The organism is Mycobacterium sp. MMS18-G62, assembly GCF_053877835.1.
The window spans coordinates 5,894,838-6,008,258 of sequence record NZ_CM132662.1; the positions used below are offsets into that span (position 1 = coordinate 5,894,838).

Here is a 113,421-nt window from a genome sequence, read left to right on the forward strand (position 1 = left end):
TGGGACGACGCCGTCGACCACGCGTTGTCCGGCTTGCTGCCCCCGGAGCGCCGGAACCCCGAAGCCGCGGGCAACTTGCTTGCGACGCTCGTCCGTCATCCCGCACTCACGCGAGCCTTTCTGAGGTTCAACAACCACCTGTTGTTCTCCTCCACCCTGCCGGCGCGGCTGCGTGAGCTGGCGGTGCTGCGAGTCGCGCACGTGCATGGCTCGGAATACGAATGGCGCCATCACGTCCGCATGGGCAAGGAGGTTGGACTCACCGACGACGTGATCGACGGCATCCAGCGCGGTGAAGTGACCGATCAGCTCGACCGCGCGGTACTGAATGCAGTCGATGAGCTTCAGGACAAATCGGTCATCTCCGACGTGACGTGGGCGGCGCTGTCGCAGCACCTGGACGAGCGTCAACGCATGGACCTCGTCTTCACGATCGGCTGCTATGGCGCACTTGCCATGGCAATCAACACCTTTGGCGTAGAACCCGACCAGGAGAGGTAGAAGTGGCACATTTTCCAAAACCGGCCGCCGGTAGTTGGACTGAGAACTGGCCAGAGCTCGGCACTGCGCCGGTCGACTACACCGACTCGATCGACCCCGAGCACTACAAGCTTGAGCAACAGGCGATCTTCAAGAAACTCTGGCTCAACGTCGGGCGCGTGGAACGACTCCCCCGCAAGGGCAGCTACTTCACCAGGGAGATGCCGTCGGTCGGGGAAGGCACCTCGGTGATCATCGTGAAAGACACCGACGGCGAGGTCCGCGCCTTCTACAACATGTGCCGCCACCGCGGAAACAAGTTGGTGTGGAACGACTTTCCGGGCGAAGAGGTCTCCGGGTCTTGCCGCCAGTTCACGTGCAAATACCACGCGTGGCGCTACAGCCTCAAAGGTGACCTGACATTCGTTCAGCAGGAAGACGAGTTCTTCGACCTTGACAAGGCGAAATTCGGCTTGGTGCCCGTACGTTGCGAGGTTTGGGAAGGCTTCATCTTCATCAACTTCGACAACGACGCGGAACCGCTCGTGGACTACCTCGGCGACTTCGCAAAAGGCCTCGAGGGTTACCCGTTCCACGAGATGACCGAGACCTACACCTATCGGGCCGAGGTCAACGCAAACTGGAAGCTGTTCATCGACGCGTTCACCGAGTTCTACCACGCGCCGGTGCTGCACCAGAAGCAGGCGACGAAGGAGGAAGCCGACAAGCTCGCCAAGGTCGGGTTCGAGGCGCTGCACTACGACCTCAAGGGCGATCACGCGATGATCTCGTCGTGGGGCGGGATGTCGCCGCCGAAGGACCTCAACATGGTCAAGCCGATCGAACGCGTGCTGCACAGCGGCCTTTTCGGACCGTGGGACCGGCCCGACATCAAGGGCATCCAACCCGACGAACTACCGCCGGCAATCAACCCCGCACGGCAGAAGACTTGGGGGACTGACTCGTTCGAGTTCTTCCCCAACTTCACGCTGCTGTTCTGGGCGCCGGGCTGGTACCTCACCTACCACTACTGGCCCACTGCGGTGGACAAGCACATCTTCGAGGCCACGCTGTACTTCGTGCCGCCGAAGAACACCCGCCAGCGGCTCTCCCAGGAACTGGCCGCAGTGACGTTCAAGGAATACGCACTGCAGGACGCCAACACCCTGGAGGCGACTCAGACGATGATCGGCACGAAGGTGGTCACCGACTTCCCACTGTGCGATCAGGAAATCCTGCTCCGGCACCTGCACAAGACGGCAGGCGACTACGTTGAGAAGTACAAGAAGGAGAACGTCAATGTCTAAGTTGCCTGCCGAGTTCTCCGACCTGGAGAAGTTCACCGACTGGTGCCTGCCCACAGAGCAGGAGCGCTACACCAAACGGCTGAACTCGACGATGGCCGAAATGCAGGAGTTCTACGACGCCGCGTTCAACCGCCTCGAGGACGCCATGGTCTACCTCGACGCCAGATTCCCGCTGCACGAGATGCCTGACGACGCAAAGGCTCTGATGCATCTGATGCAGTCGTTGGTCAACGTCTCGTTTCCCATCGAGGTGTGGAAACAACCGCGTGTGCTCGACAGCGGCGCCACGTATATCGAACTCATCAAGGAGCCGGTGGTCTGACCGTGCTGACGCTGCGAGCAGCGGGTCTAGTTGACGTCGACGCCGGCGAGATCGTCCGGCCGGGGATCGTTCGGGTCGACGGCGACCGGATCGTAGGGGTCGGCGGCGACGTCGAAGGCGACGTGATCGACCTCGGCGAGTCGATTCTGCTGCCCGGCCTGATGGACATGGAGGTCAACCTGCTGATGGGCGGGCGCGGGGAAAACCCCGGCCTGTCCCAGGTGCAGGACGATCCCGCGATCCGGGTGTTGCGCGCGGTCGGCAACGCCCGTCGCACGCTGCGCGCCGGGTTCACCACGGTGCGTAACCTCGGATTGTTCGTCAAGACAGGCGGTTATCTGCTCGACGTCGCATTGGGCAAGGCGATCGACGCCGGTTGGATTGAAGGGCCGCGGGTGATTCCGGCCGGTCATGCCATCACCCCGACCGGCGGGCACCTCGACCCGACGATGTTCGCCGCGTTCATGCCCGGTGTCCTGGAGCTGACGGTCGAGGAAGGTATCGCCAACGGCGTCGACGAGATCCGCAAGGCCGTGCGCTACCAGATCAAACACGGCGCACAGCTGATCAAGGTGTGTTGCTCCGGCGGCGTGATGTCGCTCACCGGAGAGGCTGGTGCACAACACTATTCGGACGAAGAGTTGCGGGCCATCGTCGACGAGGCGCATCGGCGCGGGCTGCGGGTCGCCGCGCACACCCACGGCGCCGAGGCGGTCAAGCACGCCGTGGAATGCGGTATCGACTGCATCGAACATGGTTTCCTGATGGACGACGAGGCCATCAAGATGCTGGTCGACAACGACCGGTTCCTGGTGACCACCAGGCGGCTGGCCGAGGCGATGGACGTATCCAGGGCTCCAAAGGAGTTGCAGGACAAGGCAGCTGAAATGTTCCCGAAGGCGCGGACGTCGATCAAGGCCGCCTACGAGGCAGGCGTGAAGATCGCAGTCGGCACCGATGCGCCGGCGATCCCACACGGGAAGAACGCCGACGAACTCGTGACGCTGGTCGACTGGGGCATGCCACCTGACGCAGTGCTGCGCGCAGCCACGATCGTCGCGGCTGACCTGATCAACAAACCCGATCTCGGCCGCATCGCGGAGGGCTACCTCGCCGACATCATCGCCGTCCCCGGCGATCCACTGGCCGATGTTACCGTTACACGATCGGTCAACTTTGTAATGAAGGGCGGTAAGGTTTACCGACATGACGCAGAGAACGCGAACTGACGATCTGGTCGAGATTCAGCAGCTGCTTGCGAAATACGCTGTGACCATCACGCAAGGCGACATCGACGGGCTGATCAGTGTGTTCACCCCGGACGGGACGTACAGCGCGTTCGGCTCGACCTACACCCTCTCCCGCTTCCCCGAACTCGTCGACGCAGCGCCCAAAGGGTTGTTCATGACCGGCACGTCGCTGGTCAACCTCGATCCCGACAATCCCGACACCGCGACCGGCACACAGCCACTGTGCTTCATCGAGCATTCGAAGCACGACATGCGCATCGGTTACTACAACGACACGTACGTGCGCACCGACGACGGCTGGCGATTGAAAACCCGTGCGATGACGTTCATCCGGCGCAGCGGCGAGCACGACTCCGGACGCCCGCATGCGATCGGAAGGCCCGAGGCGGGATGACTGAACTGTTCGAGCCCGCCGCGTTCCGCAGGGCGCTACAGGGCTGGCTCGACGACAACGATCTGACTCCGCCCGACGATCATTCGCTAGAGGGACACATCCGCCAGTTCGCCCGCGTGCAGCGGGCGCTCTACGACGCAGGTTGGAGTCGCTACGGCTGGCCAGAGCAGGCTGGTGGGCTCGGCGGCCCGGAGATTCTGCGGGCCATCGTCGGCGAGGAGGTGGTCGGCCGCCGGCTGGCGGAGCCGGGGCCGTACTCGATGCTCGAAGTGTTGGCACCAACGATGATCGACTACGCGCCGCCTGAGCTCGCCGCGCAGATGGTGCCGAAGCTGCTGAGCGGCGAAGAGCAGTGGTGCCAGGGCTTTTCCGAGCCAGGCTCAGGAAGCGACCTGGCTTCGCTCACCACGCGCGCCGTGCAGCGCGGCGATCAGTGGATCGTCAACGGCCAGAAGGTGTGGACGAGCTTCGCGCAATACTCGCACCGGTGCATCCTGCTCACCCGCACAGGCGACGCGGATACCCCCAATTACGAGGCGATCACTGCGTTCTTCATCGACATGGACACCCCGGGCATCACCGTGCGCCCGTTGCGCACCATGCACGACGTCGACGAGTTCTGCGAGGTGTACTTCGACGACGTGGTGGTCGACGCGAACCGGATGCTCGGAAAGCCCGGCGACGGTTGGCGATTGGCGATGGATCTGCTGCCCTATGAACGCTCGACCTGCTTCTGGCAGCGCATCGCGTACCTGTACTCGCGGTTCGACGCGCTGATCGACGAGGTAAAGGGGCTTGGCCAGGCCGTGGACGCGGATATGGGTGACGCGTATCTGGCCCTGCACACGCTGCGCTGTCGGTCCCGGGTCACGCAGCACAAGCTGGCCGATGGCCACAAGCTGGGTCCGGACACCTCGATCGACAAAGTACTGCTTGCCAATGCTGAACAACGGCTCTTTGACACCGCACGCGATCTGCTGCCGGGCGCCATCGAACTCGACGACACCGAATGGCGCACCGAGTTCCTGTATTCGCGGGCGGCCACGATCTACGGCGGCACCGCCGAAGTGCAGCGCAACATCATTGCCCGCCGGCTACTCGATCTCGGGAAGGAGTGAAGATGGCCCCCGACATGGATTCAGCATCGATCGAACTGCTCGAAGCCGGACTGCGTAAGACCATGCTGTCGACCTCCGGTGCCGAGCTCGACGCAGCGCTGGCCGATCTGGGCTGGGCCGACATGCTGTCCGACATGCCCGATCTGGCGATACCGCTGGTGTTCCGGCTACTCGGCGAAACAGGTTCGCACGCCTCGGTTCTCAACGACGTGGTGCTCGAAACCATCGGCGGTTTGCCCGGCGGGACCCCGCCCATGCCGTACGCCGGCGGCGGTTGGGTGGTATGGGAACGCGCAGCGAGCACGGACCCGATTCTCGGGGGGCTGCCACTGCGCCGAGTGCCCGACGGCGAGACGATGCGGCTGGGCGAGGCCCGACGCGCACTGGGCTGGTGGCTGGTCGGCAGCTCGCGCGCGATGCTGGCCCTGGCCCGTCAGCATGCGCTGGACCGCGTCCAGTTCGGCCGACCGATCGCGGCCTTCCAGGCAGTACGACACCGGCTAGCGGAGACGCTGGTGGCCATCGAAGGAGCCGAGGCGACGCTGAACCTCCCAGGAACCGACAACCCCGATCTGACTGCACTGCTGGCCAAGGCCGCCGCGGGTAAGGCCGCGCTGACCGCTGCCAGACATTGCCAGCAGGTGCTCGGCGGCATCGGCTTCACCGCCGAGCACGATCTGCACCATCACGTGAAGCGGGTCTTGGTGCTCGACGGATTGCTCGGCAGCTCAAAAGAACTCACCCGCAGGGCCGGAGCAGGTCTGCGGGCCCGTGGCTCAGCGCCAAGGCTCGCCAACCTCTAACTTTTCCGCGCGAAACAAGTGGTGGCTACTTGATGTTGGCCTTCATCTCATCGAGGTTCACCAGTACCGGCCAACCGCCGACACTGAGCGCGTTGCCGTGACCGGTCTGGTGAATGTCGAACACTGATTGGATGGCCGCGTAGAAACCCTGCACATCCAGCGTCTGATTCACGGCTCGCTTGGCCTGACGCAGCGCGAACGGCGGCATCTTGGCGATCTGCTCGGCCAGCGCCCTGGTTTCCGAGTCGAGCTGATCCCGCGGGACGACTCGGTTGACCATCCCGGTGTTCAGCACTTCTTCCGCAGTCATCGCTCGACCGGTGAACAGAATCTCCTTGGCCTTGCGGGGGCCCAATTCCCAGGTGTGGCCGTGATATTCGACGCCGCCGATGCCCATCAGAACGACCGGGTCGGAGAACTGCGCATCGTCGGCGGCGACGATCAGATCGCAGGGCCAGCACAGCAGCAGGCCACCGGAGATGCACCGCCCCTGTACCGCGGCGATCGACGGCTTCGGGACGTTGCGCCACCGCAGGGTGTACTCGAGGTAGCGCTTGGCCTCGTGCTGAATGATGAATTCGAGCGTGATCTTGTCAGGGACCGGACCGCCACCGCGCAGGTCATGGCCGGCCGAGAAGTGTTTACCGTTGGCGCGCAACAGGATCACCGAAACGTCGTTGTCCTCGGCTGCGCGTGTCCACGCGGCGTCGAGTTCATCGAGCAGTTCGGGGTTCTGAGCGTTGGCGGCCTCGGGCCGATTCAGTGTGATGGTCGCAATGCGGTCGGCGACGTCATAGTCGATGTACACAGTTGTTCCTCAATTTCGGGGCAAGCCCAGCACCCGCTGGGCGATGATGTTGCGTTGGATTTCAGAAGTCCCGCCGGCGATGGTGCCGCCGAACGAACGCATGTATCGCTCGAACCAGCCCGATCTATACAGGTCGAGGTGATGCGCGCTGTAGGGGCCGGACATGCTCGGATGGGCGAGACCGTCGACTCCTGCTGCGCTCAGCGCATATTCGGATGCCATTTGCGAGGCCTCCGAGCCGAACAGTTTGAGCACCGACATGGCCGACACGTCCTCGTCGCCGCGCGCGGCGCGCGCCAACGCCTCCGAGCCGAGCAGTCGCAGCGCCTGGTTGTCCATGACCAAGGTGGCATACCGGTCGCGGTCTAGTGCGGTGCGCGGACGAAAGTCCTCGACGAGTTCTTGCAAGCGGTCGGCGTAGCTGAGCCACAGCATGTTTCGTTCGTGGCCGAGCGAGCCGTTGGCCACGCGCCAGCCTTCGTTGAGCGGACCGACGAGGTTCTCGGCCGGCACCCGCACGTCGTTGAAGAAGACTTCGTTGAAGTCGAGGTCGTCTTGATCGCACGCGGATGCAAACGGTCGTCGCACCAGACCTTCAAGGTCGGTGGGAATCATCAGCGCGCTGATTCCCTTGTGCTTCGGCGCATTTGGATCGGTGCGAACAAAAGCCAGCAATACGTCGGCGTCGTGAGCTCCAGACGTCCACACCTTCTGGCCGTTGACGACGAAGTGGTCACCGTCCGCGCTTGAGACGAACTCAGCCCGCGTGCGCAACGACGCCAGGTCGGAGCCGGCCCCCGGCTCGCTCATTCCCAGCGAGGCTGTCATCTCGGCCCGCAGGATCGGCACCGCCCATCGATGCTGTTGCTCCGGTGTTCCGTAAGAGATCAGCGACGCGGAGATGATGCCGACGCCCTGCGGGTTGAACGTCAGGTAGACGCGTCGACGTGCGAGTTCTTGTTGATGCACATACTGCTGCAGCAGCGTGGCGTTGCGGCCGCCGAAGTCGGGCGGATACCCCGGGAGCAGCCAGCCGTTGTCGAACATCAGGCGCTGCCAGCGTCGCGCCCATTGCGGTACGTGGCTGCTCGAGCGTGAGCGCTCCAACGCCTCGAACTCGGGAGGCAGATATTCGTCCAGGAAGGCCACGAACTCCGCGCGGAACTCCTCGACGTCAGCATCGAAGGTCAGCTGCACGGTGCTCCTACGTGAACAAATTTCCTAGAACTGTTGTTATCAACAAAATGAGAATACTATTCTCATGATGAGAAAGTTACAATCTCTGACACGGCAGCCGCGAGGGGGTCGAGGACCGCAATGGCAAGGCGTTCTCCGGTACAGTCAGTTCATGTTTTTCCCAATCGACCTGCATCTGAGCAGCCGGTGACCAGTCCCAGCGAAGAACCCGCCTGGAAGCAGCGCGCGGTCGAGCGATCGATCAAGACGGCGAAGCTTCGGGCGGCACAACGGGTTCAGCGATTCCTGGACGCAGCTCAGGCGATCATCATCGAAAAGGGCAGCACCGACTTCACGGTTCAAGAGGTCGTCGACCGTTCGCGCCAGTCCCTGCGAAGCTTCTACCTGCAGTTCGACGGTAAGCACGAGCTGTTGCTCGCGCTGTTCGAAGACGCGCTGAGCCGTTCTGCCGACCAGATCCGCGCCGCGACGTCAGGCCAGGAGGATCCGCTAGAGCGTCTAAAGGTGGCCATTCAGCTGCTGTTCGAGTCCTCACGACCCGATCCGACCGCCAAGCGGCCGCTCTTCACCGACTTCGCACCAAGGCTGCTCGTCTCGCATCCGTCCGAAGTCAAGGTGGCCCACGCACCGCTCCTCGCGCTGCTCACAGACCTGATGGAAGAGGCCAGCGCCGCAGGCGAACTTCGCGAGGGCATCAACCCGAAGCGGATGGCGGCGATGACGATGCAGACCGTGATGTTCGTCGCCCAGTCGAGCGGTGAAGCCGACGACGGAACGGTGCATCCCATCACCGCGGACGAAGTGTGGGATTTCTGCTCCCACGGATTTGCCGCCAGCTAGCACGAGAATTACGTTCTCATCACTGTAGAACGTGCCTTACACTCAGTGAGTGACCGATCTCTGGTCCGACCTACTGGAGTGTCTTGAGCTCAGCCCGGTGCCGTCGGAGGGCACTGGTGGCGAGCGCACCGGCCGCGACAGCGCCGAGTTCGAAGGTCGCAATCAGCGACTCGAATACCACCGCGTGTTCGGCGGCCAACTGCTCGCCCAATTCGTTCGCATCGCATCGGCAACTTGTCCGGACAAGGCCGTCAAGTCGCAGCACGCCGTGTTTGCGCGCGAAGGACGGGCCGACGAAGCCATCCATTACGAGGCGGTCTGCCACCACGAGGGCCGATCCTTCGCGACCGTGACGATCACCGCGAGGCAGAGCCGCGGCGTCGTGGCCACCTCGTCGATATGTATGCACACGCTCGAAGGCGGGCCCGAGCGTCAAACCGTCGCGGAAGTGCCAATAGTTCTCGGCCCCGAACACGAGATCGCGCTCGACCTCATCCCATGGGAGACGCGTGCGGCCGTCGACCTCAATGCCACCACGACCGGTCCACCACAGTTCGAGTTCTGGATGCGCACGCCGGCCGTCGCTGCGGAGCTCGCGCCGGCGCTGGCCGCCTACGCGACGGATCTGACTCTGATCGGCACCGCCCTGCGGCCTATGGACGGCGTCGGCCAGCGTGGCAACGGCACGGCGTTCACCTCCGCGGTGACGTCGCACACGATCTGGTTTCACCGGCCGTTCCGCACCGACGCCTGGCTCCTGCTGCGCCAGCACAGTCCGCTACTGGCGCACGGCCGCAGTTTCGGCCGCGGCGACGTCCTGACCGAAACCGGCACGCTGGTCGCTTCGTACGCCCAGGAAGCCCTCCTTCGCTTCCCGAACTGAGGTTATCGATGCAAGCAAATCCCTTGCTGCCCAGCGTCACTGACACCCGTGGCACACGGACTTACCGCGTCGTGCAGTGGGCCACCGGGACGATCGGAGCCCGAGCGCTACGCGCGATCATCGAACACCCAGAGATGAGTTTGGCCGGCGTGTACGTCCATGGGCACGACAAGGCGGGACGCGACGCCGGCGAGCTCTGCGGTATGGGCACCACCGGCGTGACCGCCTCGTGCAGCATTGACGACATCGTCGCACTCGCCCCGGACTGTGTGCTCTACATGCCGAGCGCCATGGACCTCGACGAACTGTGCCGCCTACTCACATCGGGCATAAACGTCGTGACGACCTGCGGGGCGTTTCATCATCCGGCGTCGATGGATCCGGAGGTTCGCTCGAAGGTGCAGACGGCCTGCGAGCTCGGCGCCGCGTCGGTGCACACCACCGGCAGCAGCCCAGGCTTCATCACAGAGGCGATTCCGTTGGCGCTGACGTCGATCCAGCGGCGGCTCGACGCCCTGACCATCGACGAGTATGCCGATCTGTCGCAACGGAATTCGCCTGAGCTCCTCTTCAATTTGATGGGCTTTGGCAGGCCCGCAGGTCCGTTCGAGCAGTTCCGGGCCGACTACCTGTGTTCGAGTTTCGGCCCGTCACTTCGGTTGGTCGCCGATGCGATCGGTCTGCCGCTCGATTCCGTCGAAGCCAGTGGAGCGCTGGCGATGACCCGCCGCGAGACGGTGATCGCCGCCGGCACGCTGCCACCCAATAGTGTTGGCGCCCAACGGATCACCATCTCCGGTATCCGGGCCGGCCAGCCGTTGCTCCAGTTTCGCGCCACGTGGTACTGCACTGCCGAGCTGGATCCTGCCTGGGAGGTGCGCGACACCGGATGGCACGTCTCGGTCGCCGGCGACGCACCGCTGGAGGTCAGCCTTCGAATGCCGATACCGCTCGATCGCATGGCCGAAGTGTCACCGGCATATACCGCCAACCGTGCCGTCAACGCCGTCCCGTACGTCTGTGCGGCCACCCCCGGCATTCACTCGACGCTCGGCCTTCCACAGGTGGTGACGACACTTGGATGAGAAGCAGATTCTCGTAAGCAGAGAGCTTAGATATTCGCAAATGAGTCGCGTATTGACACTCGCCTACGGCCGATGCCAGAGTTGTGAGACAAATGCGGCCCATTTGTCTTACGAGTGTCTGATCCAGGAGGCCATAGCGTGACGGTCAGTGCGCAGAGCGATGTCCACTTCGACCCATACGACATCGAACTCAACGCCGATCCCTACCCGATGTTTCGCCGGCTCCGCGAGGAACAGCCGCTGTACTACAACGCGCAACACGACTTCTACGCGATCAGCCGCTTCGCCGACGTGAACAAGGCACTGGTCGATCACGAGACTTTCAGCTCGGCGCGCGGCGCGATCCTCGAGCTGATTCGGTCGGGTATGGAAATGCCGTCGGGCATGTTGATCTTCGAAGATCCACCGGTGCACGACATCCACCGCAAGCTGCTGGCACGGATGTTCACGCCCCGCAAGATCAACGAGCTCGAAGAGAAGATCCGCGAATACTGTGCCCGCAGCCTCGACCCGATCGTCGGCAGCGGACGGTTCGACTTCGTGAAAGATATTGGGGCGCAGATGCCGATGCGGGTCATCGGCATGCTGCTCGGCATCCCCGAGGACGACCAAGAAGCCATCCGCGACCACTCGAATGCCACCATGCGCACGGAGGCGGGCAAGCCGATGTCCGTCGCCTCCGATGGCTTCGACTCGGGCGAGATTTTCGGGCAGTACATCGACTGGCGCAAAGACCATCCGTCCGACGACATCATGACCGAGTTGCTCAACGTCGAGTTCACCGACGAGACCGGCGCTCTGCGCCAGCTGACACGCGACGAGTTGCTGCTCTACGTCAACGTGGTGGCCGGCGCCGGAAACGAGACGACGACGCGGTTGATCGGCTGGGCCGGAAAGGTACTGGCGGAACACCCCGACCAGCGGCGTCAGATCGCTGAGAACCCGTCTCTGATCCCCCAGGCCATCGAGGAGCTCCTGCGCTTCGAGCCCCCGGCCCCGCACGTCGCTCGCTATGTGACCCAGGACGTGGAGTACTACGGCCAGACGGTGCCCGAAGGCAGCGTGATGATCATGCTCATCGGTGCCGCGAATCGCGACCATCGTCAATTCCCGCCTGACGGAGATGTTTTCGACATCCACCGCGAGGTGCGCCAGCATTTGACCTTCTCCGTCGGCACCCATTACTGCCTCGGCTCGGCCCTGGCTCGCCTCGAGGGCCGCATCGCCCTGGAGGAGATCCTCAAACGGTTCCCCGAGTGGGACATCGACTACGACAACGCGTCCCTGTCTCCGACGTCCACCGTCAGGGGTTGGGACGCAATGCCCGCTTTTCTCCCGTGAGTTCGCTTGCACTAGTTAGGAATTGAGGTAGTAATGACTGGACGTGTCGAAGGCAAGGTCGCATTCATCACCGGCGCGGCGCGCGGACAGGGCCGTGCGCATGCCGTGCGGCTGGCCCAGGAGGGCGCCGACATCATCGCCGTCGACATCTGCAAACAGATCGACACGGTTCGACTTCCGCTGTCCACACCGGAAGACCTGGCCGAAACGGCCGACCTGGTCAAGGGACACAACCGCCGGATCTACACCGCCGAGGTCGACGTGCGCGACTACGACGCACTCAAGGCTGCGGTGGACGCCGGCGTCGAACAGATGGGGCGGCTGGACATCATCGTCGCCAACGCCGGCATCGGCAACGGCGGTGCGACGCTGGACCAGACCAGCGAACCGGACTGGACCGACATGATCGACGTCAACCTCGGCGGCGTGTGGAAAACCGTGAAGGCTGGTGTCCCCCACATCCTTGCGGGCGGCCGCGGCGGCTCGATCATCCTGACCAGTTCGGTCGGCGGCCTGAAGGCCTACCCGCACACGGGGCATTACGTGGCCGCCAAACACGGTGTGGTCGGCCTGATGCGGACATTCGCGGTCGAACTGGGCGCGCAGAACATCCGCGTCAACTCGGTGCACCCGACCAACGTGAACACCCCGCTATTCATGAACGAGGGCACGATGAAGCTGTTCCGCCCCGACCTGGAGAACCCGGGCCCGGAGGATATGAAGGTCGTCGGTCAGCTGATGCACACGCTGCCGATCGGGTGGGTCGAGCCGGAGGACATCGCGAACGCCGTGCTGTTCCTCGCCTCGGATGAGGCCCGCTACATCACGGGTGTCACTCTTCCCGTCGACGGCGGCAGCTGCCTGAAGTAGCGCCTGCGCAGCTGTCTCGGCCGTCGACGCTGAAAGCGCCCGATCGTCCCGCCCCCAGTGGTTCGATAGAGCCGTCGAAGGGGTGGGACGTGAAGCGACTCAATGGCATGGACGCCATGCTTCTCTACAGCGAGACGCCCAATCTGCACACACATACGTTGAAGGTGGCGGTTATCGACACCGCCGACTTCGACGGTGAGTTCGGTTTCGAGGTGTTTCGCCGGACCGTCGCGCGCCGGTTGCACCTGCTCGACCCGCTTCGCTACCAGCTCGTCGACATTCCGCTGAGACTTCACCATCCCATGTGGCTGGAGAAGTGTCCGGTCGACCTCGACTACCACCTCCGCCGTTTACGGGTGCCCAACCCCGGCGGGCGGCGCGAGCTCGACGAGGTGATCGGCCACATCGCCAGCACGCCGCTGGACCGCAGCCGGCCGCTGTGGGAGTTCCACTTCGCCGAAGGCATGGCCGACGGCCGCTTCGCCCTGATCGGCAAGGTGCACCACACACTCGCCGACGGGGTCGCGTCAGCGAATCTCCTTGCGCGGCTGATGGATCTGGCGGGCTCGGCGCAAGACGAAAGTCACGACTACGTCGTCTGCGAGCAGCCGTCGAAGACCGAACTGCTGTGGGAGGCCCAACGCGACCACTTCCGACAGATGGCGGCCATCCCTCAACTGGTGAGTGACGCCGTCCGTGGCGTCTCTCGAGTGCGACGGCACTCCAAGCAGCGCAGCGACCATCCCGATATTGCGAAGATCTTCGACGCGCCACCGACCTTTCTGAATCACGTGGTGTCACCTGTCCGCACGTTCGCCACCGCCACGGTTTCCTTGGCTGAGATCAAAGAAACCGCAAAACATCTCGGCGTCACGTTCAACGACGTCGTGCTGGCGATGGCGGCTGGCGGGCTACGCGAACTGTTGCTGCGCTACGACGGCAGGGCGGACCGGCCGATCGTTGCGACCGTCCCCGTCAGCACCGACAAATCAGCTGAGCGGATCACCGGTAACGAGATCGGCGGCATCATCGTCTCTCTACCCGTGCATATCGACGATCCGCTGAAACGCGTGAACCTGACGTCGCTGGCCACCACACGCGCCAAGGAAGACAACGACCTGCTCGGCCCCGAATTGCAGGGCCGGATGATGGACTACCTTCCACCGCCGCTGGCGCCCGCAATGTTCCGCGCACAATCAAAGCGCGCAAGTCACAACAGATTGATGAACGTCGCCGTGTCCAACGTGCCCGGTCCCCGCCGGCGCGGTCACATCGGCGGCGCACCCGTAAGCGAGATCTACTCTGTCGGAGTGCTTTCCGCCGGAAGCGCCTTCAACATGACGGTCTGGAGTTACGTCGATCAGCTCGACATTGCCGTGCTCTCCGATGACGCCACGTTCAAGGACACCCATGAGGCGACGGACGCGATGATCCACGCGTTCAGCGAGATCCGGCGTGCCTGCGGCTTGGCCGAACCCATAACCGTCGACACAGCAATGGCCCCCGCATCGGCAGCTTCCTAGCCCAGCACGGGGAATCGACGTTCGCGCGCCAGCTCGTCGAGCGCTTTTTGCATCACCGCTCGAACGTGGAGGTCGACCTCGTCTACGTCGGGATCCTCGCCGAACTCCGCGGCGATGTCGATGGGCTCCAGCACGCGAGTGACGATCTTGGCGGGCAGCGGTAGATTCGGCGGCAACACCGCTGACAGCCCGAAGGGGAAGCCGAAACTGATCGGCAGGATCTCCACCCGGGCACGCTTAAGACCCAGACGTCTCGCGATCGAATCGCCACGGGCGAGGAACAATTGGGTCTCCTGCCCGCCGATCGAGACCACCGGCACTATCGGCACACCGGTCTCGATCGCCGTCCTGACGTAGCCGGTCCGACCGCCGAAGTCGATCACGTTCTCCGTCAAAGTCGGACGGTACGAGTCGTAGTCCCCGCCGGGGAACACCAGGACAACCGCGCCGTCACGCAACGCCTGGGCGGCGTTCTCGCGGCTGGCCTCGATGACCCCTGCACGACGCAGCCAGTCACCGACGTTGGCGATGAACACGCCGTAGTGCGCAAGCGTGTAAACCGGACGGTCGTAGCCGAATTTCTCGTAGAACGCCGGCGCGAAAATAAGCACGTCCGGTGTGAACATCCCGCCGGAGTGGTTCGACACCACCAACGCGCCGCCGGCCTCGGGCATCGATTCCAGTCCACGCACCTCCGCGCGGAAGTACCGCTTGATGACCGGGCCAACCCAGTTAGTGATCTGCCGAGTAAACCCAGGATCCCACTTAGCGACCTCTGGCTTGTCCGCCCCGTTACTCATGCCGTGTATGTTCCCTGCTTCGATCCCCCGAATCAGAGTATGGTACTTTCGGAAAAAGAGAATGTCATATCCGCAGGTAGGAGGCTATGTGGCGGACACTGTGCTCGTCACGGGCGGGTTCGGTCTGGTCGGCTCGGCGACCGTGCGACAGCTGGCGGCCGACGGGCGCAGCGTGGTCGCCACGGACCTCGACACCCCAGCCAATCGCACGGCGCTAGCCAAGCTGCCGCGAGGAGTAGAGACCCGTTGGGCCGACCTGACCGACGCCGATCAGGTGCAGCGCCTCATCTCGGACGTCGCACCCGCTGCGATCATCCACCTCGCCGCGATCATTCCTCCGCTGATCTATCGCAACCCCAACCTCGCCTGGCGGGTGAACGTCGACGCAACCGAGACGCTGGTACGCATCGCCGAAGCTCAGCCCACTCCTCCGCGGTGGGTGCAGGCGTCGAGCAATGCGGTCTTCGGCGCACGCAATCCGCACCGGCACACCGAGATACTCACGGTCGATGACCCGATGCGGCCATGCGACCTGTACAGCGCGACCAAGGCCGAGGCCGAGCTGCTCGTGCGGTCCTCGAGCCTGGACTGGGTCGTGCTGCGGTTCGGCGGTGTGCTCGGCACTGATATTTCGGCGTTCCCGCTCACGCTTGACGCCATGTATTTCGAAAGCGTTCTTCCCACCGACGGTCGGTTGCACACCGTGGATGTCCGCGATGTCGCTTCAGCTTGCGCGGCGGCAACGACGGCCGATGCCGTCGGTGAAATCCTGTTGATCGCGGGCGACGAGTCGCATCACTTACGTCAAGGCGACGTCGGGCCGGCGATGTCGGCCGCGCTGGGCATCCCTGGCGCACTGCCGCAAGGCAGGCCCGGCAATCCCGACAGTGACACCGACTGGTTCGTCACCGACTGGATGGACACCACGCGGGCGCAGGAAGCGCTGAAGTTCCAGCACTATTCGTGGCCGGACATGCTCGCGGAGTTGCGGGCGCAGGCCGGATGGAAGCGATACCCGGGACGGCTCGTCGCGCCACTCATCCGTGCGGTCATGAAGCGACGGGGCGCCTATTGGAAGAAGCCGGGCCGATACGCCGACCCGTGGGGCGCGATTCGGGCCAAGCTGGGAGACCCCACCCCAGAGAGGCCCGTAACCACATAGTGTTCGCGCCGTGGAGAGTTTCGAAGGGCGCGCAACAGTCATCACCGGCGGTGCGAACGGCATCGGCTTAGCCACCGCGAGGGAGTTCGCGCGCCGCGGCGCCCGGGTGATGCTCGGTGACATCGACCGTTCCGCGCTGGACGACGCCGTCGCGACTCTGCGAGCGGATGGCATCGACGCGCACGGCGTCGTCTGTGACGTGCGCAAGCTGGACGATGTCGCCCGCCTGGCCGATGAGGCGTTTCGTGTGTTCGGTGACGTACACGTGGTTTTCAACAACGCGGGCATCGCCTATGCCGGCCCGATCGTAGAGACCAGCCACGACGATTGGCGGTTTGTCATCGACGTCGATCTGTGGGGGCCGATCCACGGCGTCGAAGCCTTTCTCCCCCGCCTGATCGCCCAGGGCGCCGACAGCCACATGGTGTTCACGTCGTCGTTCGCAGGGCTGATTCCGAATGTCGGGCTTGGGCCGTATTGCGTTGCGAAGTATGGCGTCGTCGCGCTGGCTGAGACTCTGTCGCGGGAGGCGAGGGCCAGCGGGATCGGAGTCTCAGTGCTGTGCCCGATGATCGTCGAAACCAACCTGTTGGCGAACACTGAACGCGTCAGAAGCGCCGACTACGGCGCGGCCACACCGTCTGCAGCGGAGACCGTTGAACAGCTGGCATCCGACCCCACCGACGACTCGGTCCTCAACGTCGAGGACGTGGCGCGCCTGACGGCGGATGCAATCCTGGCCAACCGTCTTTACGTGCTACCGCACCGCGCGGCACGGGATTCGATCCGCCGACGGTTCGAGCGCATCGATCGCACGTTCGACGACCAGGTCGCCGAGGGCTGGACGCACTGAACTAGCCGGGCCCCAGTTGATAGTCGCCGGTCTGCGGGTTGTGGTACCAGCCACTGGCGGCCTGCGTGCCGCCGTCGACGTGGATCGTCTGGCCGGTGATATAGCTCGACATGTCCGAGGCGAGAAAAACTGCGGCGCCTGCCATTTCGTCGACATGCCCCGGCCGGCCCATCGGAATCATGTGGCCGGCGTTGGGTGACAGACCACCGGGTGAGATGCGAAGCAGTCCTTCGGTCACGGTCAGGTCGGGGGCGAGCGCGTTGACTCGAATGTTGTGCGGGGCCAACTCGAGAGCCGCTGTCTTGGTGTAGTTGACGACGCCGGCCTTGGCCGCCGCGTATGCGGCATAACCAGGCGCAGCCCGCACGCCTTCGATCGAGGTCACGTTGATGACGCTGCCAGGCTGGCCGGCTTCCACCAGGCGGCGGGCAATGCGCTGCGTGCACAGCAGTACATGTCGGAGGTTGCTCTTGTAGAGCGCGTCCCAGCCGTTCTCGCTGGTCTCCAGCAGCGGCGAGCGGAACACTCCGCCGGCATTGTTGACAAGGATGGACGGCGTGCCCAGCTCGGTTACGGTGCGCTCGAGCGCGGTTTCCACCTTCTGGCTGTCGCGGACATCGGTGACGATGCCAAGGGCGCCAATGGCTTCCGCGGCCGATGTGCAGGTTTCGGTGTTCTGTTCCCAAACGGCGACCTTGGCGCCGAACGCGGCCAGTCCTTCGGCGATGCCGCGACCGATGCCTTCTCCCCCGCCGGTCACGACGGCCACACGGCCTGTGAGCAGGATGCTGGAAGGATCAATGGCCATTGGTCGAGGTTAGTTGGTCACTCCGATGTAGCGGTCATCGCGCCGCCTTACTCCCGGCGTACATGGCGGGCGAGTTTCCGATCACGCCCTGGGCCTCCAGCTCGTCGATTTCCTTATCGCTCAGCCCGAGTTCGGACAGCAGTTCGCGATTGTGCTGTCCGAGTAAAGGCGCGGGCTGCACGTGAACTCGATCGGGCCCGCGCGTAGACGTGAACGGCAGAGTGCTGTGCCTTGTGCGGGCGTTGACCGGGTGGTCGACGTCTTCGAAGAACCCGCGAGCACTCAATTGCGGCAGCTCCGGTTGACGATGGGGCTGCATCACCTTGGCGACGGGGACTCCGTGCCCCCATAGGGCGTCGACGATGTCGTCGCCCGTGCGCTGGTCGCACCACGCGGCGAGGTGCTCGTCGATGAGGTCGTGGCGCCCGCGCCGACCGTCGGCCGTCGAGAACGTCTGATCGTCCGCCCAGACCGGCCGCCCCAGCGCGTCGCAGAGTCCCGCCCACTGCTCGTCGGTGGCGACAGCGATCGCGACCCAGCAGTCACGACGGCCGAACTCGTCGATTTCGTTGGTGCGGTACAGGTTCTGCGGCGCGGCAGTGGGTCCGCGGTTGCCGGCGCGCTGCAACAGCGCACCGTATGCGGAGTGCTCGATCACCTGCTCGGCTGCGACGTTGAGCGCCGCGTCGACCATGGCCGCTTCGATGTGCGCACCCTGTCCGGTTCGGCGGCGATGCTCCAGTGCCAGCAGCAGTGCATTGAGCGCATGAACGCCGGCGTTAGGGTCACCGACTGAGTACGGCTCATACGGGTTGCGGTCCGGATAGCCGGTCAGCCAGCTGATTCCCGACGCCGCCTCAATGACGTAGGCGAACGCCGGGTTGTCCCGCCACGGCCCGTCGAGACCGAAGCCCGGCATCCGCAGCATGATTGCGTCCGGCCGAACCGCTTGCACGGCAGCAAAATCCAGGCCGATTTGGTCCATCACCCGCGGCGTGAAGTTCTCGACGACGACGTCACACGTCGCGATAAGCCGAGTCAGGAGTTCTCGTCCCGCCGCACTCTGTAGGTCGAGCGTCAAGCCCTTCTTGTTGGTGTTGAGTCCCGAGAAGATCGGCGACTTCTCCCACCATTGGTCTTCGGTCACCGGGATGCCCGCGATCAGACGGGTTCCATCGGGTCGGCGTGAGGATTCCACGTGGATGACCTCGGCACCGAGCATGGCCAGCATATGGGTGCACGACGGGCCCGCCCAGAACGTCGTCATGTCGAGCACGCGCAAGCCCTCGAACGGAAAGCTCGGGCGGGTCGCTCGCTCACGGCGATCCCGCGATCGGTAGCGCTCGGTGTGCTCACCGAGCCGCGGCGCCGGCTGCGGCGGCCGCAGCATCGCGGGCTGAATTCGATAGGGCGGCGCGGGCTGGGTGAAGCCGTCGCGGGGATTGGTGACAAACGAGCGTCGCGCCTGGAAATGGTCGAGCGACTCGACGTTGGCGCCATTGGCGACAGGGGCATTCGGAATCCGGAATGCCGTTGCGAGGTCACGGATCTCGTCGACGGTTTGGCTCTCCACCCACGCATACAGCTCCGCCGATTTCTCGGTGGCCTGCTCGGTGATCGACAGCGGCGACTCCTCGTCGATCCACTCCTGATGGCCTGTCATTGCGCACAAGTCGAACCACTGCTGGGCCGTGCCGCAGCCGATGTCGATCAGACCGTCCTTGGCGCGCGCGATACCGGGCACGGTCAGCCGGCGGGCATCCCGCCATGGCCGGCCAAGCATTTCGAAGTAGGTCACCGGATAGTAGGTGAGTCCGAGGATGTCGGTTTCCAGCATCGACAGGTCGATCAGCTCGGCGCCGCCCCGCATCCGCGACGCCATCGTTGCCACGCTGGCATATGCCCCTGCGAGGTATTCGCCGACCTGTCCTCCGACGTAAACCGGCGCCCGGTCGGCCGATCCGCGGCCAAGGCCGACGATGCCGCCCGACCAAGCCTGCAGTGTGAATTCGGTGGCCGGCCGGTCGTGCCACGGACCGTCCAGCCCGAACGGCGTGATCGACGTGACGGTCAGATGTGGATGTGCGCGGTGCATTTCGGCCGGCGCAAAGGCCGGGTGTTCGGCCACCGCCGACCCGCGCGACCACACCACCGCGTCGGCATCGACCAACAACGTGTTGACGAAATCGGCGTCCGCTTCCGGATCGGCGACCACGCTTTGCTTCGAGCAGGCCAGGAAACTGAACAGGGCACCATCGGTGTCAGAAGGAATATCTGCGCCGGATGCTGACCATCGCCGTAGCCAATCCCCCTCGCGCGGTTCGACTTTGATCACATCGGCGCCGCCGTCGGCGAGCAGCTTCGTGCAGTACGCACCGGCGATGCCGGCGGACATGTCGACGACGACAAACCCGTCGAGCGGTCCATTCACGACGGGCACGCCAGATTGCAGTTGTTGCGAGAAAGTGCGAGTGGACCGCGCAGTAAGTGCAGTCTCGCGGAATCGGCCGAGTGCGAGGAATGCCGCACGACGATCATTCCTTTTTCTTGCGGTTCGACTTGCTCAGCCGGAACTCCGGCGGGAACTTGCTGTCGTTGTCGTTGACCGCGTCGGCCAAACCGCTGTCGATGGCCTCGTGCATGTTCATGTCATCGGCGTCGTGCTGGATGTGCCCACCCATCGACTCGAAGAAGGCCGACAGCAGGCTGCCCATGTACTCACCCTGGTGCTGCTTGAATACCTCGAAGAAGACCTTCTGCTGAAACACCGTGTCCACAGGGCGGTTACGCGCGCACGCCCGCGCGTACTTGTCGACCTCGGCCTCGAGCTGATCCCGCGGCACCACCTTGTTGAGGAAGTTGCACTGGTACATCTCCTCGGCGGTGAACGGCCGTCCCGTGAAGACCATCTCCTGGAACTTGCGCAGCCCCATCATCTGCACCCATGTCCACATCCGCGGGCCCCAGCCGTAGTACCGGAACGACGGGTGGCCGAACAGCGCGTCGTCGGACGAGATCACCAAATCCGCGTCGGCGCACTGGTAGAAGTGCCAGCCGTAGCAGTAACCCTTGGCCTCGACGATGCTGATCTTCTTCAGCTCCTGCAATGGCCGGTTACCGGCCTGCACATTCGCGTACCACGCGCTGATGGTGGCGCCGTGACGGAACGACCCCTTGGGTGGATACGTGACGTCGCCGACGCCCTCATCCTCCAATCGCAATTCGGCCAGACGCAGCTCGGTGTTGTCGTTGCCTTCCATGAACTCGGGCAGGTCCGCCCCGCTGCCGAGATTGTCGCCCACCCCGCGGATGACGACCACCTTGACGTCATCGTCGACGGTGGCCGCACGCAGCAGGTCCGCATACCGTAGGCGCGCCGCAGAGGTGGGCGCGTTGAGGTATTCGGGACGGTTGAAGGTGATCGTGGCGATCTTGGTCTTCGGGTCCTTGTCGTAGAGAATCAACTCTTCCGGTTTGGGCCGACTGCCGTTGTCGGACATACCTTCTCCTTTAGCCGATTCTTACGCTGGCGTGCGCATCCCAGGACGGGCTTGCGGTAAGCACCTCTGCGCCGGCGTCGCCGATGAGGACGGCATCGCGGCGGAAGACAGCTCCGACGCCCTGTTCCCACACGTAGGCGGTGACCGCCAGCACCATCCCCGGCTCCAGGATCTCCTGCGCAGCGGTGGCCCGCAGCTGCGGCGTCACCACCGGCGGGTCGAATCCCAGACCGAGGCCGTGCGCGATCGGCATCGGTGGCAGCGGCTCGTTGGCAGCCTCGTACGCCGCGAACAGCTCGGTCGCACGCTGTCCTGGCCGGCACGCCGCGACAAGCCTGTCCCACAGATCATTCGAACGTTGGAACAGATTGCCGATCGCTTCGTTTTCGACGTCGCCAACGGGCCACGTCCTGCCCACCTCGCCGACGTAGCCTTCCGCAAGCACACCCGCGGCGAAGGCGACCAGGTCGCCGTGCTGGACCCGGCTGTCGCTACGTGCACGCCTCCACGGGTGCTCCCGTGATGTCACCCATGCGGCGTCCTGCGTCGCTGGAGTGCTCACCCCGCCGGCGGCCTCAGCCTCCAGCAGTACTCCGGCCAGCGTCTTTTCGCTGACTCCGGGCCGTAGCTCCGCGACCGCCGCGGCGAGGGCGTCTTCAGCGACGCTCAAGGCGCCCCGCAATGTCGCCACCTCTTCGGGCGTCTTGATCCGCCGTGCCGCACGCATCGCCGGCTCGGCATCGATGAGCTCGGCGTTCGGAAACGCCAACGGCAGGAGCTTCGCGAAAGTTGGTGTGAGCGCATCGGTTCCGACGCGCCGGGCCGTAGCCGCGCCCTCGATCCCTCTCAACACCTCGATCAGCGTCATCGGATTCCACGCCAAGCCGTAGAGATGGTCGTGGGGGATATCGTCGGGGATTCCCTCATCCCAGGTGCTGTTCAGATGTATCTCACACGTCGACTTCACGACGGTGCAGATCGGACCGAACGGCCGAGTACCCGCGACCCACAGCTGCGTCGCACCACTCACGTAGCGGACATTGGCTTGACGCCCCAGCACGAGGATGTCGAGATCGTCGGCGGCCATCTGGGCCAGTGCCCGCTCACGGCGCGCGTTACGAAGTGCCCGATCGTCGGGCATAACCTCAGTCGCCATAGGGGGCATAGGGGTAGTCGGTCAACGGCACGTAGCCGTTCTCGGTGATAACCACGATCTCCTCGCTTCGATAACCGCCGGTGCCGTCCTCCCAGACCACCGGCTCCAACACCAGAGCCATCCCGGCCGGAAAGACAAAATTGTCGTCGAACTCCTGGCCGAGATCCGTTCCGATCATCGGCATTTCGGCTGCGTTCGTTCCGATGCCGTGGCCAAGGTAGAAGTGCGGCAGCCACGGCTTTTGACCGCCGTTGGCGGCGATCGCCGCGCGAGCGAGATCACCGGACGTCGCGCCCGCCTTGGTCACGCTCAGCACGGCATCGAGAATCTCGCGCCACTTGTAGTACTGGTCGTGCTGACGGGGCGTGGGAGTTTCACCCACCAACCATGTGCGGCCGAAATCCGAACAGAAGCCGGTGTAGGTGATGCTGACGTCGGTCCACAACACGTCGCCCTTGGCCAGCTCGCGTTCCGTCGTCAAGAGCGGCAGCGCCAGGTCACCGTGCGTAGTCCAGGTGCCCTCGGCCTTCGACGACGGCATCACCTGCCAGATCGCTTCCAGCATGTTGGCCGTCGCACCCAACTCAAACGCGCGGCGCACAAACTGCGCCGACAAGTCGATCTGACGGACACCGGGCACCAACGACTTCTGCACATCGGATGCCGCTTCCTCGGTGATGCGGCAGGCTCTGCGGATGCAGGCGATCTGATCCACCGTCTTCACCAGCTTGGCCGCACCGATTACCGGCCCCGCGTCCGACGGCGCCCCAGAGGGGAACAGCCGGTCCGCCGCACGGCGCATCGCACCCGTCAACTCGTCGACGGCGACTCTGGCACCGGACGGAACCAGCTCAGCGAGCACACTCGCGAAATGTTCTACACCCTCGTCGAATTCGAGGTACAGCGGGCCGTGCAGATGATCGGCCGGAATGTCGGTCTCGAAAGCGGACCCCTCGCGGAACGGCATGAACAGATGCGGATGCTCGTCGCCGGTGAGCACGATCGCCACGGGCCGTTCAACGTGCGACAGCCCGGCGTCGAGTAGCGGCCAGCTGGCTCCCGTCGCATAGACCACGTTGCCGTTACCCAGCAGGACGAGCGCGTCGACGCCGTTGTCGGCCATCGCGGCTCGCAGCCGGGCACCGGATTCGCGATACATGCGAGGCCGGTCGGGTTCGTCGGGGATGTCGAGGGCAGAGCTAACTGCCGTCAAAGACGTTGTCATGCCTGCAGACCCAGGAACTTCTTGATGTTTCCGCTGACGATCTTGGCGGCGTCATCGGGTCCTACCGACTCGACGACCGAAGCAAGAGACTTCTCGGAGTAGCCGAATGTGCTTTCGTTGTGGGGATAGTCCGACGACCACATCACGTTGTCGACACCGATTCGGTCGATCAACTCCAGGCCGAGCGGATCCACCATGAAAGACGCGCTCATGTGGTTGCGCCAGTAGGACTGGATGTCGTGCTCGAGCTGATGGTTGAACATGTGCTGGTATGACGCCAGCAAGTGCTCGGCGTCCTGCAAAGCCCACGGCACCCAGGCGATCCCGCCCTCGAACCACCCGATCTTCAACTTCGGATGCCGGTCGAGGATGCCGCTGAAGACGTACTTGGAGAAGACTTCCCGGAAGCCGTCGATATTGATCATCATGCCGACGACCACGCTGTTGAATTCGCACGGGGTCTTCGGCGGAGTCTCGCCGATGTGGTGAGACACCGGCAGGCCGGCCTCCTCGATCTCGTCCCACACGGCGTTCATCGCCGTGCTGCCGTAGTCGATGACGTTGTCGTCGTCGTCCTTGCCCGGGTTGATCGGCATCAGGAACGTCCGCAGTCCAAGCGATTTCAGCTCGGCCAGTGTCCGCCGCGCGCCCTTGGGATCCCACCAGTTGATCAGGCCGGCGCCGTAGAAGCGGCCGTTCGATCGCTCCTGCAGATCGGCCATGTACTCGTTGTAGATGCGGAAGACCCGCTCGCGAAGTTCCTTGTCGGGGAAATGAAAGAGGGCGAGCACGGCGTTCGGGAACGCCAGTTCCTTGTCGACGCCGTCCTCGGCCAGCTCCCGAACGCGGGCCTCGATGTTGTTGGTCGACGCCCCTGCCAGGTCGTCGTATTGCATGAGCACGCGGCTGAAGTCCTTCGGCAGGAACGTCTTCCCCTTCGCCATGCCGACCATGTACGCGCCGTCCTCGTACCAGATCCGCGGTGCGTGGTCCTTCAGCTCTTCGGGGAACTTCTCGTAGAAGATGTCATCGGCGACGGAGATGTGGTTGTCGGCGGAGAAGACCTCGGTTCCCGCCGGAAGGCCGGTGTCACCCGAGGCGTGCCCGTGCCGGTCCTTCGGTGCGCCAAAGCCGCCGGGCGGGTACAGCGTGGAGGTTGCAGTTGACATTGTTGACGCTCCAATCACCAGGTAACGGGAAGTTCGTATACGCCGTAGGCGAGACGGTCGTGTTTGAAGGGCACCTCGTCGAGCGGCACGGCGAGGCGCAGCGTGGGGATGCGCTTGAGCAGCGTGTGGAAGACGATCTGAAGCTCCGCGCGCGCCAGCTGCTGTCCGACGCACTGATGGCGGCCGTAGCCGAAGCCCAGCTGCTGACCGGCGTCGCGGGTGAGATCCAGCTTGTCGGGTTCCGGGTAGGCGGCTGCGTCCCAGTTCGCGGGAGCGAGGTCGATGATGATGCCCTCGCCGGCGCGGATCGTCTCGCCACCGATCTCGATGTCCTCGATGGCCACCCGGCGCTGGCCGTTCTGGATGATCGACAGGTAGCGCATCAACTCTTCGACGGCGTTGGCGACGAACTTCGGGTCGTCGGAATCACGAAGCAGCGCAGCCTGTTCAGGATTTTCCAGCAGGGCCAGCACGCCGATGCCGATCATGTTGGCGGTGGTCTCGTGCCCGGCGATCAACAGCCCGGTGCCCAGCTGCGCGGCCTCTTTCACACTGATTTCGCCGGCATTGACGCGCTCGGCGAGGTCCGACACCGCGTCTTCGGATGGATGCTCCATCTTGGTCTTGACGAGATTGCTCAAGTATTGAGCCAGTCCCATCGCCCCTTTTTGCCCATCCTCGGCGGTGGCGTAGCGGGCGAGACCGACGTTGGCATGGTGCTGGAAGAACTCGTGGTCTTCATATGGGACGCCGAGCATTTCGCTGATCACGCGGGTCGGAACCGGCAGGGCGAGCTTCGAGACGATATCGGCGGGCTGCGGGCCTTCCAGGATCGCGTCGATGCACTCGTCAGTCACTTCTTGGATGGCCGAGCGCAAGCCCTCGACCCGCTTGAAGGTGAACGGCTTGGACAGCATCCGGCGGAATCGGGTGTGCTCCTCGGCGTCGGAGGTGAACACCGAACGGGGCCGCTTGTGCACCGTGGACAGCATGTGCTCGTTCCAGTGCGGGAAGCCGTCGCGACGGTCGTCGACGCTGACGCGCGCGTCGGCGAACAGCTCCCGCGCCACCGCGTGACCCGTGATCAACCAGGGTGTGCTGCCGTCCCAGATCCGTACCCGAGAAAGCGGTTTGGCCTCGCCCATCTCGAGCACCTGCGGCGGCGGCGCGAACGGGCAGCGAGCGTCGCGGTCCATCGGGTAGTCGGGGATGTCGGCGGCTGTTTCGGCCTGGGTCCCGGTCAAGGTGTCGGACATAGAGTCGTTCTCATTCCTCGATGTGGATGGCCAGTGCCGGGCAGGCGGCAGCGGCCTTGCGGGCGTCCTCGGCCCGCTGCGGCGGTGGACTGTCGTTGAGAAGGACGACGACGCCGTCGTCGTCGCGCTGGTCGAATACGTCGCCGGCATTCAGCACGCATTGTCCCGAGGACACGCACTTGTCTTGGTCGACAGTCACTTTCATCTCAGGGGTGCTCCGAGACAGGCGCCAGCCACAGACCGACGATCGCGTCGATGAGGCCGGAAGCGACCGCCTGCCAACTCGTCCGTGGCACGTCGGCGCCTCCTGCGAACGCACGTTCAAAGTCGGCGCACGTGTGCATCATCAAGTTGCGCGCCATGATGTTTCGCTCCGTGACGACCGCCATCGGCAGATCGGGAAGGCTACGGGTGATGCCGTCGACGACCTTGACCAGCGAGGGCGACGCGAGCGCATCCTTGATGACGATCTTGTGATACGCGGGATCGGCCAGCGCTTGCGCGGCGAAACGCGCGTACCACGTCGGGTTGCCGAGTTGAGCCAGGTGCTCGGTCAGCGAACTCACCAAGCAGGCGACCCAGTCCCGAAGTTCCGCCGAGTCGCCGGTCTCGGCGACCATCCGCTCCAGTAGGCGGTCGATCGACGCGCGGTGCTTCTGCTCGATCGCGCGCACCAGGTCGGTCTTGGTGCCGAAGTGATAACCGACGGCGGCGTTGTTGCCTTGTCCGGCGGCCTCGCTGACCTGCCTGTTCGATACGGCGAACATCCCGCGCTCGGCGTACAGGCGCTCGGCCGCCTTCAGTATTGCCTCTTGCGTGCTGCTGGCTCGATCTGCGCGCACGGTCCTGGCGGTGGTCACTTCATCAGTCAACCCGTCCGACGGTCTTAAGTCAAGCGACTGATTTAAAACATTCACTTGCGGGTGATCACCTTGCCCGCCACGGTGCCGCCGTCGACCGGCAGAACCGTCCCGGTGACGTAGCGGGACCGGTCGGTGGCGAAGTACAGCGCCGCCTCTGCGACGTCCTCGACGGTGCCCTCACGTTTCAACGGCCGGTCGGCGCGCATCTGCTCACGGATCTTCGCCTCGAACTCCTCCAGTTTCTGCAGGTCCTCCCCGGCTGCCGACTTGCGGACGATGGAGGTCCGAATGTTGCCCGGCGCGATGGCGTTGACGCGAATCTCATAGTGCGCCAGTTCAATTGCCGCGGACTTGGTGAACTGGATGACCGCCGCTTTCGACGCCCGATAGGTCATCACGCCGCCGCCCGCCTGGATTCCGCCTATCGACGTGAGGTTGATGATCGAGCCCCCACCGTGCTTGGACATGTGACGCGCGGCGTCGCGCGTCCCCGCCATCACGGCGCCGACGTTGACCGCCATCACCTTGTGAAAATCCGCCAGATCGTCGTCGAGGAAGCGACGGTGCATGGTGCCGGACACGCCCGCGTTGTTGACCATGATGTGCAGACCGCCGAAGTGCTCGACAGCCGTCGACACCAGCGCGCCGACCTGGCCGAAGTCAGCCACGTCGGCTTCGCAGAACAGGGCGTTGTCGCCAAGTTCGGCCGCCAGAGCTTGACCGCCGTGACCGTCGATGTCGCCGATGAGCACCTTCGCGCCTTCGGTCGCGAATCGTCGCACCAGCCCTTCACCAAGTCCCGATGCGCCGCCGGTGACGATCGCGACCTTGTCCCTCAGTTCGTCAGCCATGAGGCTTCCCAGCGTCCCGGCCGACGAAAGTTGCGTTTTGCAGAGAAATGTCGAGTACGGCCATGCAAAACGTATCTCTCGATGAACATCCACATGTCATTAGCTCTTGCTCCATGCATAGGACGCTTTCCGTTGTACCCCGCTCAGGAAGTCCACCAGCACGTGGTTGACAACCGATGGTTGCTCAATCTGCGGGCAGTGTCCGGCCTTTTGGACCACGACGGAACGCCCGCCGGGAATCTGCGCGGCGATCTCTGCGGCCCAGCCCGTCGGCAGCAGCTTGTCGCACTCCCCCTCCACGACAAGCGTCGGCACGGCGATCCGCTCATAGGACCGCTGACTCGACGGCAGGGGCGGCGGTTCCAAGCCTGGTCGGCGAAACCTTGCCGCAGCCAACGCTTCCCATGCGCCGGGCGCGATGCTGGACTCGTAGCGCCGTCGCACGTATGCCTCGTCAGCCGGATACGACGGGTCGTGGAAGAGCGCCTCGACGATTCTGCGCATCCCGTCTGGCGTCGCGTCGTAGTCGTAGAGGGCGGCCGAGTATTCGTTGCGCTGAATTTCACCACCGCCGCAGATCATCACCAGACTGCGCGCAGGCAGCAGCGGCGACTCCGACGTGCTGTCAACGAACAGGTTGATGGCGCCCATCGAGTTGCCAACGAAATGCGCGGACTCGACGCCGAGGGTTTCGCAGAACCGGCCGATGTGCCGGATGCGCATGCCGCGGCCGTCGTTGAAGTCGATGACCTTGGCGGACTGCCCGAAGCCGAGCATGTCCGGTGCGAGCACGCGATAGTGTGCCGCCAACGCCGCGATGTTGCGCTCCCACCCGAGTTCCGCACTGACGCCGAACTCACCGCCGTGCAGCAGGATGACCGGATCACCTTGTCCCGCTTCGAGATAACTGGTCGCGAGTCCGTCGACCAGAATCGTCTTGCGGTCAAACTCCTTCACGCTGTTTCCCAGGCGGCGCGGGCAAACGTGAGCAGCTGGTTGGCGAGCAGGTCGAGTTGGCTTCGCACGGCCTCGTCACTCAACTCGCCGGCCTCGTCCCAGATCTGATCTGCCGAGTTGATCGCTACGCCAAGCGGAGTCGGCCAGGCCCGCAGGGCGTGACCAATGCTGCGCAGCTGGCCAAGCGTGCCGACGGCTGCTTGCCACCCGTAGGCGCAGCTGATGCAGCCCCACGGGGTGTTGTCGAGGTAGACGCGGGGATCTTCGCGGAGGTCTTCGATGTAGTCCAGCGCATTCTTGACCAGACCTGAAATCGCGCCGTGATAGCCGGGTGAGCCCACGACGACTGCATCGGCGTCGCGCAACGCGCCGACAAGCTCGAGCGCCCTCGGTGTGCGTTCCAGTTCGTGCGGTGCATACATGGGCAGGTCGAGTTCGGGACCGCTGAAAAACCTTGTGCGGCCGCCCTGACGTTCGACCGAGGCCAAGCAATAGCGAAGCGCGCGTTCGGTCGAGGAGTTCGCTCGAAGCGTCCCGCCAAGTCCGACGACGAGCGGTGCGCCGCCCGTTGTAGTGCTTGCAGTCATGATCTACCTACTTGATCGCGATGGGATTGACGGGTGAGCCGACCGCTCCGGTGACTCGCAGAGGCGGTGCGATGAGCTGAAATTCGTACACGCCATCGGCTGCGCAGTCGGCGGCCAAAGCGGTCAGATCCCAATACTCGCCGAGCATCAGGCCCATGTCGCGCAGACACAGCATGTGCATCGGCAGGAAGGCGCCTTCGACTCCGGATTCGGGATTCTCGACCATCAGGTTGTCGGCGGCCACCGCGGCGACTTCGTGGTCGTGCAGCCACCGGGCGCACGTCCAGTCCAGCCCGGCGCCCGGCTCGCCGCCGTTCCCCGTTTCCAAAAAGCGTGCCCACCAACCGGTTCGGACCAAGACGATGTCGCCGCGTCGCACGGTGACGCCCTGCCGGCGGGCGGCCTCATCGAGTTCATCCGGGGTGATCGGGTTGCCGATCTCGCAGAAGGTCTCGACGCCGCGCAGCCCGACGATGTCAAGCAACACGCCACGCGAGGTGATGCCCTTGCCGTCGACCTTGTCGATGCCGCAGTGGAAGGCGCCCGCGCTGGTCACCGAGTCGGCGGGGAAACCGTTGTAGAGGTAATCCTCGTAGTACACGTGCGACAGCGCATCCCACTGCGTGGCCGCCTGCAGCGGCATGATGATGATGTCGTCGTTGAACCGCATCGGGTTGCCCTCGAAGTATCCGGCCAATTGACCAGCTGCCGGGTTGGTCAACCACTTCGGGCCGTATTGGAGCAGCGTCGCTGCGTCGCCGCCGTCGATCGTCATCACGTGCAGCGGGTTCTGCCGGAAGTGAAACGCCCCCTGTGGTCCCGACGAGCCGAAATCGACGCCAAGCGGAAAAACCTTGCCATGCTTGACGAGGGCCGCTGCCTCGGCGACCTTGTCGGCAGTGATGAAGTTGAGCGTGCCGAGCTCGTCGGCCTCGCCCCACCGTCCCCAGTTACGGACGTCGTCGGCGGTCCGGCGAAAGTCACTCATACTGGCCATTAGTCGGCCCCTTCCAATGTCGCCGCGATGCGGCCCGCGATGTTTCCACCGTCGACCCACAGCACTTGGCCCGTGACGTAGCTTGCGGCCTGACTGTTGAGGAAGACGAGCACCGCCGCCTGCTCGGCCGGATTGGATACCCGGCCCAACGGCTTGGGGATGTCGTCGAGGTAGTCCTGGCCGTAGGCGGTGCGCAGCTGGTCGAGGATCGGCGTCTCCGTCACTCCCGGGCCCGTGCAGTTGATCCGGATACCGCGCGCACCAAGCGGCCCAGCGTTTTTCATGGTGTAAAGGATGATCGCTTCCTTTGCCAGCCGATATCCGCCGTCGGCGATCGCGTCGGGATGGTCGTTGCACCACGCGATGCCCTCGGCCATCGTCCCGGTGGCCAGCAGCCCCGCGATGGTGTCCCGGTTCTCCAGGTAGCCGGCCGCGGCAAGCGATGACGTGCTGACGATCGACGACCCGTCAGGCATCGAAGGGGCGAGCGCCTCGGTCAGATGGCGCGTGCCGAGGAAGTTGATCGTCACCACCAGCAGAGGGTTCCCGATGCCTGACGAGACACCGGCGACGTTGAACAACGAATCGACATGGCCGCCAATCGACTTGACGGTGCGGTCGATCGATGCGGAGTCGGCCAGGTCGACCTCGTGGAATTCCTTGAGCTGCACCGCCGGACGTCGCATATCCAACCCGACGACCTCGGCGCCGAGCTCGGTGAGCTGCCGTGCGACATGCTCACCGATTCCCGACGCGCATCCGGTGACGACGACCCGCTTGCCGTCGTAGCGCCACCACTGGTCGACTTGAGTCACGGCTCAGTGCTTGTCCGCATCCGGGTTGCGGCTGGCCCATCCTTCTCCGGCCCGGAGTTGCGCGGCCGCCTGCTCGATACCGGCGTTCATCTCTTCCATCGCGAGCGATACCTCGTTCGCGGTGTAGTCCTCGCGCCCCTTGGGCAGACCGCCAAATGCGTACGACTCGTCAAACGCGGGCGCCTTCGACGGCTGGCGGCGCGCCTCAGCCTTCTCGATGATCGGCGCCAGTCGCTTGGCCTTCTCGGCGACCGCCTTTTCGTCGCGCTCGATGAACTCGGGTAGGACTTCCTTGCCCATCAGCTCGATGGACTCCATCGTCGCTTCGTGGGTGCGGGGGGTGAGCAGCAGGATCAGTTCGTCGACGCCGCTCTCTTCGTAGCCGCGCAGAAACTCGCGCACCGTGGCGGGGCTGCCGATCGGCCCGCGGCCGGGGCCGTAGGCGAGGGTCGGATCCTTCTCCACCTCTTCGAGGTGCCGCTTCCAGACGCCGGTCCGTCCCGGGGTGTGCATCCCTGTCATGTAGTAGTGCATGATCCCGAACGAGAAGAACCCACCGCCAACCCCGAGCCGCTCGACTGCTTGCTCATCCGTGGGTGCCACCATCATCGACAGGTCGCCGCCGATAGCGAGGATGTTGGGGTTCATCTGCGGCGTCACAGGGGCGCCGTTCTCCTCGAATTCCTTGTAATAGCCGTTGACTCGCTCGGTCAGCGGCCCGGGCCCGGTGTAGGCGAAACTCAAAGCGCCGAGGCCGCGCTGGGCGGCCATCTGCACCGAGGCCGGACGGGTGCATGCCACCCACACTGGGGGGTGTGGTTTCTGCAATGGCTTGGGAACCACGTTGCGCGGCGGCATTACGACGTGCTCACCTTGGAAGCCGGTGAACGGCTCCTCGATCATGCAGCGGATCGAGACCTCTAGCGCTTCTTCCCACATCTTGCGCTTGTCGGCCGGATCGATGCCGAATCCTCCGAGCTCGGCAACCGACGACGCCTCCCCGGTGCCGAACTCCACCCGGCCGTTGGAGATAAGGTCCAGCGTGGCAATGCGTTCGGCGACGCGCGCTGGGTGGTTGACAGCGGGCGGCAAGTGCATGATGCCGAACCCGAGACGGATGTCTTTGGTGCGCTGGCTGGCGGCGGCCAGGAAGATCTCCGGCGCTGTCGAGTGGCAGTACTCCTCGAGGAAGTGGTGCTCGGTCAGCCACACCGTCGAGAAGCCGGCCTTGTCGGCAGCCTCTACCTCGTCCAGACAGTCCTGGAAAAGCTTGTGCTCGTCGTCCGGCGTCCACGGCCGCGGCAGCGGAAATTCGTAGAACAGCGAGATTTTCATTTCGTTACCTTCCGGTGTATATCGATTGTCGAATTGGTCTGGGCTGCGATGTGTTTGGCAGCGACGTAGCCGAACGTCATGGCCGGCCCGATGGTGGCACCCGCGCCGGCGTAGCTGCGTCCCATGACGGCCGCCGACGCGTTGCCGACTGCGTAAAGACCCGGCACGACGGTGTCGTCGTCGCGCAACACCCGCGCGAACTCGTCGGTGCGCAGCCCTCCCGACGTGCCGAGGTCACCGAGGATGATCTGGAACGCGTAATAGGGCGGCTTGCCCAGCGGGTACAGATTGGGGTTGGGCAACGTCGGGTCGCCGTAGTAGTTGTCGTAGGCGGAGTCTCCGCGGTTGAAATCGTCGTCGTGACCGTTGCGCGCCAGCTCATTGAAGCGCTGCGCGGTCGCACGCAGATTGGCCACCGGAACGCCGATTTTCGCCGCCAGTTCGTCAAAGCTGTTGGCTTCCTTGACCACACCCGACTCCAGCCACGCCTTGGGCACCTTCCACCCCGTGGGCACGGGTGCGAAGGGAACCTTCGGAATCGGCAGATGCCCGGCCACGACGTACCGGTGAAACGAACGGATGTCCGTGATCAGCCAGCACGGGATGTGCGTGACTCCCGACTTCTGCCCCTCGATCATCGCGTGGGCGAAATCCATGTACGGAGCGGCCTCGTTGACGAACCTCTTACCCTCGCCGTTGACGACGAACTGCGACGGCATCATGCGTTCGTTGAGCATGAACTGCAACCGCCCGTCGGGCCAGCAGATCGCCGGGAACCACCACGCCTCGTCGAGCAGCTCGGTGGAACCGCCGACCTTCTCCCCCGCCCGGATGCCGTCGCCCATCGCGGCGGGATTGCCAAAGCTCCAGTCCTTTTCGAGGACGGGAAGGTGCTGGCGACGCCACTGCATGTCGTGATCGAAGCCGCCGCTCGCGAGGATGACGCCGCGCCGGGCTTGGATGCGCCGCTGTTGGCCATTCTGCTCGACCACTGCGCCCGTGACCGTGCCGTCGACGTCGGCGATCAACTCCGTCATCGGCGAGTTCAGCCATAGCGGGATGGCCTGCTGCTTGAGCGCCAAACGCATGCGGGCCGCGAGCGACTGGCCGATCGCCGCCATCCGGTCGCCGAGGACTCGCGCTCTGAACATCCGCCAGATCAGTTTCAGCAGTACGGCTTTGCCGCGCCAGTTCTGACGAACCTGGTAGAAGAGCTTGAGATCCTTCGGCGCGAACCATATTCCCTTGGGCGCCAGCGCCAACGGATGCAGGAGGTTCTGCTCCTCGTCGCCGAGCTTGCGCAGATCGATAGCGGGCACGTTGATGGTGCTGCCGAGCGCGGAGCCCCCTGGCAGTTCGGGATAGTAGTCGGCGTAGCCGGGCTTCCATACGAACTCGAACCACGGGCTGAGGTTCTCCAGAAACTCCATCATTTCCGGCGCCGCGTCGACGTACTGCCGCAAACGAGCGTCGCTGACAAGGCCGCCGGTGATCTGCTTCAGATAGTGGAAGACTTCGTCGGGGTCGGGAACGTAACCTTCTTTGCGCTGGCTTGGCGCGCCCGGTACCCAGATACCGCCGCCGGACAGGGCGGTAGAACCCCCGAACTGGGGCGACTTTTCGACGACCAGGGTGTCAAGCCCGGACGCCTCGGCGGCCAGTGCGGCGGTCATGCCGCCACCTCCCGATCCGACGACGAGCACGTCAACGGTGTGATCAAAGGACGTCACGACTTCGGCACCGCCGTTCGGATCGCGAAACCGGCGATCAATTCGGGTGCCGCTCGGTAAAACCGCTGCTGCGTCTCGTAGCGTCCGTGTGCCGCCAACACCGCGAATGCCGCTACCCACGTACGGATTTCGTGCGCCGAGTGGCCGGCCTCCTGCTCGATCCAGCTGTTGGACCAACCGTCGACATCGGCGAGCCGGTTGGAATCGACCAGCTCGAGGAAGGCGCGATCCCAATCGGGGTTGAGCGGCTGTAGGGGGCTCTCGCCGTGCGCGAACGCCTGCGCGGCGTCCATGACCGCGACTTGTCGGGCCTGACGCTGGTCGGCTGTCATCGGCTCGCCGTGCACGATCCGGTTCAGTGCAGCGGGCGGCGCCGTCGCCAGCGTCGGCACGGGCGGATCATGGGACAGCCCACCGGATCCCACCACGAGGACCCGCTTATCGAGGGTTGCCAGGTAGGTGCCGACGGCGGCGCCGAGCGCGCGCACGCGTCGCAGCGGTCCGAGCGGCGTGGCGACCGAGTTGATGAAGATCGGGATAACCGGACGGGACACGGCGTCGCCGAACAGCTTCTGCAGCGGCTGGACGGTGCCGTGGTCGACGTCCATGCTGGCCGAGATCGCGACGTCGACGCCGGATTCGAGAACCGCTCGGGCACAGTCGGTGGCGATGTCGGTCGGCACGTCGAGCGGACCGGCATACGTCCCGTAGTCTCCGACGCCCTGCGCGGTGGTGCCGATGCAGAACGGCGGCATGGTCCGGTAGAAGAAGCCGTTGTAGTGATCCGGCGAGAAGATGACGACCAGTTCGGGGTCGTACGCGGTGACGAAGTCGCGCGCCGCGGACAGGGCCGATTCGATGTCGTCAAGGAGTTCCTGCGACGGTCCCGGAAGATTCAGTAGCGGGCTGTGCGACATGCAGCAGACGGCCAGTGGCATCGTTGCCTCCTCCCTCGGTCAAACAGAGAACGTCGAAGAGCGACGCGGACAGTTCGGGTGCGCGTTGGGCGATGCATGCACCGGCGATGCAGCGATCAGGCCGCACGAACAGCACGGAATCGGTGTAGGTGTCGAACCAGGACTTGAGCGCACCCGTCCGATCGCCGACGACCACCACATCGGCGTCGTCGTGCCCGGGCCAGTACAGCTGCGTCATGGGGCGGGCCTCGATGAACTTGGCCCCCAGCGCTTTCCAGCGCTGGAACGCGATGTCGCCGAGCACCGCACGGAGATTGTTGCTCCAGCACAGCACCGCGAAGCCTTGACCAAGCACGTCATCGAGCAGGACGTTCTGCTGATCGCGGGTGTCTACGCGGGGTTGGATGAACAGCGTGCCGGTCATCGACGTCGCCGATCGAGGCTCGGCGTGGAAGACCGCGCCGTGCTCGTATCGCGGCATCGGTTTGAACCGCATCTCCAGCACATAGCGCTTGAGCGTGGGCACCACCGATGCGGCATGAATGACGCGGTCCCGCAGGGCGGCTACCCGCCGATTCGTCGGCGAGATCACCCGCCCGACCAAGGTGGATAGATCGATCATCGCCCTGGCATGTTTGCGGCGTTCGGCGTCGTAAGTGTCTAGCAGCGCGTCCTGGGCCTGGCCGTTCATCACCGCCGCGAGCTTCCAGCCGAGGTTGGCCGCATCGCGGATACCGCTGTTGTACCCCTGCCCCTGCCACACGGGCATCAGATGCGCGGCGTCGCCCGCGAGCATCAGCCGTCCTCGTCGGAACTCGCCCGCGATGCGCGAATGGTGGGTGTAGACGCGGTGCCGGATCATGTCGACACGCTCCGGATACGGAACGCGCTGTGCGAGCATGCGTCTCACGAACGCGGGATCGTCGGCCAGTTCGTCGGGCTCGTCGGGGTGGATCAGGAACTCGAACCGGCGTATTCCGTGGGCGATCGAGATCGAGACATAAGGGCGGACGGGATCGGCCCCGACCTCGCTGTTCGGGTGTCCGAGAGGATCATTCGCGACATCGACGACGAGCCAGCGCGTCGACGATGTGGTCCCGTCGAACGACACGCCCATCAACCGGCGGGTGGCGCTGCGCCCACCGTCGCAACCGACTACGTAGCGGGCGCGTATAGGTGCGTGCCCATCGGCGAACTGGACAGTGACACCGTCCTCGGTTTCGACGCAGGTCTCCATCCGATGTCCGAACCGGACTTCGACATGACCGAATCGGTCGAGACCGGCGAACAATTCGGCATCGACCATCGGTTGCACAAATCCGTTGCGCTTGGGCCAGCCGAATCGGGCATCGGGGGGTGCCATTTCGGCGAGCAGCCGACGCTTGGAATCGAAGAAGCGCAGGATCTGGTTCGGAACCGTGTGCGGAAGGATGCGGTCCACGAGGCCAATCGATTGGAACGTGCGCAGCGACTCGTCATCCAGACCGACACCGCGGGGATAGTCGATGAGAGTGTCGCGCTCCTCCACGACCAGCGTCCGAACGCCCTGTAGCCCAAGGATGTTCGCCAGGGTCAGGCCGGATGGGCCGGCCCCGACGATGACGACGTCCACATCGGTGCTCACGGTTCAGCGTCCCAGCAGGAAGTCGAGGTGCAAGCGGTTGAACGTCTTCGGGTCCTCGTATTGGGGCCAGTGACCGCACCCCGGCATCACCTCGAACCGCGCTCCGGGGATCATCGACGCGATGCGTCGGCCCTCGGCGACGTCCGCGGTCGGGTCGTCACTGGTCCACACCACCAGCGTCGGTGCGTTGATCGACCCGTATTCGGCGGGGCCGAGCAGATTGCGTGCGCGGATCTCGGGATCCTGCAGCGCCATAATGTCTTTCATCGCCGCGACGAACCCGGGCTGGCGGTAGACACGCTGCCGGCTCGCGACGATGTCGTCGTAGTCCTTCGACTTGTCCGCCATCAACCATTTGATGCGGGCCTGCACGGTCTCCCATGTCGGGTCCTCGGCGGCCGCCATCGACAACGTGACGATGCGCTTCATCACCTCCGGATCGGCCTGCGAACCGCCCGCGGTGTTGAGGACAAGCTTGTCGATGCGGTCGGGGTGGTCGACCGCGGCGCGGGCCGCGACCCACCCGCCAAGCGACTCACCGCTGATATGCGCACGCTCGGCGCCGATCGCGTACAGAAAAGCCATCAGATGGTCGACGTAGTGCCGCACCTCGAGCGGGTGTCCCGGCTTGTCGGTGTATCCGTGGCCGAGCATGTCGATCGACCAGGTCGAGAAGTGCTCGGCGTGCGCTTCGAGGTTGCGGACGTAGGCCTCGGCGTGACCGCCGGAACCGTGCAGGAACACCAACGCCGGATTTCCGGGATCACCTGCGTGCAGGTAGCGGGTGCGCACTCCCCCCGCGTCGAGATAGCCCTGCGAGAACGGGACGCCCTGGAGATCGCTCCAGATGCTCTCGTACTCCGCCACTGTTGTTCCCCTCTTGACGGCGAGAATCGAATTCTCGTATTTTGTAAGCACTCTGCTCATTTATCGCACATCCGTGTGCACTATAGTCAGAGCATCACTCTCACGAGTGCTGGATGTCAAGGGAAGTCCGAGGAAGGTAGCGCCATGGCTCCACCGGCCAGCGCGGCAAGCGCCGACGACGCACCGAATGGTGCGCCGGGCTCGCAAACCTTGGCCAGAGGTCTCACGGCACTGCAGTTGGTCGCCACCTCGCCCACGGGGTTGACGGTCCAACAGGTTGCCGACAACATCGGCGTTCACCGCACGATCGCCTATCGCCTGCTCAGCACCCTCGCCAAGTTCCGATTCGTGGTCAAGGGAGAGGACGGCCGGTATCGATCAGCCGCCGCGCTCGCCGTGCTCGGGGCGTCGTTCGACAACAACGTCCGACAGTTGTGCGTGCCGACGCTGCGCACCTTGGCCGACGAGCTCGGCACCACGGTGTCACTTCTTGTAGCGGAGGGCGATCAGCAAGTGGCGATCGCCGTGATCGTGCCGACCAACGTCTTCTATCAACTGTCGTTCCACGAGGGCAGCCGGTATCCGCTGGACCGCGGGGCGGCCGGACTCGCGTTGCTGGCGTGCATGGCGCCGCGGCCGGGAGAACGCGACCTGGTCCAGCAGACGCGACAGCAAGGCTGGATCATCACGCACGGCGAGATCGAGCCGAACACCTACGGACTGGCCGTGCCCGTCAAGCGACGGCCGCCGTCGCCGCCGACGTGCATCAATCTCATCTCCCACCGCGAAGACGTGGTCATGGGTGGCAGGGATTCAGTCATCAAGGCGGCCAACGAATTATCTGCGATCCTCAGCTGAAGGGATGCGTCGAAAGTGAGCTTAAGTGCGACATTTTCGAGATTTCTCGACAACAACCTCACGTTCGGCGCCGTAGGGAAAGGCGAATGCCATGACTGACTGGGACCATGACGTCGACGTGGTGGTTCTCGGCAGCGGTGGGGCCGGTTTGACCGCCGCGCTGACGGCCGCGGCCAGCGGCGCGTCTGTCGAGGTATACGAGAAGGCCGCGACCGTCGGCGGGACAACGGCGGTTTCGGGCGGCATCGTGTGGATTCCCGCGCATGGTCGAGCGGCCGAAGGGGAACTGACGGTCGACGACGCGATGGCGTACCTGCGCGCGCAGTCACTGGGATATATGGACGACGCGCTGGTTGAGACGTTCGTCCGCACCGGCGCCGAAATGCTGGACTTCGTTGAGGCCCATAGCGATCTGCAGTTCGAGGTGGCAGAAGGGTTTCCGGACTACAAACCCGAATTGCCCGGCGGGCGCCCGACGGGCGGGCGGTCCCTGAACGCCAAACCGTTCGATCTGTCGCGGATCGGTGAATGGCGGGACCGCATCACGTCGTTCCCCGCGGACTTCAGCAATGTCGGCATCGACGCCGAGACCAGGGCCCGCATCCATGCGGCCGTCGACGACGAGGAGGGTGACTACTGCGTGGCAGGCACGGCGCTGATCGCCGGGCTGTTGAAGGGACTGCTCGACCGGGGTGTGGTTCCGCAGACTAATGCGCGGGCTGTCGAACTGATCGCCGACGCGTTGGGTATCACCGGTGTGCGAATCTCTCAGGGGGACAGAAATTTCCATGTTCGCGCTCGCCGCGGCGTCGTACTGGCGACCGGTGGGTTCGAGTGGGACGCCAAGCTCGTCGAGGCATATCTGCGCGGACCGATGCGCGGCGCGGTGTCGCCTCCGAACAACACCGGCGATGGCCTGCGCATGGCGATGGCGCACGGTGCGGACCTGGCGAACATGGGCGAAGCGTGGTGGGTGCCGATTGTGCAGCTCCCCGGCGATACATTCCAGGGACAGCCCCGCAGCCGCAGCGTGCGGCTGGAACGCACCCGCCCGCGGAGCATCATCGTCAATCGCGCCGGCAAGCGATTCCTCAACGAGGCAGGCGAATACAACTCGATGGCGGGCCCGTTCCAGTACCTCGACCCGCGCGACGGATACGCCAACGACCCCGCGTGGATCGTCTTCGACTCATTGCATTTGAAGCGCTACGGCTTCCTCGGCGTGGAACCAGGTGAGCCAGCGCCGGAGTGGTTCTCGCCGTCGGCGGACCTCGCCGAACTTTCAGCTAAGACGGGCATCGACGAAGAGGGATTGAAGCGCACTCTTGCGGCGTGGAACGACGCAGTCGCCCACGAGGTCGATTCCGACTTCGGCCGTGGCTCAAGCGCTTACGACGGGTATTGGGGTGACAACAACGCCGCAACGGTCCCCGGCCAGACACTGGGACCGATCGATACGGCGTCGTATTACGCGGTGCCGGTGTGGATTGGCGCGATGGGGACGAAGGGCGGCCCGCGCACTGACCGCGACGGCCGCGTGCTGCATGTGAACGGATCCGCTATCCCGGGCTTGTTCGCAGCGGGGAACGCGATGGCCGGTGCGACGGGTAAGGCCTACGGCGGTGCGGGCGGGACGCTCGGCCCTGCGCTGGTATTCGGCTACCGCGCCGGGCTGGCGGTGTCGGCGCAGGCCTAGCCGGCAACAGCTGTGCCGACGAAATAGCTGCCCAACAGGCACACGGCAATCAGAACAACCCAGGCATCCGTGAGGCGACACAGCCATGCGGGGGCATGGCGTACCTCCATGAACTCCCGGAAAATGATGCGCACCTTGATGAGTGCGATCACAATCGCGCTCACGGTGACCACGGTGCTGGCCTGCGGCACCCCGTCATGATCGGCCGAGCGATCCAACCAGACGTACGCCAGTGTCATCGCGGTGAGCACCAGCCAGACGATCGCCAGCCTCTTATTGAAAGTTCCGCTCACCGATCACCTCACGACGTAGAGCAACGCGAAAATCAGGACCCACAGGAAATCGACCGTGTGCCAATAGGTGGCGCACGTTTCCACCAGCTGTTGTGATCGCCGCGCCGGACTCCACAACTGATACACGGCGACCCCCATCACGACGAAGCCGATCAGCAGATGCAGAAGGTGGATTGACGTCAGAAAGAAGAAATGCTGGAAGAACTCATTTCTGGTAAACGTGTTCCCGAGCCGGATCTCCTTGACCCACTCGAGCACTTTGGATAACAGGAACGCGACGCCGAAGCCGATCGTCAGGAACGCATCTCTCAGTGCGTCCCGGTACGCGCCCTCGCGAGACGCTTGGACGCACCGCGCGACCGCCCACGAACTCAGCAGTAGGGCAATGGTGTTGAAGACCCCGAAGCGGAGGTCGAGATCGGCTTGGGACTGTAGGTAAAGATCCCGATTCTGGATACGGCCGATGAGGTAGACCGAGAAGTACCCCGTGAAGAGCAGCGATTCGAAGAGGACGAACACCCACATGTCCGGTTGGCCCGGCACAAACCGGGCTGGCTTGCGCTCGGCCTCATCCGTTGAGTGGCCCTGCTGCAGATTCGTCATTGCATCACCCCGACCGAATCCGGCTGGCTACGTTGCGCTTTGGGCGGCAAATCAGGCAGCGGGCCTGAGCCGAAATCATCGCGCTGGATCATCTTGCGCAGCAGCACGATGAAGCAGGCGGTATAGGTAACGAACACGACCATGTTGATCCACCACGCAATTGCACCGTTCCAGGCAAAGACGCCGCGTTGAAAGATCCATGCCGGCGCGACGACAACTTCGGTCAGCGCATTGCAAAGACCCAGATAACCGAACCACTTTGGGAAGACCCGGTTCTTGTCGATCAATATGGCAACCAGCCAGACCAGGGAGCCGATCATGAAGACGCCCATGGTGCCGCTGAACGACAGGAATGCGAAATCGAAGAGCCAGTGGATCAGTTCGGGATCGCGGTCCGGCCGTAGCGCTCCGACGGTCATCGCGATGGCCATCACCAGCATGCCGGGGATGGCGCTGACCGAGTACATGATGAGGTACGAGTATCCGAAGACGCGGCTCACTGACATCCGCCGCATCGAGTATGCGAGAAGGGCATTCATCGGCGCGGTCATGCCTGAGATGAGGAAAACAACGCCGAATCCGGCGAGAAGGCCGAAGTGGCGATCATTGAACCACTGCACGACCATCGGTGTGTCCCAGGCCGGGCTCGCTGGAGGCTGGACGCGCGTCACCAGGAAGAACAGCACACCGTAGAGCTGGTAGAAGATCACCATCACCCACCACGCGAACCACAACTCACGCTTGGGATGGTGACGAAAATTCCAGACGAACCGGCCGACCGGTGATCCTGTCGGTGTACTCATGCGGCAACCGGCTCCTCGGCACGCCGACGCAAGATGGTTTGGCCGAGAACGACTCCCATCACGATGATCCAGACGGCGATCGCGATGTTCTTGACCCAGAACGACAACAGTCCGTCCCACGCCAGCGGCCCGCTGAACGTCAGCGCGGTGAAAGCGGCAGGCGCCAAGGCGACAGCAACAAGAAGATTGAAGTGTGCCACCCACATTTTGAAAACGGGTTGCTCCTGGCGGTCCCAATAGATCGCCAACGCGAGCATTAGGCATTGGGCGATCAGGTACGGAACCAGGACGGTGAAGGTTACCCACGCGAGATCGTTGAGCAGCTGGGTCAACTCCGGGGAACGTTCCGGCCGGAAGGAGCCGAGGAGCCAGAAGATGTTGGCGATCAAGAAGAGACAGGGCGGGCCGCCGGCGCAGGAAATCAGACTGTAGGACAGCATCGGCGTCCGGTGCGCCATCCGGCGCACCTGCATCGCCAAGAGAATGACGGTCGGGATCAGTCCCACTCCGAACCAGTTGAACAGGATCATGCTGTAGCGAATCCGCGCGGTTTCATCGCGATAGAAGGCTGCGACGGCGTCCGCGGACATGGTTGGCGACATCGGGTGAAGGAAGCCAGGAAACAGAAAGAAGGCGGATACCCAGATGATTGCGATCGCGGGCAGGGTCCAGAAAAGGATCAACTCCCCATCAGGTCGTCTCATCGTCGAACCTCTTCACGCGTAGCGTTGGTTGCCGATCGGCAACTTGGACGGTAGCCGATCGGCAACCAAGCGGTCAATCCTCCGCTACCCTCGTCACTGTGACGTCCACCCAGGCGGACCGCAGATTCAGCGCGATCACACGCACGGCCGCTCAAACCCGCGTGCTGGACGCGGCGTTAAAACTGATCGCCGAACGCGGTGTCAGCGGGACGTCGCTGCAGATGATCGCCGACGAGATGGGTGTGACGAAGGCGGCCGTGTACCGCCAGTTCAAGACGAAGGAAGAGATCGTCATCGCCATCACCGAACGCGAGATGAGCAGGCTCGAGGATGCGCTCGATGCGGCCGAAGCCGAGGGGCACCCCCTGCGGGCGCGAGAGGTTCTCCTCGACAGGATGATCGAGCAAGCCATCGATCGCCGCGGCGCATTCAACGTTCCGTTGTTCGATCCCGTCATCATTCGCCTGCAGGCCGAGTACGGGCCATTCCAGCAGTTCATCGAACGCCTCTACGCGGCCCTGCTCGGCACGGAAGCCGGCGTCGAGGCACGCCTTCACGCAGCCATGCTGTCGAGCGCGATCAGCGTCGCCGTGATGCATCCGCTGCTCGCCGATGTCGACGGCGATACCCTACGGACGCACTTGAAAGAGATGACACGTCGGATGCTCGGTCTTCCCGAATGACGATCCAAGCCATCGCCGACGAACTCATGATCCGCAGTCTCGTGCACCGGTACGCGGACGCCGCCTCCCGCCGCGATCCACTAGGCGTTGCAAGCACTTTCACGAACGACGGCGAGTGGCACGCTCCCGAACTAGGGCACCACAAGGGGCACGACGCGATGCTGACCTTCTTCACCGCGATGCTCAGCGGTTGGAACGTGTTCCTCCAAGGCCTGATGTCAGGTGTGGTCGTTCTGGACCAGGCGAATACCGACCGCGCCGCTGGACGCTGGTTCGTCCAAGAGGTCGGCCAACGCTCCGAAGGAACCGATTTGAGCATTGCGGGCGTGTACCACGACGAGTACGTACGGGAAGCCGGCGCGTGGCTCATCATGCGCCGCCGCTACGACCCTCTGGTGAGGAAGGTCGACGACGCCGTGACTGTACTGCCGTTTCCCGTAGGTGTTTCAGAGATCCAGTAGCTAGGGCTCGACTGGAACGACGAAGAGTTGTTCGGCCGCGGTGTAGGGATCGCCGCGCCCCTCCGCGACTCTTTCTGCCAAACGATCCAATTCAGGGTGGTTCCGCATGCGGGTCTGCGCCAACGACAGAATCTGGGCACGCGCACGCGCTACCCGTCGCTCCGGCGTGTCGCTGCGGTGATGTGCTTCGATCGCCGCGACGAGCTCCGGGATTCCTTCCCCCTGTGCCGCAACAAGTTTCAGAATTGGTGCCATGGTCTCACCGCGCAAGTCGCGCACGGTTTGGTCGGCGCCTTCGCGGTCTGCCTTGTTCACCACCACGAGGTCGGCGACTTCGAGCAGGCCCGCCTTAGCCGCCTGAACCGCGTCGCCTGCACCGGGATTCAGGATGACGATCGTCGGGTCGGCGATCGCCGCGATCTCGATCTCCGACTGCCCGACGCCGACCGTTTCCAACACGATCACGTCGTACGACAGCGCCGCCAGGAGCCTGATGGCGGCCGGGATCGCGGCGGCGAGCCCGCCGAGATGACCGCGCGTCGCCACTGAGCGGATGAGCACATCGGAGTCGTTGATATGCGCGGCCATTCGAATCCGGTCGCCCAGCAGTGCACCACCGCTGAATGGAGACGACGGGTCTACGGCCAGCACGGCCACCCGCATGCCGCGCTCGCGATACGCACCGACCAAAGCCCCGACCGTCGTCGACTTGCCTGCACCGGGTGGTCCCGTCACGCCGACGATCAACGGAGGCGTGGTTGGGCCTAGCGCATCGAGTACCTCGCTGCGGCGCGGACTTTCGACGAGGCTCAGCAGCTTTCCGGCGGCTCGCGTGGATCCGTTGCGTGCCGCCTCGATGAGCTCGTCGATGGTCATCTCTGCCAGTCTAGGGAGCGGGCACCTCGATGACGGTGGCAGAACCCATTCCGCCGCCGGCACACATGGCCGCCACCCCGATGCCGCCGCCGCGCCTGCGCAGTTCGTGCACAAGCGTCACGAGCATCCGGGCTCCGGTCGCAGCGACTGGATGGCCGAGCGAGCAGCCGCTGCCGCTGGGATTGACCTTGGCCGGATCGATGTCGAGCAGTTTGACGGTCGCCACACACATTGACGCGAACGCCTCGTTGATCTCGAACAGATCGACATCAGCCAGCGAAAGGCGCGCACGCTTAAGGGCTTTCGGGATTGCTTCGACCGGCGCTAGCCCCGTCGAGGCCGGATCCACACCGACCGACGCCCACGACCGGATGGTCGCCAGCGCCGGCAGTCCGAGGCGCTCACTCGCGATTCCGAGGATCGCCGCGCCGTCGTTGCCGCCGCACGCGTTGCCCGCAGTGATCGAAAATCCTTCGATCTCCGGGTGAAGCGGCTTGAGCGCGGCCAGCTTGTCCAGGGTGGTGTCGCGGCGCGGATGCTCGTCAACCTCGAACAAGCCATGCGGCGTGTCGATAGGCACGATCTCGTGCTTGAATCGGCCCTCGTCGATCGCCTGGATGGCCTTGCGGTGAGACCCCAGCGCCCACTCATCCATCTCTTCGCGGGAGATGCCCGCCTTGACCGCGGCGTTCCACCCGACCGTGATCGACATATCCATGTTCGGTGCATCCGGGCGGTCCGGATGCGTGGGCGGGAACCAGTCGACCATCTCACTGTCTTTTTGGCTGCCGGCGCGGCGCTTGAACCGCGGTGAGGTCGACGCCGAGTTCACCCCTCCGGCCAGGATCAGCTGATCCATGCCGGCCCGGATGCTGGCCGCGGCGCTCTGCACGGCGGCCTGGCCGGCCGCGCAGTGCCGGTTGACGGCCAGCCCCGGCACCGACGTGAGACCCGCGGTGATCGCGGCATGCCTCGCGACAACACCGCCGCCGTACAGGCCCTCACCCAGGATCACATCGTCGATCTGGGTGCTGGTGAGATCGGCGACAGCCGCGCCGACGACGTGGTCCGCCAGCTGATAGGCGTCGGTGTCCCGCAGAGTGCCCTTCATCGCGGTGCCGATGGGCGTACGCAGCGCGGACACTATGACGGCTTCAGGCATGGGTATCTCCGTTCCGTATGAGAATGATATTCTCTCAGTCCGAGAGTGCCAGTTGCAAGAAGGGGAACCACATGCAAATCGCAGGTAGCTCGGCGATCGTCGTCGGTGGCGCAGGTGGGCTGGGCGAGGCGACCGTCCGGCGTCTGCACGGCGCGGGGGCCAAGGTGGTCGTCGCCGACCTCGCCGACGAGAAGGGCAAGGAGCTCGAGAACGAGCTCGGGGTGCGCTACGTCCGCACGGACGCCACCTCGGAAGAGTCGGTCAACGCGGCGATCGCCGAGGCGTCGTCGCTGGCTCCCCTGCGGATTTCCGTCGACACCCACGGCGGCCCCGCCAGCGGTGGCCGACTGATCGGCAAGGACGGCTCGCCGCTCGATCTTGACGGCTTCAAGAAGACGATCGAGTTCTACCTGACCGCGGTCTTCAACGTGATGCGGCTGTCTGCGGCCGAGATCGCCAAGTCGGAGCCGCTGGACGAGGGCGCCCGCGGTGTCATCGTCAACACCGCGTCGATCGCCGGCTACGAAGGACAGATCGGTCAGCTCCCCTACTCCGCCGCCAAGGGCGGCGTGCTGGGCATGACGCTGGTCGCAGCGCGCGACTTGTCGCCGCTCGGCATCCGCGTCGTCACCATCGCGCCCGGCACGATCAACACCCCGGCGTACGGCAAGGCGGCCGATCAGCTCGAGCAGTACTGGGGTCCGCAGGTGCCGTTCCCCAAGCGCATGGGCCGGTCGATCGAGTACGCGCAACTGGCGCAGAGCATCATCGAAAACGACTATCTGAACGGCGAAATCATCCGTCTCGACGGAGCGCTGCGGTTCCCGCCGAAATGAGCCTGGCCGGCAAGGTCGCGTTCGTCGCCGGTGCCAGCCGTGGCATCGGCGCGACGGTCGCGAAGGCGCTTGCGGCACAAGGTGCTGCCGTCGCCGTGGCCGCGCGGTCAGAGCGAGAAGGCAAGGTGCCTGGCACGATTTACGCCGTCGCCGAAGGGATCACAGCGGCCGGCGGCCGTGCCTTGCCCGTTCCGTGTGACGTCACCAGTGAAGAGTCGGTGGAAGCCGCTGTTGCTCAGGCAGTTTCGGAGTTCGGCGGCATCGACATCCTGGTCGCCAACGCCGGCGTGCTGTGGCTTGGGCCGATCGAATCCACGCCGCTGAAGCGCTGGCAGCTGTGCCTGAACGTCAACCTGACCGGCGTCTTTCTGGTGACCAAAGCAGTCATCCCGCATGTGCGGGCGCGCGGCGGCGGATCACTGATAGCGGTGACGACGACGGGCGTCGGGATGATCGACCACGGCTCGAACGCCTACTGGGTGTCCAAGGCCGCGGTCGGACGGTTGTACCTCGGCCTGGCCTCAGATCTGGAGGCCGACAATATCGCGGTGAACTGTCTGAGCCCATCGCGAGTTGTGCTGACGGAGGGCTGGCAGGCCGGCGGTGGCGGCATGGAGATTCCGCCGGAGATGGTCGAGCCGCCGGAGGCGATGGCCAACGCCGCTGTCCTTCTCGCACAACAGGATGCAAGCGGTATCACCGGCACTATCCAACGCTCGGAAGCGCTCTCCGTCTAAGCGGTTAGAACGGGCTGCTGTTCGCCTGCCACTTGGCAGATTCCGGACGCGGACCGTAGCGACGGGCATAGTCCTCGTGTTTGCGCCTGTCTTTCTCGCGCCTGATCGTGTCGACCAGGTTCGGATCGAGACCGTGCTGCGCCAGCCGGTGGCGACGCCACACCTTGTTCAGCGCGAGCGACATCAGCACTGCCCAGATGTAGATCGGCGCCGTCATCTCAAGATGCACATACAACGAAGCGGGCAGTAGCCAGAACGGGGCGAGGACCAGAAGCGGGGGTATCACGGCCCGGATCATGTGTCGGCGCACAGCGCCCTCGCCGGCCAAATCGTCAGAGACCCAACTCCGCATTGAGTCGGGCAGGCGTCGCCCGTACGAGTAGGCGATGTATTGCATGACATTGGGTCGCGCAGTGGACACGGTTGCTCCTGATCTTCCGGTGCTCATCGTTCGAATGCGCCCGCTGCGAGGGCGGCGGCGTTGATGTGGGTCAGCACCTCGCGCAGGTGCTCGAGCTCTGCCAAGTCGACGCCGAGGCGTTCGACGACGGCGGGCGGGATCTGTGTCGCGCGGTCACGCAGCGCAGCCCCTTTGTCGGTTAGCTCGACATCGGTCGCGCGCTCGTCGGCGACGCTTCGGGTGCGTGTGATGAAGCCGAGCGCCTCCAGACGTTTCAACATCGGCGACAGCGTGGCCGAATCCAACTGCAGTGTCGTCGCAATCTGCTTGACCGACAGGGGTGAACCGTCCTTGGCGGATGTCTTCTGGTGATCCCAGAGCGCCAGCATCACCAGGTACTGCGGATGCGTCAGACCCAGCGGCTCGAGCAGCGGCCGGTAAACGGCGAGGACGGCCCGGTTGGTGACCGCCAGGGCAAAGCACACCTGCTGTTCGAGAGCTAGCGCGTCGACTTCGGAGGCTGCTATCTGCGCGGGCATAACTTGATCGTACCCTAATAGTTAGGGTGCGATCAATGTTGCCGGCATCACACGGCAGTGGTCAGCGAAAGCGTTCGGTCTCCGATTAGACCGCGAACGACCCTGGCGGCGTTACTTCTTGCCGTTGAGGCGCGTGACGATGTTGCGGAAGTCCTCTGTCTGGAAGGACTGGTCCTCGGCGGTGTTGGCGTAGTCCAGGACCGCAAGCACCGAACGCTCGAGGTGAATATTCAACAGCCGCTTGGTACTTTCGACGGCCTGCCTCGGCAATTCCATGATCTTCTTGGCGCAGGCCAGCGCCTCGGCCAGCGGGTCCGCGACGACGTGATTCGCCAAACCTAGTTCCGCGGCTCGCTGGGCCGGAATCCGCGTACCGGTGAGCGCATACTCCTTGGCGTGCAACAGGCTCATCTGCAGCGGCCAGACCAGCGGTCCACCGTCCGCGGCGACTAGCCCGACCTGCACATGCGGATCGGCAAGGTACGCATCGTCTTTCATGTAGACGATGTCGCTCAGCGCGACCAGGCTGCAGCCCAGCCCGACGGCTGGGCCATTCACCGCTGCCACCACCGGAATTCGGCATCGCGCCATGCCCAGCACGATCTCGCGGCCGTGCAGGATGGTCTTGGCGCGTAGATCGGCGTCCTGGCGCAACTCCTCGAGATACCCGAAGTCACCGCCCGCAGAGAATGCTCTGCCCGCCCCGGTGATCACCGCCGCGCGAGCTTCGCGGTCCTCGCCGAGCCGTGCCCAGATGTGGGCCAGGCCGGTATGCAACGCGTCGTTGACGGAGTTCAGCGAGTCGGGTCGGTTCAGCGTGATGATCCGCAGTGGGCCGTCGGCCTGGACATCGATTTCCGGTGGAAGATCGTACAATTCAGACTCCTAATCCGAGTATGCGCGACGCGATGATGTTCTTCTGGATCTGTGAGGTGCCGCCCATCACGCTCTGCGCGCGGCTATACATGTAGGCGCCGAACAACTCGGGATCGCTGGTTCCGACGGTGGCCAGGGCGGCGTGCCCGACGGATTGCTCGGTCCACGTCATCAACAGCTTGTCCAGCGACCCCTGCGGTCCGTGGGTGATGCCGTCCAATTGCTCGGACAGTCGCCTGCGCACGTGCAACCGCAGCATCTCTGTCTGCACCCACGCCCATGCCAATTCTTCCGGTGGCGGCCCGTCCACCTTGGATGCCAACTGGCGCACCAGCTTTCCGTACCGAGCCGAGAACCCAAGCGTCGACGGCTCGCGCTCGTGGCTGACGACCGTCATCGCCAGCTTCCAACCCTCCCCCGGCGCGCCCACCATGTTCTCGGCGGGCACCCGCGCCCCGTCGAATTCCACCTGACCGAATTCCTTGGTGACACCGCTGATCATCTTCAGCGGCCGCTGCTCGACCCCAGGCTGATGCATCGAGATGATGAACGCCGAGATGCCGCGATGTTTGGCGACGTCCTTGTCGGTTCGTGCCAGCAGCAGGCACCAATCGGCCACATCGGAATAGCTCGTCCAGATCTTGTGGCCGTGGATGACGTACTCGTCGCCCTCGCGAGTCGCCGTCGTGGTCAGCGACGCGAGGTCCGACCCGGCGCCGGGTTCGGAGAAGCCCTGGCACCACCGCTCGGTGCCGTTGATCATCCCCGGCAGAAAGCGTTGCTGTAGTTCCTTGCTGCCGTGATGGCCGAGGCCGACGACGAGATAGCCGAGGCTCGGCCGCGCCGGCGCGCCCGCCTTCGCGATCTCCTCGTCGACGATCACGTCGTAGACCGGCGGCAGATCTTGGCCGCCAAATTCTTTCGGCCACGACGTGCCGAAGAAGCCTGCCGCATAGAGCGCTTGATGCCACTCGCCCTGCTTGGCCCAGTACTCGTCACCCGATGTCGGGAACTTGCCCTTTTGTTCGGTCAGCCAGCCGCGCAACCGTTCCCGGAACGCAGCTTCCTCCGGCGAATCACGAAAATCCAATGGAAAGCTCCTCCAGCTTCACGGGCCACGCCTCGGTGGCGGCCAGCACCCTGCGCAGGTACACGTGTGCGAGGCACTCCCAGGTGTTGCCGATCCCACCATGTACCTGAATGGATGTTTCGCACACGGTCAATGCCGCACGCGCACAGTAGATCTTGGCGACCCGCGCTGCCTCCATCGCCTCCGCGGCGGGCAGCTCGTCGACCGCCCACGCGGCGTGGCGCAACACGCTGATCGAGCCCTCGATCAACGCGAGGCTCTCGGCGAGCAGGTGCGCAACCGCCTGATAGGACCCGATCGTCGCGCCGTACTGCTCGCGCATCTTGGCATAGTCCACGGCCACCGCATGCGCGCCGCGTGCGGACCCCACAAGGTCGGCACACGTGACCGTCAACGCGAGCGCCCGCCAACGGCCGGCGTCGTCGTTCGACAGTTCTTTGAGCTCAACCGGCGACTCGACCACTCCGGCAAGGCTTTTGGTCAGGTCGACGGACTCGGGACCTTCGGCCTCCGACGGCGAGCGACCGATACGGCCGGCGAGATCGTCGGCCAGCACGGGCCCGATGAACGGGACGTCGACAAGCCCACGCGCGAACTCCTCGGCCACGATAGCGACCTCCACACCGGACGCACCGTCGGAGCGCAACGCGCGAAATCCCGTGTTTTCGACCGCCTTCTCCAGCCGGTTGATCCGGTTCTGGTCCTCGAGATCGGCAACCGAACCGGGACCGAGATCATCGGCCAGCTTGGCGGCTGCATCCCGCAGCTGCTGTTGTTCACTCGTCAGACGGACGTCCACAGACGCTCCTTCAACACTCGGCGCAACACCTTCCCCGATGGCAGGCGCGGTATTTCAGCGACGAACACCACGCGGCTCGGCCGCTTATAGGACGCCAGCCGCTCCTCGACGAGCGCGATAAGCTCGTCTGCCTCGACCGGGGCGCACGAGTTGACCGCGGCGACAACCGCCTCACCGTTCGCCGCGTCGGGCACACCGAACACCGCGCAGTCCTCGACGGACGGATGCCCGTGCAGGACCGCCTCGATCTCGGCGGGCGCGACCTGGAATCCGCGCACCTTGATCATTTCCTTGGCCCGGTCGGTGATGCGCAACCAGCCGTCGTCATCGAGATAGCCGACGTCGCCCGTGCGATACCAACCGTCCGAAAAGGCCTGTGCTGTGGCCTCATTCGGCAGGTATCCGGCCATCAGCGAATCGGATCGCACCTGGATCTCGCCCACTTCACCCAGGGACAGCAGCTCACCGGTCTCCAGCGAGACGATCCGGAGCTGCGCCCCCGGCACCGGTCTTCCGACGGTGTCGAGGTGAGCGCCTTCGATGTCGTTACAGGCGATGACGGGGAGCTCGCTGGCGCCGTACGCGGTCACCCAGTTGACGCCGGTTCTGCGGGTCACTGCCTCGGCGACACTTGCGGTCACCGGCGTCGCGCACCACATGATGTACCGCAGCGACGACAGGTCGTAGGTTTCCAGGTTCGGGTGTGCGGCGAGCGCCAAAGCGATAGGAGCGACGGCCATTTCGATCGTGATCCGGTCGGCCTCGATATGGTGCAGCATGGCGTCGATGTCAAACCGGCGATGCAGCCTGATCCACGCGCCGGTGTCGAGCGCCATCGCAATGTTGAGCAGACCGAGGATGTGCGACGGCGGCGTCATGATCTGCATGCGATCCGCCGACGTCAGGCCCAATGCATCGCGCCAGTGCCGCACTGCCACACCGAAGGATTCGTGGGTGTGCCGGACGGCCTTGGGGAGCCCAGTTGTGCCTGAACTGAATACGAGCAGCGCCTCGGACTGCAGCGAGGGCGCTTCGAAAGTGCGCTGGCCCGGAGTCACCGGTTCGTCGATCGACAGCATCGACATGACCTCGGCGAGCACGGGATGGTCTCCGACGGCGTGCGAGGGTGTCGTGAGAGCCAACGCGTGCTCAACCTCGGCGCGCTTCCAGGCCGGGCTGAGAAGGACCACCGATGCGCCAAGGCGCCAGATGGCCCACAGAGCGACGACGAACTCTGGACGGTTCGACGACATCAGCGCGACGCGCTCGCCGGGCCGCACGCCGCGATGTTCGAGAACTGTCGCCATGCCGTTGGCGAGAGCCTCGAGTTGCGGGATGCTGTATTCCCGCTGGTCAAAGGCGAGCGCAGTCCGCTCACTCACGTCGCGCCCGCTCCTTTCCGAAACTTGAGAAGGTTTCCGTTCTCGAAGAGAATGGTATTCTCTTAATATCAGAATGACAATGCCAGGCGACAGGGGGACCATGGCCAAGCCGCACTTGTTCCACCGCGCGACGGTGTCCCGGATCATCAAGGAGACCGCCGACGCCCGGACCTATGTGCTGGCTCCGGACGAGACACCGTTCCCCTACAAGGCAGGCCAATTCTGCACGTTCAAAGTGCAGGTCGATGGCGAAGATCTGTACCGGTCGTACTCGATGTCGACCGCACCGGAGACCGACCCGGAGATGGCGACGACGGTCAAGCGGGTTCCCGGTGGGAAGGTGTCGAACTGGATGCTCGACAACCTCACCGAGGGTGACGAGGTCACCATGACCCGGGCGGCCGGCACCTTCTGCCTGACCCCTACATCAGTACCTCTGCTCGGATTCTGCGGCGGCAGCGGAGTCACACCCCTCCTGTCGTTGACGAAGAGCGCGCTGGCCACCACGGACCGAAAGGTCCGCCTGCTGTGCGCTGACCGCGACCGAACGTCCGTGATCTTCGACGCGGTGCTCGACGATCTCGTCACGCGGTACCCAGATCGACTAGAGGTGGTGCGCCACATCGACGCCGACCACGGGCTGATCGCCAGCACGGAGATCGTCGACTTCGTCGGCGATGACACCGACGCCGACTGCTATATCTGTGGGCCGCAGGGTTTCATGTCGGCCGTGACGTCAGCGCTGCCAGGCCCGGGCACGGTCTACATCGAGGACTTCGACGCAGCGCCGCAGACCCACGAGCCCGCATCGGCCGAGCAGGCGGATGCGACGGGCGGCACCATCACGATCCACCTCGACCGGAAGAAGGCCGAGGTGTCGCGTGTGGCAGGCGAAACGCTTCTGGAAAGCGCGCGACGGGCTGGACTGGCGCCGCCGTTCTCCTGCGAGGCAGGCAACTGCGGCACCTGCATGGCGCGCCTGTCCGAAGGCAGCGCGACCATGCGAGTCAATGACGCCCTGGAACAGGACGAGGTCGAGGACGGTTATGTGCTGACCTGCCAAGCCGTTCCGGATACGCCGTCAGTGACCGTGCATTACGAAGACTGATCCCCGTGCTCGTCGAGCATCGGGGGTGGCCGGTAGTCAGGCTCGTAGCCGTCGATCCGGATCGGGCTGCGGACAAGCTGGAAGTCCCCTGCCTTCACGATGACTTCGGGTGTGGCTTCCAGCGCCTCGGGTAGCGTCCGCACGGCCGCAACTGGAATGCCCAGCGGGCGCAACCGTGACTCCCAACTCACCGCCGTATCGGTGGCCAGCGCGACGCTGACGACGGCAAGCACCTCTTCGCGGCGCGCGGCGCGCTCTGCCATCGTCGGGAAGCCGTCGATCTTCGCCTCTGCGGCAAAGGCTTTCCAGAATGCGTCGTGAGTGATGAACAGCGCCAAGTACCCGTCTGCAGTCAAGAACAGCTGCGCGGGCACGTAATACGAGTGCGCGCCGAACGGATACCGCTGTGGTGCGGCGCCATCGTTGAGATACGCCGACGCCCGGTAGTTCAGCTGGGACAGCATCACGTCGCGCAGCGACACGTCCACCTGCCCGCCGCGCCCGGAGACAACCTGCGCGAGTAGACCCAGCGCCGCCGCAAGCCCGGTCGAGTTGTCGGCCGACGAATACCCCGGCAACGTCGGCGGTCCGGCCGGATCGCCGGTCATCGCCGCTACGCCCGTCGCCGCCTGGATCACGTAGTCGAAGGCGGGGTCGTCACCGCCGTCGAGCCCGAAGCCGGTCATCGCGACGCAGACGATCCGCTCGTTGTATTGCCGCAGCGAATCATAAGTCAGGCCAAGGCGTTTGATGGCCGACGGCTTCATGTTGACCAGCAGCGCATGTGCGTCGGCGACGAGCTCCCCGAGCTTGGCGCGCCCGGCTTCGGACCGCAGGTCGAGACATACGCTTTGCTTGTTGCGGTTGAGGCTGGCGAAATAGCTGTCGCTGACCTGACGCGAGATCTCGCCGCCCGGCGGCTCGATCTTGATGACTTCAGCGCCGAGGTCGGCCAGCAGCATCGTGGCGTAAGGACCGGCCAGCATCACGCCGACCTCGAGGATGCGGATGCCCGAAAGCGGCCCTTCGGTCATCGCACTTCAGCGGCCAGCTGCGAAATCACTTCGCGCGTCCGGTATTTCGAGGCAATCAACTCGTCGCGCGTCTCGCCGATCGGCAACAACCGCACTGAAAGGTCGGTGACACCGGCATCGGCGAAGCGGCGGAACCGCGCAAGAATGGCCTCCTCGTCGCCCGCCGCGGTCAGATCACCGACGTCACGGGCGTCACCGCGATCCAACAGTTTCTGATAGTTCGGCGACGTCTCCGCCTCAGCCAAAATGCGATTGGCGCGCGCCTTGGCGGCGTCGATCTCGGAGTTGGCGCACAAGCACACCGGGATGCCCGCAACGATGCGTGGTGCAGGACGTCCTGCGTTGTCCGCGGCCTTGGTGATCCGTGGCGCGATGTGATCGCCGATCGCTCGCTCGTCGGCCATCCATAACACGGTGCCATCGGCGAGTTCGCCTGCAATCTGGAGCATTACCGGCCCGAGCGCCGCGACCAGCACCGGCATCGGCTTCTCCGCGCCCAGCACTGTCGGGTTGTGCACGGTGAATGTGTCGTTCTCCACGTCGACCTCGCCTGGACCGGCCAGCGCGGTGTTGAGCACCTGGAGATAGTCACGGGTGTACGCCGCAGGCGTCTCGTACGGAATACCGAGCATGTCGCGCACGATCCAGTGGTGTGACGGCCCGACACCAAGCGCCAGCCTGCCGCCGGTGCCGGCGTTGACCGACAACGCTTGACGAGCCAACGCAATCGGGTGTTGCGCCTGCAACGGCACGACGGCGGTGCCGAGCTCGATACGCGACGTGCGTGTACCCATCAACGCAACCATGGTGAGACAGTCAAAATCGTTGGGCACCTGCGGCATCCATGCGGTGTCCATGCCCGCGGACTCCGCCCACTCGATGTCTTCGAGAAACTTCTTGACCTTGCGGGCCATATCGCCGCGCTCGGCCCCGATCATCACGCCAAGGCGCATATCATTCTCCCACCCCTGCTTCGCCCGCCCGCAAATCGACCCTCTCCGATGTCAGCTTGCGCACCTCGTCGACAAGGACATCCAACGGCGTACCGGTCGGAAACACCGCGGCAGCACCGGCTTCCAGCAGTTTGGATACGTCGCTTTGCGGGATGGTGCCGCCGACGACGACTGCGATGTCGCCAGCATCGGCCGCCCGCAGCGCGTCGACGGTGCGGGTCGTCAACGCCAGGTGTGCACCCGACAGAATCGAAAGCCCCACCAGCGCAACGTCTTCCTGCAGTGCGATCGAGACGATGTCCTCGATGCGCTGGCGAATGCCGGTGTAGATGACTTCGAATCCGGCGTCGCGCAGCGTGCGCGCGACGATCTTGGCGCCACGGTCGTGGCCGTCGAGGCCAGGCTTGGCAACAAGTACACGAATTGCCATCTAGAACACCACCGGCTGCTGGAATTCGCCCCACACCGCTTTGAGTGCAGAGACCATTTCACCGACCGTGCAGTAGGCGTTGGCGCAATCGATGAGCTTGTGCATCAGGTTGTCATCGCCTTCCGCCGCGCGCGACAGGGCGGCTAGAGCTTCTTTCACCGCGACGGGGTCGCGCTCGGCCTTGACCTTCGACAGCCGCTTGAGCTGGACGTCGCGACCCTCGGCATCGAGTTCGTAGGTGGCCAGGTCGGGCGGCGGCTCGTTCACGACGAACCGGTTCACCCCGACCACCGGGCGCTCACCCGATTCCACCTCCTGGTGGATCTTGAACGCCTCGTCGGCGATCAGACCCTGCAGGTAACCGTCCTCGATCGCGCGGACCATGCCGCCGTGCTGCTCGAGGTCGTGCATGATCTCGATGATCTTCTCCTCGGTGGCGTCGGTGAGCGCCTCGACGAAGTAGGACCCGCCGAGTGGGTCGGCCACCTTCGTGACGCCGGTCTCGTACGCCAGGATCTGCTGCGTGCGCAGAGCCAGCGTCGCCGACTCCTCGCTGGGCAGCGCGAACGGCTCGTCCCACGCAGCGGTGAACATCGATTGCACTCCGCCCAACACCGCGGCCATCGCCTCGTAGGCGACCCGCACGAGATTGTTCTGCGCCTGCGGCGCATACAACGACGCACCGCCGGCGACGCATCCGAACCGGAACATCGACGCCTTGTCCGTGGTGGCGCCGTAGCGTTCGCGCACGATCGTCGCCCACCGCCTGCGGCCAGCCCGGTACTTCGCGATCTCCTCGAAGAAGTCGCCGTGCGTATAGAAGAAGAACGAGATCTGCGGCGCGAACTGGTCGATGGTCATTCGGCCGCGTTCGACCACGGTGTCGCAGTACGTCACGCCGTCGGCAAGCGTGAACGCCATCTCCTGAACGGCGTTGGCGCCGGCATCACGGAAGTGGGCCCCGGCGACCGAGATCGCGTTGAACCTGGGCACCTCAGCCGCGCAGAACTCGATGGTGTCGGCGATCAGCCGCAGCGACGGCTCCGGCGGCCAGATCCACGTGCCGCGGGAGGCGTACTCCTTGAGGATGTCGTTCTGGATGGTGCCGGTCAGTTTGGCTCGCGGCACGCCCTTCTTCTCCGCGGCGGCGACATAGAAGGCCAGCAGGATCGCCGCCGTGCCGTTGATCGTGAAGCTGGTGCTGATCGCCTCCAGCGGGATGCCGTCGAACAGGATCTCGGCGTCGGCCAGGGTGTCGACCGCGACGCCGACCCGGCCGACCTCCTCGCCGAACTCCGGGTCATCGGAGTCGTAGCCGCATTGCGTTGGCAGATCCAGCGCCACGGACAGGCCCGTGCCGCCCTGATCCAACAGGTAGCGGTAACGACGGTTGGACTCCTCGGCCGTTCCGAAACCCGAGTACTGACGGAACGTCCAAGTCTTGCCGCGGTACCCGCTGGCGAAGTTGCCGCGTGTAAAGGGATACGCGCCCGGCGGAGGCGGATCGCCGGCCCGATCGGCCGGTCCGTAGACAGGCTCGAGCGGGATGCCGGAGGGCGTCTGAACAGGGTCGGTCATCACTGGATAACGTACTTGCAAAAAATGAGAATGCCAATACCGCACGGCGGAAACATGCACTGGGCAGGGGGCGCCGGAGGTGACGGAAGGCCGCCGAACCCCCGGTAAACAGCGAATATGGCACTTGCTTAGAATGAGAATGCCAATACCATCGAGGGCGGCGCATCAAGGAGGCCCATGTCCACGTTCACCGACCGCACCCTCGTCGTCTCGGGGGGTAGCCGTGGCATCGGGCTGGCCATTGCGCTGGGCGCCGCCAAACAGGGCGCGAACGTCGTGCTGCTGGCCAAGACGGCCGAGCCGCACCCGAAGCTGCCGGGAACCGTTTACACCGCCGTTGCCGAGATTGAACAGGCCGGCGGCAAGGGCGTCGCCGTGGTGGGCGACGTCCGTAAGGAGGACGACGTCCAGCGCGCCGTCGATACCGCGGTCGAGCAGTTCGGTGGCATCGACATCGTCATCAACAACGCCAGCGCCATCGCGACCGAACCGACCGAGGACCTGTCGGTCAAGAAGTTCGATCTGATGATGGACATCAACGTGCGCGGCACGTTCCTGCTGACCAAGGCGGCGTTGCCGCACCTACGCAAGTCGGCTTCGCGGACGCGTGGGGCCACGTCCGAAGGACAGGGGAGAGCACAAAAGGCATCAGCCCACGTGGTGACGCTGGCCCCGCCGCTGAACATGAACCCGTACTGGCTGGGCGCCCATCCCTCCTACACGCTGTCGAAGTACGGGATGACACTGCTGACGCTGGGCTGGGCGGCCGAATACGCCGACGCCGGCGTCGGCTTCAGCTGTCTGTGGCCGGAGACTTATATCGCGACCTCGGCGGTCGCCAACATGGCCAAAGGCCAACTGATGTCCTCCTCGCGCAGCCCGGAAATCATGGCCGACGCCGCGGTCGAGATCTTGTCCAGGGCGCCTGCGGACGTGAACGGTCAGTGCTTCATCGACTCCGCCGTGCTGGCCGATTCCGGCGTCACCGACCTATCCCGCTATGGCGGCGGCGACAACCCCATCCTTGATATCTTCGTCGACAAGTCATGAGCATCTCCTTGCTGCTGGAAATGGCAGCGTCATCGAACCCGGACCGCACTGCGGTGGTGTCCGGCGACTTGCGCCTGACGACAAGCGAACTGAGCTCACTCGCCGACGGTGGTGCCGGAGTCATCGCGGCATCCGGCGCCCAGCACGCGGCGTACGTCGGCATGGGCGGTGTGATGCTGCCGTTGCTGCTGTTTTCCTCCGCCCGTGCGGGTGTTGCGTTCACGCCGCTGAACTACCGCCTCAGCGAGGACGGCCTGCGGCAGTTGATCGACCGCCTGCCGACGCCGTTGGTGATCGCCGACGCCGAATACCGGGACGTGCTGGCCGGCGCAGGCAAGCAGGTCATCACCTCCGAGGAATTCATCGACGCTGCCCGCACGAGCGAGCCCGCTGCGGAATTCCCGGATCCCGACGATGTCGGGGTGGTGCTCTTCACGTCGGGCACCACGTCGCGGCCCAAAGCCGTTGAACTGACCCATAACAACTTGACCAGCTATGTGACCGGCACCGTGGAGTTCGACTCCGCGGAACCCAGCGACGCCGCGTTGATCTGTGTGCCGCCGTATCACATCGCCGGAGTCGGCGCCGCGTTGTCGAACCTCTATGCGGGACGAAAGATGGTGTATCTGCGCCAGTTCGACCCGGACGAGTGGGTGCGCCTGGTACGCGACGAAGGTGTGACGACGGCGACCGTGGTGCCGACGATGCTGGACCGAATCGTGACGGTGCTGGAGCGCGAAAACGTGGAGCTGCCGACGCTGCGCAACTTGGCCTACGGCGGTTCGAAGGTGGCTCTTCCGTTGGTGCGAAAGGCTCTTGGCCTGCTGCAGGACGTTGGCTTCGTCAACGCCTACGGTCTCACCGAGACCAGCTCGACGATCGCGGTGCTGGGCCCCGAAGACCACCGGGTCGCACTGGGTGCGTCGGATGAGGCGGTCGCTCGTCGGCTGGGGTCCGTCGGACAGCCGGTACCCAGCGTCGAGGTGCAGATCCGCGCCGAGGACGGCACCGTTCTCGGCGCGGGTGAGACCGGTGAGCTGTTCGTCCGGGGCGAGCAGGTGTCGGGCCGCTACGCCGAGATCGGTTCGGTGCTCGATGCCGACGGCTGGTTCCCCACCAAAGACGTTGCGATGCTTGACGAGGACGGCTACCTGTTCATCGGCGGCCGGTCCGACGACACCATCATCCGCGGCGGGGAGAACATCGCTCCCGCCGAAATCGAGGATGTTCTCGTCGAGCACCCGTCCGTACGCGATTGCGCGGTGGTCGGTCCGGAGGATCCCGAATGGGGCCAGATCATCGTCGCGGTCGTGGTGCCCGCCGAAGGCACGACGCCCGACCCAGACGAACTGCGCGAGCACGTGCGAGCGCATCTACGCGGATCACGCACACCCGATCGAGTGGTGTTTCGCGATGAGCTGCCGACCAACGCAACCGGCAAAGTGCTGCGCCGCGAACTGGTCGACGAATTGACAAGGAGCCGAACATGATCAAGAACGGCACACGGCTGCAGAGCCAGGTCTGCGATACGCAGGTGATCGTCGTCCGCAGCGCCGACAGCCTCGACGATCTGCGAGCGGGCGGCGTCCCGATGGTGCCGCTTGATGCCGAAAAATCAACCGACGCCACCATCGACACGGCATTCTCTGACGGCAACGTGATGGGCAAGCGCTACGTCGACGAAAACGGCGCCGAGGTGCTCGTCACCAAGGCGGGCGCCGGCACACTGTCTATCGGCACGACGCCCCTCAATCTGAAGGAAGCCAAGCCGCTGCCGGCCAGCGACTGACACGATGGCCGCATGAGGCCGCGCAACCTGCTCAGTCGATACGCGGCAGGCCTTGCATTCGCCTATCTACTGTCGGCTCTTGAAGTCATCGCGATCGTCATCTCGGTCAGCGGCGAGGCAGTCATCGGCGCACAGGCCGTTCTCGGCGCGAAAAATCTCATCGCGACGGTGGCGATCGTCATCGTTGGAACGCTCTCCGTGTGGCTGAGCGGCGTCGCTTTGGTCGGCCGCGCACTTCACCGGGCGGGTTCTGACCGGCAGCGGAAGTCCCCGAATATCACCCGCCGCCAATCAGCGATCCTCCTGACGCCGTGGGCCGTCGCGGCGGTCGTCATGGTTCCGTTGAATGCCGGCAACGGCGGCAGAGTCGAGATGCTGATCGTCTCGGCGATCATATTCGGTGCGACGGCGACGGTATGCACCGGCTTCCTGTTCACCCAACGCCCGTTGCGCGCCCTGATGGTCGCGGCCACAGTGGATTTGGAGCATGCCGAGAGGGCGCCAGGAGTGCGCGCACGATTGATCCTGATGTGGACCATGTGCACAGCGCTTCCCGGTGCCGGAATTGTGACCCTGGTGTTGTTGCGCGCCAACGGATGGATCATCCACAACAACGCGCCGATCGAGGTTCCCGTCTTGGTGCTTGCGCTCGTCGCCGTCGTGCTGGGTTTGCGCGCAATGATTCTCGTGTCTTCGTCCATCTCGGACCCCGTTCACGAGGTCGTCGACGCTATGGCTGAGGTCGAACGCGGGCACATCAGCCAGAAGATCGACGTTTATGAGCGCTCCGAAATCGGGCAACTTCAAAGCGGATTCAACCGCATGGTGGCCGGGCTGCAGGAACGCGACCAGCTGCGCGATCTGTTCGGCCGTCACGTCGGCGAAGAAGTCGTCCGCAGGGCCGTCCAAGAGAACGAATCCCTTTCGGGAGATGAGCGTGAAGTCGCGATCTTGTTCATCGACCTCGTGGGTTCGACGCAGTTGGCGGCGACGCGGGAACCCTATGAGGTGGCCGAAGTGCTCAATGACTTCTTCCGCATCGTCGTCGCTGCAGTCGACGAGCGACGGGGGCTGATCAACAAATTCCAGGGTGACGCCGTGTTGGCTGTCTTCGGCGCACCGTTGCGCATCGACGCTCCAGCGACATCGGCATTGGCAACCGCCCGCGCCCTTCGCGATGAGTTAGGCCTCTTGCCAGTGGATTTCGGCATTGGGATATCGGCGGGACCGGTCTTCGCCGGAAACATCGGCGCGGAAAACCGCTATGAGTACACGGTGGTCGGCGACGCCGTGAATGAGGCGGCACGGCTGGCGGACCGCGCGAAGGAGTTCGACGGGCGGGTGCTGTGTTCAGGAGCCGCCTTGCTTCGTACCGACGCGACCGAACGCCGGTGCTGGGCCCTGTGCGGTTCTGAGGTACTGCGCGGTCGATCGGAGGCGACGGAAATGTCGGCGCCACGCCAGCGGGTCGACTAGCGCCGCCTCAGAGGCGGGTAGCAAAGTGCCCGCCCACTGAGCGACAACTTCCTCCCATCGACCGTCTGTCGCTCGGTAGGCGGGCAAATTTCGAGACCACCCCGACGAGGTGGGTTATGTACGTCGCGCGACGGGAATGCAGGCATATGACTTTGCGCGTCGAGGACACCGCTGTCGATGCGCGCCTTGGCATCCGCAGAGGTGAGCACACTGGTCCTACCAGCGGCTTGGCCCCCGGCTTCGCGCAGGCCAACCTCGTCGTGCTGCCCGTGGAGTATGCACTCGATTTCCTGCGCTTTTGCGTACGTAATCCGAAGCCGTGCCCGCTGCTCGAGGTGACCGATACGGGGTCGACGCGGCCGATGATGCTTGCGCCGGACGCTGATCTGCGGACCGACGTGCCGCGTTACCGCGTGTTCCGTGATGGCGAGCTTGTCGACGAGCCAACGGACGTGACGCGGTATTGGCGCGACGATCTGGTGGGGTTCCTGCTGGGCTGCTCGTTCACCTTCGAGTGGGCGCTGGCCGCCGCCGGCCTGCCGCTCGCCCATCAATTGCAAGGCGTGAACGTCCCGATGTACGTCACCACGCGTCGTTGTATCACCGCGGGGCCATTCGCAGGACCGCTGGTCGTGTCGATGCGGCCCTTCTCCCCCGCCGATGTACCGCGCGCGGTCGAGGTCTCGTCTCGTTTCCCCGCCATGCATGGCGGGCCCGTCCATGTCGGCGATCCGGCAGCGCTCGGCATCGCCGACCTCGGCGCGCCCGACTTCGGCGATTCCGTTTCGATTGGGCCCGACGAAGTGCCGGTCTTCTGGGCGTGCGGGGTGACACCACAGGCCGTCGTGCTCGAGGCCCGGCCGTCGCTGGCGATCTTCCACGCGCCGGGCCACATGTTCATCACCGATCGACCTCACGTCGACTTCGACAGTCAGGAGGCAGGCCATGGCCACCCATGACACGACCCACCGGCATGCTGACGTAGAACCACAGGTCATTCGCAGAGCGGTATGCGCGGCCGCGATCGGCAACACCGTCGAGTGGTACGACTTCGCGATCTACGGCTTCCTGGCGACGTTCATCGCCGCGAAGTTCTTCCCGCCCGGCGACGAAACCGCTGCGCTGCTCAACACATTCGCGATCTTCGCCGCCGCGTTCTTCATGCGGCCGCTGGGCGGGTTCTTCTTCGGGCCGCTGGGCGATCGCATCGGTAGGCAACGGGTGCTCGCGGTGGTGATCCTGCTGATGTCGGGTTCGACGTTCGCGATCGGTCTGCTGCCAAGCTACGCCGCGATAGGTGTGTTTGCACCGCTGTCGCTGCTGTTTTTGCGCTGCCTGCAAGGCTTTTCGGCCGGCGGCGAATACGGCAGCGGTGCATGCTTCCTCGCGGAGTATGCACCCGACAAACACCGCGGCTTCGTGGTGTCGTTCCTCGTCTGGTCGGTCGTCGTCGGATTCCTGTTGGGCTCGTTGACCGTAACGGGTCTTGAGACGGTGCTCTCCGATAGCGCAATGGATTCCTACGGCTGGCGCATTCCCTTCTTGATCGCAGGCGTGCTCGGCGCTGTCGGCCTCTACATCAGGCTGCGGCTCGGCGACACACCGGAGTTCGAGTCACTGCGCGAAGAGGGAGAGTTAGCGACCTCACCATTGAAGGAGGCCGTGACGACGTCGTGGCGGCCGATTCTGCAAATCGCCGGTTTAGTGGTGATCCACAATGTCGGCTTCTACATCGTATTCACGTTCTTGCCAAGCTATTTCACGAAGACACTCGGCTTCACCAAGACCGACGCGTTCGTGTCGATCACGGTGGCGAGCCTCGTCGCGCTGATTCTGATTCCTCCGCTCGGCGCATTGTCGGACCGGATCGGGCGAAAGCCGCTTCTCCTGGCGGGGTCAGCGGCGTTCGCGGCATTCGCCTATCCGTTGTTCCTGCTGCTCAATTCCGGCTCGCTGCCCGCGGCGATCGCGGCTCATGCAGGGTTGGCGGCGATCGAGTCGGTGTTCGTGTGCGCATCGCTGGCAGCGGGGGCCGAGTTGTTCGCAACACGGGTTCGCTCGAGCGGCTATTCGATCGGATACAACGTGTCGGTCGCGGTGTTCGGCGGGACGGCGCCGTATGTAGCGACATGGCTGGTCGCTCACACGGGTAACGATCTGGCGCCGGCGTTCTACGTCATCGCTGCGGCCGTCGTCACATTCGCGACGGTGCTGACGATGCGCGAGACGGCCAATCGCCCACTTCCCCATCTCGTGCCTGCGAGGCGATCGGTGCCAATAAGCTGACGCCGTGACTGCCTCGGCGCCCTTGAGCGGACAGGTCGCCGTGGTGACCGGCGGCGCGCTCGGCATCGGCGGCGGCATCAGCCGGCGGCTGGCCGCGGCGGGTGCACACGTCGTCCTTGCCGATATCAACGCCGAGGCGGCCGATGCGACCCGCGACGAGATCGTCTCTGCGGGCGGCAAGTGCACCGTCGTCGTCGGTGATATCCGGGATCAGGAAACGGTGGCTGCGACGACGGAAACCGCTCTTGGCGTTGCTGATTCGCGGATCGACGTCCTGGTCAACAACGTCGGCGATTTCCGCCCGGCAGCGAGAACCTTTTTGCACAGCACAGAAGAGCAGTGGCAGACGCTGTACGAGCTCAACCTGCTGCACGTGCTGCGGATGTGTCATGCGGTGCTGCCCGCGATGGTGAGCCGCGGTCGGGGCGCGATCGTGAACAACGCGACGGTCGAGGCGTTTCGCGGCATTCCGTACGCCGCGGTGTATGCCGCGTTCAATGCCGGCGTGGTGGCGTTCACGCGCAGCTTGGCCGTCGACGTGGCGCAGCACGGCATCCGGGTCAATGCGATCGCGCCGGATCTCGCCGACACACCGCAGACGCCGGCCGCATTGATGCTGCGCGGACGCGATCCGTCGTTGATCCGCACCTGGATCCCGGCGGGCCGATTCGGACAACCCGATGACTACGCAGCGGTCGTGCAGTTCCTCGCGTCCGACGATGCGCGGTTCGTCACCGGTCAGACGATCCCGGTCGACGGCGGCACACTGGCCGCGGCAGGGTGGTATGCGCGTGCGGACGGCAAGGGCTGGACGAATATGCCCAACGAGGCGTGACTCGGCTTACGCCTTGGCGAGCTGCTTTTCCTCGTAGAGTCGCGCCCACTCCTTGCGGGGCCGGATGGAGACGTCGACGTCGGTTGCCTTGGCGCGCAACGCGCCAACCGTCGCCTGCTCCTTGGGCGTCCGGGCGAACGGGTCCCAGCTGAAGAACCGGCAGGAGTTCTCCCAGGTGATCTTGTTGATGTCGGAGTCGTCGGCACCGGCGGCGTTCAGTTCGGCCAGCACCTGTTCGGGGGCATCGGGCCAGAAGCAGTCGGAGTGCGGGTAGTCGCACTCCCAGGCGATGATGTCGATGCCGATCTCGTGGCGCAGCTTCAGCGACGTCTTGTCGGTGACGTAGCACGCCAGCGAGTGTTCGCGGAACACGTCACTGGGCAGCTTGTCGCCGAAGTCGCGGCGCAGCCACTTCTGGTTGGTGTAGTGACGATCGCTGCGGTCGAGATAGAAAGGGATCCAGCCGATTCCGCCCTCGGAGAAGGCGAACTTGAGATCGGGATAGCTGCGCATCGCCGGGCCCCACAACAGATCCTGTGCGCACATCGCCGATACCTGGGTGGCGAGGATGATCATGTTGTCGATCGGCGCATTGGGCGCCATGCTGATCGCCCCGAAGCCGGTGCCGATGTGTAGGCACATCACGACGTTCTCTTCGGACAGCGTCCGGAACACCGGACCCCAGTGCTCTACGTCGTGATAACTCGGAAGGCCTTCCAGGTGAGGCAGTTCCGGCATCGTCACGGCGCGACAACCCTTGGCGGCCACGCGGCGGATCTCGTCGCACATCGCGTCGGGGTTCCACGTCGGCAGCACCGCAATCGGAATGAAGCGATCCGGATACGAGCCTGCCCACTCGTCGATGTGCCAGTCGTTGTAGGCCGACACCATCACGAGCGTGACCTCCTCGCGGTGCATGTTGAGGTGCCGGGCCGAGAAGCCGGTGAACGTCGGGAAGCACATCGACGCGAGGATGCCGTTGCGGTTCATGTCGCGGACGCGTTCGTGGACGTCGTAGACGCCGGGCCGCATCTCGGCGAAGCCGGCGGGGTCGCGGCCCCATTCCTCCGCGGGCCATGAGACGACGGCGTTGAGTCCGCTGACTCCTTGCGGGCGGCCCTGATACATCCACTGATCGACGCCCTTGTCGTCGGTCACCACGACCGGCGCTTCATCCTTGTACTTGGCAGGCACGTGGCGGAGGAACATGTCGGGTGGCTCGACGACGTGGTCGTCGATGCTCACGAGGATCAGGTCGTCGGTGTTCATACCCCAGTAGTACCGTCTACCCGTGTGACCGTCTCTGCGCTTTCGGACAGAGGTTTAGCCGAATCGGCCAATATCCGGCCCGTCATCGAGCTGCGTCGCGGCGGCCGCGCGCTGGGCGGCAGCTACCTCTATGAGGGCGACGCGCTGATCACCGGATGGCACTCGCACGAGGTGCATCAGATCGAATACGCCGTCGGCGGCGTGGTGGAGGTTGAGACGGCGTCGGCGCACTATCTGCTGCCGCCGCAGCAGGCCGCGTGGATCCCGGTGGGACTGGAGCATCAGGCCACGATGAACCCGGACGTCAGGACCGTGGCAGTGATGTTCGATCCGTCGCTGGTGCCCGACGGTGGTGACAGAGCCCGCATTCTGGCGGTGTCGCCGTTGATCAGGGAGATGATGATCTACGCGCTGCGGTGGCCGATCGACCGGGCGGACGGCGACGAGGAATCCGACAGCTTCTTTCGCACCTTGGCGAACCTCGTGTGTGAGGCGCTCGACCACGAGGCGCCGCTGAGCCTGCCGACGTCGGAGAACCCGATTGTGGCGGCGGCGATGGCGTATACGAAAGACCACCTCGATTCGGTGACGGCCGTCGACGTCAGCCGCGCAGTGTCGGTGTCGGAGCGAACGTTGCGACGGCTGTTTCAGGACACGCTCGGGCTGTCGTGGCGGACGTACCTTTTGCATGCGCGGATGCTGCGGGCGATGGCATTGCTTGCCGCACCTGGACAGTCGGTGCAGGAGACGTCGACGGCGGTGGGCTTCGACAGCCTGAGCTCGTTCACGCGCGCGTTCGCGCAATTCTGCGGAGAGACACCGTCGACGTATCGGAAAAGGGTTGGCGGCGGCCGTATTTAGCCTTCGGTATGCCGAAAAAGGCCCTCACGCAGCAGCGTATTGACGGAGTCTTGCCAACGGTCGAGCTGGGTAGGCGTGGTGAGGGGCTCGGGGAGATGCCGCTCGATATGACCCCTCAAGATGATCGTGCCCAGCGGTAGGACAAGAGCGTTCAGCGCTGCCCACGTCAGATCGATATCGGGGCGGGTCTGCCCGAGATCACCGCGCTGTTTCCAGCGGTCTATGCCGGCGGCCACCAGATAGTCGAAGATCTCCGTTCCCAGTGGGCTGCCTTCGATGAGGGCGCGGCCCAGATAGTCGATAACGTCAGGGTGCTCGGCAACGATCCCCGTGACCCTTTTTCCGATCGCGGTTAGCGAGTCCCCTGGCGGCTGCGGGATGGGTGGCGACATCGTCGCGATCACTACGGCGCGGACATGGTCGTCGACGGCCTTGATGAGGCCGGCTTTTGTGGCGAAATGGTGTTGCACCAGCCCAAGGGACACGCCTGCGGCCGCAGCGACCGTCCGAAGCGATGTCGCCGACGTGCCATAGGTGGCGAAACTTTTGAGCGCCGCATCGCGTATCCGCTCGATACTCGCGGGCGCACTTGCGCCCACTCCGTCAGCTTCGGGCAGCACGACTGTCATTCATACGCCTAGGTAAGAGGGGTCATATCGACACGGTCGACAATACACCTGTATGGTGGGTGGCGATACAGATGTATTGTCGATTGATTTCGGGGGCCGACGCTCTTGCCAGACCACAACGGAACCGCCACGACGCCGCACGGCGATGTCATCGCGCTCGTGTTAGGTGAGACGCCGGTCGCGGCGTGCACCCGCGATCCGGAACGGTGGACCGCGCGGGCCGACGAGGGCGCCAAGGCGATCTGCCGCGCTTGTCCGCTCCGGTGGCAGTGCGCTCGAGAAGCATGTGAGACGCCGGGAGCGGAAGGGATATGGGCCGGCATCTTGATACCCGAGGCCGGTCGTTCGCGCCGGTTCGCGTTGATGCAGCTACGTTCCCTCGCGGAGCTCAACGGATTTCCGGTGCGCACTGTGGCGCGCTCCAGTCAGGACACCGGCAGTTCGATCGCGAGTTGACGAGGTGTCGCCGCATACCCCATAGGGTCTGATGACTATGGCTGCCGATGCCATTGACGTTCCGGGTTTGCACGCCGCGATGCGCGCGAGTCTGCGCGCGGCTACTCCGTTCGACTTGCCAGCCGACCTCGTCATGTCGTGTTCGGACTCGGCCGCGAATGATGAGGTCCAGAAGCTAGAAGAGGTATTTCGGCTCGCCGTCACGACATCACTGGCGTCAATCCCTACCGTCGACCGGACCAACCGGCTCAATGGAGTCACCGGTCACATCGCAGAATCCGTCGTCGCATGCCTTTGGGAAGACCTGGGTTTTACGCCCATCCAACACATGGTCGGTCCGGAGTCGGGCGGACACGGCGTCGACCTTCTCATGCTGACACCAGGATTCGAGGCGGTCTTCAGCATCGAGGTCAAGGGAACCTTGCAACGCGGCCGCTGGCCGAGGTTGACGCGCGGTGAAGTTGCTCAGATGACCGCAGAGTGGCTGGACAAGACGGACAACCCGGGTATGGCGGACCACGACCTTGTCAGTGGCGACGTATATGGAGCGGTGGCGTTGGTCAACTTCGCACGCATGCAGTGGAAGGCCGCGGTAACGGCCGATTTCAGCAGTGCACACCCGATCACGGATACGGCGCAGTTAGAAGACGTCGCATGGCTTGTCGACGCCGCCAATGGAGTGGCTCGATTTGACTAGCTGAGTCCTTGACCTTGTGCGGGCGGAGGGAGTCGAACCCCCACGCTCTCTCGAGCAATGGCACCTAAAGCCATCGTGTCTGCCATTCCACCACGCCCGCGGCGTGATGATCCTACCGTCCAGCGAGTCGACGAATCTGTCGGTGGCACTGCATAGCTTGGTCCCATGCGGTCGGCAGAAGAGTTCGACGCCGCCAAGCGGCTCATCGCAGCGGGGCTGAATGACTGTGCGATTGCGCGCCAGATCGGCGTGCCACGCACGACAGTGCGGGACTGGCGACGGCGACCGGCGATTCGGTCGCGAGACTTGAACGCACCCTGCACGGCACATGACTTCTCACAGCTCCCGGCAAAGGCGTACTGCTATTTGCTTGGGCTGTATCTCGGAGATGGTTGCATCTCCCGGAATCCGCGGGTCTGGCATCTACGCATCACCCTCGACAAGAAATACCCGCCGATCATCGACCGTTGCCGTCAGGCGATCGAGATCTTGATGCCAGGACAGCGCGCAGGGACGGTGCAGCGCGTTGGCTGTGTGGACGTGTCTATCACCTCGAAACACTGGCCTTGCCTGTTCCCGCAACACGGCCCTGGAAAGAAGCACACGCGACGGATCGCACTGGAACCCTGGCAACAAGCGCTCGTCGACCAAGCCACCGAGGAATTCGTCCTCGGTTTGATCCACAGCGACGGCTGCCGCGTCGTCGCGAACGACCGCGGCGTCCGCAGCATCCGCTACCACTTCTCCAACCGATCCGAAGACATCATCGGCCTCTTCACTGCCGCGCTCGACGCCCTGAACATCCCGTGGACACGGTCAACCAAGTACATCGTCTCCATCTACCGAAAGGCGGCCACCGCCCGCCTGGACGAATTCGTCGGGCCCAAGGACCGCGCGGTACCGTTGATTGGTGTCCACTACGCGGCGTAGGAGACCGGCGCTCGTCGCTCTGGTGATCGTCGGCGCCGCCGGCTGCCTTGCCCTTGCTTGGTGGCAGTGGAATCGCTTCGAGTCAGCGTCGGGCAGTTTCCAAAACCTCGGCTACGCACTCCAGTGGCCGCTCTTCGCCGGCTTCGTGGTCTATGCCTATTACAAATTCGTCCGCTACGAAGAGGCCCCGCCAGAGCCGAGGCAACACGACAGTGTCTCCGAGATACCCTCCGGTCTCCTGCCCGAAAGACCCAAGCCCGCAAGCCATTCCGACGACCCCACACTTCGCGAGTACAACGCCTACCTCGCCGAGCTCGCCCAGAAAGACAAGGAACACCCGACGACATGACGGAAGCCACCACCCCTGTCGAGACCATCCGCAAGGCCCTGCTCGTTTACCGCGTCATGGCCTGGACCACCGGCATCTGGCTCATCGCGCTCTGCTACGAGATCGTTCTTCGGTACGTCGTCAAGGTGGACAATCCACCCACCTGGATCGGCATCGTGCACGGCTGGGTGTATTTCGTCTATCTGATCGCCACGGCAAACCTCGCGGTCAAGGTGCGCTGGCCCATCGCCAAGACCATCGGTGTGCTGCTGGCGGGCACCATCCCGCTCGTCGGCATCGTCGTCGAGCACTTCCAGACCGCGGAGATCAAGCAGCGGTTCAGCTTGTAGCCAGCTCGCGCAACGCCGGAACCAGCTGAGCCAACGCCCTACCGCGGTGCGACACCGCGTCCTTCTCTTCCGGGCTCAGCTCCGCCGCCGTCTTCGAAGATCCCGACGGTAGGAACACCGGGTCGTAGCCGAAGCCGCCGTCTCCCCGCGGCTCCCGCACGATGCTGCCCGGCCACACCCCGCGCACCACGACCTCGCCTGCTCCAAAAACCAACGCGCATGCCGACACGAACGCCGCTCCCCGCCGCGAGTCCGGCACATCGGCCATCTGCGCCAGCAGCAGGGACGTGTTCGCAAGGTCGTCGCCGTGTCGGCCCGACCATCGTGCCGACAGCACTCCCGGCATCCCGTTCAGCGCTTCGACTTCCAGGCCCGAATCGTCTGCCACACAAGCCAAGCCGGTAGCCCGAAACGCGTCGCGCGCCTTCGCCAGCGCGTTCTCTTCGAATGTCGCACCGGTCTCCGGCACCTCGTCGAACGGCGCGACGTCATCCAAAGCCAAGAGCGTCAATGCCACCCCGGCAGCGTCGAGCACCCGGTGCAACTCGGCCAGCTTCTTGCGGTTGCGGCTGGCGACCAGCAGCCTGGAAATTGAAGTCAGCTCCCGAACGCCTTCTTCGACGGCTCCGCCGGCTCCGGCAGCACCCCGGGATACGGCAACTCCAGCGCCTCGCGCTGGATCGCGAACAACTGCTCACACGCAACCATCGCCACGTCGAGCATCTTGTCCAGCGTCGAGCGCGGGAACGTCGCGCCCTCCCCCGTGCCCTGAATCTCGACCAGCGTGCCGGTGTCGGTGGCGACGACGTTCATGTCCACTTCGGCGCGGGCATCCTCGACATACGGCAAGTCGACGCGGATACGTCCGTCGACCACACCGACGCTGACCGCAGCGATCGCACACGACAACGGCCTCGGATCCGACAACCGACCCGCGGCCGCCAGATACGTCACCGCATCGGCCAGGGCCACATACGCACCCGTGATCGCCGCCGTGCGAGTGCCGCCGTCGGCCTGCAGCACGTCGCAGTCGAGCGCAATCGTGTTCTCCCCCAGCGCCGCCAGGTCGATGCACGCCCGCAGCGACCGGCCGACGAGTCTGCTGATCTCTTGTGTGCGTCCGCCGACGCGACCCTTGACCGACTCACGGTCCGACCGCTCGTGGGTGGCGGCGGGCAGCATCGCGTACTCGGCCGTCAACCAGCCCAGCCCGGAGCCCTTACGCCAGCGCGGCACACCCTCGTTGACGCTCGCCGTGCACATCACCCTCGTCTGGCCGAACTCCACCAACACGGATCCGGCTGGATGCGAAGTGAAACCACGGGTGATGCGAACCGGACGCAACTCGTCGTCGAGCCGGCCGTCTTCTCGTCTGGACACGCGCCAACACTAACCGGTCGGCCCGACGGCATTCAGGACCGTGTGACGTCAAACGCCTCGTTGCACACCACCGCGTGCACCGGCCCGTCGAACTCAGCCTTCGCCTCGCTGATGACGTCCTCGCGCGACGTCCACGGCGGAATGTGGGTCAGCAGTAACTCGGCGACGCCGGCCCGCGCGGCCGCCCTGCCGGCCTCCGTGCCCGACAGATGCAGTCGCGGCGGACGCGACGGATGGTGCGTCCACGACGCCTCGCACAGGAACACGTCGGCATCTCGGGCGAGATCGATCAGCGCGTCGCAATAGCCGGTGTCACCGCTGTAGACCAGCGTCGCGCCCGACGGATCCGTGATGCGCATCCCGTAGGACTCGGTCGGATGGCACACCAATCGCGGCATCACCGACAGTGAACCGATCTGTACCGCCTCGTTGTCGACCCAGTGCCGGATCTCGAAGACATCGGTGAAGTCGTCGATCTCCCCGCCCTCGGGTGACGACGCCGCGCCCAGCCGCGCCCATGTATTCGCCGGGCCGTACAACACGCCGCGTTCTTTTGCCGGCGACGGGTGATAGCGCCGCCACACGAACAGGCCCGGCAGGTCGAGGCAATGGTCGGCGTGCAGATGGGATAGCAGCACGTGCACGGAATTCGGGTCGGCGTGACGCTGCAATGCGCCCAGGACGCCGCCGCCAAAGTCAAGCACCAAAGGTGGGGTGTCTGGGGCTGTCACTAGGTAGCCCGAAGCTGGCGAATCAGGCCCGACAACACTGCCGGAGCAACCGAGTACGGTGATTCGCACGCCCACTAGCTTGCCATGCCCGCTATCCGCTTGACGAAAACATCGCGCGTTTACGCGACGGAAATCATCTTTGTGCGCCGACGTGACGTTGAACAGGCCGAACACCGTCCAGCGACGGGCCCAGGAAACGGGCCGCCAGTGTGGTGAACGCCTCAGGATCGCCGGTCGACTCGAACAACCGACGGGCCGGAGGGGCATCGTGCGGGCGCAGGAGATCGAGTTCGGTGAGGACCCTCAGCAAGTCTTTCGCGGTCTCCTCGGCACTCGACACCAGTGAGACGTTCTCGCCCATCGCCAACTGGATGAGCCCGGACAGCATCGGGTAGTGCGTACAGCCCAACACCAGGGTGTCGACCTCGGCGCGCTGCAGCGGTTCGAGGTAGCCCTCGGCCAAGCCGAGGACCTGACGTCCACTCGTCACTCCCCGCTCGACGAAGTCGACGAACCGCGGGCACGCCACGCCGATCACCTCCGTGTCGCGCGCGGCCGCGAACGCGTCCTGATACGCGCCCGACGCGATGGTCGCCGCGGTTCCGATGACGCCGATGCGGCCGTTGCGGGTGGCGGCCACGGCGCGGCGCACCGCGGGCAGGATCACCTCGACGACGGGGACGGGCGCATACCGTTCGCGAGCGTCGCGCAGCATCGCCGACGACGCGGTATTGCACGCGATCACCAACGCCTTGACGCCGCGCGAGACGAGGTCGTCGCCGATCGCCAGCGCGTGCGCGCGAATCTCGGGAATGGTCAGCGGCCCGTATGGACCGTTGGCCGTATCACCGACGTAGATGATGTCCTCGTCGGGCAACTGGTCGATGATCGCGCGCGCCACCGTCAACCCACCGACGCCGGAATCGAAGATCCCGACCGGTGCCAATGGGTTGGTCACGACGTCAGATATGGGTTCGTCGCTTTTCGTCGACGGGCGCCGCGGCCTTTACGTTCGGGCCCCGAGAGCATGTACGCGGCCAGCACGCCGGCGATCGCGCCGCACAGATGCCCCTGCCAGGACACCCCGAAGGTGCCGGGCAGCACGCCGAGCAGAACGCTGCCGTAGACGAGCAGGACGATCACGCCGACGATGATCTCCCATGCCTTGCGGGTGAAGAACCCGAACACGATCAAGAACGTCAGCCAGCCGAAGATGAGCCCGGACGCGCCGATGTGGTTGGTCTCGCAGCTCACGCCGACGTACGGGCAGTGCGTGCCCACATTGCCGATCAGCCACGTCCCGAAGCCGCCGACGAGCCAGATGATCGCGGTGGCAGCGACGAACCGGCCGAGCCCGATGAGTGTCATCAGGAAGCCGAGGATCAGCGCCGGGCCGGTGTTGGCGATCAGGTGCTGCCAGTTCGAGTGGAGCAGTGGCGCGAAGAGGATGCCCAGGAGGCCGTCGGTCTCCAGCGGCCGGATGCCGTTGTCGTCGAGCTGGTGCCCCGACACCGAGTCGAACGCCTCGATCACGTACAGCAGCGCGACGAAGCCAACGATCGTGACCCCGCCGACTATCCAGGCGGGCCGTTTCTTCGGCTCCGGTGATGGCGCGGCCGGATACCCGACCTGGCCCGTCATGCCCATAGCTGCCCTTCCAGCGCGTCCTCGGCATCGTCCAGGCTACCGGCGTACGCGCCGGTCGACAGATACTTCCAACCGGCGTCGGCGACGACGAACGCGATGTCGGCACGCTCGCCCGCCTTGACGGCCTTGGCCGCCATGCCCAGTGCCGCGTGCAGCACGGCGCCGGTCGAGATGCCGGCGAAGATGCCCTCCACCTGAACCAGCTCGCGGGTGCGCTTGATCGCGTCGTACGAGCCGACGGAGTATCGCGTGGTCAGCACATCGGGGTCGTACAACTCGGGGATGAAGCCCTCATCGATGTTGCGCAGCGCATAGACACCTTCGCCGTAACGCGGTTCGGCCGCGACGATCTGGACGTCCGGCACCTGTTCACGCAGATATCGCCCGGTGCCCATCAGCGTGCCCGTCGTACCCAAGCCGGCCACGAAATGCGTGATCTCGGGCAAGTCGGCCAACAACTCGGGCCCGGTGCCGTAATAGTGCGCCTCGGTGTTGGCCTCGTTGCCGTACTGATACAGCATCACCCACGAAGGGTTTTGCGCCGCAAGCTCTTTCGCCTGCGCGACGGCCGTGTTCGATCCACCTTCGGCTGGCGAGTAGATGATCTTGGCGCCGTAAAGCTCCAGCAGCTGTCTGCGTTCGATCGAGGTGTTTTCCGGCATCACGCAGATCAGTCGGTAGCCCTTGAGCAGCGCCGCCATGGCCAGCGATATGCCGGTGTTGCCGCTCGTCGGCTCCAGGATGGTCGCGCCCGGCTGCAACTGGCCGTCCCGCTCGGCCTGCTCGATCATCCGCAACGCCGGCCGGTCCTTGATCGAGCCCGTCGGATTGCGGTCCTCGAGCTTGGCCCACAACCGCACATGTGGCTCGTCATCCCATCGGGGCGAAAGCCGGTGCAGCGCAACCAAAGGCGTGTTGCCGAGCGCCTCGAGCAGCGAGTCGTAGCGCGTCACTGCGACACCTCGGCGCCGGGAGTGGATACGCGATTTTGCCCGCCTCCGAGCGACATTGTCGCCCTGGCGACTTTGTCGCCGCTAGGTGGGCACAGTGAACCATCCCCTCGGTGCCAGACCCAGTCGAGGCTCACGCTAGCCACCCGCGACGGCAGGCAGGATCGTGACCGAATCCCCGTCGGAGATCTCGGTGTCCAGACCGCCGGAAAATCGGACGTCCTCGTCGTTGACATAGATGTTGACGAAGCGGTGCAGCTTTCCGTCGTCGACGAGGCGCTCAGAGATGCCTGAGTAGTTCGACTCCAGATCGCTGATGACGGCTTGCAGCGTGTTACCCGATGCCGAGACGCGCTTCTCCCCGCCCGTGTGAGTGCGCAGGATCGTCGGGATGGAGACAGTGACTGACATGGGTTGGCCTTTCTAATACTGCTCAACGATTTTGACGGGTTCCTCGGTGACGACGCCGTCGACGATGCGGTAGCTACGCAGCTCGTGCTCGTCAGGGTCGCGCGTTGACACCAGGACGTAATGCGCGTCGGGTTCGGACGCGTACGAGATGTCGGTGCGGCTGGGATACGCCTCGGTCGCCGTGTGCGAGTGATAGATCACGACGGGCACCTCGTCGGCGGCGTCCATCGCCCGCCACACCTTGAGCTGCTCGCCGGAGTCGAACCGATAGAACGTCGGCGACCGTTCGGCGTTGAGCATCGCGATGAACCGCTCCGGACGGTCCGATCCATCAGGTCCGGCGATCACACCGCACGCCTCGTCGGGGTGGTCGGCGCGGGCGTGGGCGACCATCGCGTCGACCAAGTCGGCTCGGATCACCAGCACGGTTGATTACCTTTCACTCGAACGCTCCCGGCAACATGTCGCGGTATGTCGGTATTCCGGCGACCGACTCGGCCGCCAGCACGCCGACAAGCACCGCGCGGGCCAGGCAGTCCGCCGCGGCCGCCCCGATCGCGGTGATCAGCGGCACCTCCGGCGACATCGACGCCGGCGTGGTCGGGTCTGGCGCCACCTCGATGGCGCCGGTGGCCAGCGCAAACACCGTATCGCCATCCAGCGGGGTGTGACACGGCCGGATGGTACGGGCCAGGCCGTCCTGCGCCGCGACGGCGACTCGCCGGCACCCCGCCTTGCTCAGCGCCGCGTCGGTGGCGACGACGGCGATGGTGGTGTTGAGCGGGCTGAGCTCAGTGTGCCGGTCGGCGTATGCGGCGATCTGCTCGGCGGGCGGAGCGACCAGGCCGAACTCCTCGATCTGATATGCCAGCCATGGCAGACCCGTGGCGGGGTCCACCGCGTCGCCGGCAGCGTTGACCACCACCAGGGCACCGACTGTCACACCGGACGAAAGCGTCATCGACGCCGTTCCCACGCCGCCCTTGAGCACCCCGACACGCGCGCCGGTGCCCGCCCCCACGGTCCCGACGGCGACGTCTTCACCAGCGGCCTGGGCCGCGGCGTAGCCGAACTCAGCCGTCGGCCTGCAGTTCCAACCGCCAACGGGCAGGTCGAAGATCACAGCGGCGGGCACGATCGGCACCACGCCGCCCTCCATCGCCACGCCGCGGCCCTGCTCCTCGAGCCAGGCCATCGCGCCGTCGGCGGCCGCGAGCCCGTATGCACTGCCGCCGGACAGGACGACGGCGTCGACATGGCGGACCGAGTTGATCGGGTCCAGGAGGTCGGTTTCGCGCGTGCCCGGTGCGCCGCCCCGCCCGTCGACGGCCCCAACCGTGCCCGGCGGTGTCAGCACGACGGTGGTGCCGCTGGCCCAGCCGGAGCCGAGCTCGACGTCGGAGTCGAGCCGGTGATGATGGCCGACGCGAATCCCGCCGACGTCGGTGATCGCGCTCATTTCGTGTCCATGAGGCCGAGCACGAGATATTCCTGCAGGACGGTCAGCCACTGGTACACATCCAGGTGGCCGGCCATCGGATGGTCGGACGGCAGGGCCTCGGGGCCATGCGGGCCGATATCGAGCATCGTGCCCAGCGCGAGACGCACGTCGTTGACAGCGGCGGCCCAGGCATGCGCGTCGTCCTCGGTGAGTTCGAACTTTCCGCCGCCGGACGGAACGGTCTCCAGCAATCGTTGTGCCGCTTGGCGTTTCGCATCGATGATCTCGGGCTCGTGCAGACTGCGCAACGCACTGTTGAGGCTCTCGGCAGTCCCCGAACCCGCCGGATGATCGGTATGCGGGCGGTAGAAGTCGGGGAGCAACCGCTTCATCGTCTCGTCCTGTGGCGGCTGCGAGTTACCGGTACGCATTCCGGTGATTTCTTCGAGTTCGTCTGTGGGGCCTGAGGATTCGCGCTCCTCGAGCATGCCCATCATCGACGTCACGAGGCTGTGGAGCAGCTCGGCCTCATGCGAGGCCAGCGCCGATCGGAAACGCGGGCCGTCGGCGGTGTCGACCCGCTTCCATTTGCGCACGTCTGGATCAGCGGTCCTGTTGCAGGGTCGCCCACAGGCCGGCGGCATGGAGCTTGGACACGTCGACTTCCATCGACTCCCGGCTACCGGCAGAGACCACGGCCTTGCCCTCGTTGTGCACCTGCAGCATGAGTTTGGTCGCCTGCGGCTCGCTGTAGCCGAACAGCTTCTGGAAGACGTACGTCACGTATGTCATTAGGTTGACGGGGTCGTCCCAGACGATGGTCACCCATGGGGTGTCCGTCGCGTCGACGGTTTTGACGTCCCGTTCCTCGCGGGTTCCCGGTCGGGTCTTCGCCGGCGTAACCATGTTCTTCAGGATAGCCGGGCCATATCGGCCCCTTCGAACTACTACCGTTGCTCCTGTGACGTCACCGTCTCCAGCGTTGCTCACCGACAAGTACGAACTGACGATGCTTGCGGCGGCACTGCGTGACGGCAGCGCACACCGTCGCACCACCTTCGAGATCTTTGCCCGCCGACTGCCCGACGGCCGCCGGTACGGGATCGTCGCGGGCACCGCGCGGTTCGTGGAAGCCTTGGCGCAGTTCATATTCGACGATGACGCGCTCGCGGCGTTGTCGGATTTCCTCGACCGTGAAACGCTCGCGTACCTCTCCGACTACCGTTTCAGCGGGGACGTCGACGGCTACGCAGAAGGCGAGCTGTACTTCCCCGGCTCACCCGTGCTGTCGGTGCACGGCACTTTCGGCGAATGCGTCGTGTTGGAAACACTGGCGCTGTCGATCCTCAACCACGACACCGCGATCGCGTCGGCCGCGGCAAGAATGGCCTGTGCGGCGGAGGATCGTCCGCTGATCGAAATGGGCTCACGGCGCACTCACGAACAGGCCGCGGTCGCGGCCGCACGGGCCGCCTACATCGCCGGGTTCACCGCATCGTCGAACCTGGAAGCCCAGCGCCGCTACGGCGTGCCGGCTCTGGGCACCAGCGCACATGCGTTCACGCTGCTGCACACAACAGGCACAGCCGGCCCAGGTGATGAGCCACTTGGGCGAAGAACATCCGATTGGGAGAAGGCGGCGTTTCGGGCGCAGGTCGACGCGCTCGGAGTGGACACGACCCTGCTCGTCGACACGTACGACATCACCGCCGGCGTGGCCAACGCGGTCGAGGTGGCCGGAACCGAGCTCGGCGCGGTGCGCATCGACTCCGGCGATCTGGGCGTGATGGCGCGACAGGTTCGCAAGCAACTCGACGACCTCGGCGCCACCAAGACCCGCATCGTGGTCTCCGGTGATCTCGACGAATACTCGATCGCGGCACTGCGCGCCGAACCCGTCGACATATACGGCGTCGGCACGTCGGTGGTCACCGGCTCGGGCGCGCCGACCGCGAGCATGGTCTACAAGCTGGTAGAGGTCGACGGCATGCCCGTCGAAAAACGCAGCAGCCACAAGGAATCTCACGGCGGACGTAAACAAGCGCTGCGAACGTGTAAACCGACAGGGACCATCCTCGAAGAGATCGTCCATCCGTATGGGGAACCGCCCGCTGAGCACGGTCGTGCGCTCACCGTCGAGCTGGTGCGCAACGGAGAACCGGTCGGCGACCTCGGCATCGAGGCGGCCCGTAGTCGCGTCAAAGAAGGACTTCACAGCGTGCCGTGGGACGGGCTGAAACTCTCCAAGGGCGAGCCCGCGATCCCGACGCGCATGATTGCGCCCGGCACCAGGCGAGAGGCGTAGCCACGGCCGAGGTCGATGTCACTGAGCTGCTGGCCAAGGCGGTTGCCGCATTGGGCGGCGCAGAACGCCGCGGCCAGATCGAGATGGCCGAGGCCGTCACGCACGCATTCGATGCCGGCGAGCACCTCGCTGTGCAGGCAGGCACCGGTACCGGCAAGTCGCTGGCCTACCTGGTGCCTGCGATCGCCCGTGCCGTCACCACCGACGAACCCGTGGTGGTGTCGACGGCAACGATCGCACTTCAGCGTCAGCTCGTCGATCGCGACCTGCCACGGCTGGCCGACTCCCTTGCCGACACGCTGCCCCGACGCCCCGAGTTCGCGCTGCTGAAAGGCCGCGGAAACTACCTGTGTCTCAACAAGATTCATAACGGCGCAAGTGAACCCGAGGACAGGCCGCAGGATGAACTGTTCGAACCGATGGCGGCCACGGCCCTCGGCCGAGATGTCCAGCGGCTCACGGAGTGGTCGTCGAGCACAGAGACCGGTGATCGCGACGAGTTGACGCCAGGCGTCCCCGACCGGTCGTGGTCTCAGGTCAGTGTGTCGGCCAGGGAATGCATCGGGGTGGCCCGATGCCCGTTCGGCACCGACTGTTTCGCGGAGAAGGCCCGCGACAAGGCCGGCCACGCCGATGTGATCGTCACCAACCACGCGCTGCTGGCCATCGATGCCATCGCAGACGCCTCGGTGCTACCCGAACACGAACTGCTCGTCGTCGACGAGGCCCACGAACTCGTGGACCGCGTGACGGGTGTGGCAACCGCCGAGCTGTCGGCGACATCGATGGGCATCGCCCACCGGCGCGCCCGCCCACTGATCGATCCCGAACTCGCGCAACGGCTGGAGGCAGCGACGGCGACGTTGTCGTCGGCCATTCACGACGCGACGCCCGGCCGTATCGACGTGCTCGACGACGAGACGGCGACGTACGTGACCGCGCTGCGTGACGCCGCGAACAGGGCCCGCTCGGCAATCGACACGTCGCCAAGCGATCCGAAGGCGGCGTCGGCGCGTTCGGAAGCGGTGACGGCCTTGAGCGACGTCGCGGACACGGCGACCCGCATCCTGGCGTCGTTCGTCCCCGCCATTCCGGATCGCACGGATGTGGTGTGGCTGGACCATGAGGACAACCGCGGCAGCGTCCGCGCGGTGTTGCGGGTGGCGCCGCTGTCGGTGTCAGGGTTGTTGCGCGCCAGGCTGTTTGAGCGGGCGACGACGGTGCTCACCTCGGCGACGCTGACGATCGGCGGCACGTTCGACGCGATGGCGTCGGCGTGGGGGCTGGCCGGTGGCGAGAAGGACGCGAAGTGGCGCGGTCTCGACGTCGGGTCGCCGTTCGAGCACGCGAAGTCGGGCATCCTTTACGTCGCTGCCCATCTGCCGCCGCCGGGCCGCGACGGCACCGGCTCGGCCGAGCAGCTCGACGAAATCCAGGCGCTGATCACCGCGGCGGGCGGACGCACGCTTGGCCTGTTCTCGTCGATGCGCGCCGCCAAGGCCGCCGCCGAGATCATGCGGGAGCGGCTCGACACCCCTGTGCTGTGCCAGGGTGAAGACACCACCTCCGCGTTGGTGCAGCGCTTCGCCGATGACGCCGCGACGTCGCTGTTCGGCACGTTGTCGCTGTGGCAGGGCGTCGATGTGCCTGGGCCGTCGCTGTCGCTGGTGCTCATCGACCGCATCCCGTTCCCGCGGCCCGACGATCCGCTGCTGACCGCGCGCCAGCGGGCGGTGGCCGCGCGCGGGGGCAACGGGTTCATGGCCGTGGCCGCCAGTCACGCCGCGCTGCTGCTTGCACAGGGCGCCGGCCGGCTGCTGCGCCGCACCGATGATCGAGGTGTCGTCGCAGTGCTCGATTCCCGGATGGCCACCGCGCGCTACGGCGGTTATCTGCGTGCGTCACTGCCGCCGTTCTGGGCGACGACGGACTCCACCCGGGTGCGTCAGGCGCTAGAACGTCTGCGCGCTGGCTGAGGTTTTCATTATCCTGGCATCCTGGTAGCGAATTCCCAGTGTCGGCCGCCACGGCCGCTTTCCGATCCCGAGAGGCGGCGTCCATGAGTCGACGACCCCTGATAGGCGCCGTCATCGCTACCTGCTCGGCCGTTCTCGTCGCAGGCTGCACGACGACCCTGCAGGGCAAACCCGTTTCGGTGTTCGACGACCCATTCCACGTGGCAGGAATGGCGGCCACCGACGGGCCGACCGGGCTGCGACCCGACGCCCATGGGCCCGTGCGGGAGGTGCAGGGCACCGACAACGGCAAGATCGACGACCTCGCGCGCAACGCGGTCAGCGATATCGAGGAGTATTGGGACAACGCCTATGGCGAGGCGTTCGAGGGCAGCTTCAAGCCCGTCGAGGCGCTGATCTCCTGGGACGCGAACGGATTTGACGGCCACTTCTGCGGCGAGGACACATACGGCCTCGTCAATGCCGCGTTCTGCTTCGACGACAACACCATCGGATGGGACCGCGGCGAACTATTGCCGTCGCTGCGAAAAGCGTTCGGCGACATGGGAGTGACGATGGTGCTCGCCCACGAGTACGGTCACGCCGTCCAAGATCAGGCCGGGTTGAACAAGAAGAGCACGCCGACGCTGGTCTCCGAGCAGCAGGCCGACTGCTTCGCCGGGTCCTACATGCGGTGGGTCGCCGAAGGGAAGTCGCCGCGGTTCACGCTGTCCACCGGCGAGGGGCTGAACAACGTACTGGCGGCCGTGATCGCATTCCGCGACCCGCTGCTCACCGAGGGCGATCCCGAAGCCGGTGTAGACGAGCATGGTTCGGCCTTCGAGCGCCTGTCGGCCTTCCAGTTCGGTTTCACCGACGGACCTTCCGCGTGTGCGGCGATCGACATGCGTGAAATCGGCCAGCGCCGTGGCGATTTGCCCGTACTGCTGCCCGAGGATCAGACCGGCGAGCTGCCCGTCACAGAGGAGTCGGTGCGATCGATCGTCGACGCGATGGGGATCCTGTTCACCCCCGCCAAGCCGCCGAAGCTGAGCTTCGAAACCTCCGAAGCGCAGAAGTGCCCGAACGCGCGCCCGAGTCCGCCGGTGTCGTACTGCCCGGCCAGCAACACCATCGTCGTCGACATGCCCGAGCTCAAGACGATGGGCATGCAGTCCGACGGTGAGGACGGCACCGGCCTCGCCAGTGGCGACAACACGGCGTATTCAGTGCTGGTGTCGCGGTACATGCAGGCCATCCAGCTGGAACGCGGCAGCGTGACGCTCGACAATGCCGAGGCGGCGCTGCGAACCGCATGCCTCACCGGGGTGGCGACCGTGAAGATGTCCAAGGACGTCACGACGCCCGACGGGAACACGATCGCGCTGACGGCGGGCGACGTGGATGAGGCGGTGTCGGGCATTCTCACCAACGGGCTGGTGGCCAGCGACGTCAACGGTGAATCAGTGCCGTCGGGCTTCTCGCGCATCGACGCGTTCCGCGTCGGTGTGCTCGGCGACGCGGACCGCTGCTTCAAGCGCTTCCCCTGACGGCCCGCCCTCGAAACTGCTGCCAGATCGCGATTTTGGCGTTCTTCGCGATCTGTGCGCAGTTTCGGCGGCGCTAGACCTTCTTCGTTACGCCGTACCAGGCCCTGACTGCGTCGGACTGATCGGTCGACCGGGTCAGGAACGCATACGAGCGGACGAACGATTCGCCTACGCAGCCGTCGATCTTGATGTGGAATCCGTCGACCATGATCCACGGATCGTTGCCTTTGAACTCCTTCTTCGACACCGGAACCACGTTGACGATGCCTGGCTTCATCGCGATCGCCATGCCGCCGGTGACCGGCGTCGATACGACAGGAATGAGCCCTTCGGGCAGTGGTGAGATGACATCGACCCCGCCGAGGCCCAGCGACGGCGTCATGCCAACGCTCCCGGTCAGCGTGACGCCGTTGGACGTGCTCATGTCGATGCCGCAGCCGATCTGATATCCGACTTCCAGCGTGCCGTGCGGCGGTTCTTCCCCTTCCGGGCCGGACAGTGAGCCGGTGAAGGTTCCGCCGACCTCGTATTCGCGCGACGAGATAGCCGTCGTCAATGGCGCGATCACACGCTGCGTTTCGTCTTTGGCCGACACCGTGAGCGTCCACCCGTCGGGTGTCTGCGTCGATGTGGGCGGCGATGACTCCACCCGGCCGTCGTCTACGGGGGCCGCTTCAGGTGCGGGTCCCTCGGCGGCGACGGGCTCGGTATCGGGCTCAGCCGTTGCGGGCGGGGCAACCAAGCCGCAGGTCAGCGCGCATGCGCACAGTACGGCCAGCGGACGAACTAGCACAGCGCAGCCCTCCTTGGCCGGAACACATACCGCCTAGGATCATTACCCGACCGCCGACGCCCAAGACAAGAGGGCTGTCCGTTGTGCGCGAGTCTTTATGCGAGTGTGACCAGGCCGAGTTCGGTCACGTGGGCATACGCACCACGAATCCCGATTCCAGCGCGACCCACGCCGCGCCGTCGGGACCGATCGCCAGGCCATGCGGTTCGCTGCCCGGCGGTAGGTCGATCGTGACGACTTCGGAGCCGTCACCGCTGACCCGGGCGATCTGGTTCGCACCCCACAGGCTCACCCAGACGCCGTCGTCGGGATCGGCGACCACGGCGTGCGGTTTACCGGGCAGATCCATTTCCTGGATCGCCTCGTCCATCGGGATGCGTCCGAGCTTGTCGGCGAGGATCTCGGTGAACCACACGGCATCGTCGTGAGTGGTGGCAATACCTACCGGTCCCGCTGCGGCAGTGGGCAATTCACGCACGGTGATCCCGCCGGTAGGCGTCAACCGGCCGACGCAGTTGCCCTGGTTGAGGGTGAACCACAAGGCGTTGTCTGGGCCGGTGACGATCATCGACGGCGCCCCGCCGACCGACCAGCCCGACAGTTCGCCGTCCACCGTGAGCCGGCCGACGGTGCCCGACGTCATGGCGGTGAACCACAGCGCGCCGTCAGGGCCCGCGGTGATTCCGAACGGCCCGCTGTCCTCTTCCAGCTCGAATGCGGTCAGCTCGCCTGCCATGGTGATGCGGCCGATGCGGTCGTCGCCGGTGCGGGTGAACCACATCGCGCCGTCGGGGCCCGCGGTGATGATCGACGGCCGCGCCTTCGGATCGACCGGATACTCGGTGACGTCGCCGTTCTGTGTCACCCGCGCGATCGCGCCGCTGTGCACCAGCGTCACCCACATCGCCCCGTCCGGACCTGCCGCCAACGCGTAGGGCCCGCCGTCCAGCGCGACCTTTAGAGCGCGGCTCACGCCAGCGTGACGAGGCCGAGTTCGTTATCGCCTGCCAACAACGGGTGATGCGGCAACACGCGCACCGTGTACCCGACGGGACCCGCCACCGGCAGCGGTGTGGTCGTCGAGTAGATCTCGTTGCCGCCGTCGGCGGTCCCTGTGTGCTGCATCGGCACGGTGGCCGGTTCGACCAGCGCGTCGCTGGCGTCGACCCGGCCCAATACCGCCTGCACCACCACCTCGTCGGGCCGCAGCCCAGCCAGATGCACCGTCGCTGTCAGCGTCAGCTCCGAGCCCAGCAGAGGTGTATCGGGCAGCCCGTAGCTATCGACGTCGGTGATCTGGATCTTCGGCCACGCCTCGTGGGCGCGCAGCCGGTAGGCGGCCAGGTCGCGGGCCGCACCGAACGGCTCGCCGTCCCCACCGGGCTCGACGGTCTTGCGCAGCGACTGCGCCGCCGGGGCGTAGTACTTCTCGGTGTAGTCGCGAACCATGCGCGACGCCAACACCTTTGGCCCGAGTTCCATCAGCGTGTGGCGCACCATTTCCACCCAACGCGTCGGCACGCCGCGGTCGTCGCGGTCGTAGAACTTCGGCGCCACCGACCGCTCGAGCAGGTCGTAGAGCGCAGCGGACTCGATGTCATCGCGGCGGCCTTCGTCGAGCATTCCGTCGGCGGTCGGGATCTCCCATCCGTTCTCGCCGTCGTACCACTCGTCCCACCAGCCGTCGCGCACGGACAGGTTCAGCCCGCCGTTCAGCGCACTCTTCATGCCCGACGTACCGCATGCCTCCAGTGGCCGCAGCGGATTGTTCAGCCAGACGTCGCAGCCGTAGTACAGCTGCCGCGCCATCGACATGTCGTAGTCGGGCAGAAACGCGATGCGGTGGCGCACCTCGGGCCGGTCGGCGAACTTGACCACCTGCTGGATCAACGCCTTGCCGCCGTCGTCGGCCGGATGCGACTTGCCTGCGACGATCAGCTGGATCGGCCGCTTCTCGTCGAGCAGCAGCTTCTCCAGCCTGTCGGAGTCGCGCAGCATCAGCGTCAGCCGCTTGTACGTCGGCACCCGCCGGGCGAATCCGATCGTCAACACATCAGGATCGAAAGCCGTTGCAATCCAGCCTAATTCGGCATCCGATGCGCCGCGCTCCAGCCACGAGCGGCGCAGCCGGGCGCGCACATCCTCGACCATCGCCTTCCGCAGCTGTGATCGGATCCACCACATGTGCCCCGGGTCGACCTGATGCAACCGCTGCCACGTCTCGGGCTCGGTCAGCGACCCGAGATCTTGGCTGCCCAGCAGCTCGCGGCCAAGCTCAAGCCATTGCGGCGCCGCCCATGTCGGGCCGTGCACGCCGTTGGTGATCGAGCCGATCGGCACCTCGTTGGGGTCGAATCCCGGCCACAGTTCGTTGAACATGTAGCGGCTGACCCGGCCGTGCAGCAGCGACACCCCGTTCGCGCGCTGCGCCAGCCGCAGGCCCATGTGCGCCATGTTGAACTTCGACGGGTCGTCCTCCGCGCCGAACGCGATGATCCGGTCCAGCGGCACCCCGGGCAGCAGCCGCGACATCGCGCCCGCGGGGCCGTCCGACGAACTGCCGAAGTAGCGCTTGACCATCTCCACCGGGAATCGGTCGATGCCGGCGGGCACCGGAGTGTGGGTGGTGAACACCGTCGACGACCGCACCACCGTCAGCGCGGTGTCGAAGTCCAGCCCTGCGTCGATCAACTCACGGATGCGTTCGACGCCGAGGAAGCCCGCGTGCCCCTCGTTCATGTGGAACACCTCCGGCGCGGGCAGACCCTCCACCTCGGTGAACGCACGGATCGCCCGCACGCCACCGATGCCGGCCAGGATCTCCTGCTTGATGCGGTGCTCCTGGTCGCCGCCGTAGAGCCGATCGGTCACGCCGCGCAGTTCGTGCTCGTTCTCCGGGATGTCAGAATCCAGCAGCAGCAACGGAATTCGGCCAACCTGCGCGATCCACACGCGCGCCCGCAGCCGCGCGGAGTCCGGCAGGGCCAACTCGACGAGCACCGGATTTTCGTCGGCGTCGGTGAGCAGGCGCAAGGGCAGGCCCTGCGGATCCAACGACGGATAGCTCTCGTGCTGCCACCCGTCGGCGGTCAGCGACTGCCGAAAGTAGCCCGACCGGTACAGCAGCCCGACGGCGATCAACGGAAGACCCAGGTCAGATGCCGACTTCAGATGGTCACCGGCGAGGATGCCCAGGCCGCCGGAGTAGTTCGGCAGCACCTCGGCAACACCGAACTCCATCGAGAAGTACGCGATGCCGTTGGGCAGCGCTGACCCCTGGTCGATCTGCTGCTGATACCACAGCGGACGGTTCAGATAGTCGTCCAAGTCCGCGGCCAGTCCGTCGAGACGACCGACAAACGATTCGTCGACCGCGAGCGCGTCAAGCCGCTTGGGACTGACCTGGCCCAGCAGTGCAATCGGATCGTGCCCGACCTGCTTCCACAACTCCGGATCGACGGCCTCGAACAAGTCCTGCGTGGGCTTGTCCCACGACCAGCGCAAGTTGATCGACAGCCGCTCGAGAGCAACCAGACGATCGGGCAGATGCGCGCGGACGGTGAACCGCCTCAGGGCTTTCATAGGGCTTTCACGCGACCCAACCTTACTGACAAATCGGGTGTTCGCAGTCTTGGGCCGTGATCCCTTCATCCCCGTTGGGTTGGGCCGCGCACTACGGTGGGTATAGGGCGCCCAGGAAGCTTTAGAGGCTGTAAATCAAGACCAGACGACAAGCACAGCGGCCCAGCGGGGCCGCGCCAGTGTAAGGAGTGGTGGGGTGGCCGGTCGTATCGGAATCGATGACGTCGCACCCGTCGTATCTTCGGGACGGTTTCCGGCCAAGGCCGTCGTCGGTGAAATAGTTCCCGTCCGGGCGACGGTGTGGCGAGAAGGTCATGAAGGCGTGTCGGCCACGCTTGTGGTGCGTTATCACGGCACGGCGTATCCAAGGCTCGCCGACGATCCCCCGGGACGCGTCAAACCCGCCGAGCCCGTGCCGATCGATGAGGTAGTCAGCCCACCACCGCGTATCAAGCCGCAGCTGCTTCCGATGTCGATGGGCCGCACCCCCGACGTGTTCCACGGCGCGTTCAGCCCCGACAGCGTCGGGCTGTGGACGTTCCGGGTCGACGGCTGGGGCGACCCGATCGCGACGTGGCGCAAGAACGTGACCGCCAAGCTCGACGCCGGCCAGAGCGAGGGCGAGCTGTCCAACGACCTGCTCGTCGGTGCGCGCCTGCTGGATCGCGCTTCAACGGGTGTGCCGCGCCAAAACCGTTATCCCCTGATCGAAGCCGCGGCGCGGCTGCGTGAGCCTGGCGACCCGTTCTACCGCGCCGGTGCCGCTTTGTCGCCGGAAGTGACCGAGTTGTTGGACCAGTACCCGCTGCGCGAATTGGTCACCCGCGGCGAGCAATACGGCGTATGGGTGGATCGGCCGCAGGCCCGCTTCAGTTCGTGGTACGAGGTATTTCCGCGGTCCACCGGCGGATGGGACGCCAAGGGCAACCCCGTGCACGGCACCTTCGCGACGGCCACCAAGGCGTTGTCCCGCATCGCCAAGATGGGCTTCGACGTGGTGTACCTGCCGCCCATCCATCCGATCGGCAAGGTGCACCGTAAGGGCCGCAACAACAGCGTGACCGCTGCGCCCAACGACGTCGGCTCGCCATGGGCTATCGGCAGCGACGAAGGCGGTCACGACGCGGTGCATCCGAAGCTGGGCACCATCGAAGACTTCGACGACTTCGTCGCCTCGGCACGCGACGAGGGCATGGAAGTCGCGTTGGACCTCGCCTTGCAATGCGCGCCCGACCACCCGTGGGCACGCCGGCATCCCGAATGGTTCACCGTGCTGCCCGACGGGACCATCGCGTATGCTGAGAACCCGCCGAAGAAGTATCAGGACATCTACCCGCTGAACTTCGACAACGACCCGGCTGGCCTCTACGAGGAAGTGCTTCGAGTAGTGCGGTTCTGGATCGCACACGGAGTCAAGATCTTTCGCGTCGACAATCCCCACACCAAGCCACCGAACTTCTGGGCCTGGCTCATCGGTGAGGTGAAGAACGAGGATCCCGACGTGCTGTTCCTGTCGGAGGCCTTCACCCGGCCGGCGCGGCTGTACGGGCTGGCGAAGCTTGGTTTCACGCAGTCTTACACCTACTTCACCTGGCGCACCTCGAAGTGGGAGCTCACCGAATTCGGTCAGCAGATCGCCGAGCACGCCGACTACGCCAGGCCGAACCTGTTCGTCAATACGCCCGACATCCTGCACGAAAGCCTGCAGCACGGCGGTCCTGGCATGTTCGCGATCAGGGCGGTGCTGGCCTCGACGATGAGTTCGGCATGGGGCGTGTATTCGGGATACGAGCTGTTCGAACATCGAGCGGTCCGTGAAGGTAGCGAGGAATATCTGAACTCGGAGAAGTACGAGCTGCGGCCCCGCGACTTCGACGCCGCTTTGGCCGACGGGGAGTCGCTCGAGCCATTCCTGACGCGGCTCAACGAGATTCGCCGCGTTCACCCAGCGTTGCATGAGTTGCGCACCATCAAGTTCCACCATCCTGACAACGAAGCGCTGATGGCCTACAGCAAGTTCGACCCGGCGACCGGCGACCAGGTGCTGGTGGTGGTGACACTGAACCCGTTCGGGCCGGAGGAGACGACGCTCTGGCTGGACATGGAGGCGCTGGGGATGGAGCCATACGACCGGTTCTGGGTGCGCGACGAGATCACCGGGGACGAATATCAATGGGGACAAGCGAATTACGTGCGCCTGGACCCGGCCAAGGCGGTCGCGCATGTGATGAACATGCCTCAGGTGCCCGCCGACCAACGACTGAGCCTACTGCGCAGGGAGTGACGAGATGACGCAGACCAACCAACGCACCAGCCCACACTTGCGGCCGCACACGGCCGATCTCAACCGACTGCTGGCCGGTGAACACCACGACCCGCATTCGATTCTGGGTGCCCACGAATACGAAGACCACACCGTCATTCGCGCCTATCGGCCGCACGCCGTCGAGGTGGTGGCGCTGGTCGGCGGTGAGCGGTATACGTTCCAGCACATCGAATCCGGCCTGTTCGCGGTCGCGTTGCCGTTCACCAATCTGGTGGATTACCGGCTCGAAGTGAGCTATGCCGGTGCCGACGGTTCGACGCATCCTCACACCGTCGCCGACGCATACCGCTTCCTGCCGACTCTCGGCGAGATGGACTTGCATCTTTTCGCCGAGGGCCGCCACGAGCGTCTGTGGGAGATCCTGGGTGCGCATCAGCGCGCATTCACCACACCCGACGGCGTCGTCGAAGGCGTGTCCTTCGCGGTATGGGCGCCGAATGCCAAGGGCGTCAGCCTGATCGGTGAGTTCAACCACTGGGACGGCAACGAAGCCCAACTACGCGTGCTCGGTTCGACGGGTGTGTGGGAACTGTTCTGGCCTGGTTTCGAAATCGGCGGGCTGTACAAGTTCCGGATACACGGCGCCGACGGCTCTGTCAGCGACCGCGCCGACCCGATGGCCTTCGCCACCGAAGTGCCGCCGCAGACGGCGTCGAAGGTGACGAAGAGCTCCTATACGTGGGCCGACGACGCCTGGATGGCCCAGCGCGCCCGGCAGAATCCGGTGTTCGAACCAATGAGCACCTATGAGGTGCATCTGATGTCGTGGCGGCCGGGGCGGAGCTATCGCCAGCTTGCCGACGAGCTGACTGAATACGTTGTCTCCCAGGGGTTCACACACGTCGAGCTGATGCCGGTCGCCGAGCATCCGTTCGGTGGATCGTGGGGCTATCAGGTCACCTCGTATTACGCGCCGACGTCACGGCTGGGCACCCCCGACGACTTCCGGTACCTGGTGGACAGGCTGCATCAAGCAGGCATCGGCGTGATCATGGACTGGGTGCCTGCGCACTTTCCGAAGGATGCCTGGGCGCTGGGCCGCTTCGACGGCACACCGCTGTACGAGCACTCCGATCCCCGGCGCGGCGAGCAACTCGACTGGGGCACTTATGTATTCGACTTCGGCCGGTCCGAGGTGCGCAACTTCCTTGTCGCCAACGCGCTGTACTGGCTGCAGGAGTTCCACATCGACGGCTTGCGTGTGGATGCGGTCGCCTCGATGCTCTACCTGGATTACTCCCGGCCGGAAGGCGGCTGGACGCCGAACATCTACGGCGGCCGGGAGAACCTCGAGGCCGTGCAGTTCCTCCAGGAGATGAACGCGACGGTGCACAAGGTCGCACCCGGCATCGTGACCGTGGCCGAGGAGTCGACGTCGTGGCCCGGTGTCACTCGTCCGACAAGCCTTGGCGGGCTTGGCTTCTCGATGAAGTGGAACATGGGTTGGATGAACGACACGCTCGAGTTCATCAAGCGTGATCCGATTCACCGCAGCTACCACCACCACGAGATCACGTTCTCGATGCTGTATGCGTTCAGCGAGAATTTCGTGCTGCCGGTCAGCCACGACGAGGTTGTGCACGGCAAGGGCACGCTGTGGGGCCGGATGCCGGGCAATGACCACGTGAAGGCGGCGGGGCTGCGCGGACTGCTGGCCTACCAGTGGGCGCACCCGGGCAAGCAGCTGCTGTTCATGGGGCAGGAGTTCGGCCAGCGCGCGGAATGGTCAGAAGAACGCGGTGTCGACTGGTACCAACTCGATGAGAACAGCTTCTCCAACGGAATTCAGCGGATGCTCCGCGACGTCAACGGCATCTACCGCAGCCGTCGCGCGCTCTGGTCGCAGGACACCAGCCCGGAGGGCTATTCGTGGATCGACGCGAACGACTCGGCCAACAACGTGCTGAGCTTCCTGCGCTACGGCGACGACGGCTCGGTGCTGGCGTGCGTGTTCAACTTCTCCGGTTCCGAGCACACGCGCTACCGGCTCGGCTTGCCGCACAGCGGCACCTGGCGAGAAGTGCTCAACACCGACGCCGACATCTACAACGGTTCGGGCATCGGCAATTACGGCGCGGTGGAGGCCACCGAGGAACCGTGGCACGGCCGCCCAGCATCGGCGGTGATGGTGCTGCCGCCGCTGGCCGCGCTGTGGTTTGAACCCGCATGATTTAGCCCAAGCTGGGCCCACACCGCGAGCAGACGCAAAGGGCCCCAAAACCTCGGGGCGGTTTCAGCCGGTGATTGCAACAGCGGGTGGTTTGGGCGGGTTTGAGAGTAGTTCGTCGAGGACTTCGGCGGGTTTCTTCCAGCCCAGTGTTTCACGCGGTCGGGTGTTGAGTTGGGCGGCGACGTAATCGAGGTAATCGGCGGGAAACACTGATAGGTCAGTGCCTTTGGCAAAGTATTGGCGCAGCAGCCCATTGGTGTTTTCGTTGCTGCCGCGCTGCCAGGGCGAGTGTGGATCGCAAAAGTAGATGTCGAGTTCGGTGGCTTGGGCGATGGCGGCGTGGTTGGCCATCTCGATGCCCTGATCCCAGGTCAAGGTCTTACGCAGGATCGACGGCAGCTGCGCCATTTTCGCCACGATCGCTTCTTGCACGGCCAGCGCACCGTGGTCGTCGGGCAGGTGCAGCAACATCACGAACCGGGTGGACCGTTCCACCAGGGTGCCGATCGCGGATTTACCCTGTGCGCCCAGGATCAGATCGCCCTCCCAATGTCCGGGCACCGCGCGGTCTTCGACCTCAGCGGGGCGCTCGCTGATGTTGACCATGTCGCGGATGCGGGTGCGGCGGGCATCGGCTCGGCGTTGGGGTCGGCGCACCGCACGCCCAGTGCGTAGGCATTGGTGCAGCTCGCGACGTAAACTGCCGCGTCCTTGCACGTAGATCGATTGATAGATGGTTTCGTGGGACACCCGCATCTCCACATCGTCAGGAAAGTCCAACCGCAGTCGCCGGGAGATCTGCTCGGGGCTGTATTTGTCTTCGAGCCGATTCTGCACCTCATCATGCAACCGTTCGTGGACCGCAAGCTTGCCGGGTTTGGGTCGGCGCCCTCGCATCTCGGCGTGGGCCTGGGCTGCGGTCGCGCTGTAGCGCGGGGTGGGGTCCCAACCACCGTGCCAGTCGGCGCCGAACCGATAGCGGGCGCGATAGCGCCCGTAGCAGAACGCATTTCGGTTGATCTCGCGCATGATGGTCGACGCCGGACGGCCGAGTCGGCGGGCGATCGAGCGGATGGACTCTCCAGTCTTGACGCCGACGTGGATCTCAATGCGTTCATCTAGGCACAGCGGGGACCACTTACGCGGCCCGGTATCAGTGAATTTTGGTCTCACCCCGCCAGCCTGGGCAAACCAATTCTGGCCGGCGTGAACCGACACGCCGACAGCGACTCCCGCCTCGCCGGCAGACAGGCCGTCGCGAATGTGATCCCAAAACTGACGCACGACCGACCGGTAGGCCTTCAGGTACACAACAACCTCCAACTAGATGGCTGTTGCATTCACCCCCAGAACCCAAGCGTCGTGTCGGGGCCTTTTGCGTCTGCTCGGCGGGATCAGTACAGCGCGTTGGCGAGGTTGCGCCTGCCCGCGATGACCTCGGGATCGGCTGGGTCGAAGAGATCGAACAGCTCGATCAATCGAGTGCGCACCGTGGTGCGCTCGTCGCCCGACGTCCGCTTGACCAAGGCGATGAGCCGGTCGAAAGCCGCAGCCACGTTCTGCTGCAGGATCTCCACATCGGCGGCGGCGAAGGCAGCATCGATGTCATCGGGTGCGGCGTCCGCCGCGGCGACTGCGTCCGGCCGTTGCTGCGAGGCCCGCTGCAGGAACCCGATCTGACGGACCGCCCCCTTGGCCTCGGCGTGGCTCGGGTTGGCGTCCAGGATTGCCTGATAGGCCTTGAGCGCAGCATCGAAGTCGCCGGCGTCGAGATGCGAACGCGCCTGCGCCACTTCGGGATCGACCTGTTCCGGCGCGTCGGGGTCGCCACCGCCGAGCTTGCCGGCCGTCGCGTCGAGCAGCGAGTCGACCCACCGCCTCAACTGTTCGGGCGGCTGCACACCTTGGAAGCTCGACAGCGGCTGCCCGGCCCCCAGCGCCACCACCGTCGGAATCGCCTGCACGCCGAACATCTGAGCCACCCGGGGCACGACGTCGACGTTCACCGTCGCCAGCGACCACTTACCGCCGTCGGCATCAGCCAGTTGGGCAAGGACATTGCCGAGCTGGACACTCGCGTCACTGCGCGGTGACCACAACAGCACGACCACGGGCACCTGGCTGGACCGAACCAGCACCTCGGCTTCGAGGTTGGCTTCAGTGATTTCGACGCCACCCGGTGGACCGGCAGCCTCGCCACCCTCGGCGGAGGCTGCTCGTTGCTTGAGGGCCGACAGGTCAACCGCACCGGCCATGGAGGCCGCGATGGAAGGTCGGGGACGAGTCACGCCCCCAAGTCTGTCACGTCGTTTCTGGTGCTGGCCGCCCCGGTGGGACGACCACCGACGCGACCTCTGCGGACCCGATCCGGCCCGTCCGATCAGCCCATATGAGGAAAATCACACTGCAGAGTGGCACGACGCTCGCCAGCAACGCCAGCAACCATGTGCCTGCCGACCACTTGACTGCGATACCGACGAGTAACCCCGCTACCACGAACGCGATGAAGACCAGCCCGTGCGCCATGCCGAACACCTTGACGCCGATCTCAGTTCGCGGTGTGCCCAGGTACTTGAAATACATGCCGATCAGCAGGCCAACCCAGCTGACGGCTTCCGCCATCGCGATCAGACGGAACCAGCCAGCAACCGATCGAAGATCGAACGCGCTCGTCATGAGCGCCATTGTGCCCGAAAAACGAGCCAGCTACTACATGGTGTCGTAGATGGCTATCCCGCGCGCAGGATCAGCGCGTCGCCTTGGCCGCCAGCACCACACAGCGCCGCGACCGCGTATCCGGAACCGCGTCGTGCCAGCTCAAGGGCGGCGTGAAGGGTGATGCGCGCCCCGGACATGCCGATCGGATGGCCGATGGCGATGGCGCCGCCGTTGACGTTGACGTTCTCGGGAGCCACGCCGAGCTCCTTCATCGACGCCAGGGCCACTGCCGAAAACGCCTCGTTGATTTCGATCACGTCTAGCTGATCGACCGAGATGCCTTCGCGGGCAATCGCCTTCTTGATGGCGTTCGCCGGCTGCGACTGCAGGGTCGAGTCGGGACCAGCGACCACGCCGTGGGCACCGATCTCGCACAGCCAGCTCAGCCCCAGCTCTTGAGCCCTGGCCTTGCTCATCACCACCACGGCGGCGGCGCCGTCGGAGATCTGCGACGCCGACCCGGCGGTGATGGTGCCGTCTTTGCGGAACGCAGGTTTGAGGCTGGCCAACGACTCGGCGGTGGTGTTGGCGCGGATGCCCTCGTCCTCGGCGAACTCCAGCGGATCGCCCTTGCGCTGCGGGATGGTCACCGGCACGACCTCGTCGGCGAACACACCGTCTTTCCATGCCGCAGCTGCCTTTTGGTGCGAGCGCGCAGCGAACTCGTCCTGCTCGGCGCGAGTGAACTGATCGACGTCGTTGCGCAGCTCGGTCAGCGCGCCCATCGGCTGATCGGTGAACACGTCGTGCAGGCCGTCATAAGCCATGTGGTCGAGCACCGTGACGTCGCCGTACTTGTAGCCCGCGCGACTGCCCATCAGAAGGTGCGGCGCCTTGGTCATCGATTCCTGGCCACCGGCGACCACCACGTCGAACTCGCCGGCCCGGATCAGCTGATCGGCCATGGCGATCGCATTGATGCCGGACAAACACATCTTGTTGATCGTCAACGCCGGCACGTCCCAGCCGATACCCGCGGCCACCGCGGCTTGCCGTGCCGGCATCTGCCCGGCACCGGCGGTCAGCACTTGACCCATGATCACGTACTCAACGAGCGAAGCCGGCACCTTGGCCTTCTCCAGCGCCCCCTTGATGGCGATACCGCCCAGATCGCTGCCCGAAAAATCCTTCAACGAGCCCATCAGTTTGCCTACCGGCGTACGTGCTCCAGCAACAATCACAGACGTCGCCATGTTGACCTCCAAACGGGTTTTGAGCGGTTCCAAACAGGCTATCCATCCAGCCGGAGTATCGAAACCAATGTCGTTAGGTTACCTTTACGTTATGACCGCCGAGCAAGTGGATGCGCGTCCGCTCATTGCCACCGCGTTAATTACAGCAATCGATCACGTCGGCGTTGCGGTCGCGGATCTGGATGCCGCGATCAAGTGGTATCACGACTATCTCGGCATGATTGTGCTGCATGAAGAGGTCAACGAAGGCCAGGGCGTGCGCGAGGCGATGCTCTCCGTGCGCGGCGCACCCGTCGGCAGCGCGCAACTCCAGCTAATGGCTCCGCTCGACGAGACGTCGCCGATTGCGAAATTCCTCGACAAGCGTGGCCCCGGCATTCAGCAGCTGGCCTACCGAGTCAGCGATATCGACGCGTTGACCGAGCGGTTGCGCGAGCAGGGCATCCGGTTGCTCTACGACGAGCCGCGGCGCGGCACCGCCAATTCGCGGATCAACTTCATTCATCCCAAGGACGCCGGTGGGGTGCTGGTCGAGCTCGTCGAGCCCGCTACGGAAACCCAGGACCACTAAGACCATTTTCGTGTCGGGCCGCGGTTGGCCCGGTTCGTCCAACACGGTGTGTGCCAATGACGCCGGTCCTCTGCCGCGCTTTCGCCGAGGTCGGCGGGCCATACCACCAAATGCGCTGTGCCCGAACGAATCTCGTGGTCACATCCCGGACAGCGATATATCTTGGTTGCCCGCGCCGCCGCGATAGGCCTGACTTCGTAGTCGTAACCATCGGGTCCAGTCTCGATCCGGCGGCTCACCGGCAACGGCGGTAATGGGCGTTGCCGGCGAGGTGGTGTGCGGCGCCGGGGCATAGCCTTCAGTGTCTCAGAACAGCCGGAACTCGTCGTTGTCCATGCCGCGCATCTTGTCGTAGTCCAAAGTCACGCAACGGATCCCGCGGTCGGTGGCCAACGTGCGCGCCTGCGGTTTGATCTGCTGGGCAGCGAAGACCCCGGCTACGGGAGCCAGCAGGGTGTCGCGGTTGAGCAGTTCGAGATAGCGGGTGAGCTGCTCGACGCCGTCGATCTCGCCGCGCCGCTTGATCTCGACGGCCACCGAACGGCCCTGGTCGTCGCGGCACAGCAAGTCGACCGGTCCGATAGGGGTCATGTACTCGCGCCGCACCAGGGTGTAGCCGCTGCCGAGCAGTTCGACGTGTTCGGCCAACAACGCCTGCAGGTGAGCCTCGACGCCATCCTTGACCAATCCAGGGTCGACCCCGAGTTCGTGGCTGGAGTCGTGTTCGATCTCCTCGATGGTGATGCGTAGCTGCTCGCCGCCCTTGTTCTCGACGACCCACACCGGCACCGGGCCATCGAGCTCCTCGTTGAGCCAGCACGGCGGGCTCATCCAGTTCAGCGGCTTGTAGGCACGGTCGTCGGCATGGATGCTGACCGATCCGTCGGCCTTGATCAGCAGCAAGCGACGAGCGGAGGGCAGATGGGCGGTGAGGCGGCCGAGATAGTCGACGGTGCACTGGGCGATCACGAGACGCACGCGAACCACCATAAGTGCAGGGGCAGCCAAATTAGGCTGAGGCCACGATGAACTCCACAAAGGGCGTCGCGCACCGGCTGGGTCGGGTTCTGGAAACTGTGACTCGTCAAAGCCCCCGGCTGCCGGACACGCCGGCATACGGCTCCTGGCTACTCGGGAAGGTTTCGGAGAGTCAACAGCGCCGCCGTGTGCGGATCCAGACGATTCTGACTCTGTTCGTCGTGATCGCGAACGTGGTGGGGATCGGCATCTCGTTCCTGGTTGTCACCGTCACGTTCCCGACGCCGAGCGTCTTCGACCCCCAAGTCAGGTGGATCACGTTCATCCTGGCCCCGGCGTACATCGCGCTTGCACTGATCGTCGGTGTGTTCTGGGCAACTCGTCGTGTGATCAACAATGTGCGGTGGGCGATCGAGGAGCTTCCGCCGACCCGCGAGGATCAACGCAACACATTCTTCGCGCCGTGGCGGCTGACGCGCGTCCTGCTTGCGCTGTGGGGTTTGGGCACGGTTGTACTGACGACGGCCTACGCGCTTGTCGATACGAACTTCATCCCGAAAGTCGCTCTCGGCATAAGCTTTCCGGGCCTGGTCGTCTCGGCGTGTTCCTATCTGCTCGCTGAATTCGCGCTGCGGCCCGTTGCGGCGCAAGCGCTCGAGGCCGGGCGGCCGCCGCGTCGGCTGGCGAACGGAATCATGGGCCGCACGATGATCGTATGGGCGGTTGGATCAGGGGTGCCGGTGCTGGGCATCTTCTTGTCCGCAGTGATCACGCTGGCGTTGCGAAACCTGACGCCGACGCAATTCACCGTCGCTGTGATGATTCTTGCCTTGTTCGCGTTGGTCTTCGGCTTCATCTTGATGTGGATTTTGTCGTGGTTGACGGCTACCCCGGTGTGGGTCGTACGCCGTGCACTGCAGGAGGTCGAACAGGGGGATCTGGATTGCAGTCTCGTGGTGTTCGATGGCACCGAACTCGGCGAACTGCAGCGTGGATTCAACGCGATGGTCGAGGGACTCAAGGAGCGTGAGCGGGTACGCGACCTGTTCGGCCGCCATGTCGGGCGTGAGGTCGCGGCAGCCGCAGAACAGCAGCGACCTAAGCTCGGCGGCGAAGAACGCCATGCGGCAGTGATTTTCGTCGACATCATCGGTTCGACGCAGCTTGTGACAGGCCGGCCTGCGACCGAAGTCGTCGAGCTGCTGAACCGGTTCTTTGCGGTCATCGTCGACGAGGTCGACCGACACCACGGTCTGGTCAACAAGTTCGAGGGCGACGCCGCGCTGGCGGTCTTCGGGGCTCCAGTCTCGCTCGAGCACGCCGAGGACGAGGCGCTGGCCGCCGCGCGGACGATCGCCGAGCGACTGAATTCAGAAATTCCGGAGTGTCAGGCCGGTATCGGGGTCGCGTCGGGTCAGGTTGTCGCGGGAAACGTCGGGGCCAAGGAACGCTTCGAGTACACGGTGATCGGTGAACCCGTCAATGAGGCCGCGCGGCTGTGCGAGCTCGCGAAAACCACGCCGAGCCGGCTCATCGCGTCCTCGGATACAGTGGCCAACGCCACCGAAAATGAGCGCACCCGTTGGACTTTGGGGGACACCGTGACCTTGCGGGGTTACGACGAGCCAACGCGGCTCGCGCTGCCGGTCTAGCGCGATTACTTGCACAGCTGGCACACATCGTAGACATATCGGCCAACCATGTCGGGCCCCTACCGTTGCTTCGTGTGTGGCAGAACTGCCCGCATGAACGAGAAACGGAGTGAGGGAATGGCTTTCAAGCGCGCGTTGTCGGTATCGACATTGGCAGCGGGAATCGGGATCGCGGGACTGTTCGGGGTGGGCCTCGGAACGGCCAATGCGGACCCCGGGCAGGGCTGCGACCGTCCTGGCACCCCGCAGTGCAATGACCATAGGGACGACCGTGGTCCCGCGCCCGTCAACTGGAACAATCGTGGCATCGACCAGGGTCGCACTGATCACCAGCCGTTCAACTGGAACGGTCAACAGGTGACTCCGATGCCCGCCGGCGACGGCCACGGCTGGGGATTCTGGTTCTTCGGCACGTGGATTCCGCTGTAAACAAAAGCGATTCGAGGCGGGTCACTGCGCTGGCGGTGGCCCGCCTCGGGTGTTCTATCGGCTGCCCCCGCCTACCTCGGCGAGCAAAGGTGGCGGCAACGGTGTGGGTGTTGTCGTCGACGGAGGCGATGCTGTCGCGTTGGACGTTTCCGCCCGGTGGAAGTCCACCATCGCTTCCTCGCGAATGACCTTGCTACCCGCGCTGACGGTCAGGGATTTGGACGTCACAAAGTAGGTGATTCCGTCGTTTTCGGCGACGAACGTCCCGTCACCGGATTGCGACGCGGGGACGATCAGCTTGGCGCCATCGCGCAGGCGCACACCGCGGTACTCGTACTGACCGCTCGACGTTTTGCAGATCGCGACCCGCGAGCTCGAAGTGCTGCCGAAGACGACAACCGTGTTGGGCGCAGTACACCGCGCAACGGAGTCGACGTAACCCTGGGCGTCGTTGGTGGGGGCGGCGATGGCCGACGGCGCGCCGGTCGCGAGCATCGCGAGACACGCCACCGCAGCGGCGGTCAGGCGCAAAGGTGTGGAGGCGGTGGTGGGCATCGCCTCCACCCGACCACGGCCGCGTTATTTGCGCGAGCGTCGACGCCGAGTCACAGCTAAATCGTTAGGTCCCCGAGACCCGCGCCCGACTGGAGTCGCCCGCGTGGCCGACGCATTCTCACCCGTAGCGCCTAGCTCAGAACCCAGGCTGCTGGGAGGTGGTCGGCGCGATCGGCACCGAGGTTGCGGGCAGACCTGGGGTTCGGCGCTGTGTGGCGGGAATGGAGCCTTGTGTGGTCGGAGTTGCTTGGGTCCGCGGGCCGGAGGGCTGGTTGGGTTGCGCGGGCCGAGGTTTGGGAGCCGCCGGCGCGGGTTGAGCGGGTGTTGCGGGATGCCATATCGAATGCCATATGTGCTGCAGGGTGTGGTCGGAATTGTTAGGCGCGGCGTGCGTTGGGCTGGCAGCCGCTGAGGGGGCGAGGGCTACGGCGATCGCCAAACCCGCCCCGGCGAGAACTTGTGTGGCCGCTACTCGTGTCAATTGCACTGCTCGTGTCCCTTCCCATGTAGACCGCCGGTTGCGTTCCATAAGTTGACTTACGGAGCTGCAGTGTGTCCGCGTTCGCAATGCGTTACAGGGCGTCATGATTGCGTCACTTTTACGGCACGACCGTTAAGCCGAGCCGACGACGGGTGGCTCAGACGGCGGCCAGCAACGGCACCAACTTGCCGCATATGGTCTGGATGTGACGGATTACCAAAGGTTCGGGCATTCCAGCCAGTGAGGCGAAAATCAGGACGGTCTCTACCGGAGCGCCAGCCGTATAGTCGATGATGTTGCGCGCCACCGTTTCTGGCGTGTCGCACCAGAAGTAGCCAAGCAACGTGTCCGGTGTGCCAGCCCGGATCCGTTCCGGATCGACTGCCGCTGGAGGTGAGGCGTCGGTTCCGTCAACGCCGTGAGCCGCGTAGGTATCGAATTGATGGGCCATGTGCACGCGCACCGTGGGCCAGTCGGCTTCTGGATCATCGCTGACCCACGTGTTGATCCAGCCCGCCATGCGCGCCCTACTCGGGTCATGGCCGCCTTCGCGTAACCCTTCCCGGTACGGAGCCCAGTTTCGAGCGTCGGCCGACAGCAACGGCAAACCGAGGACCCCAGCGCGGCGAGCGCCCTTCGGGCCCTGATAGCCCATCCATATAGGAACCTCGGCCTGTACTGGTTGTGGTCGCACACCGCCAGCGGACAACAATCGACGGAGCTCGATCGCCTTGGCATCGGTCTGCGCATAGCGACGGTGCGGGTCCGCGCCGAACAGTTGGTATTCGGGAAGGCGGTATCCGGTGCCCAAGCCCAAATCGAGCCGACCACCGGAGATCAGATCCACCATCACCGCCTGCTCGGCGATCTCCGCGGCGTGGTGCAGCGGCGCGAGCACTACGGCGGTGCCGAGCCGCACGCTGGAGGTCCGCGCTGCAACCGCGGCGAGAAACGTCAGCGGGGCAGCCACGTAGTCGTCGCTGAAGAGATGGTGCTCCGACAGCCAGATCGAGTCGATTCCCAGATGCTCGGCTTCTTCGATTACTTCCAGCGTGAAGGCGTGTAAGCGAGCGGGATCTTGACGCCATGCGGTCGGATTCCGCAGATCGAAGTACAAACCGACCTTCACAACGGGCCTCCGCTCATCTGACCGTCACAACGCCACCGTAGATGGTCAAGACATTGCGTCGCGGTGCAGCGTCGTCTCTATCGCTACCGAGTTCGCCTCGCGCTCGGGGGTTTTCGCATAGCGATGGCTATTTAAGGACTTTCAGGATTTCTTCGGCTAGAGGTGCGGCAGACGCAGGGTTCTGCCCGGTGAACAGATTGCGGTCGACGACGGTGTAGGGCTTCCAGATCTCTCCGCGGGTGAAGTCGACGCCGACCTTCACCAGTTCGTCCTCGGCTGTCCAGAAGGCTCGTTCACGCAACCCCACGGCGTCCTCTTCGTCGTTGGTGTACGCCGTTACGCGATAGCCAGCGAAAGGTGATACTCCGTTGCGGCGGGTGGCAAGAATGGCCACCGGTGCATGGCACACGATCGCAAGGGGCTTCCCCGACGCCAGTGCCGCGGTGAGCAGCCTGCCCGAGTCGGCGTCCTTCCACAGGTCCTCCATCGGACCGTGGCCGCCCGGGTAATACACGGCGTCGTAGTCATCCAGCCGGGCGTCAGCCAGCTCGATGGGCCTGCGCAACTCCTCGGCGGCGCGCAGGGTCTCTTCGAGGTCGAGCGCGATCTCAGCACTACCCGCCATCGCTGGTCGCAGACTCATCGAATCCACGTGCGGCACTACCCCGCCTGGCGTGGCCACCACGATTTCGTGGCCGGCGCCGGTGAGCGCGCTGTAGGGGGCCGCGAACTCCTCGGCCCAATACCCGGTCGGATGCCTGGTGCCGTCTTTGAGCGTCCAGTAACTCGCCCCGGTAACGACGAATAGGACTTTGGCCATCTGAAGATCACTCCCGTCTGTCGGGGAGGCCTTAAGCGGGCAATCGTAGAGCCCACGGGCCCCAATGTGGCCGAATCTTACGTGCCTTCCTCGTCGGCAGCAATGGCGAAATCGGGTCGGTTCGGTCGAAAGTTGCTGTCTCAGCGCGGATCACGCTTTGGGGGCCGGCAGCGATCCAAGCGTTCGAACCGAGGCAATTCGGTATGCACGGTGACACAACGTATTTCGACTGGGACGGCGACTGTTCTCACGGCGATGGAGATACCCTCCGCGGCACCGGGTTTCAGCAACTTCACAGGGCCGTGAGCACATGCTCAGCCACCCTGGCCTGATTGGCGTTGGTGGAGGCTGGCCGCTCGGAGCGTGAGGTGGTTGCGCTCGGCCAGGTTGTGCGCCTGGGCGGCGGCCTCCACGTAGAGTTTGGCTGCCTCGGTGAGATCGCCGGCCCGCTCATGAAGGTAAGCGGCCGATGCGGTGTACCGGGGAAGCATCGGGTCGAGCTCCGCGAGCGCGGCGAGTCCCGCCTGCGGGCCGTCCGCCTCACCAACTGCGACAGCGCGATTGAGCCTTACGACCGGGCTGTCGGTGAGCCTGACGAGCTCGTCGTACCACTCCACGATCTGCACCCAGTCCGTCTCATCGGCGGTCTGCGCGTCGGCGTGCAGGGCCGCGATCGCGGCCTGCGCCTGATACTCCCCGAGCCGGTCGCGGGCCAACGCCGCCTGCAGTATCGCCACGCCCTCAACGATCAGGTCGCGCCGCCACAGGCTGCGGTCCTGTTCAGCCAGTGGCACGAGACTGCCGTCGGCGCGGGTGCGGGCCGGCCGCCGCGCGTGGTGGAGCAGAAACAGGGCGAGTAGCCCTGCGACCTCCGGGTCTTTGGTGGTCGCGGCAAGCTGCCGGGCCAACCGGATTGCCTCCGCGGCGAGGTCGACATCGCCGGTGTAGCCCTCGTTGAACACCAGGTACAGCACCTTCAGCACAGTGCGCAGATCGCCGGGCTGATCCAGCCGGACGTCGGTCACCGTGCGTTTGGCCCGGCTGATTCGCTGGGCCATCGTCGCTTCCGGCACGAGGTAGGCCTGCGCGATCTGTCGGGTGGTCAGGCCGCCGACGGCCCGCAGCGTCAGCGCGACGGCCGACGCGGGGCTCAAGCTCGGGTGCGCACACAGGAAGTACAGCTGCAGCGTGTCATCGACCGACTCGGCCGGGCCGGGCGGCGGCTGGTCGACGACACGCAATTCGCGGTGCCGACGCGCGGTGTCCGATCTCGCGAGATCGATGAAGCGGCGCCACGCGGTGGTGATCAGCCAGCCCTTCCGGTCGTCGGGACGCTGGTTCGGCCATGTCTCAACAGCTTTGACAAGCGCCTCCTGGACGGCGTCCTCGGCGGTCGTGAAGTCCGCCCCGCGGTGGACGAGCGCCGCCAACACGCCGGGGATCAGCTCCCGCAGCTGGGCCTCGTCCACCGCGTCGGCGGCCATCACTCGGTGACGGTCGGCGGATGGGTGAGGAACGGCCGCAATTCGAGCCACTCGTGGATTGGCTTGCCGCCCGCGCCGGGCGCCGCCGACAATTCGCCCGCCAGCTCGACGGCACGCTCATAGGAGTCGACGTCGATGATCATCCAGCCCGCGATCAGGTCCTTGGTCTCGGCGAACGGGCCATCGGTCGCCGGCGGCTTGCCCTCGCCGTCATAGCGCACCCAGGCGCCCTGCGGTGCCAGGGCCTGGCTGTCGACGTACTCGCCGCTGCCTTTCAGCCGGTCTGCGAAGTCGTTCATGTACTGAATGTGCGCCTCGATCTCGGCGGGCGTCCATTGATCCATCGGCACGTCGTTGACGGCCGCCGGTGCGCCTCGGTAGTGCTTGAGGAGCAGGTATTTGGCCATGACTTTCTCCCTTCAGATTGGCGACCCTAGTTGGTCGCTCACCCCAGGGACGGAGCCGTCACCGCGTTTTCGACATCCGCCGCGAAACTTTCTGTCGCGTTGGCTGCGACGAGAACGACACGTCATTGGTGGCGGTGTTGCGGACGATTACACGGCGCGGGGGCAGCGCGGTGCGGCCGTCAGCGACAGAACTTCATCAATACGACAACACCGCGTCGCCATCGTCAGGAGAACGTTTTCGAGCAGTCTCGCGCCTTCGCGCTGCAATTTTGCACTTGCTGTTGGCGACATTGGGCTCCCCCAGCGCACCGCTCAGGAAGCGCTCGGTGACCGCTACTGAGCTGTCTGGCAAACCGACCGCTAGCAGTGCATGCGCTTTGAACGCCTGCGCAGCGGAACTCGCGCGGTGGATGACCGGATGCAACCGGGGATCGCAGCGGCCGCTGGGTCGAACCCCGATGAGGCTGATCTCTGCGATCTGGCGGTCGAGTGCGTCGGCGATGCACTTCTGCAACTGACTATCAGTGCGACACCGAGCGGAAGTGAGGACGATGCCGTATGGGCGTGGTCGTAAGGCATCGGTTATCGCGCTACCAGTGGTGACCTCACAGCCGAGGATCCTGCCGGCGCATTCCCCGTCATCGGCATCGGTGATAAGCGTGACTCTCCACCCGGCGAGGACACGATCAACGATCCACCCGCCGGCTTCTGCCACCACCTCTCGGACAGAGTCGGAGAACACATCCAGTCGGTATGGATTCGTGTGCGCCGAATCGCCGCTGCGATAGTGGTTTTCACTCTCGGCCCGTTGCATTCGCCTCCCCGTTCTACCTCGCCGGCCGGAGCAACATGGCAGTGGTTCCGCTGTTGGCGGCGCCCACTCCGACAGCCGCCAAGGCGACGTCGTCAACCTGACGGTCTCCCGCTTCGCCTCGGACCTGGAGACACGCTTCGTGCAGATGGCCGAAGCCGTGCAGCCGCCCACCGGACAATTGGCCGCCTGCGGTGTTGATGGGCAAATCGCCGCCGAGCGAGATGCATGCCGGGTCGGCAATGAACTCGCCGGACTCGCCGACCTTGCAGAACCCAAAGTCTTCCAACCAACACAGCACGAACACGCTGAAACCGTCATACAACGACGCATAGTCGACGTCGGCCACGGTGTAATCCGTCCGTTCCCATATCGTCGACCACCGCGAACTGATGCGTGCGATGTCTTCGCCGCCCTCCCACGTGAACCGATCGTGGTGAGCGCAGTCGAGGGCCTCCACCGTGACCGCCGGATGCCCCAGGGCCGCAGCATGTTCCGCACGGGAGATCACAAACGCCGTCGCACCGTCACATGCGATATCGCAGTCGTACATGCACAACGGATCTGACACCATTCGCGCACTCAAGTAGCTTTCCAAGTCCAGCGGATCGCTGTAAATTGCCGAGGGATTCAGCCGTGCATTCGCTCGCTCGACGATCGCGATCGATGCAAGCTGCTCCCGAGTCAGCCCGTATCGGATCATCCGGGCACGAACCTGCATCGCGGCGAGGTTGGCCGCGGTAGCACCAAAAGGCAATTGCCAAGACATCATTCCGGTAGGCCGACCGCCCCGCGCTCCGTACCCTTGGCGCCGACCCGCGCCTTGGGCGGTGCCCTCCCAGATACTGCGCCAGCACAGGACGTGGTCAGCCATACCCCCGGCGACCGCCAACATCGCGTCCACGACGGCGCCCAGCTGTCCCGGTGACTCCACTCCCCCTGCGACCCAGTTCGGTTTGATACCGAGGGCATCGTGAATGTCGCGCAATGACGCACCCGAGAATCCCGGACCCGCCTGCGATGCCCCGGGATACGTGGTCAACCCGTCGATATCGGCAAGGGTGAGTCCGGCGTCCTCGACAGCTGCGACGCACGCTTCGGCGGTGAGCTCCAACGCATCACGCCTCAGCCGCCTGCCAATGTCTGACTGGCCGATGCCACTGATGATCACCTTGTCGGTGAGCGGCGAGGTCATCGATGATCCGGCTCGAACAGTGGGATGAACACTTCGTCCTCACCATCGACGTACCGCTGAAACATCACTCGGACCGGCATGCCCGCAGTGACGTCATCGGGTTCGACGTTCACCAAATTGGTCAACACCCGAACGCGATCGTCCTCGACAGGCGTGACGAACGCGATCACATAGGGGGGTGTGAATCCTGGAAAGAACTGGTGCTGGTTGACGGTCCACGTTTCGACTAGTCCGCGACCGCTGAGCGACACGTATTCAGGCACTCCGTGGTCATGCGGGCACCGCAATGCCGGAGGGTGCACAAGCCGCTCGCAATCCGTGCACCGCTGCAGGCGCCATTCACCATTAGCGCCGCCAGTCCAATACGGTCGGTTCAGATCCGTAAGAAGCGGGACTGGCCGCTCAGTCGCGATCTCGCTCATTGCTCATCAGCGCCGAAGATGAAACGATCGGCGATCGCGTGCTCATTTCGGATCGACATCTCCTGAGCGGTGTTCAGCCACAGTCCGTCGAAACCCTTGGAATGCATACCGGCATGGATGGCGCCGATGTTCTTGAGATCCTGCGTCGGCAGCTCTCCCCAGCCGTCGTGGTCTTGCCAGCGCTCGAACTCCTGCCAGCTGGTTTCGGGAACCTCGCCGGGCGCGAAATGTTCGAGCGAGAACATCTCGAAGGTGCACCGGTTCGGATCATCGGCGTCGGGAAGCATTCGATAGCCCAGCAGACAAGACTTTTCGACGAGGATCACCAGCGTCGGGAAGACGTGCCAGTCGCCATTGCCCGCGAAGTACTCCTCCATCGACATCTTCGGAAAGTCGACGCCTTCGGCGAGCGCCAACTCTTCACACATCTTGTGGTACAAGACGAACGGCGGAACCTCACTCGGCTCCATCGTCGCTAGCTGCTGTGCGGCGCGATAGTCGCGCTCGGTGACCAGCGAGCCGACCTCGAGGTAGTTGTATTGCATCGAGTTGGCGAACACCTCGGGCCGTGCGGCCTGCTGCTGGCGCGCGCTGTCCCGGCCGGCCGTCTCGGGACGTTGCGTGTAGATGAATCGCGAGTGGTTGTCATAGGTGATCGTCGGTGTGTACGGGGCGTAGGCGTATTCCTGCGGCAATGCCGGTTCCGTCGTCGGCCGGGGGCCCTGGGCGGCCCGCAGGGTCTGCGGGTGCGTACCCGGGGTGTGGTAGCCCTCGATGAACGCATCGACGACGGTTTTGTAGTTGGCAGGCAGGAACGTTCGCTTGCGCCACCGGTAGCGCATGTCCTGCAGGCGGAACGGCGCCAGCGCTGTGGGTAGAGGGGCAAGCCAGTCGATGAGATCCGGTGGATCGTCGGCCATGCTGATGAATACCCAACCGCCCCAGGTGCCGACTTTGATCGGAGTCAGTCCCCACTGCTCCCGCGGGCGCGACGCGAACTCTTCGCGGCAAGGTACGAACGACGATCGTCCGTCGAGCGCATAGCGCCAGCCATGGAACTCGCAACGCAGGTCGCCATCAACCGCGCAACCACTACCGCGCACGACCTTCATCCCTCGATGCGCGCAGGTGTTGTAGAACGCCCTGATGCTGCGATCCTTCTGACGCACCACCACAATTGACTGCCGGCCGATTGAGTATTCGTAATAGCAACCGGAGTCAGGAATCTCTTCTTCACGACACGCGACCTGCCACACTTGAGTAAAGAGTCGATCGAGTTCGAGTCTGAGAAAGTCAGGATCGACGTAACGGGTCTTGGGGACGAAAGTCTCACCACACGCGTACTTCTCCGGCACCCGTTCGGTCGCCAGGTCGGTCATCGTCACCTCATCCGTAGGTCAGCTTGCAGGCGGCTTGTCGAAGATGTTGGGCCACAACACCGCTTCCTTGAACGATGTCTCGATCTCGGCGAATGCGGTGGGAATGTCCCACGTGCCGGTGGCTGAGACGATTTCGCGCTCGACGACGGGGTTGGACATCAAGCTGATTCGCCCGTTTCCGGCGAAGATGACTCGTCGATTGAGCCAGTCCGATTGGGTGCTCGCCAGATACGCGACAGGCGGCACACAGTTCTTCGGCGAGAGGCGCACGTTGGAGTCGGAGTAGTCCATGCTTCCGCCGCCCTTGATACCTTGCGTCATTCGGGTGCCCGCGATCGGCGCGATCGCGTTGGACGTCACCCCGTAATTGCGCAATGCATTCGCACAGGAGAACGTCAACCCGACGATGCCCATCTTGGCCGCCGCGTAGTTCGGCTGGCTCGGCGCTCCCTGCAAACCCGACATCGAGGTGAAGTTGACCAGCCTGTACTGACCGCCACGGTTCTCGCGCCACCACCCAGCGGCATGTCGGGTGACGTTGAAAGTTCCCTTGAGATGGACGGCGACGACGGCGTCCCAATCCTGCTCAGTCATCTTGAAGACCATGCCGTCGCGCAGGATGCCCGCTGCGTTCACCACGACGTCCAGGCCGCCAAGTGTGTTCGCGGCGCGAGCGATCAGATCGGCGCAGGCGGCGAAGTCGGTGATGTCGGTCGCGTCTGGGAACGCCTTGCCCCCTCGTTCATTGATGGCAGCGACGACGGCTTCGGCCGGGCCGGCATCGTGACCCGTGCCATCGACGCCGACTCCCGCGTCCGAAACCATGACGGTCGCGCCTTCGGCCGCCAGGCCTTCGGCGACCGCCGCCCCGATACCCCGGCCAGCGCCGGTGACCAGCGCGGTACGTCCGTCCAGTGCACCCATGTGTCACTCCTAGTCGAAGGATCTACCGCCCAGCATACAGAACATCATGACACAATTTGTTCAGGTGTTACATCTACTCGAATCCCCACTCCGAGTAACGGCGCTCGAGTTCGGCCAATGCCTCACGGCCGCCTCGGGCGGCGCGTTCCTTCATGAAGTTGAACTCGTCCTCGCGCCATGACAAGTTGCTGAACACGCTGTGCGCCATGGGAACCCAATCGCCGAACTGTGCCATTCCGACCGCGTGCCAGAACGCGATCAGGGCGTGCTTGCCAACCATCAGTCCGTCGGCCGAGTGATGAGCGATAGCACGCGCGTAGCGCAGCGCCTCACCATCCAGTCCGTCGACCGGCACGACGGATGCGGCGACGCCCCAGTCGTGTAATTCGGTCGCGGAGACCTTTCGCCCGGTGATCATCGCCTCGTAACCGCGGTTGGGACCAAGTTTGAGCAGGGCCAACGGCATCGCCGTCGAGAATCCCGCGAAGCCGATTCGAGCCTGCGGCCGCGCCAGATACATGTCCTCGGAGACGACCAAGATGTCGGCGGCCAGCGCGAGATTCATCCCCGCTCCCAGCGTGGCGCCTTGGCACGCGGCAATCACCGTCTTGGGAAATTCGAGCCAGGTCGTCAGATGGCGGTGCAGTCGGCGTGCATTGCCCATGCGAGCCGTTTGCGGCAGCCTTTTATCCTTTGTCAGCCCAGCCTGTTCAACCGGAAGACGCCGGACGTCGTCTCCGCTGCAGAAGTCTTTCCCTTCCGCCTTGAGGATGACGACCTTGATGTCATCGTCTTCTTCGGCGCGGTCGAGGCGATCCCTGAACAGTGCATGCATATCGGGCGACAGGATCGCGTTGCGGCGTTCGGGTCGATTGATCGTGATCTGCGCGATGTGCGGTTCGATCACGGCGTAACGAACCCAGTCCTCATCGACCGCGAGAGCCGTCTGGTCGTCAGTGCTCATGTCACCTCAATTCCGCGCTCGGCCCTACAGCACATATGAACACTATCCGCTCTATTGTTACATGAATGGTACTGTCCCCCGCATGCCAACCTTGACGGTCAGCAAGGACATCTCCGCGCGAGCTGACGCTGTGTGGGCGATACTGGCCAACTTCGGTGAGGTGGGATGGATCCCGATGGACATCAACGTGGAGGTCGAAGGCGACGGGCCAGGGATGCGCAGGAAGATCCACGGTTCGGGCGATGATGCGACGGTGGAGACGCTTGTCTGGATCCGACCCGAGCAAAAGAGATTGGCCTACGAGATCACCAACAACCCGCTGCCAGTGAACCGCTTCGAGACCGTGGTCTTCGTCGCCGACTCTGCTGTCGCCGGTGACGGGTGCCGGATCGGATGGGAAGTGGACTACGAGCCGTCCGGTGACGACGCCAGCGCCCGCGAGAGCATCGAGCTGGTTTACGGGATGATGGCCGGCTGGATCGAAGACGCCGCGACAGGTGCCGGCGCCTAGCCTGTACACATATACAGATTTTGTTCATTAGCCTAGAATGTTGCCGGTGATCGATCCCCTCGACCTAGTGCTGATCAGCGTCGACGACCACACCGTCGAGCCTCCCGACATGTTCAAGGGCCGAGTGCCGTCGCGGTTCGCCGACGATGCGCCGAAAATCGTGCACGGCGACGACGGCGTGTGTTTCTGGGAGTACGCAGGACTCCAGATGCCCAATATCGGGCTCAATGCGGTCGCGGGCCGGCCCAACGATGAGTGGGGATTTGAACCGTCGCGCTTCGAAGACATGCGGACAGGCTGCTACAACGTCGACGCTCGAGTCGATGATATGAACGCATCTGGGGTGCTGGCGTCCCTGTGCTTCCCCTCATTTCCCACTATCTCGGGGGCGCTCTTCACCTATCACGGTGACCGCGACATATCCGAAGTCATGGTTCGCGCCTACAACGACTGGCACGTTGCGGACTGGTGCGGCCGCCACCCGGACCGGTTCATCCCGATGGGCATCCTGCCGTTATGGGATCCAGCTCTCGCCGCGGGCGAGGTGGCACGCTTGGCGGGAGCGGGCTGTCATGCGGTGACGGTGCCGCAGCACATCGGCAGCTATGGTCAGCCGCCATGGCAGGACCCGCAGTGGGATGTGTTGTGGGAGTCGGTCTGCGAGCACGACACGGTCGTCAACATCCACATCGGTACCGGCGGCGGGGTTCCCGTCCCGTCAGATCAGACCACCTATCTCGCGTACAACTCGATGCTGGCCATTGACACGATGCGGTTCACTGCGGATCTCCTGTTCTCCCCCGTTGTCGTGAAGTTTCCGACGATCAAGTTCGCGCTCTCCGAAGGCGGGATCGGATGGATCCCGTTCCTGCTCGAGCGGTTCGAGGACATCTACTCCCGTCAGCGCGCATGGACCGGCGACGACCTCGGGGCCGGACTGAACCCGACCGATGTCTTCCGCCGGAACTTCATGTCGTGCTTCATCCGCGACCGGGTGGGAATCGAGATGCGCGACCGCATCGGGATCGAAACCATCTGCTGGGAGATGGATTATCCACATTCCGATAGCAGCTGGCCGGATGCGCCTGAGCAACTCGCAGCCCAGCTGGAGGGATGTTCGTCCGATGAGGTCGAAGCCATCACCTGGCGAAACGCCGCACGCGTCTTCGGCTTTGACGCCGTCGAGCGTCTCGGACGAGAGAATTGCACCGTCGCGGCACTTCGGGACAAGATCGTCGGCCTCGACCTGTCTGCGCCGAAAGTCGACGCAGGCCGTGCACCCAAAGCCGGCACTACGGCGATCACCTACGGCGAGATGAAAGAGCGGATGGCGTCGATCATTCGCGGCGGCACGTGACCGATCGCGACTACGGCGTTGTCCTCAACGAAGCGGACAAAGCGTTCCGCGACGAGGTTCAAGCCTTCTTATCCTCGTCGCTGACCCCCGACTTGGTCAGCCGAGAAGGCGAAGAAACCGATCGCCTTGATCGAATGCGGCTGTGGCAGAATCGCCTTCACGCAGCTGGACTGGCTGCGATTTCCTGGCCAGTCGCGTACGGCGGACGCGCCGCGACACCCGCCCAACAGCTCATCTTCAATGCCGAGATGGCTGCAGCACATGCCCCGGAGCCGATCAACCGCAGTGCCATCAATCAGCTGGGCCCCACGATCATCCAGTGGGGCACCGACGAGCAACGTGCGCTATATCTTCCCCGCATCCTTTCTGCTGAAGATGTTTGGTGCCAAGGCTTTTCCGAACCCGAGGCCGGCAGTGACCTCGCCGCGCTGAAAACCAAGGCTGTGATCGAGGGCGACGAACTCGTCATCACCGGACAGAAGATCTGGACGTCGAAAGCCTCATACGCAGACTGGATCTACATTTTGGCTCGCACCGACTCGACCGCCGCAAAGCGAGACGGGATCAGCTACATACTGGCTGACCTGAATTCACCCGGTATCGAAGTCCGACCCATCCGTCAGATCACAGGTGCCGCGGAGTTCAACGAAGTGTACTTCGATGCTGTGCGAGTACCCCTGAGTAATGTTCTCGGGCCCCTACACGGCGGCTGGAAAGTGGCTAAGTCGACCCTTGGGTACGAACGTGTCGGCCAAAGCCGTACGCATCGGATCGAACGCCGCCTCGACATCTTGGTGAAGATGGCGCAACAACCAAATGCATTGACTGATAAGGGTTTAGCTGATAGCTATGTCGCCGATCGAATCGCCCGATACGCGGCCCAAGTGGAGGCGTTGAGGCAGATCGCCGCGCAGGCCACGGCGGCGGGGGTGCGCGGAGTAAGCCCAGGCCCAGAGGCGTCCGTCGCCAAGCTGCTGACCTCAGAGGTTGATCAGTCGATGGCAACATTCGGCCTCGAACTCACAGGGCCTGCGGGAACACTCGAACGCGGATCCGCCGGGGCCGCCAAGCAAGGCAATGTCGCTCAAAGCTACCTGCTGATGCGCGCGGCCACATTTGGTGCTGGCACGTCGGAAATCCAACGCAACGTCATCGCCGAACGACTACTGGGATTGCCCCGTGACCCCTGACACCGCAATCTCGCCGTCAGCTTCACTGGACGAAATCGCCGACACTGCAGCCGAACTCGCCGAACTGCGCCAATCAGCCGACGATATTCTGCGGCAGGCCTGGTCCGTTGAGCGCAGCCGAGCGCTTCTGGACGGCCCCGGGCCGGCATTCGACGAAGCACTATGGACCACTGTCGCGGATCTGGGCTGGCCGGATGTATTGGTGTCGGAAGACAACGGAGGCGCAGGTGGAGCACTGCGCGAACTCGCGGTGCTCGTCGAAGCAGCCGGTGCCGCAGCAGCGCCGATACCGCTGGCCGCCACCGCGGCGGCGAACTGGTCCGAGGACCGCTGCTCCGACGGGGTCGCGGTCGTTCTGCCTGAGTCGGGAACACTAGCTGGCCAGACGGTTTCGGGCACCTTCAATCTTGTTCCCTACGGCGCCGTCGCGACGCGGCTGGTGGTACTGGCCGAAGACAGC

The 113,421-nt window shown here is 64.7% G+C and carries 118 protein-coding genes, 1 tRNA gene and 1 pseudogene (2 of these 120 running past the window's edge); 47 read left to right on the top strand and 73 right to left on the bottom strand.

The window, feature by feature from the left end; genetic code table 11:
* The 7 genes in view from ACWW36_RS29430 to ACWW36_RS29460 are tightly spaced (at most 2 nt apart) and all read left to right on the top strand, a layout consistent with a single transcriptional unit that may run on beyond the window.
* A protein-coding gene (locus ACWW36_RS29430; RefSeq protein ID WP_456142680.1) for a carboxymuconolactone decarboxylase family protein crosses the window boundary here: on the top strand, positions 1–501 show its 3' portion. It extends 30 nt beyond the left edge of the window; only the last 501 of its 531 coding nucleotides appear in the window; its start codon lies beyond the left edge, outside the window; it ends in the stop codon at positions 499–501.
* A 2-nt stretch (positions 502–503) separates the two neighbouring features.
* Positions 504–1,787 carry an aromatic ring-hydroxylating oxygenase subunit alpha gene (locus tag ACWW36_RS29435; RefSeq protein WP_456139422.1) on the top strand — a complete coding sequence of 428 codons (1,284 nt, stop codon included), beginning with the start codon at positions 504–506 and terminating at the stop codon, positions 1,785–1,787.
* Positions 1,780–2,109 carry a hypothetical protein gene (locus ACWW36_RS29440; protein WP_456139423.1) on the top strand — a complete coding sequence of 110 codons (330 nt, stop codon included), beginning with the start codon at positions 1,780–1,782 and terminating at the stop codon, positions 2,107–2,109. The genes ACWW36_RS29435 and ACWW36_RS29440 overlap by 8 nt, the downstream gene beginning before the upstream one ends.
* 2 nt (positions 2,110–2,111) lie before the next feature.
* The gene (locus tag ACWW36_RS29445) at positions 2,112–3,338 is read left to right on the top strand and encodes an amidohydrolase family protein (protein ID WP_456139424.1); all 1,227 of its coding nucleotides are present in this window, start codon (positions 2,112–2,114) and stop codon (positions 3,336–3,338) included.
* Positions 3,316–3,753: a nuclear transport factor 2 family protein gene (locus ACWW36_RS29450; RefSeq protein WP_456139425.1), complete on the top strand. Its 438-nt coding sequence runs from the start codon at positions 3,316–3,318 to the stop codon at positions 3,751–3,753. The genes ACWW36_RS29445 and ACWW36_RS29450 overlap by 23 nt, the downstream gene beginning before the upstream one ends.
* Positions 3,750–4,871, top strand: a complete 1,122-nt coding sequence (locus ACWW36_RS29455; RefSeq protein ID WP_456139426.1) for an acyl-CoA dehydrogenase family protein — start codon at positions 3,750–3,752, stop codon at positions 4,869–4,871. Before ACWW36_RS29450 ends, ACWW36_RS29455 begins: the two co-directional genes overlap by 4 nt.
* Before the next feature lie 2 nt (positions 4,872–4,873).
* Positions 4,874–5,674, top strand: a complete 801-nt coding sequence (locus ACWW36_RS29460) for an acyl-CoA dehydrogenase family protein (RefSeq protein WP_456139427.1) — start codon at positions 4,874–4,876, stop codon at positions 5,672–5,674.
* A gap of 25 nt (positions 5,675–5,699) precedes the next feature.
* On the opposite strand, the gene ACWW36_RS29465 is transcribed toward ACWW36_RS29460, so the two are convergent.
* Entirely contained in the window at positions 5,700–6,482 is a 783-nt protein-coding gene (locus ACWW36_RS29465) for an enoyl-CoA hydratase (RefSeq protein WP_456139428.1), read from the bottom strand.
* A gap of 9 nt (positions 6,483–6,491) precedes the next feature.
* Positions 6,492–7,679: an acyl-CoA dehydrogenase family protein gene (locus tag ACWW36_RS29470; protein WP_456139429.1), complete on the bottom strand. Its 1,188-nt coding sequence runs from the start codon at positions 7,677–7,679 to the stop codon at positions 6,492–6,494.
* 120 nt (positions 7,680–7,799) lie between these two features.
* On the opposite strand from ACWW36_RS29470, the gene ACWW36_RS29475 reads away from it, so the two are divergent.
* The 6 genes from ACWW36_RS29475 (at position 7,800) to ACWW36_RS29500 (ending at position 14,221) form a co-directional block, all read left to right on the top strand.
* Positions 7,800–8,519, top strand: coding sequence for a TetR/AcrR family transcriptional regulator (locus ACWW36_RS29475; protein WP_456139430.1), 720 nt, complete (start codon positions 7,800–7,802; stop codon positions 8,517–8,519).
* A gap of 49 nt (positions 8,520–8,568) precedes the next feature.
* Positions 8,569–9,402: an acyl-CoA thioesterase gene (locus tag ACWW36_RS29480; protein ID WP_456139431.1), complete on the top strand. Its 834-nt coding sequence runs from the start codon at positions 8,569–8,571 to the stop codon at positions 9,400–9,402.
* Positions 9,403–9,410: 8 nt separating this feature from the next.
* A complete protein-coding gene (locus ACWW36_RS29485) occupies positions 9,411–10,487 on the top strand; it encodes an NAD(P)H-dependent amine dehydrogenase family protein (RefSeq protein WP_456139432.1) in 1,077 nt (358 codons plus the stop codon).
* 138 nt (positions 10,488–10,625) lie between these two features.
* Positions 10,626–11,828, top strand: coding sequence for a cytochrome P450 (locus ACWW36_RS29490; protein ID WP_456139433.1), 1,203 nt, complete (start codon positions 10,626–10,628; stop codon positions 11,826–11,828).
* Between the two features lie 33 nt (positions 11,829–11,861).
* On the top strand, positions 11,862–12,698 hold the full coding sequence (locus ACWW36_RS29495) for a mycofactocin-coupled SDR family oxidoreductase (RefSeq protein ID WP_456139434.1): 837 nt from the start codon (positions 11,862–11,864) through the stop codon (positions 12,696–12,698).
* 89 nt (positions 12,699–12,787) lie between these two features.
* Complete coding sequence (locus ACWW36_RS29500; RefSeq protein WP_456139435.1) at positions 12,788–14,221, top strand: WS/DGAT/MGAT family O-acyltransferase; 1,434 nt, start codon at positions 12,788–12,790, stop codon at positions 14,219–14,221.
* On the opposite strand, the gene ACWW36_RS29505 is transcribed toward ACWW36_RS29500, so the two are convergent.
* A complete protein-coding gene (locus ACWW36_RS29505) occupies positions 14,218–15,021 on the bottom strand; it encodes a lysophospholipid acyltransferase family protein (protein WP_456139436.1) in 804 nt (267 codons plus the stop codon). The genes ACWW36_RS29500 and ACWW36_RS29505 overlap by 4 nt on opposite strands.
* An 88-nt stretch (positions 15,022–15,109) precedes the next feature.
* Here ACWW36_RS29505 and ACWW36_RS29510 point away from each other — a divergent pair, with 88 nt between their 5' ends.
* Both ACWW36_RS29510 and ACWW36_RS29515 read left to right on the top strand, forming a co-directional pair.
* Positions 15,110–16,183: an NAD-dependent epimerase/dehydratase family protein gene (locus ACWW36_RS29510; RefSeq protein ID WP_456139437.1), complete on the top strand. Its 1,074-nt coding sequence runs from the start codon at positions 15,110–15,112 to the stop codon at positions 16,181–16,183.
* Between the two features lie 10 nt (positions 16,184–16,193).
* Entirely contained in the window at positions 16,194–17,036 is an 843-nt protein-coding gene (locus tag ACWW36_RS29515; protein ID WP_456139438.1) for an SDR family NAD(P)-dependent oxidoreductase, read from the top strand.
* 1 nt (position 17,037) lies between these two features.
* Here ACWW36_RS29515 and ACWW36_RS29520 read toward each other — a convergent pair whose 3' ends face one another.
* From ACWW36_RS29520 to ACWW36_RS29610, 19 genes are all read right to left on the bottom strand, one after another.
* Positions 17,038–17,844 carry an SDR family NAD(P)-dependent oxidoreductase gene (locus tag ACWW36_RS29520; protein ID WP_456139439.1) on the bottom strand — a complete coding sequence of 269 codons (807 nt, stop codon included), beginning with the start codon at positions 17,842–17,844 and terminating at the stop codon, positions 17,038–17,040.
* A gap of 34 nt (positions 17,845–17,878) precedes the next feature.
* The gene (locus ACWW36_RS29525; RefSeq protein WP_456142681.1) at positions 17,879–20,239 is read right to left on the bottom strand and encodes a CoA transferase; all 2,361 of its coding nucleotides are present in this window, start codon (positions 20,237–20,239) and stop codon (positions 17,879–17,881) included.
* A gap of 139 nt (positions 20,240–20,378) precedes the next feature.
* Positions 20,379–21,344 carry an enoyl-CoA hydratase/isomerase family protein gene (locus ACWW36_RS29530; RefSeq protein WP_456139440.1) on the bottom strand — a complete coding sequence of 322 codons (966 nt, stop codon included), beginning with the start codon at positions 21,342–21,344 and terminating at the stop codon, positions 20,379–20,381.
* Positions 21,345–21,354: 10 nt separating this feature from the next.
* A complete protein-coding gene (locus ACWW36_RS29535) occupies positions 21,355–22,500 on the bottom strand; it encodes a M24 family metallopeptidase (RefSeq protein WP_456139441.1) in 1,146 nt (381 codons plus the stop codon).
* Complete coding sequence (locus ACWW36_RS29540) at positions 22,490–23,725, bottom strand: M24 family metallopeptidase (protein ID WP_456139442.1); 1,236 nt, start codon at positions 23,723–23,725, stop codon at positions 22,490–22,492. Before ACWW36_RS29540 ends, ACWW36_RS29535 begins: the two co-directional genes overlap by 11 nt.
* Positions 23,722–24,894 (bottom strand): amidohydrolase family protein, encoded by a 1,173-nt coding sequence (locus tag ACWW36_RS29545; RefSeq protein ID WP_456139443.1) that lies wholly within the window; start codon positions 24,892–24,894, stop codon positions 23,722–23,724. Before ACWW36_RS29545 ends, ACWW36_RS29540 begins: the two co-directional genes overlap by 4 nt.
* A gap of 14 nt (positions 24,895–24,908) precedes the next feature.
* The gene (locus ACWW36_RS29550; protein WP_456139444.1) at positions 24,909–26,150 is read right to left on the bottom strand and encodes a cytochrome P450; all 1,242 of its coding nucleotides are present in this window, start codon (positions 26,148–26,150) and stop codon (positions 24,909–24,911) included.
* Between the two features lie 10 nt (positions 26,151–26,160).
* Positions 26,161–26,355, bottom strand: coding sequence for a ferredoxin (locus tag ACWW36_RS29555; protein WP_456139445.1), 195 nt, complete (start codon positions 26,353–26,355; stop codon positions 26,161–26,163).
* A 1-nt stretch (position 26,356) separates the two neighbouring features.
* Entirely contained in the window at positions 26,357–27,010 is a 654-nt protein-coding gene (locus ACWW36_RS29560) for a TetR family transcriptional regulator (protein ID WP_456139446.1), read from the bottom strand.
* A gap of 53 nt (positions 27,011–27,063) precedes the next feature.
* A complete protein-coding gene (locus ACWW36_RS29565) occupies positions 27,064–27,864 on the bottom strand; it encodes an SDR family NAD(P)-dependent oxidoreductase (protein ID WP_456139447.1) in 801 nt (266 codons plus the stop codon).
* 99 nt (positions 27,865–27,963) lie between these two features.
* Positions 27,964–28,821 (bottom strand): alpha/beta fold hydrolase, encoded by an 858-nt coding sequence (locus ACWW36_RS29570; RefSeq protein ID WP_456139448.1) that lies wholly within the window; start codon positions 28,819–28,821, stop codon positions 27,964–27,966.
* Positions 28,818–29,408, bottom strand: coding sequence for an NADPH-dependent FMN reductase (locus ACWW36_RS29575; protein WP_456139449.1), 591 nt, complete (start codon positions 29,406–29,408; stop codon positions 28,818–28,820). The genes ACWW36_RS29570 and ACWW36_RS29575 overlap by 4 nt, the downstream gene beginning before the upstream one ends.
* 7 nt (positions 29,409–29,415) lie before the next feature.
* Complete coding sequence (locus ACWW36_RS29580; protein ID WP_456139450.1) at positions 29,416–30,405, bottom strand: cyclase family protein; 990 nt, start codon at positions 30,403–30,405, stop codon at positions 29,416–29,418.
* Entirely contained in the window at positions 30,405–31,220 is an 816-nt protein-coding gene (locus tag ACWW36_RS29585) for a coniferyl-alcohol dehydrogenase (protein WP_456139451.1), read from the bottom strand. Before ACWW36_RS29585 ends, ACWW36_RS29580 begins: the two co-directional genes overlap by 1 nt.
* Before the next feature lie 3 nt (positions 31,221–31,223).
* Entirely contained in the window at positions 31,224–32,555 is a 1,332-nt protein-coding gene (locus ACWW36_RS29590) for an LLM class flavin-dependent oxidoreductase (RefSeq protein WP_456139452.1), read from the bottom strand.
* Complete coding sequence (locus ACWW36_RS29595; protein WP_456139453.1) at positions 32,552–34,285, bottom strand: FAD-binding protein; 1,734 nt, start codon at positions 34,283–34,285, stop codon at positions 32,552–32,554. The genes ACWW36_RS29590 and ACWW36_RS29595 overlap by 4 nt, the downstream gene beginning before the upstream one ends.
* Complete coding sequence (locus ACWW36_RS29600; RefSeq protein WP_456142682.1) at positions 34,282–35,202, bottom strand: 3-carboxyethylcatechol 2,3-dioxygenase; 921 nt, start codon at positions 35,200–35,202, stop codon at positions 34,282–34,284. The genes ACWW36_RS29595 and ACWW36_RS29600 overlap by 4 nt, the downstream gene beginning before the upstream one ends.
* Complete coding sequence (locus ACWW36_RS29605; RefSeq protein WP_456139454.1) at positions 35,150–36,826, bottom strand: bifunctional 3-(3-hydroxy-phenyl)propionate/3-hydroxycinnamic acid hydroxylase; 1,677 nt, start codon at positions 36,824–36,826, stop codon at positions 35,150–35,152. Before ACWW36_RS29605 ends, ACWW36_RS29600 begins: the two co-directional genes overlap by 53 nt.
* A 3-nt stretch (positions 36,827–36,829) precedes the next feature.
* Complete coding sequence (locus ACWW36_RS29610) at positions 36,830–37,693, bottom strand: alpha/beta fold hydrolase (RefSeq protein WP_456139455.1); 864 nt, start codon at positions 37,691–37,693, stop codon at positions 36,830–36,832.
* A gap of 144 nt (positions 37,694–37,837) precedes the next feature.
* Between ACWW36_RS29610 and ACWW36_RS29615 the strand changes: the two genes are divergently transcribed.
* Both ACWW36_RS29615 and ACWW36_RS29620 read left to right on the top strand, forming a co-directional pair.
* Positions 37,838–38,551: an IclR family transcriptional regulator gene (locus ACWW36_RS29615; protein ID WP_456139456.1), complete on the top strand. Its 714-nt coding sequence runs from the start codon at positions 37,838–37,840 to the stop codon at positions 38,549–38,551.
* Positions 38,552–38,642: 91 nt separating this feature from the next.
* Positions 38,643–40,247, top strand: a complete 1,605-nt coding sequence (locus tag ACWW36_RS29620) for an FAD-dependent oxidoreductase (protein ID WP_456139457.1) — start codon at positions 38,643–38,645, stop codon at positions 40,245–40,247.
* On the opposite strand, the gene ACWW36_RS29625 is transcribed toward ACWW36_RS29620, so the two are convergent.
* The 4 genes from ACWW36_RS29625 to ACWW36_RS29640 are packed head-to-tail and all read right to left on the bottom strand — an operon-like array spanning position 40,244 to position 42,650.
* The gene (locus tag ACWW36_RS29625; protein ID WP_456139458.1) at positions 40,244–40,540 is read right to left on the bottom strand and encodes a cytochrome C oxidase subunit IV family protein; all 297 of its coding nucleotides are present in this window, start codon (positions 40,538–40,540) and stop codon (positions 40,244–40,246) included. The genes ACWW36_RS29620 and ACWW36_RS29625 overlap by 4 nt on opposite strands.
* A gap of 3 nt (positions 40,541–40,543) precedes the next feature.
* Positions 40,544–41,143 carry a cytochrome c oxidase subunit 3 gene (locus ACWW36_RS29630; protein ID WP_456139459.1) on the bottom strand — a complete coding sequence of 200 codons (600 nt, stop codon included), beginning with the start codon at positions 41,141–41,143 and terminating at the stop codon, positions 40,544–40,546.
* A complete protein-coding gene (locus ACWW36_RS29635; protein ID WP_456139460.1) occupies positions 41,140–41,946 on the bottom strand; it encodes a hypothetical protein in 807 nt (268 codons plus the stop codon). The genes ACWW36_RS29630 and ACWW36_RS29635 overlap by 4 nt, the downstream gene beginning before the upstream one ends.
* Positions 41,943–42,650, bottom strand: coding sequence for a hypothetical protein (locus ACWW36_RS29640; RefSeq protein WP_456139461.1), 708 nt, complete (start codon positions 42,648–42,650; stop codon positions 41,943–41,945). Before ACWW36_RS29640 ends, ACWW36_RS29635 begins: the two co-directional genes overlap by 4 nt.
* Positions 42,651–42,748: 98 nt before the next feature.
* Between ACWW36_RS29640 and ACWW36_RS29645 the strand changes: the two genes are divergently transcribed.
* Both ACWW36_RS29645 and ACWW36_RS29650 read left to right on the top strand, forming a co-directional pair.
* Positions 42,749–43,333 (top strand): TetR/AcrR family transcriptional regulator, encoded by a 585-nt coding sequence (locus tag ACWW36_RS29645; RefSeq protein ID WP_456139462.1) that lies wholly within the window; start codon positions 42,749–42,751, stop codon positions 43,331–43,333.
* On the top strand, positions 43,330–43,794 hold the full coding sequence (locus tag ACWW36_RS29650; RefSeq protein ID WP_456139463.1) for a nuclear transport factor 2 family protein: 465 nt from the start codon (positions 43,330–43,332) through the stop codon (positions 43,792–43,794). Before ACWW36_RS29645 ends, ACWW36_RS29650 begins: the two co-directional genes overlap by 4 nt.
* Here the strand turns inward: ACWW36_RS29650 and meaB are convergent, their stop codons facing one another.
* Together meaB and ACWW36_RS29660 are read right to left on the bottom strand one after the other, a co-directional pair.
* Positions 43,795–44,670: a methylmalonyl Co-A mutase-associated GTPase MeaB gene (meaB, locus tag ACWW36_RS29655; RefSeq protein ID WP_456139464.1), complete on the bottom strand. Its 876-nt coding sequence runs from the start codon at positions 44,668–44,670 to the stop codon at positions 43,795–43,797.
* 10 nt (positions 44,671–44,680) lie between these two features.
* The gene (locus tag ACWW36_RS29660; protein ID WP_456139465.1) at positions 44,681–45,832 is read right to left on the bottom strand and encodes a thiolase family protein; all 1,152 of its coding nucleotides are present in this window, start codon (positions 45,830–45,832) and stop codon (positions 44,681–44,683) included.
* 71 nt (positions 45,833–45,903) lie between these two features.
* On the opposite strand from ACWW36_RS29660, the gene ACWW36_RS29665 reads away from it, so the two are divergent.
* Both ACWW36_RS29665 and ACWW36_RS29670 read left to right on the top strand, forming a co-directional pair.
* The gene (locus ACWW36_RS29665; RefSeq protein WP_456139466.1) at positions 45,904–46,668 is read left to right on the top strand and encodes an SDR family NAD(P)-dependent oxidoreductase; all 765 of its coding nucleotides are present in this window, start codon (positions 45,904–45,906) and stop codon (positions 46,666–46,668) included.
* Entirely contained in the window at positions 46,665–47,405 is a 741-nt protein-coding gene (locus tag ACWW36_RS29670; protein WP_456139467.1) for an SDR family NAD(P)-dependent oxidoreductase, read from the top strand. The genes ACWW36_RS29665 and ACWW36_RS29670 overlap by 4 nt, the downstream gene beginning before the upstream one ends.
* A 4-nt stretch (positions 47,406–47,409) precedes the next feature.
* Here the strand turns inward: ACWW36_RS29670 and ACWW36_RS29675 are convergent, their stop codons facing one another.
* From ACWW36_RS29675 to ACWW36_RS29700, 6 genes are all read right to left on the bottom strand, one after another.
* On the bottom strand, positions 47,410–47,802 hold the full coding sequence (locus ACWW36_RS29675; RefSeq protein ID WP_456142683.1) for a DUF5313 domain-containing protein: 393 nt from the start codon (positions 47,800–47,802) through the stop codon (positions 47,410–47,412).
* Positions 47,803–47,849: 47 nt separating this feature from the next.
* Positions 47,850–48,344 (bottom strand): MarR family winged helix-turn-helix transcriptional regulator, encoded by a 495-nt coding sequence (locus tag ACWW36_RS29680; protein WP_456139468.1) that lies wholly within the window; start codon positions 48,342–48,344, stop codon positions 47,850–47,852.
* Between the two features lie 111 nt (positions 48,345–48,455).
* A complete protein-coding gene (locus ACWW36_RS29685; RefSeq protein WP_456139469.1) occupies positions 48,456–49,220 on the bottom strand; it encodes an enoyl-CoA hydratase/isomerase family protein in 765 nt (254 codons plus the stop codon).
* A 1-nt stretch (position 49,221) separates the two neighbouring features.
* On the bottom strand, positions 49,222–50,310 hold the full coding sequence (locus ACWW36_RS29690; RefSeq protein ID WP_456139470.1) for an acyl-CoA dehydrogenase family protein: 1,089 nt from the start codon (positions 50,308–50,310) through the stop codon (positions 49,222–49,224).
* Positions 50,297–51,109 (bottom strand): acyl-CoA dehydrogenase family protein, encoded by an 813-nt coding sequence (locus ACWW36_RS29695; protein WP_456139471.1) that lies wholly within the window; start codon positions 51,107–51,109, stop codon positions 50,297–50,299. The genes ACWW36_RS29690 and ACWW36_RS29695 overlap by 14 nt, the downstream gene beginning before the upstream one ends.
* Complete coding sequence (locus ACWW36_RS29700) at positions 51,094–52,491, bottom strand: class I adenylate-forming enzyme family protein (protein WP_456139472.1); 1,398 nt, start codon at positions 52,489–52,491, stop codon at positions 51,094–51,096. The genes ACWW36_RS29695 and ACWW36_RS29700 overlap by 16 nt, the downstream gene beginning before the upstream one ends.
* Positions 52,492–52,591: 100 nt before the next feature.
* On the opposite strand from ACWW36_RS29700, the gene ACWW36_RS29705 reads away from it, so the two are divergent.
* Positions 52,592–53,599, top strand: a complete 1,008-nt coding sequence (locus ACWW36_RS29705) for a 2Fe-2S iron-sulfur cluster-binding protein (protein WP_456139473.1) — start codon at positions 52,592–52,594, stop codon at positions 53,597–53,599.
* Here ACWW36_RS29705 and ACWW36_RS29710 read toward each other — a convergent pair.
* From ACWW36_RS29710 to ACWW36_RS29725, 4 genes are read right to left on the bottom strand one after another with little or no spacing between them, the layout of a single operon-like run.
* Positions 53,587–54,633, bottom strand: a complete 1,047-nt coding sequence (locus tag ACWW36_RS29710) for a CaiB/BaiF CoA transferase family protein (protein WP_456139474.1) — start codon at positions 54,631–54,633, stop codon at positions 53,587–53,589. The genes ACWW36_RS29705 and ACWW36_RS29710 overlap by 13 nt on opposite strands.
* A complete protein-coding gene (locus tag ACWW36_RS29715; RefSeq protein ID WP_456139475.1) occupies positions 54,630–55,586 on the bottom strand; it encodes an LLM class F420-dependent oxidoreductase in 957 nt (318 codons plus the stop codon). The genes ACWW36_RS29710 and ACWW36_RS29715 overlap by 4 nt, the downstream gene beginning before the upstream one ends.
* 1 nt (position 55,587) lies before the next feature.
* Complete coding sequence (locus tag ACWW36_RS29720) at positions 55,588–56,016, bottom strand: cobalamin B12-binding domain-containing protein (protein WP_456139476.1); 429 nt, start codon at positions 56,014–56,016, stop codon at positions 55,588–55,590.
* A complete protein-coding gene (locus ACWW36_RS29725) occupies positions 56,017–57,594 on the bottom strand; it encodes a methylmalonyl-CoA mutase family protein (protein ID WP_456139477.1) in 1,578 nt (525 codons plus the stop codon).
* Positions 57,595–57,771: 177 nt separating this feature from the next.
* Here ACWW36_RS29725 and ACWW36_RS29730 point away from each other — a divergent pair, with 177 nt between their 5' ends.
* The 7 genes from ACWW36_RS29730 (at position 57,772) to ACWW36_RS29760 (ending at position 65,030) form a co-directional block, all read left to right on the top strand.
* Complete coding sequence (locus ACWW36_RS29730; RefSeq protein WP_456139478.1) at positions 57,772–58,644, top strand: SDR family oxidoreductase; 873 nt, start codon at positions 57,772–57,774, stop codon at positions 58,642–58,644.
* Complete coding sequence (locus ACWW36_RS29735) at positions 58,641–60,134, top strand: class I adenylate-forming enzyme family protein (RefSeq protein ID WP_456139479.1); 1,494 nt, start codon at positions 58,641–58,643, stop codon at positions 60,132–60,134. Before ACWW36_RS29730 ends, ACWW36_RS29735 begins: the two co-directional genes overlap by 4 nt.
* Complete coding sequence (locus ACWW36_RS29740; protein ID WP_456139480.1) at positions 60,131–60,433, top strand: hypothetical protein; 303 nt, start codon at positions 60,131–60,133, stop codon at positions 60,431–60,433. The genes ACWW36_RS29735 and ACWW36_RS29740 overlap by 4 nt, the downstream gene beginning before the upstream one ends.
* 12 nt (positions 60,434–60,445) lie before the next feature.
* Positions 60,446–61,909 carry an adenylate/guanylate cyclase domain-containing protein gene (locus ACWW36_RS29745; protein WP_456139481.1) on the top strand — a complete coding sequence of 488 codons (1,464 nt, stop codon included), beginning with the start codon at positions 60,446–60,448 and terminating at the stop codon, positions 61,907–61,909.
* 146 nt (positions 61,910–62,055) lie between these two features.
* On the top strand, positions 62,056–62,868 hold the full coding sequence (locus tag ACWW36_RS29750; protein WP_456139482.1) for a putative hydro-lyase: 813 nt from the start codon (positions 62,056–62,058) through the stop codon (positions 62,866–62,868).
* On the top strand, positions 62,855–64,195 hold the full coding sequence (locus ACWW36_RS29755) for an MFS transporter (RefSeq protein WP_456139483.1): 1,341 nt from the start codon (positions 62,855–62,857) through the stop codon (positions 64,193–64,195). The genes ACWW36_RS29750 and ACWW36_RS29755 overlap by 14 nt, the downstream gene beginning before the upstream one ends.
* Before the next feature lie 4 nt (positions 64,196–64,199).
* The gene (locus tag ACWW36_RS29760) at positions 64,200–65,030 is read left to right on the top strand and encodes an SDR family NAD(P)-dependent oxidoreductase (protein ID WP_456139484.1); all 831 of its coding nucleotides are present in this window, start codon (positions 64,200–64,202) and stop codon (positions 65,028–65,030) included.
* 6 nt (positions 65,031–65,036) lie between these two features.
* Here the strand turns inward: ACWW36_RS29760 and ACWW36_RS29765 are convergent, their stop codons facing one another.
* Positions 65,037–66,299, bottom strand: a complete 1,263-nt coding sequence (locus ACWW36_RS29765) for an amidohydrolase family protein (RefSeq protein WP_456139485.1) — start codon at positions 66,297–66,299, stop codon at positions 65,037–65,039.
* Between the two features lie 24 nt (positions 66,300–66,323).
* Between ACWW36_RS29765 and ACWW36_RS29770 the strand changes: the two genes are divergently transcribed.
* Entirely contained in the window at positions 66,324–67,160 is an 837-nt protein-coding gene (locus ACWW36_RS29770; RefSeq protein ID WP_456139486.1) for an AraC family transcriptional regulator, read from the top strand.
* Here ACWW36_RS29770 and ACWW36_RS29775 read toward each other — a convergent pair.
* A complete protein-coding gene (locus ACWW36_RS29775; protein ID WP_456139487.1) occupies positions 67,157–67,789 on the bottom strand; it encodes a TetR/AcrR family transcriptional regulator in 633 nt (210 codons plus the stop codon). The two genes, ACWW36_RS29770 and ACWW36_RS29775, sit on opposite strands and share 4 nt — an antisense overlap.
* A gap of 150 nt (positions 67,790–67,939) precedes the next feature.
* On the opposite strand from ACWW36_RS29775, the gene ACWW36_RS29780 reads away from it, so the two are divergent.
* Positions 67,940–68,245 (top strand): WhiB family transcriptional regulator, encoded by a 306-nt coding sequence (locus ACWW36_RS29780; protein ID WP_456142684.1) that lies wholly within the window; start codon positions 67,940–67,942, stop codon positions 68,243–68,245.
* Between the two features lie 37 nt (positions 68,246–68,282).
* Positions 68,283–68,942, top strand: a complete 660-nt coding sequence (locus ACWW36_RS29785) for a hypothetical protein (RefSeq protein ID WP_456139488.1) — start codon at positions 68,283–68,285, stop codon at positions 68,940–68,942.
* Positions 68,943–68,959: 17 nt separating this feature from the next.
* Here the strand turns inward: ACWW36_RS29785 and ACWW36_RS29790 are convergent.
* Positions 68,960–69,042, bottom strand: a tRNA-Leu gene (locus ACWW36_RS29790).
* A gap of 65 nt (positions 69,043–69,107) precedes the next feature.
* Here ACWW36_RS29790 and ACWW36_RS29795 point away from each other — a divergent pair.
* Genes ACWW36_RS29795 through ACWW36_RS29805 form a run of 3 tightly spaced genes read left to right on the top strand, consistent with a single transcriptional unit; the run spans position 69,108 to position 70,550 of the window.
* A complete protein-coding gene (locus ACWW36_RS29795) occupies positions 69,108–69,872 on the top strand; it encodes a helix-turn-helix domain-containing protein (RefSeq protein WP_456139489.1) in 765 nt (254 codons plus the stop codon).
* Positions 69,853–70,221, top strand: coding sequence for a hypothetical protein (locus ACWW36_RS29800; RefSeq protein WP_456139490.1), 369 nt, complete (start codon positions 69,853–69,855; stop codon positions 70,219–70,221). Before ACWW36_RS29795 ends, ACWW36_RS29800 begins: the two co-directional genes overlap by 20 nt.
* Entirely contained in the window at positions 70,218–70,550 is a 333-nt protein-coding gene (locus ACWW36_RS29805; protein ID WP_456139491.1) for a DUF3817 domain-containing protein, read from the top strand. The genes ACWW36_RS29800 and ACWW36_RS29805 overlap by 4 nt, the downstream gene beginning before the upstream one ends.
* Here the strand turns inward: ACWW36_RS29805 and rdgB are convergent.
* The 11 genes from rdgB to clpS all read right to left on the bottom strand — a co-directional run bounded on the left by rdgB (position 70,540) and on the right by clpS (position 78,016).
* Positions 70,540–71,151 (bottom strand): RdgB/HAM1 family non-canonical purine NTP pyrophosphatase, encoded by a 612-nt coding sequence (rdgB, locus tag ACWW36_RS29810; RefSeq protein ID WP_456142685.1) that lies wholly within the window; start codon positions 71,149–71,151, stop codon positions 70,540–70,542. The genes ACWW36_RS29805 and rdgB overlap by 11 nt on opposite strands.
* Positions 71,148–71,930 (bottom strand): ribonuclease PH, encoded by a 783-nt coding sequence (rph, locus tag ACWW36_RS29815; protein ID WP_456139492.1) that lies wholly within the window; start codon positions 71,928–71,930, stop codon positions 71,148–71,150. Before rph ends, rdgB begins: the two co-directional genes overlap by 4 nt.
* A gap of 32 nt (positions 71,931–71,962) precedes the next feature.
* Complete coding sequence (locus ACWW36_RS29820; RefSeq protein ID WP_456139493.1) at positions 71,963–72,736, bottom strand: cyclic nucleotide-degrading phosphodiesterase; 774 nt, start codon at positions 72,734–72,736, stop codon at positions 71,963–71,965.
* Between the two features lie 58 nt (positions 72,737–72,794).
* Complete coding sequence (murI, locus tag ACWW36_RS29825; protein ID WP_456139494.1) at positions 72,795–73,619, bottom strand: glutamate racemase; 825 nt, start codon at positions 73,617–73,619, stop codon at positions 72,795–72,797.
* Positions 73,616–74,308, bottom strand: a complete 693-nt coding sequence (locus tag ACWW36_RS29830; RefSeq protein WP_456139495.1) for a rhomboid family intramembrane serine protease — start codon at positions 74,306–74,308, stop codon at positions 73,616–73,618. Before ACWW36_RS29830 ends, murI begins: the two co-directional genes overlap by 4 nt.
* Positions 74,299–75,261: a cysteine synthase gene (locus tag ACWW36_RS29835; protein WP_456139496.1), complete on the bottom strand. Its 963-nt coding sequence runs from the start codon at positions 75,259–75,261 to the stop codon at positions 74,299–74,301. Before ACWW36_RS29835 ends, ACWW36_RS29830 begins: the two co-directional genes overlap by 10 nt.
* Positions 75,262–75,396: 135 nt before the next feature.
* Positions 75,397–75,669, bottom strand: a complete 273-nt coding sequence (locus ACWW36_RS29840; protein ID WP_456139497.1) for a MoaD/ThiS family protein — start codon at positions 75,667–75,669, stop codon at positions 75,397–75,399.
* A gap of 12 nt (positions 75,670–75,681) precedes the next feature.
* On the bottom strand, positions 75,682–76,095 hold the full coding sequence (locus ACWW36_RS29845; RefSeq protein WP_456139498.1) for a Mov34/MPN/PAD-1 family protein: 414 nt from the start codon (positions 76,093–76,095) through the stop codon (positions 75,682–75,684).
* Positions 76,096–76,108: 13 nt separating this feature from the next.
* Positions 76,109–77,128, bottom strand: a complete 1,020-nt coding sequence (locus ACWW36_RS29850; RefSeq protein WP_456139499.1) for a P1 family peptidase — start codon at positions 77,126–77,128, stop codon at positions 76,109–76,111.
* Complete coding sequence (aosR, locus tag ACWW36_RS29855) at positions 77,125–77,706, bottom strand: oxidative stress transcriptional regulator AosR (protein ID WP_456139500.1); 582 nt, start codon at positions 77,704–77,706, stop codon at positions 77,125–77,127. The genes ACWW36_RS29850 and aosR overlap by 4 nt, the downstream gene beginning before the upstream one ends.
* A gap of 7 nt (positions 77,707–77,713) precedes the next feature.
* The gene (clpS, locus tag ACWW36_RS29860; RefSeq protein ID WP_456139501.1) at positions 77,714–78,016 is read right to left on the bottom strand and encodes an ATP-dependent Clp protease adapter ClpS; all 303 of its coding nucleotides are present in this window, start codon (positions 78,014–78,016) and stop codon (positions 77,714–77,716) included.
* Positions 78,017–78,119: 103 nt separating this feature from the next.
* Between clpS and ACWW36_RS29865 the strand changes: the two genes are divergently transcribed.
* From ACWW36_RS29865 to ACWW36_RS29875, 3 genes are all read left to right on the top strand, one after another.
* The gene (locus ACWW36_RS29865) at positions 78,120–79,415 is read left to right on the top strand and encodes a nicotinate phosphoribosyltransferase (RefSeq protein WP_456142686.1); all 1,296 of its coding nucleotides are present in this window, start codon (positions 78,120–78,122) and stop codon (positions 79,413–79,415) included.
* A gap of 26 nt (positions 79,416–79,441) precedes the next feature.
* A complete protein-coding gene (locus ACWW36_RS29870) occupies positions 79,442–81,391 on the top strand; it encodes an ATP-dependent DNA helicase (protein ID WP_456142687.1) in 1,950 nt (649 codons plus the stop codon).
* 83 nt (positions 81,392–81,474) lie between these two features.
* Complete coding sequence (locus ACWW36_RS29875; RefSeq protein ID WP_456139502.1) at positions 81,475–82,920, top strand: neutral zinc metallopeptidase; 1,446 nt, start codon at positions 81,475–81,477, stop codon at positions 82,918–82,920.
* Positions 82,921–82,993: 73 nt separating this feature from the next.
* Here ACWW36_RS29875 and ACWW36_RS29880 read toward each other — a convergent pair whose 3' ends face one another.
* The 3 genes from ACWW36_RS29880 to ACWW36_RS29890 all read right to left on the bottom strand — a co-directional run bounded on the left by ACWW36_RS29880 (position 82,994) and on the right by ACWW36_RS29890 (position 87,295).
* Complete coding sequence (locus tag ACWW36_RS29880) at positions 82,994–83,713, bottom strand: MspA family porin (RefSeq protein ID WP_456139503.1); 720 nt, start codon at positions 83,711–83,713, stop codon at positions 82,994–82,996.
* 124 nt (positions 83,714–83,837) lie between these two features.
* Entirely contained in the window at positions 83,838–84,686 is an 849-nt protein-coding gene (locus tag ACWW36_RS29885; protein WP_456139504.1) for a virginiamycin B lyase family protein, read from the bottom strand.
* Positions 84,683–87,295 (bottom strand): glycosyltransferase family 1 protein, encoded by a 2,613-nt coding sequence (locus ACWW36_RS29890; protein WP_456139505.1) that lies wholly within the window; start codon positions 87,293–87,295, stop codon positions 84,683–84,685. The genes ACWW36_RS29885 and ACWW36_RS29890 overlap by 4 nt, the downstream gene beginning before the upstream one ends.
* A 196-nt stretch (positions 87,296–87,491) precedes the next feature.
* Here ACWW36_RS29890 and ACWW36_RS29895 point away from each other — a divergent pair, with 196 nt between their 5' ends.
* Both ACWW36_RS29895 and glgB read left to right on the top strand, forming a co-directional pair.
* Positions 87,492–89,579, top strand: a complete 2,088-nt coding sequence (locus ACWW36_RS29895; protein ID WP_456139506.1) for an alpha-1,4-glucan--maltose-1-phosphate maltosyltransferase — start codon at positions 87,492–87,494, stop codon at positions 89,577–89,579.
* 4 nt (positions 89,580–89,583) lie between these two features.
* A complete protein-coding gene (glgB, locus tag ACWW36_RS29900; protein WP_456139507.1) occupies positions 89,584–91,791 on the top strand; it encodes a 1,4-alpha-glucan branching protein GlgB in 2,208 nt (735 codons plus the stop codon).
* Positions 91,792–91,854: 63 nt separating this feature from the next.
* Here glgB and ACWW36_RS29905 read toward each other — a convergent pair whose 3' ends face one another.
* The 4 genes from ACWW36_RS29905 to ACWW36_RS29920 all read right to left on the bottom strand — a co-directional run bounded on the left by ACWW36_RS29905 (position 91,855) and on the right by ACWW36_RS29920 (position 95,702).
* Positions 91,855–93,042 (bottom strand): IS30 family transposase, encoded by a 1,188-nt coding sequence (locus ACWW36_RS29905; RefSeq protein WP_456142502.1) that lies wholly within the window; start codon positions 93,040–93,042, stop codon positions 91,855–91,857.
* Positions 93,043–93,185: 143 nt separating this feature from the next.
* Complete coding sequence (locus ACWW36_RS29910) at positions 93,186–94,079, bottom strand: tetratricopeptide repeat protein (protein ID WP_456139508.1); 894 nt, start codon at positions 94,077–94,079, stop codon at positions 93,186–93,188.
* A gap of 13 nt (positions 94,080–94,092) precedes the next feature.
* Positions 94,093–94,476: a DUF3817 domain-containing protein gene (locus ACWW36_RS29915; RefSeq protein WP_456139509.1), complete on the bottom strand. Its 384-nt coding sequence runs from the start codon at positions 94,474–94,476 to the stop codon at positions 94,093–94,095.
* Positions 94,477–94,520: 44 nt separating this feature from the next.
* Positions 94,521–95,702 carry an acetyl-CoA C-acetyltransferase gene (locus ACWW36_RS29920; protein WP_456139510.1) on the bottom strand — a complete coding sequence of 394 codons (1,182 nt, stop codon included), beginning with the start codon at positions 95,700–95,702 and terminating at the stop codon, positions 94,521–94,523.
* A 91-nt stretch (positions 95,703–95,793) separates the two neighbouring features.
* On the opposite strand from ACWW36_RS29920, the gene mce reads away from it, so the two are divergent.
* A complete protein-coding gene (gene mce / locus ACWW36_RS29925; RefSeq protein ID WP_456139511.1) occupies positions 95,794–96,273 on the top strand; it encodes a methylmalonyl-CoA epimerase in 480 nt (159 codons plus the stop codon).
* Here mce and ACWW36_RS29930 read toward each other — a convergent pair.
* Positions 96,270–96,566, bottom strand: a complete 297-nt coding sequence (locus ACWW36_RS29930) for a hypothetical protein (RefSeq protein ID WP_456139512.1) — start codon at positions 96,564–96,566, stop codon at positions 96,270–96,272. The two genes, mce and ACWW36_RS29930, sit on opposite strands and share 4 nt — an antisense overlap.
* A 13-nt stretch (positions 96,567–96,579) precedes the next feature.
* Positions 96,580–97,251 carry an endonuclease NucS gene (gene nucS / locus ACWW36_RS29935; RefSeq protein WP_456139513.1) on the bottom strand — a complete coding sequence of 224 codons (672 nt, stop codon included), beginning with the start codon at positions 97,249–97,251 and terminating at the stop codon, positions 96,580–96,582.
* A 47-nt stretch (positions 97,252–97,298) separates the two neighbouring features.
* On the opposite strand from nucS, the gene ACWW36_RS29940 reads away from it, so the two are divergent.
* Together ACWW36_RS29940 and ACWW36_RS29945 are read left to right on the top strand one after the other, a co-directional pair.
* Complete coding sequence (locus ACWW36_RS29940) at positions 97,299–98,903, top strand: adenylate/guanylate cyclase domain-containing protein (protein WP_456139514.1); 1,605 nt, start codon at positions 97,299–97,301, stop codon at positions 98,901–98,903.
* A 117-nt stretch (positions 98,904–99,020) separates the two neighbouring features.
* On the top strand, positions 99,021–99,332 hold the full coding sequence (locus ACWW36_RS29945) for a hypothetical protein (RefSeq protein ID WP_456139515.1): 312 nt from the start codon (positions 99,021–99,023) through the stop codon (positions 99,330–99,332).
* Between the two features lie 54 nt (positions 99,333–99,386).
* Here the strand turns inward: ACWW36_RS29945 and ACWW36_RS29950 are convergent, their stop codons facing one another.
* The 12 genes and pseudogenes from ACWW36_RS29950 to ACWW36_RS30005 all read right to left on the bottom strand — a co-directional run bounded on the left by ACWW36_RS29950 (position 99,387) and on the right by ACWW36_RS30005 (position 109,903).
* The gene (locus ACWW36_RS29950; RefSeq protein WP_456139516.1) at positions 99,387–99,887 is read right to left on the bottom strand and encodes a hypothetical protein; all 501 of its coding nucleotides are present in this window, start codon (positions 99,885–99,887) and stop codon (positions 99,387–99,389) included.
* A gap of 638 nt (positions 99,888–100,525) precedes the next feature.
* Positions 100,526–101,497 carry an LLM class flavin-dependent oxidoreductase gene (locus ACWW36_RS29955; protein WP_456139517.1) on the bottom strand — a complete coding sequence of 324 codons (972 nt, stop codon included), beginning with the start codon at positions 101,495–101,497 and terminating at the stop codon, positions 100,526–100,528.
* A 127-nt stretch (positions 101,498–101,624) separates the two neighbouring features.
* Positions 101,625–102,317 (bottom strand): type 1 glutamine amidotransferase domain-containing protein, encoded by a 693-nt coding sequence (locus ACWW36_RS29960; protein WP_456139518.1) that lies wholly within the window; start codon positions 102,315–102,317, stop codon positions 101,625–101,627.
* Positions 102,318–102,631: 314 nt separating this feature from the next.
* A complete protein-coding gene (locus ACWW36_RS29965) occupies positions 102,632–103,801 on the bottom strand; it encodes an RNA polymerase sigma factor (protein ID WP_456142688.1) in 1,170 nt (389 codons plus the stop codon).
* Complete coding sequence (locus ACWW36_RS29970) at positions 103,801–104,208, bottom strand: YciI family protein (RefSeq protein WP_456139519.1); 408 nt, start codon at positions 104,206–104,208, stop codon at positions 103,801–103,803. Before ACWW36_RS29970 ends, ACWW36_RS29965 begins: the two co-directional genes overlap by 1 nt.
* Positions 104,209–104,404: 196 nt before the next feature.
* A complete protein-coding gene (locus ACWW36_RS29975) occupies positions 104,405–105,022 on the bottom strand; it encodes a hypothetical protein (RefSeq protein ID WP_456139520.1) in 618 nt (205 codons plus the stop codon).
* Between the two features lie 13 nt (positions 105,023–105,035).
* Complete coding sequence (locus ACWW36_RS29980) at positions 105,036–106,214, bottom strand: thiolase family protein (RefSeq protein ID WP_456139521.1); 1,179 nt, start codon at positions 106,212–106,214, stop codon at positions 105,036–105,038.
* On the bottom strand, positions 106,211–106,465 hold the full coding sequence (locus tag ACWW36_RS29985; protein WP_456142689.1) for a Zn-ribbon domain-containing OB-fold protein: 255 nt from the start codon (positions 106,463–106,465) through the stop codon (positions 106,211–106,213). The genes ACWW36_RS29980 and ACWW36_RS29985 overlap by 4 nt, the downstream gene beginning before the upstream one ends.
* A 27-nt stretch (positions 106,466–106,492) precedes the next feature.
* Positions 106,493–106,636 (bottom strand): annotated as a pseudogene (locus tag ACWW36_RS29990) (zinc ribbon domain-containing protein); the annotation flags it as partial.
* A complete protein-coding gene (locus ACWW36_RS29995) occupies positions 106,633–108,015 on the bottom strand; it encodes an aromatic ring-hydroxylating oxygenase subunit alpha (protein WP_456139522.1) in 1,383 nt (460 codons plus the stop codon). The gene ACWW36_RS29995 and the pseudogene ACWW36_RS29990, both read right to left, overlap by 4 nt.
* 18 nt (positions 108,016–108,033) lie before the next feature.
* On the bottom strand, positions 108,034–108,939 hold the full coding sequence (locus ACWW36_RS30000) for an SDR family NAD(P)-dependent oxidoreductase (RefSeq protein WP_456139523.1): 906 nt from the start codon (positions 108,937–108,939) through the stop codon (positions 108,034–108,036).
* A gap of 73 nt (positions 108,940–109,012) precedes the next feature.
* On the bottom strand, positions 109,013–109,903 hold the full coding sequence (locus ACWW36_RS30005) for an enoyl-CoA hydratase/isomerase family protein (protein WP_456139524.1): 891 nt from the start codon (positions 109,901–109,903) through the stop codon (positions 109,013–109,015).
* Between the two features lie 82 nt (positions 109,904–109,985).
* Between ACWW36_RS30005 and ACWW36_RS30010 the strand changes: the two genes are divergently transcribed.
* The 4 genes in view from ACWW36_RS30010 to ACWW36_RS30025 are tightly spaced (at most 37 nt apart) and all read left to right on the top strand, a layout consistent with a single transcriptional unit that may run on beyond the window.
* On the top strand, positions 109,986–110,414 hold the full coding sequence (locus tag ACWW36_RS30010; protein WP_456139525.1) for an SRPBCC family protein: 429 nt from the start codon (positions 109,986–109,988) through the stop codon (positions 110,412–110,414).
* Between the two features lie 37 nt (positions 110,415–110,451).
* Positions 110,452–111,771, top strand: a complete 1,320-nt coding sequence (locus ACWW36_RS30015; protein ID WP_456139526.1) for an amidohydrolase family protein — start codon at positions 110,452–110,454, stop codon at positions 111,769–111,771.
* A complete protein-coding gene (locus ACWW36_RS30020; protein ID WP_456139527.1) occupies positions 111,768–112,961 on the top strand; it encodes an acyl-CoA dehydrogenase family protein in 1,194 nt (397 codons plus the stop codon). The genes ACWW36_RS30015 and ACWW36_RS30020 overlap by 4 nt, the downstream gene beginning before the upstream one ends.
* Positions 112,951–113,421 carry the 5' portion of an acyl-CoA dehydrogenase family protein gene (locus ACWW36_RS30025; protein ID WP_456139528.1) on the top strand. 609 nt of this gene lie beyond the right edge of the window, so the window shows 471 of its 1,080 coding nt (coding positions 1–471); its start codon is at positions 112,951–112,953; its stop codon lies off the right edge, out of view. The genes ACWW36_RS30020 and ACWW36_RS30025 overlap by 11 nt, the downstream gene beginning before the upstream one ends.

Bases quoted from the DNA above. Each gene is read 5' to 3' on its own strand.
- ACWW36_RS29565 (WP_456139447.1), bottom strand. From the start codon at position 27,864: ATGGCTGACGAACTGAGGGACAAGGTCGCGATCGTCACCGGCGGCGCA.
- ACWW36_RS29920 (WP_456139510.1), bottom strand. From the start codon at position 95,702: ATGGCGACGTCTGTGATTGTTGCTGGAGCACGTACGCCGGTAGGCAAA.
- ACWW36_RS30005 (WP_456139524.1), bottom strand. From the start codon at position 109,903: ATGAGCACTGACGACCAGACGGCTCTCGCGGTCGATGAGGACTGGGTT.
- ACWW36_RS29795 (WP_456139489.1), top strand. From the start codon at position 69,108: ATGCGGTCGGCAGAAGAGTTCGACGCCGCCAAGCGGCTCATCGCAGCG.
- ACWW36_RS29930 (WP_456139512.1), bottom strand. From the start codon at position 96,566: ATGCCCCGGCGCCGCACACCACCTCGCCGGCAACGCCCATTACCGCCG.
- ACWW36_RS29775 (WP_456139487.1), bottom strand. From the start codon at position 67,789: ATGACAGTCGTGCTGCCCGAAGCTGACGGAGTGGGCGCAAGTGCGCCC.
- mce (WP_456139511.1), top strand. From the start codon at position 95,794: ATGACCGCCGAGCAAGTGGATGCGCGTCCGCTCATTGCCACCGCGTTA.
- ACWW36_RS29725 (WP_456139477.1), bottom strand. From the start codon at position 57,594: ATGACCGACCCTGTTCAGACGCCCTCCGGCATCCCGCTCGAGCCTGTC.
- ACWW36_RS29650 (WP_456139463.1), top strand. From the start codon at position 43,330: ATGACGATCCAAGCCATCGCCGACGAACTCATGATCCGCAGTCTCGTG.
- ACWW36_RS29540 (WP_456139442.1), bottom strand. From the start codon at position 23,725: ATGACAACGTCTTTGACGGCAGTTAGCTCTGCCCTCGACATCCCCGAC.
- ACWW36_RS29805 (WP_456139491.1), top strand. From the start codon at position 70,218: ATGACGGAAGCCACCACCCCTGTCGAGACCATCCGCAAGGCCCTGCTC.
- ACWW36_RS30015 (WP_456139526.1), top strand. From the start codon at position 110,452: ATGTTGCCGGTGATCGATCCCCTCGACCTAGTGCTGATCAGCGTCGAC.
- ACWW36_RS29590 (WP_456139452.1), bottom strand. From the start codon at position 32,555: ATGAAAATCTCGCTGTTCTACGAATTTCCGCTGCCGCGGCCGTGGACG.
- ACWW36_RS29830 (WP_456139495.1), bottom strand. From the start codon at position 74,308: ATGGGCATGACGGGCCAGGTCGGGTATCCGGCCGCGCCATCACCGGAG.
- ACWW36_RS29735 (WP_456139479.1), top strand. From the start codon at position 58,641: ATGAGCATCTCCTTGCTGCTGGAAATGGCAGCGTCATCGAACCCGGAC.
- ACWW36_RS29575 (WP_456139449.1), bottom strand. From the start codon at position 29,408: ATGACTGCAAGCACTACAACGGGCGGCGCACCGCTCGTCGTCGGACTT.
- ACWW36_RS29945 (WP_456139515.1), top strand. From the start codon at position 99,021: ATGGCTTTCAAGCGCGCGTTGTCGGTATCGACATTGGCAGCGGGAATC.
- ACWW36_RS29580 (WP_456139450.1), bottom strand. From the start codon at position 30,405: ATGGCCAGTATGAGTGACTTTCGCCGGACCGCCGACGACGTCCGTAAC.
- ACWW36_RS29455 (WP_456139426.1), top strand. From the start codon at position 3,750: ATGACTGAACTGTTCGAGCCCGCCGCGTTCCGCAGGGCGCTACAGGGC.
- ACWW36_RS29865 (WP_456142686.1), top strand. From the start codon at position 78,120: ATGCTTGCGGCGGCACTGCGTGACGGCAGCGCACACCGTCGCACCACC.
- ACWW36_RS29980 (WP_456139521.1), bottom strand. From the start codon at position 106,214: ATGACCTCGCCGCTCACCGACAAGGTGATCATCAGTGGCATCGGCCAG.
- ACWW36_RS29765 (WP_456139485.1), bottom strand. From the start codon at position 66,299: ATGAACACCGACGACCTGATCCTCGTGAGCATCGACGACCACGTCGTC.
- ACWW36_RS29755 (WP_456139483.1), top strand. From the start codon at position 62,855: ATGGCCACCCATGACACGACCCACCGGCATGCTGACGTAGAACCACAG.
- ACWW36_RS29520 (WP_456139439.1), bottom strand. From the start codon at position 17,844: ATGGCCATTGATCCTTCCAGCATCCTGCTCACAGGCCGTGTGGCCGTC.
- ACWW36_RS29630 (WP_456139459.1), bottom strand. From the start codon at position 41,143: ATGACGAATCTGCAGCAGGGCCACTCAACGGATGAGGCCGAGCGCAAG.
- ACWW36_RS29890 (WP_456139505.1), bottom strand. From the start codon at position 87,295: ATGAAAGCCCTGAGGCGGTTCACCGTCCGCGCGCATCTGCCCGATCGT.
- ACWW36_RS29660 (WP_456139465.1), bottom strand. From the start codon at position 45,832: ATGCCTGAAGCCGTCATAGTGTCCGCGCTGCGTACGCCCATCGGCACC.
- ACWW36_RS29840 (WP_456139497.1), bottom strand. From the start codon at position 75,669: ATGTCAGTCACTGTCTCCATCCCGACGATCCTGCGCACTCACACGGGC.
- ACWW36_RS29875 (WP_456139502.1), top strand. From the start codon at position 81,475: ATGAGTCGACGACCCCTGATAGGCGCCGTCATCGCTACCTGCTCGGCC.
- ACWW36_RS29530 (WP_456139440.1), bottom strand. From the start codon at position 21,344: ATGTCCGACAACGGCAGTCGGCCCAAACCGGAAGAGTTGATTCTCTAC.
- ACWW36_RS29460 (WP_456139427.1), top strand. From the start codon at position 4,874: ATGGCCCCCGACATGGATTCAGCATCGATCGAACTGCTCGAAGCCGGA.
- meaB (WP_456139464.1), bottom strand. From the start codon at position 44,670: ATGACCATCGACGAGCTCATCGAGGCGGCACGCAACGGATCCACGCGA.
- ACWW36_RS29940 (WP_456139514.1), top strand. From the start codon at position 97,299: ATGAACTCCACAAAGGGCGTCGCGCACCGGCTGGGTCGGGTTCTGGAA.
- ACWW36_RS29505 (WP_456139436.1), bottom strand. From the start codon at position 15,021: ATGAGTAACGGGGCGGACAAGCCAGAGGTCGCTAAGTGGGATCCTGGG.
- ACWW36_RS29665 (WP_456139466.1), top strand. From the start codon at position 45,904: ATGCAAATCGCAGGTAGCTCGGCGATCGTCGTCGGTGGCGCAGGTGGG.
- clpS (WP_456139501.1), bottom strand. From the start codon at position 78,016: ATGGTTACGCCGGCGAAGACCCGACCGGGAACCCGCGAGGAACGGGAC.
- ACWW36_RS29715 (WP_456139475.1), bottom strand. From the start codon at position 55,586: ATGCGCCTTGGCGTGATGATCGGGGCCGAGCGCGGCGATATGGCCCGC.
- ACWW36_RS30000 (WP_456139523.1), bottom strand. From the start codon at position 108,939: ATGGGTGCACTGGACGGACGTACCGCGCTGGTCACCGGCGCTGGCCGG.
- ACWW36_RS29740 (WP_456139480.1), top strand. From the start codon at position 60,131: ATGATCAAGAACGGCACACGGCTGCAGAGCCAGGTCTGCGATACGCAG.
- ACWW36_RS29615 (WP_456139456.1), top strand. From the start codon at position 37,838: ATGGCTCCACCGGCCAGCGCGGCAAGCGCCGACGACGCACCGAATGGT.
- ACWW36_RS29745 (WP_456139481.1), top strand. From the start codon at position 60,446: ATGAGGCCGCGCAACCTGCTCAGTCGATACGCGGCAGGCCTTGCATTC.
- ACWW36_RS29495 (WP_456139434.1), top strand. From the start codon at position 11,862: ATGACTGGACGTGTCGAAGGCAAGGTCGCATTCATCACCGGCGCGGCG.
- glgB (WP_456139507.1), top strand. From the start codon at position 89,584: ATGACGCAGACCAACCAACGCACCAGCCCACACTTGCGGCCGCACACG.
- ACWW36_RS29680 (WP_456139468.1), bottom strand. From the start codon at position 48,344: ATGCCCGCGCAGATAGCAGCCTCCGAAGTCGACGCGCTAGCTCTCGAA.
- ACWW36_RS29960 (WP_456139518.1), bottom strand. From the start codon at position 102,317: ATGGCCAAAGTCCTATTCGTCGTTACCGGGGCGAGTTACTGGACGCTC.
- ACWW36_RS29485 (WP_456139432.1), top strand. From the start codon at position 9,411: ATGCAAGCAAATCCCTTGCTGCCCAGCGTCACTGACACCCGTGGCACA.
- ACWW36_RS29915 (WP_456139509.1), bottom strand. From the start codon at position 94,476: ATGGCGCTCATGACGAGCGCGTTCGATCTTCGATCGGTTGCTGGCTGG.
- ACWW36_RS29525 (WP_456142681.1), bottom strand. From the start codon at position 20,239: ATGTCCGCCGGCATCGCCGGTGCGTACTGCACGAAGCTGCTCGCCGAC.
- ACWW36_RS29555 (WP_456139445.1), bottom strand. From the start codon at position 26,355: ATGAAAGTGACTGTCGACCAAGACAAGTGCGTGTCCTCGGGACAATGC.
- ACWW36_RS29600 (WP_456142682.1), bottom strand. From the start codon at position 35,202: ATGTCGCACAGCCCGCTACTGAATCTTCCGGGACCGTCGCAGGAACTC.
- ACWW36_RS29705 (WP_456139473.1), top strand. From the start codon at position 52,592: ATGGCCAAGCCGCACTTGTTCCACCGCGCGACGGTGTCCCGGATCATC.
- ACWW36_RS29710 (WP_456139474.1), bottom strand. From the start codon at position 54,633: ATGACCGAAGGGCCGCTTTCGGGCATCCGCATCCTCGAGGTCGGCGTG.
- ACWW36_RS29720 (WP_456139476.1), bottom strand. From the start codon at position 56,016: ATGGCAATTCGTGTACTTGTTGCCAAGCCTGGCCTCGACGGCCACGAC.
- ACWW36_RS29950 (WP_456139516.1), bottom strand. From the start codon at position 99,887: ATGCCCACCACCGCCTCCACACCTTTGCGCCTGACCGCCGCTGCGGTG.
- ACWW36_RS29550 (WP_456139444.1), bottom strand. From the start codon at position 26,150: ATGTCCGACACCTTGACCGGGACCCAGGCCGAAACAGCCGCCGACATC.
- ACWW36_RS29450 (WP_456139425.1), top strand. From the start codon at position 3,316: ATGACGCAGAGAACGCGAACTGACGATCTGGTCGAGATTCAGCAGCTG.
- ACWW36_RS29545 (WP_456139443.1), bottom strand. From the start codon at position 24,894: ATGTCAACTGCAACCTCCACGCTGTACCCGCCCGGCGGCTTTGGCGCA.
- ACWW36_RS29975 (WP_456139520.1), bottom strand. From the start codon at position 105,022: ATGCAACGGGCCGAGAGTGAAAACCACTATCGCAGCGGCGATTCGGCG.
- ACWW36_RS29995 (WP_456139522.1), bottom strand. From the start codon at position 108,015: ATGACCGACCTGGCGACCGAACGGGTGCCGGAGAAGTACGCGTGTGGT.
- ACWW36_RS29675 (WP_456142683.1), bottom strand. From the start codon at position 47,802: ATGCAATACATCGCCTACTCGTACGGGCGACGCCTGCCCGACTCAATG.
- ACWW36_RS29635 (WP_456139460.1), bottom strand. From the start codon at position 41,946: ATGAGTACACCGACAGGATCACCGGTCGGCCGGTTCGTCTGGAATTTT.
- ACWW36_RS29850 (WP_456139499.1), bottom strand. From the start codon at position 77,128: ATGAGCGCGATCACCGACGTCGGCGGGATTCGCGTCGGCCATCATCAC.
- ACWW36_RS29640 (WP_456139461.1), bottom strand. From the start codon at position 42,650: ATGAGACGACCTGATGGGGAGTTGATCCTTTTCTGGACCCTGCCCGCG.
- ACWW36_RS29620 (WP_456139457.1), top strand. From the start codon at position 38,643: ATGACTGACTGGGACCATGACGTCGACGTGGTGGTTCTCGGCAGCGGT.
- ACWW36_RS29475 (WP_456139430.1), top strand. From the start codon at position 7,800: ATGGCAAGGCGTTCTCCGGTACAGTCAGTTCATGTTTTTCCCAATCGA.
- ACWW36_RS29670 (WP_456139467.1), top strand. From the start codon at position 46,665: ATGAGCCTGGCCGGCAAGGTCGCGTTCGTCGCCGGTGCCAGCCGTGGC.
- ACWW36_RS29535 (WP_456139441.1), bottom strand. From the start codon at position 22,500: ATGGCGACTGAGGTTATGCCCGACGATCGGGCACTTCGTAACGCGCGC.
- ACWW36_RS29965 (WP_456142688.1), bottom strand. From the start codon at position 103,801: ATGGCCGCCGACGCGGTGGACGAGGCCCAGCTGCGGGAGCTGATCCCC.
- ACWW36_RS29440 (WP_456139423.1), top strand. From the start codon at position 1,780: ATGTCTAAGTTGCCTGCCGAGTTCTCCGACCTGGAGAAGTTCACCGAC.
- ACWW36_RS30010 (WP_456139525.1), top strand. From the start codon at position 109,986: ATGCCAACCTTGACGGTCAGCAAGGACATCTCCGCGCGAGCTGACGCT.
- ACWW36_RS29750 (WP_456139482.1), top strand. From the start codon at position 62,056: ATGACTTTGCGCGTCGAGGACACCGCTGTCGATGCGCGCCTTGGCATC.
- ACWW36_RS29785 (WP_456139488.1), top strand. From the start codon at position 68,283: ATGGCTGCCGATGCCATTGACGTTCCGGGTTTGCACGCCGCGATGCGC.
- ACWW36_RS29730 (WP_456139478.1), top strand. From the start codon at position 57,772: ATGTCCACGTTCACCGACCGCACCCTCGTCGTCTCGGGGGGTAGCCGT.
- ACWW36_RS29970 (WP_456139519.1), bottom strand. From the start codon at position 104,208: ATGGCCAAATACCTGCTCCTCAAGCACTACCGAGGCGCACCGGCGGCC.